Here is a 110,041-nt window from a genome sequence, read left to right as displayed (position 1 = left end):
TTCACCAGTTCGCTTGCCACCAACTGACCGCCCTGCAGGTTGCGACTCCGCTCGAAGCTCAGCGCCACGCCTCAGCAGCTCAAGAAAGACTCGACACTGCCCTGGCAGCAGTTCATCGACTGACCGAACACGAAGAGATGGTGGGCGCCATCAGTGATCAGACCGTGCAGGACAGTGCACGATCCATGTTTCGAGTCCTGCTCGAGGAGTACGGCGACATTTCGAGTCTGCTGAATGGCTCTGACGATGAAGTTCGCCGGCTCGTCGACCGGACACCCCAGCCGGGGGTTGGCTTACAGTTCGCTCTTGGTCGACTGGCTGCGCGGCTTTTCGGCGACGCTGAACTATTTTCGAATAACTTTGTGCAGACATACCGCGCACTAACTACCGACCGAACTCTGCTCCAGAAATGTGTCTCCGAATCTGCCCGCCTGCAGGCTGACGTCTCGGAGAAGCTCATCACGAGCCAGCTCGAGTCATACAGCTTCAGCAGACTCGCAGCGAACGCTTTGTCCCAAAGACATCTATTCAGCAGCGCTCTAAGCTTGAACGAAATACTTGTCGAGTCCTCTGGTTCCGTGATTGTGCGCCTTCTGCTGCTAGCATGCGGAATCAAGTCGACAACTTACGACAAACTTCTCACGCAGAATGCGACCGAGCATCTGCGTGCCGCGCGAAACAGCGCTACACTCGCTGCTTGCTTGGCTGGTCTGGACGAACACCTGCGCATCGCACGAGCCCATCACCAGGTACAGTTCGAGGGCGACGCCTTGATCGCGACGGCCAGAGGGATCTCCAAGGCGTATTCGGTCGAGGGGATCGTCGATCAGCGGATGTTGGCGATCACCATCACCAACTCCGGCATGTTGGCCGTGCAACAAGCCCTTTCCGAACTCGGTGTTGACGTTGATCAGAATCTATTGATGGAACATATGGGAATTGGTCTGGACACCCAAGTGGAAGTGGCGCTTGGGCTTTTCTCTGGCACGACTTGCACAGCCAGCTTCAGCGGCGACTTGCTGCATCTCAACGTACGGGGAGGGGCCTCCGTGAGTCTGCTCGCACTCATGGGGGGCGTTTCCAGGGTGATCAATGACTCAGCAGACCGCTTCGAGCTAGACTATGCCAGCGACGACTCCACAGAAGTCTTCCTGTTGCGCGGCCCACTGGGGGGCTTCCGAGCTTTCGAAGCCGCAACCAACCCATTCGAGCGAGAGGTTTTGCTAGTGGAGAGCACGCTAGGCATCACCATGAAAGGCGGGCCCATCTTGACGCAGAATCAAGTGCGTCACTTTGCCGCTCTGTACGCTCTTAAGACTATGGGACAAACCCAAAAGGAGATTTCGGTCCTTGAGGCTGGCCGTCGATTTCGCATCCTGCGGGGTCTCGGGGAACTCGCCAAGGACGAGGTTCTCATCGAAACTCTTCGCCAGTGTTCTCGCTGGCTAGGGCAAGGTGACAACACCCGAGAGCTGTGTTCGCTACTAGACGGCTTCATTGATTCGGATTCAGCGTTCGACCTTCCTTGAGTCAGTGACCGTTACGCAGACCAAAGACGTCAGCGCCCCATGGAACGTGCAGAACTCCGTCGCCACCTCGGTGACGCCCAGGAGCGAGTAGCCATCCGAAGGCCAAGCCGCTTCGTCCAGTAAGGATGCTCCTTGGTCAGGTTGTCGTAGATCGGCTTGAACTGAACCCGGCCGAAGGTCGTCCTGATCAGCATGACCTCGAAGGCGATCGTCTCGATGAACTCAACGGCCTTCGTGTACCCGACCAGACCTCGCGCACCGGTCACCCGACAGAAGTCGATGAGCTCGTTCTCCTCGACGCCCAGCACTTCGCAGCCACCGATGTAGATCACCTTGCGCTGGGCCCGACGGCCGATCATCTTGCCCAGTTCACGAAGTGAAATGAGTTCCTTCCCGAGGGCGATCTCTCCTTCGGCGCCGTGAAAGGCGAACATCCCCATGGTGTACTTGGCTGCCGCCTTGTCCTCGGGGTCGAGCCATCGGTCGATGTAGTACTGCAACTCTTCGCGGGTGGCCACGTCGCGATGGGCGATGGAGGCCAGGCCGAACGATTCCAAGCACCGGAGCGCAGGCTCGATCGTCTCGCGAGACTCGAATCCCTCACCCCACGCCCCCTCGAGGCAGAGAATCCCGTCCTTGGGTGCTACGCCGACGGGAGGCAACCGTTCCGGTTTCGTCGGAGCCTTCTTTGAAGCGGTGGACTTCGCCACGACTGCAGCCATGAAACTCCCCTTGATCAAGTAGACGTCGCTGTCTGTCGGGTTGGAACTCTAGCGGCTCTTCGCAGAAGAGGGTGGGTAGTGTGTGTCTGGGGTTGACCCGGTGACGAGGTTTGGGTGGTCGCTTGGGTCTCGGCGTGGCGGGTGTGGGTGGGGGCCCTTGGTCGCTTGGATGAAGGTGTCTAATCACCACCCGAGAACCAAGGGCCCTGATGCGAAACGTTACCCCACCACGGCTGGACATGTTCTGCCGACTCGACCGACTCGGCCTGAGCGTGGTCGACCAGGTCATCGAGCCCGATCATGCGGTGCTGGTCTGTGTCCCGACCACACCGGCCTCGCCGTGCCCGCAGTGCACCGGGCGTGGGGCCAGGCATGACACGGTGGTCCGCCGGCTGGCGCATGTCCCGTTCGGGTGGAAGCCCACCGTCTTGGAGGTCCGGGTGCCCCGTTACCGTTGCGCCGGCTGTGGCAGGGTGTGGCGCCATGACCTGCGGGCTGCTGCCCCCACCCGGGGCAAGCTGTCCCGCGACGCGGTGACGTTGGCGGTCAAACACATCGTGGTGGACCGGCTCTCGATCGCCCGGACCGCGGCGATCCTGGGGGTCGCCTGGCCACCTGCAGTGATGCTGTCCTGGCCGCGGCCGATGAGTGGTTGTTCAACGACCCGACCAGACTGGACGGGATCACCACCCTGGGTGTTGATGAGCACGTGTGGCGGCACACCCGCCGTGGTGACAAATACGTCACCCTGGTCATCGACCTGACCCCGACAAGGACAAGGACCGGTCCCTCACGGCTGTTGGCCGTGGTCGAGGGCCGCTCGGAGAAGGCGTTCAAGACGTGGCTGCAGGACCAACCAGCCGACTTCATCCAGACCGTGGAAGTGGTCGCGATGGATGGCTTCATGGGCTACAAGAACGCCGCCACCACCACCATCGCGGACGTGGTCACCGTCATGGACCCCTACCACGTGGTCGCGTTGGCCGGGCAGAAGCTGGACTTGTGCCGTCAACGCGTCCAACACCAGACACTGGGCCACCGCGGCCGCTCCGGTGACCCCCTCTACGGCATCCGCCGGGTCGCCCGGACCCGGGCAGCGCTGCTCACCACCAAACAATGGATCCGGCTGCTGAAGGTCCTCGACGAACCCTCCCATGGAGCCTCCGAGGTCACCTGGGAGGCCTACCAGATGGTGATCGACGCCTACCAGCACCCAGACCCCACCCAGGGCAAGAAGATCATGACCACCACCATCGACACCATCAAGACCGGGGTCCCCGACGAGCTGCCCGAGCTACGCACCCTGGGCCGAACCATGAACCGACGCCGCGACGACATCCTGGCCTACTTCGACCACCCAGCCACCTCAAACGGCCCCACCGAAGCCATCAACGGCCTACTGGAACACCTACGCGGAACAGCCCGAGGCTTCCGCAACCTCCTCAACTACATCTACCGCTGCCTACTCGACGCCGGCGGCTTCAGACCCCTCATCCACTCTCTTCTGTGAAGAGCCACTCTAGCGGGGCTTGTTGGCCCGGCTCACTCCAGCAACTGTGAGTTCAGCAACAACCCCAGCAGGGCAACGTTCACGAACACCACCGACCGTCCCAGCTTCTGCTTCATCAGAATGCCGCGGTCGGCCAGTTCGGTGAGCCACCGAGAGGCCGTCGCACGTTGCGCCAGCCCGGCGTTCACGACATCGTCGATGCGGATGTAGGGCTGGGTGAACAGCAGCCGGGTGAGGTCCGCGACGGGTTGCCTGGGCAGCTCGGCCCGAATCCGCGCCTCGGTGCTCGTCCGCAACTGCGCGACGGCCTCGATCAGCTCCAGCGTCCATCTCGCGGTGCGCTCGACCCCCTCAAGCATGAAGAGGATCCAGGTTTCCCAGTCGTCGCGTTCGGTGACCCCGCGCAGCGCACCGTAGTAGTCGTCCTTGTGGCGCAGAATGTGCCCGGACAGGTAGAGCACCGGCATGCGCAACAGCCCAGTCTCCGCCAGGAAGAGCAGGTTGACGATGCGGCCCGTTCGTCCATTGCCGTCGAAGAACGGATGGATGGCCTCGAACTGGTAGTGCTGCAGCGCCATGGCCACCAGCGGATCCATCCCATGGTCTGCATTCAGGAAGCGCTCCCAGGCAGACAAGTGGTCCAGCAGGACGTCCTCACCCTCCGGCGGCGTGTACACGCGCCTGCCCGTGACCGGGTTGCCGATGTAGGTCCCTGGCTGGTTTCGCACCACCACCGGCCGACCGTGGATGTGGCTGCAGATGTCGACGGCTGTCTGGGTGGTGAGCGGGCGGCTCTTGAGCGCCTCGAACCCTGCCATCAGCGCCCCGCGGTAGCGCAGTGCCTACTTGATGGGAGCGGTCAAGACCTCGCCAAGCGCCCCATTGGCCGCACGGAACAGCTCATCGTTGGTCGTCACGATGTTCTCGATCTCGCTGGATGCCTGGGCCTCCAGCAGTGGGATCGTGTTTGACATTTCACTCAGACGTGTACGAATCGAGGCTCAATTTGTACATATCCGGACGAAATGTTCACGCCGTGCACACGTCAGACTTCTTCAGGACCGGCCTCCCTGGTAGTCCCTCGCGCCCTCATCTCGGCCTTGAATCGATGGAACTCGGACCTCAGCTCCGCCAGACGCCGGCCATCCTCGAGCCGCCAGAACTGCCACCCGTTCGTCTGGTGTCCGAGGATGACCTGCGCAGCACCCGAGGGGTACTCGCGAACCTCCCCTTCCACCAGCAGCGCTCCGGCCTTGGTGACCGTGGCGGTCCGGGAACGATCTCCTCCTGCGTGAGCACCGTGCCCGGCGCCAACTGACCGATCGCCACCATCTCCCTCAACTCGATGTAGTTGTCGGCGGCATCCTGCCTCCTGAGGGACGGCAACACGTCATGCCCCTCGGGCGCGGGCCAGGTGCGCAGCAGTGCCTCAACACCGGCCAGCGTCCGAGCATTGATGGCTTGCTCATCCCACTGCTCCGAGTCACGCAGCGGACGGTTCATCAACAACACGTCATGGCGTTCCAGTGCCGCACGTTTGCCGGACGGCCCAGACCACGGGCCATTGGACACCGAGGTGTTCAGGGTCTGCGTGAGCAGTGTGAGGTTGCCGAGGCGGTGGACATGGGCATCACGCCCGACCTCCTGCAGCAGGTCCTCAACCGGCCAGTGCGACCGCCAGGCCTGGGGAAGCACGTGCTCGATATGCATGCGGTCGCGCTCCACGCGGCTCCCAGTGGGTGAGGCACCCTCAAGGTTGTAGCCGCGTGCATCGTCCTCGATCGCTTCGAGAATCATGCGCAGTCGAGATCGTGAGTGGGCCTGATAGGCAGCAACGCGCGGCGCAGCACCCAGCTCTCCACCCACCGAAGCGCCTCGTCCGCCAGATGGCCGGGCACATGGTTGGCCGGATCGTACAGCCACAGCAGGATGGGCTTGACCGCCTCGTATCCTGCTGCTTGCGTGCGGTAGGCGAACAGCGCGGGGGGTATCGACGTCACCGGTCCGGTTCGCGGCTCGCTCGACCCAGCCCCGGTACTGGGTGGCCTGTTGTTCGATCGAGCCGACGATCTCGTGCATCGATCTGGTGGTCTCATAGCCGCTCCACTGCTTGAACCGGGTGAACGTCGCCTGCGAGCCCACCTCCTCACCAAGCTGGGCGACCAACCAGTGGTTCAGGAAGACCTCGATGCGTGACACCGAGTACCTACCCAAGCTCAGCTGACTCGTCCAGAACTTGGTCTCGAAGTGCTTCCAGATCTGGGTGTAGACGCGATGGACGTCATCGCCCTCGGCCTCAAGCCGTTCGAACACAGCATTCTTGACGAGGTCAGCCTGGTCGAGCGGCGTGCCCCGGGCATTGAGCGTCTCGAAGATGGCCTGGGAGTTCTCGTCCTTCCCAAGGGTGATGACGACGAACTCCAGCCCCGAGGTCAGCGCACTGGTCAGCCCGGCGGCGCAGTCCTCAGCATGGGTACTGTCGTCCTCATCCAGCCAGTCCCGGACCCGCTCCCCGAAGTACTGATGCGCCTTCGGGATCCGGTGCTCATAGGGGAGTTCCTCGTAGTCCAAGGGTTGTTCGGCGAGCATGACAAGCTGGAATGGTTCACGGTCCTCGTTCAGGTGCGTGACCTTCAACTGGTCGATCCCCACGAAGCCGAACCTGGCTTCGTTGTGGGTGAGCGCCTCCAGCGTTGCCTTCTGCACCTCGAAACCGCGCAGTTCGAACTCCGCAGCCGCTGCGTTCATCAACAGCTGCAGTGTCGTGAGCCGCTGCTGTCCATCAACCAGCGAGAACGTCTCGGCCGTGCCCAGCTGGCTACCCGTCTGCTGCGTGACGACGGCCCCCAGGAAGTGTCCGGCCTCCGGCTGGCCGTTCGTGCGGTACTCCGCGCGGCGAACGTCCTCCCACAACGGCGCCCACTGGCGCTCCTCGTCCCACACGTAGGGCCGCTGGAACAGTGGCACACGCAGGTACTGCGGCAGCGCAAACAACTGCATCGGTGTCTTGACGCTGGTCTCCATGGACACACACTAGGACCACGGCGCTCCTTCGCACCTCCCCGGGGAACCCCGCGCAACCGCTTCAGGCCACCCCCGGCGGCAGGCTCCGAATCGTCCGGGCGTAGCGTCGAAACAGGCGACCCTCACCCGGGGGCCACAGTTGAAAGCTGATCAACATGAAGATCAAGCAGGCCGCCGACGACTTCCTCTCATGCCGGCGCATCGCCGTCACCGGAGTCTCCCGAAACCCCAAAGGCCATGGCAGCAACACTGTCTACACCCGCCTGCGTGAGCGCGGGTTCGAAACCTTCGCCGTCAACCCCAATGCCGAGACCGTCGAGGGCGACACGGCCTACCCCAACCTGGCTGCAATCCCCGGCGGGGTCGAGGCCGTGGTCATCGGCACCAGTCCCGAGCACGCCGATGCCACCGTCCACGAAGCAGCCGACCTGGGCATCCGACACGTGTGGATGCACCGGTCAGTCGACGCCGGCAGCGTCTCCCCCGAGGCAGCCGCCTGGGGACGCGAGCACGGCCTGACCATCATCGAGGGCGGCTGCCCGCTCATGTTCGGCGAGGCATCCGACGGCGCCCACAAGGCGATGTGCTGGGTGGGAAAGTTGACCGGAAAGGTGCCACGAACGGTTCAGTAGAGACTTCGCGCGCGGGTGCCGCCGACTCCCAGCGAGACCCCCAGACGGGCGCCGTCACCTGCGAGGGCGCCCACACCGCTGGGCGGCAGTCGTAGTGTTGGGTCATGAAGGCAATCACGTATTCGCAGTACGGCGGCCCCGAGGTCCTGACCCTGGCGGACGTCGCCGAACCGAAGGTGGGGCCGGCCGAGATCCGGATCGCGGTGAAGTCCGCGGCCGTCAACCCGGTCGACTGGAAAATCATGGCCGGCTACCTCGACGGACTGCTCCACGTCGACTTCCCGGTCATCCCCGGCTGGGACGTCGCCGGGGTCGTCGAGGCCGTCGGTCTGGACGCCGGTGAATTCCAGGTCGGCGACGAGGTGCTCGCCTACGGCCGCAAGGACTGGGTGCAGGGCGGCTCGTTCGCCGAAAAGATCACCGTGCCGGTGCGCACCGCGGCGAAGAAGCCGGCCTCCGTGTCCTGGGACGAGGCCGCCGCGCTGCCCCTGGCCGGGCTGACCGCCTTCCAGACGCTGAAGCGGCTGGGCGTCGGCGAGGGCGACACCGTGCTGGTGCATGGCGCCGCCGGCGGGGTCGGCGCCCTCGCAGTGCAGCTCGCGAAGGCGTTCGGCGCCTCGCGGGTCATCGGCACCGCCTCGCAGAAGAACCACGACTACCTGCGCGAACTGGGTGCCGAACCGGTGGCCTACGGCGCCGGGCTGGTGCAACGGGTGCGCGACCTCGTCCCCGACGGGGTCGACGTCGTCGCCGACTACGCCGGCGGGGTCGAGGCGGACACCGTCGCCGTGCTGGCCACCGGCGGACGCCACGGTTCGATCGTCGACGACAGCGTCGCCGAGCTGGGCGGGCTGTACATGTGGGTCCGCCCCGACGCCAACGATCTCGCCGACCTGGCCAGGCTCGTGGAGCACGACTTGGTCAAGGTCACCATCGCCCACACGTTCCCCCTCGACCAGGCCGCCCGGGCGTTCACCACCAACATGGAGGGCCACGGCCGCGGCAAGATCGTCATCCGGGTCACCGACTGATCCCCACCCGTTCCTGCCACCAGCCGTTTTTCCTGCCCGCAGCCCGACACCACCCAGCTGATCCCCACCCAGCCCGACACCAGACTGTCGGGCTGGCCCCACCCCCATTGGCCTGCCTGCGGGATACTGGACCCACGCGCCCCACGGAAGGCTGGAACCATGAGCACACAGGTCCTTCCCAGCACCCCCACCTCGGTCCCCACCCCGGCGGCCCGCCGGCCGTGGCGCCAGCAGGTCTTCCACGACGCCGGCTACCTGCTCGGCAACTGGTTCATGATGCTGCCCGCCTTCATCGTCATCATCACCCTGGTCACCCTGGGCATCGGCACCGCGATCATCTGGGTCGGGCTGCCGATCATGGTCGGCGGCATCCTGACCGCGCGCGGGGTCGCCACGGCCGAGCGCCGCTGGGTGGCCTCGGTCACCAACCGCCCAACCCTGCCCAGCCCCTACCTGCCCGCCGCCCCCGGCGCGAGCGGAATGCGCAAGCTGCTTCGTCCGCTGAGCGACCCGCAGTCGTGGCTCGACGTGCTGTGGACGATCATCGGGTTCGTCATCAGCACCATCGGCTTCTGCATCGCGCTGACCTGGATCATCGGCGGGCTGGCCACCGTCGGCGGCCCGGTCGCCACGATCATCACCGAGTCGATCTTCCGCGACGAGCAGACCGGCCTGGGCGAACTGCTCGGCATCCCCTTCCCGCTGGGGTTCGACATCGCCACCCAGTTCCTGGCCGGGCTGGTCTTCCTGCTCACCGCCCCCTTCGTGCTGCGCGGCTGGGCGAAGGTGCAGACCGGGTTGTCCGACCTGATGCTGAACTCCCGCGCCGATGCCCAGGCCCAGATCGCCAGCCTCACCGAGTCGCGGGCGGCGGTACGCCAGGCCGAGTCCGATGCCCTGCGCCGGCTCGAACGCGACATCCACGACGGCCCGCAGCAGCGGCTCGTCCGGCTCAACATGGACCTGGCGCGCGCCAAGCGGCAGGCCGCCACCGACCCCGCCAAGGCCGAACAGCTGATCGGTGACGCGATGGCCGCCACCCAGGAGACGCTGGCCGAACTGCGCCAACTCTCCCGCGGCATCGCCCCGCCGGTGCTGGTCGATCGTGGCCTCGAGGCCGCCATCACCGAGGCGGCCGCCCGCTCGATCGTCCCGGTCACGGTCTACGCAGACCTGCCCGAGCGGCTGCCCGACCACGTCGAGACCGCCGCCTACTTCGCGGTCTCCGAGGCGCTGGCGAACGTGAACAAGCACTCCCAGGCCTTCGGCGCCGACGTGTTCATCGGGGTCCAGGACCAGTGGCTGTTCGCGACCGTCACCGACGACGGCGTCGGCGGCGCCAGCCTGGCCAAGGGCCACGGCCTGGCCGGGCTCGCCGAACGGCTCAAGGGCGTCGACGGTATCCTCACCGTGACCTCACCCGAGGGCGGACCGACCACCATCGAAGCGGTGATTCCTTGCGCATCCTGATCGCGGACGACTCAGTCCTGCTGCGTGAAGGCCTGACCCTGATCCTGGGCGACGGCGGGCACGAGGTCATCGCCGGTGTCGACAACGGCGACGACCTCGTCCACCGTGCCCTGGCCAGGAAGCCCGACCTGGTCATCAGCGACATCCGCATGCCCCCGTCCCACACGGACGAGGGGCTTCGCGCTGCCATGACGATCCGCGAACAGTGGCCCAGCGCCCCGATCCTGCTGCTGAGCCAGTACGTGGTGCTGAGTTACGCCACCGAACTGCTGGCCTCGGGTTCCGGCGCGATCGGCTACCTGCTGAAGGAGCGGGTCAGTGACATCGACGAGTTCCTCGACGCGGTCGAACGGGTCGCCCACGGTGGCATGGTGCTCGACCCCGAGGTGGTCGCCCAGGTGATGGGCCGCGGACGAGCCGCCGACCCGCTGGCCGCGCTGACCCCCCGCGAACGTGAGGTGCTCGAGCTGATGGCCGAGGGCCACACCAACGCCGGCATCGCGAAGCGGCTGGTGGTCACCGAGGGCGCTGTCGAGAAGCACACCCAGCGGATCTTCGCCAAGCTCGACCTGGGCACCGACGCCGAGGTCCACCGCCGGGTCACCGCGGTCCTGACACTCCTGGGCTGACGATGCGTTCAGTGGGTCCATGCGAGTGGGTGTCTACATTGACGCATACAACCTGTACTACGGCGGTCGCTCCGTGTGTGGTCGAGGGAAACCGGGCTGGCGTTGGCTGGACGTCCGGCGTCTCGTGGCGTCGGTGATCCAATCGCAGGCATCCTGGAAGGGAGCCACGGTTGAGAAGGTCGTCTACTGCACCGCCCGGGTCGACGCAGTCACGAACCCATCCGCGCATGCTGATCAGGACGTCTACCTGAAGGCACTGTTGGCGTCTGGGGCTGTGGATCACATTGAGTACGGCAACTACGTCGCCCGCACGAAGACAGGTCTCCTCGCACTCAACGACCCGGTGACCCGTCGCCCCCAGATCCACACTTCCCAATGGCCGGTCATGGTTCGAGACAGCACGGGTGAGCCCGTGAAGGAGGCTCAGTTCATGGTGCAGTACCTTCATCTGGAGGAGAAGGGCAGCGACGTGAATGTGGCCGCGCACCTCCTGCTGGACGTGTTGTCCACGTCAGTGGACGCAGCTGTGGTGGTCTCCAACGACAGCGACTTGGCATTTCCCATCCGTGAAGTCCGTCAGCATGTACCCCTCGGCTTGATCAACCCACGCGACTCATACACGGCCGGGGATCTCACGGGCTCGAAGACCGACGGCGTCGGAGGGCACTGGTGGTGGAAGCTCACGAAGACTTCCTACCTGTCGAACCAGTTGCCAGATCCTGCGGGCAAATACACCAAACCAGAAGACTGGTGACCATGGGTTCGGTAGCACCGCACCCACCTTCGACATCGGTCGCGTGCTTGAGCTATCCTTGGAGTACTTACTCACCCGGCCCCTCGTGGGTCGGGTCTTTTGTTTCCCCTACTACCGGCCGGCCTGGGCGTCCAGCACCCCACCGGCCGCCCGCACACAGCCGTCGATTACCTCGGCCGGGTCGTCCCCGGCGACGAAGCGGGCGAACCCGGCCTGGACGATGCCGGTCACGATCAGGTCGAGCAGGGCCGGCTGTGGCGACCCGGTCGCCGCGACCGCCGAGGACAGCATCCGGGCCAGTTCCTCGTGCATCCCGGCCAGCTCGCGGCGGGCCTGGGCGGCGATGCCGTCGGCCATCCGCATCAGCCACGCCTCTCCCCCGGGGCCGCCGAGCTCGAGGTTCGTCCGTACGTAGGCGACCACCTGGTCGCGGGGGCTGTCCTCGGCGGCCAGCGCATCGGCGACCGCACCGGTCCAGCGGGGCAGGTGCTGGTTGAGCACCAGCACCTTCAGGTCGTCGACCGAGTCGACATAGCGGTAGAGGCTGTTGCGCGAGATGCCGACCGCCCCGGTGACACCACCGGCAGTCAGCGCCTCCCCCGAACGCAGGATCGCCGCCGCCGCATCGATGAGCGCATTGAGCATTCGCTCGCGGTGCTCATGCAACGTGGGGGCAGCGATCCGGGGCATGGGACTGAACTCTACTCAGGCCGGGCCGGCGCCGGTCCGGGGGCGGCCCGCGACCCGGCGCCAGGCAGTGGCCAGGTGGTCCACGGCCGCGCTCTGGCCGAGCCCCAGCGCCTGCATGCCGCTGGCGAACTCCTCGGCCAGTCGGGCGGCCTGCGCGGGGACGTCGGGGCCCAGGTCACGCTGGGCGACCACGGTGCCGTTGCGTCCTGCAGTGCGGACGAAGCCGCTGTGCTCGAGCTCACGGTAGGCGCGGGCCACGGTGTTGGGGGCGATGCCCAGGTCGGCGGCCAGTCGCCGCACCGAGGGGAGCTTGGCGCCCGTTGGCAGCGCACCGCTGGTCATCTGGGCCACCAGCTGGCTCTTGAGTTGTTCGTAGGGCGGCTGGGCGGCAGAAGGGTCGACGCGCAGCATCATGCCGCTGCCCCCGCGCCGGTGCCGCCGGTGCCGTCGGCCAGGCCTCGCCACAGCTGCCGTGAGGGGTTCGGCACGCTGCGCCCGTCGAGGTAGGGGATCAGCAGCACCGCCCACAGCACCAGCCCGACCACCAGGGCGGAACCACCGACCCAGACCAGGGCGCTGCCGTTGTCCTCGTTCATGGCCAGGGTGGCGATCACCAGCAGTGAGACCAGCGGCCCCCCGAGACCGGCGACGACCCCAACGTCCTGCAGGTCACGCAGCGCCTGCGCGCGCATGGCGTCATCCCAATTCAGTTCCAGGTTGCCGTGGGCGCGCTGGGGCTGGTCCATCAGCGTATTGATACATTGAATGTACTGACACAAAAGGCTGCAAGCGGTTCCCCGAGAACGGTCGACAATCTAGAGTTCCGACCATGGCGAAGCCCTCCCCCGAACAGGCCCGTAACCAGGCCGGGCAGGCCCTCGAAGCCGGCCAAGATGCCGCGCATGCCGTCAGCCAGTCACCCGCCTACCGCGCGCTGGTGAAAGTCGGCCTGACCAGCTACGGCATCGTCCACCTGCTGGTCGCCTGGCTCGCGCTGACACTGGCGACCACCCGGTCCAGCGACGACGAGACCAGCAACAGCGGTGCGCTGCGGCTGCTGGCCGAGGCCCCGATGGGACGTATCCTGCTGGCCGTCGTGTCGCTCGGACTGGCGACACTGGTGGTCTGGCAGGTCGTGCTGGTGTTGATCGGCCACCGCGAGTTCGAGGGCCTCAAGCGCTGGCGCAAGCGCGGGTCGTCCTTGATGCGGGCGGTCATCTTCGGGTCGCTGGCGGTGGCCGCGGGGCGATTGGTCGCCGGCCCCGACACCGACGAGGGCGAGGAAACCCAGGAATCATTGAGCCGCGCACTGATGGAGTTGCCGCTGGGCCAGGTGCTCGTCGGCATCGTCGGCCTGGCGATCATCGGCTACGGCGTCTACCAGGTGGTCAAGGGGGTGCGGGGTTCGTTCAACGATGACCTCGAGCGAGACCTGACCGGGGTCGGACGATGGGTCGCCGCGTTGGGCTTCTTCGCGAAGGGGGTCGCCTATGCGATTGTCGGGGGACTGTTCCTGACGGCCGCGATCAGGTTCGACCCCGAGCAGGCCGGCGGCATGGACCAGGCGCTGCAGACGCTGCTGGACCAGCCGTTCGGGTCGGTGCTACTCGGCATCGTCGCCGTCGGCCTCGCCGTCTACGGCCTGTACTGCTTCTACTGGGCCCGGCACCCCAAGAAGGGCTGAGGCCGCCGCGGCGGTGGTGCCCTGGGCGGTGCGCTTCAGGGCCTTCGCCGGAGCGGTCTTCAGGAACGGGTCCCAGATGACACCGGAAGTGGCTGTCGGGCCGGAGGCCGGCGACTTGGGCTTCGGGGCCGGCTTGTCACCAGCACCCGGGGTGGCCGGGCGCACACCCTCACCCATCGCCTCGATCAGGGCCTGACGAATCTGCCCGCCCTTGCCCTCGGTGAACTTCCGGATCTCCGCCATGGGGCAAGGATAGGCGACACCGGGTGCTTCGACCATCGTCGGCACCACCGGTTGACTAGGCTCACTCGCAGCCGACCCAGGAGGAACCATGTCGCATGCCAGCACCGGTGGACTGCCCCTGCCCCGCGGGGCCGCGAAGGTGGCCGACCTGATCGAACGCGGGGCGACCATCCCGAACCCGTGGACCGTCGACATCGACGACGACGTGGACGTGAACCTGATCGGCTCCAATGTCACCATCCACCCGGGCACCCGCATCCGTGGTGCGCGGACCGTGATTTCGCCCGGTTGCGTGCTGGGCGCCGAGGGCCCAGTAACCCTGGAGAACTGCCAGTTGGGGCCGAAGGTCCGCCTCGAGGCCGGCTACTTCAGTGGCGCGGTCTTCCTCGAGGGCGCCTCGATGGGGCTGGGTGCCCACGTTCGTCCGGGGACATTGCTGGAGGAGCACGCCAGCGGCGCCCACACGGTGGGGTTGAAGCAGACGATCTTGTTCCCCTATGCGACGCTCGGCAGCTTGATCAACTTCTGCGACGCGATGCTGACCGGCGGCACCGGGCCCAAGGACCACTCAGAGGTCGGGTCGAGCTATATCCATTTCAACTTCACCCCGGACGGGGACAAGACGACCGCCTCACTGTTCGGTGACGTGCCGCGCGGGGTGCTGGTCGACCAGCCGCCGATCTTCCTGGGTGGGCAGGGCGGTGCGGTCGGGCCGGTGCGGACCGGCTTCGGCGTGGTCGTCGGCGCCGGGGCCGTGCTGCGCGACGACATCGACGAGGACGGGGTGCTGGTGCTGCCCGACCAGGTCGCGGGGCTGCGTCGTCCGAACCGTCGGCACCGCTACCGCCGGCTCAACCTGCTGCTGGAGAAGAACCTGGGCTACATCGCCTCACTGGTCGCCCTGGAGAACTGGTACACGCAGGTGCGCAGCCTGTTCTTTGCGAAGCAGGGGTTCGGGGCCGAGGTGCTGGCCGGCGCGCTCGGGGTGCTGGAATCGGGCCGGGACGAGCGGGTCAAGCGGGTCAAGGCACTGGTCGCGAAGATCGACCCCGAGGACGACGCCCGCCGTGAGCTGGTCGAGAATGCCGACGCGCTGGTGGCCGGGGCTGGGTCGCTCAGCGCGCCGGGGCCGGGTGAGGTGGTGGAGTACCTGGCCGCCCAGGCCGAGCAGGGAGCGGGCTACCTGGCCGCGATCGGTTCCCTGGACGAGTCGCAGAAGGCCGCGGTCACCGCCTGGCTGAGCGAGGTCATCGACCAGGTCTGCCGCAGAGCGGCGGGCGCTGCCCCACTGTTGGGGCTGTTCACCGGCTCGTCCGACTGAGCGATCGGGTGGCCCGCCCCCCGGTCCCCGGCCCGCGGTCCCCAACCCCGGTCCCCAACCCCGGCCCGCAACCCCGCGGATGCGCAGGTTTCTGCCCGGAATCCGCGCTGCCAGAGATGGCACGAGGACGAAACCTGCGCAAGCGCTGGGTGGCGGGGTGCAAGGGGGCAGCGCCACCAGGGACCGAGGGCCTCGACACGAATCCCACCATAACGATTGACGATAACAACGAAAGTCGTTATGTTGGTTGTGGGCCCATTCATCCGTCCCTCCATGCGAAGGATTCCCGCCATGTCCGAGAACAGCACCCCCGAGAGCGCCCGCTTCGAGAACCCCTCCGAACGGCCCGCCTCGGACGAACCCATCCCCCAGGACCCCGGCTCCGACAAGACCGGCTCGTCCGGCAAGCCCAACCCCATCACCCGGGCGATAAGCGCACCGCTGTCGACCACCGACGTCCTGATCACGCGCATCATCTTGGTGTTGGTCATGGTCGGTGCCGCAGCGATCATCGTCAGCGCCCTGTGGCCCACCGACACCGTTGACTACGTCACCGCCGCCCCGTCCGTGGCCGCGGTGGCCACTCCGGACGGCACTGCCGCCAACGTCACGCTCGCCCATCAGGCCGAATGGGTCTGGACGATCTCCTCCCCGACCATCGGCCAGCGTTTGCTCGTGGCCGCACCCACCATCCTGCGATCAGCCCTGGTCGGCGTCGGCGCCTGGCTGCTGCTCGGGATCACCACGCGCATCCACCGCGGTGAGGCCTTCGCCGAGGCCACCATCAGCCGGCTGCGTGCGCTGGCGATCATGATCATGTTCGGTGGCCTGATCGTGCCCTTCCTCGAACTCGGCACCCGGTTCGCGCTCAGCGCCCAACTGCAGGAATCGCCCGAGGTCACGCTGCTGTTCAGCCCCACGGTGTTCTGGCCGGTCCTGGTCGGCATGCTGCTGCTGTTGCTCACCCAGGTGTTCGTCAAGGGCCAGGCGATGGGTGACGACTTGGAAGGCCTGGTCTGATGCCCGTCGACGATCCCCACCGCGTCCGTTGTCGGCTCGACGAGTTGCTGGCTGACCGTGACCTGACGCTCACCGCCCTGGCCGAGCAGGTTGGTGTGAGCGTGGTCAACCTCAGCATCCTGAAGAACAACCGCGCCAAGGCGGTGCGCTTCTCAACCCTCACCGCCATCTGCGACGCCCTCGACTGCTCGATCGGAGACCTGTTCGAGGTCATCCCGGCGTAGCCCCACACCCCTGCCACCCGAGTTTGCGCAGGTTTCGCCTTCGTCCCATCTCTGGCAGCGACGATTCCAGGCAGAAACCTGCGCATCCGCGGTGGGTGGGGGGTGGTGCCGCCGGACGAGCGGTGGATACCCGCCCGGCCAACACCGGACCCGCCCGGCCAACACCGCCCCGCCACGCCAACCGCCAACCGCCGGACCCGAGGGTCAGTACCCGCGGCTGGTGTCCTCGGCCGAACCCTCACCGGACAGCTCGGCCAGGAACTCCTGGCCCGTCATCGGGCGCGAGAACATCGGGTAGTCGAACTTGATGGCGTTCTCGTGCTCCTCGGGGCTGGTGGCCGCGACGCAGTCGGTCATGGTGATTACGTCGTAGCCCTTCTCATAGGCCGAGCGCATGGTCGACTCGACGCAGCAGTTGGTCAGGAAGCCGCCGATGGCCACCCGGTCGATGCCCTTGCTGCGCAGGATGAAGTCCAGATTGGTGCTGCCGAAGGTGTCCAGCCCACGCTTGCCCTCGACGACGATGTCACCTTCCTGCGGGGCGAGCTCATCACTGATCTGGCTACCCCATTCACCCTTGACGAAGGCGTTGGAGTCGACGACGCCCTTGAGGATGCCGTAGGGGTGGCTGGTGATCTCGTGGTAGCCGGGAGCGAAGCTGATCGGGATGTGGATGATCGTCGCACCGGCGGCCCGGGCCTGTTCGACGACCTGCTTGGAGTTCTCCAGCATGTTGGTCTGGTCCATGGTGGGCTTGACGGCCTCGTGCAGCACGCCGCCGGGGGTGGTGAAGTCGTTCTGGTACTCGACCAGCAGAACGGCAGTGTTCTTCGAGCTCATGGTGTGTCCTTTTCCGGATCGTGGGAGTGGCTCTGGGTCAAGGCTTACCCGAATCCGCGCCGCGGGCAAGGGGGCAGCGCACTCCCTCGTCCCCCGCCCGACGAGTCAGTCCGTCGAGCCAGTGGGTCAACTCAGTCGGACGAGCCGGCTCCGCGGGTGACCAGGCCCACCTCGACCAGCGCGTCAGCGATCGCGTCGGAGGTGGCCTGGGAGCTGGTCCGCCCGTCCGGCACGCGGGCCGAGGACAGGTAGGAACCCGGCCCGATGTGCTTGAACGGGCCGATCATGCGCTCGACCAGTCGTCCCTCGTTGCGGGCATTCACCCAGGTCGAGCGACGTGCCCAGCGGCGCCGCTTGGGGAACACGACCGGGGCCATCCAGCGGCACTGCCAGTCCTTCTCGCCGTACAGGTGGATGATCTTCTGGGCGCGCTCGAGCCCGGGGTCTGCGGTGTAGATGCCGCCGAGGTTCAGCAGGGTCAGCCGCGCACCCGCCGAGCCCAGGTACCAGGCAGCGCCGGAGGCGATCTGGGCGCCACCGCTCCAGCCGATCAGGACGAGCTTGTCGATGCCGGGCAGGAACCCCTCGCGGGTCAGGTGGGTCCAGGTGGTCTGGGCGATGCCGGCCGAGTAGACCGGGCCGTAGCGGGCGTCGGCCGAGACGAGCACCTGGAAGATGTTGCGCAGGTTGATGAAGGTCACCGAGAGCCAGCCCCAGCGCTTCGAGCGCTTGCGCTTGACCACCCACCGCCAGAACGGGGACGAGCGGCGGTCGTCGACCAGGTCCCGGTTCTCCATGGCGTAGGGGTAGAGGCCCTCGACCAGGGTGATCTCGGGGAAGGTCTGCTGCAGCCGCTTCAGGATGGGCCGCTCCGCCCGGGCGACGTAGTCGTCGTCATAGGCGGCGATGCCCGAGAAGTAGACGATGAACACCCGCGGCGCCCGGTCGGCGTCGGGGGCGGTGGCCAGCGCCGCCTGGAACTCCTCGGCCGCAACCCGGGTCTGGCGGGCGCCGCGGCGCGCGTACCAGGACAGGGTTTCCAGCGGCGAGCTGATCCAGGCGATGACGGCGACCGCCACCACCAGGACGACCAGGGCCTCGATGATCGCGATCATTCGCCTCCCCCCTCGAGTGGGCCTGGGGCCGGGTCGGGGCTGGGCTGGTTGCCGCGGTGGTGGGCGCCCAGCATCGAATGGACCTCGTCGGAGTCGCGGGTGGGCGGGGCGTGCTGGCGCACCAGCGGCAGCGGGGTGGAGGCCTCGAGCAGTTCACGGGTGCTGGTGCGCAGCGGACGACGCATCACCCCGCGCCACAGCGCGCGCCGCACCCACTGCACCACCGGGTTCAGCAACATCTTGACCAGAGTGGCTGCGAGCCAGGCGACGACCACCACGCCCAGTACCCCCCAGTCGCTGTAGTGGTCGGGCAGCAGGTAGTTCATCAGCCCCCACAGCGTCAGCAGTTGCCAGGCCCACAGCACCCGCAGCACCAGCGGCCCCAGGTAGGGCGTGATCGCCAGCACCGCGAACCACAGCGGGGCCGTCGACAACAACACCACCCGGACGACCGAGCCCACGTCGGGCACGTCACTGAGCGCCACCCAGGCCGCCAACCACAGCACCAGGCCCTGGAAGGCCAGAGCGACCAGGCTCTGCAGGCTGGCCAGTGCCCAGGCGGCCACCACCCACAGCCCGCGGACCCGGTTGATGGCGAGGAACCCGGCATTGCCCAACAGCCCCGACAGCGCCGCGACGACGGCGATGGCGACAGCCACCTGCCAGCGTTGGTCGGTGGCCCCGATCACCTCTGCCGGGGCCCGCAGGGTCATCACGTCACCGGCCGTGGTGAACACGAGCCGGATGAACTCCCAGAGCGGGCCCATGTTGTTCCTCTCGGTGGGACCTCGCCTTCATCCTAGGCCGCCGTGTGCCCCTTTCACCCAGCAGCGTGCATCGACCAGGACCATTCCCCGCCCAGGGGCCATTGTCGGCCGGTCGATGCACACTGCTGGGCTGACCGCATCGCGACCCGCACCGGGGGGCCTCCACCGGCGTGAATAGACTCGGAAAGGTTGCCGCCCGTGTCCGGGGCGGCCCTCACCAAGGAGTCCTCCCCATGCCAGTTCTTCGGTCCCGCACCACCACCCATGGCCGCAACATGGCCGGCGCTCGCGCGCTGTGGCGTGCCACCGGCACCGAGGAGTCGGACTTCGGCAAGCCGATCATCGCGATCGCCAACTCGTTCACCCAGTTCGTGCCCGGCCACGTGCATCTCAAGGACATGGGCCAGCTGGTCGCCGGTGCCGTCAAGGAAGCCGGTGGGGTCGCCAAGGAGTTCAACACCATCGCCGTCGACGACGGCATTGCCATGGGCCATTCCGGCATGCTCTACTCGCTGCCCAGCCGTGAGGTGATCGCCGACGCCATCGAGTACATGGTCAACGCCCACCAGGCCGACGCGCTGGTCTGCATCAGCAACTGCGACAAGATCACCCCGGGCCACCTGCTGGCCGCGCTGCGGTTGAACATCCCCGTCGTCTTCGTCTCCGGCGGCCCGATGGAGGCCGGCACCGCGATGATCAACTCCGAGACCGGCACCGCCAGCACCCGGCTCGACCTGATCGACGCCATGGTAAAGGCCGTGGACGATTCGGTCTCCGACGCCGAGATCACCACCATCGAGCAGTCGGCCTGCCCCACCTGTGGCTCCTGCTCGGGCATGTTCACCGCCAACTCGATGAACTGCCTAACCGAGGTGCTCGGGCTGTCGCTGCCGGGCAACGGCTCGACCCTGGCCACCGCCGCCAAGCGCCGCGACCTGTTCCTGGACGCCGGGCGCCTGGTCGTCGAGCTGGCCCACCGCTGGTACGACGAGGACGACGCGTCGGTGCTGCCCCGCTCGATCGCGACCAAGGCCGCCTTCGAGAACGCCATGCGCATCGACATCGCCATGGGCGGGTCGACCAACACCGTGCTGCACCTGCTCGCCGCCGCCCAGGAGGCTGGCGTCGACTTCACCCAGACCGACATCGACCGGCTCAGCCGGGTCACCCCCTGCATCTGCAAGGTCGCCCCGAACACGCACAACTACTACATGGAGGACGTCCACCGCGCCGGCGGCATCCCGGCCATCATGGGTGAGCTGTACCGCGCCGGCATGCTCGACGAAGACGTGCACGCGGTCCACTCCCCCAGCCTCGAGCAGTGGATGGCCGACTGGGACCTGCGCAGCGGCACCTCCTCCGATGCTGCCAAGGACCTCTGGTACGCCGCGCCCGGTGGGGTCCGCACCACCGAGGCATTCTCGTCCACCAACCGCTGGGAGAGCCTGGACACCGACGCGGAGAACGGCTGCATCCGGTCGGTCGAGCACGCCTACACCCTCGAGGGTGGTCTGGCGGTGCTGCACGGCAACCTCGCCGAGGACGGGGCGATCGTCAAGACCGCCGGGGTGCCCGAGCACCAGTGGCAGTTCCGTGGCCCGGCGAAGGTCGCCGAGAGCCAGGACGAGGCCGTCGAGATGATCCTGGACGGCAAGGTCGTCGAGGGTGACGTGGTGGTCGTGCGCTACGAGGGCCCGAAGGGTGGCCCGGGCATGCAGGAGATGCTGTACCCGACCAGCTACCTGAAGGGTGTCGGGCTCGGCCCCAAGTGTGCGCTGATCACCGACGGCCGCTTCTCGGGTGGTTCCTCGGGCCTGTCCCTGGGCCACATCTCGCCCGAGGCGGCGGCCGGTGGCACCATCGGCCTGGTCGAGGACGGCGACCTGATCGAGATCGACATCCCGAACCGCTCGATCGTCCTGGACGTGCCCGAGGACGTGCTGGCCCAGCGTCGCGCTGCCGCCGATGAGGCCGGCTGGAAGCCGAAGTCGCGTGAGCGTGAGGTCTCGGCCGCACTGAAGATCTTCGCGAAGTTCGCCCAGTCCGCCGACAAGGGTGCCGCCCGCTTGGTCGACTGACCGCCTGAGAGACCCGGCCCACCCGGGCGGGGTACCCGGCCCACCCCAGCGCCCGGGTTAGGCTGCCCCATGGCTTCCTTCCTCCGCCGCTGGACCCTCGCCCTGTTGGCAGCCGCCATCACCGTGGTGCTGCTGCCCGTCACCGCGCGGGCGAACGACCCGGAACCGAACAACACGCTCGCCACGGCCACCCCCATCACGGTCGGCCTGGCCGGGCGCACCGGTGCGTTGTCCAGCAGCAGTGACGTCGACTTCTACACCTTCGTGGCGCCCCACACCGGCACCTACACGGTGGAGTTGTTCAACACGTCCCCGGCCCTGGACGGTGCCTGCCTCGTCGGCTACAACGCCTCCGGGACGAGGACCGGTGAGAGCTGTGTAGGCTCCGGGCTGACGGTGGCCCGCCTCGAGATCACCACCCAGGCCGGCCAGCGCACCTCGGTGCGGGCGGCCCACACCCTGGGTCGCACCGGAAACTACAGCATCCGGGTGCTGCCGCCGCCGGCCCAGATGACCTGGACGCCCGACTGGGAGCCGAACAACTCCTTCGCGACCGCCTCCCCGCTGGCGCCGTGGCGCTGGAGCATCCAGTCCCTGCACAGCCTGCCCGGGGCCCACGCGCACGAGGGCCCCGACGTGGACGTCGTCCGGGTGGGCACCACCGCCGGGCGCAGCTACACCGTCTCGACCGCCAACCTGGCGGCCGGCCTCGGACGAAACCTCGCGCTGCGGCTGTACTCGTCCAACGGCACCCTGCTGGCCAGCAGCACCGACTGCGCCCAGGGCAGCGCCAACCCGTGCAACGAGTTGACCGTGAATGCCCCGGGCACCCTGCTGTACGTGCTGGTCACCTCGACGGCGACCACCTCGGCGGGCCAGTACTGGGTGTGCGCCCGCCCGACCGGGTCGGCGTGCAGCTTCGGGCAGGTCGACCAGTTCGGTGACCTCAACTCCGACGGCACCCCCGACGTGCTGGCCGTGCACACCGACGGGACGCTGCGGATGTACGCGACCCTCGGCCCGAGCATCTCGTCGGCGATGGTCGTGGGCCAGGGGTGGGGCAGTTTCCGCTGGGTCTCCCTGGTGCCTGACCTGGACGGCGACGGCCGCACCGACCTGGTCGGGCTGCGCGATGACGGCGCCATGTTCGCCTACCGCGGCATCGGGCAGGGCCGCTTCGGCAGCGCCGTGCAGGTCGGCCGCGGCTGGGGGTCGATGTCACTGATGACGGTGCTGCGCGACATCACCGGCGACGGACGCCCCGACCTGGTCGCCCGCGCCGCCGACGGACGCCTGATCCGCTACTCGTTCTCGTCGGCGGGGGTGCTCGGCAATGCCAGCGTCATCGGGCGCAACTGGAACGGCATCCGGTTGACCACCACGGTCGACGACTTCAGCGGTGACCAGGTGCCCGACCTGCTGGCCATCACCACTGGTGGCGACCTGATTCGCTATGCCTTCAGCAACCGCGGGCTGATCACCAGCGCCGCGAAGGTCGGCCAGAACTGGCACTCGATGGGGCCGGTGACCTCCCCGGGTGACATCAACAACGACCAACGCCGTGACCTGGTCTCGCTGCGCAGCGATGGCACCCTGTGGGCCTACTGGAACCACGGTTCCACCTGGGGTGGGCCGGCCCAGCTCGGCAGTGGCCTGGTGGGGATCCGGCTGCTCGCCTGAGGTTCGTCCCCAACCCGGACGAGGCGCTAGCGGCGGGGCGGTGGACCGCCGCGGCGGCGCCGTTCCTCGGCCTGGCGCTGGCGCAACCAGGCCATCCGCTGTTCGGCGGTGAGCCCGGGTGGGGGCATCATCCGCGGGCCGCCAATGCCGCCCGGGCCCCCGATGCCACCGGGGCCGGCGAGGCCACGGGCCTGCGGCCGGGGCAGCGGGTCGCGCCGCTCCAGCATCACCGGCGGCGGCACCAGTTCCGGCGGCACCTGCCCGGGCGGGTACAACGGCTGAGGTTCGGGGCGCTCGGCCCGACGCCGCGCGGCCGTGGCCGCCAGCAGGGTCGGGATGGCGGTGCCCAGCATGGGCCAGAACGGCCACCAGTAGATGAATGAGCCGGTGCCGATGACCGTGGCCAACCAGATCAGGTTGAACAGCATGGCCAGCCCGATCCAGCCCATCCAGGCACCGCGGGCGGCCCGGCGGCCCTCCTCCCGGCGGTCGGCGGGGTTGCTGCGGTGCGTCGAGGGCAGGAAGCGCCGCTTGGGCACCAGCAGGTCATTGATCAGCGGGGGGAACTCACCCAGGGTGCGGGCCTTCAGGGCCTGGTCGAGGCGCTGCTCGTACTCCTCGTGGTCGAGGCGGCCGTCGCTGTAGGCCTCGGCCAGCACCTCGAAGGTGTGGTGGCGGTCGGCATCACTGGCCCGGTACTCGGCGTTGTCGGGGTCCCGGGGGTCCGCGGCGAACCCGTCCCAGCCCGTCGCCGTGGCGCTCGGGGGCTTGTCGGGTTCGTCGCCTGCCATCCCACACCTCCTGTGGCGCCCATCGTACTCGGGCACGGACCGGGGCCGTCCCTGGTCTGGACTAGCATTTTCACCGAGAGGGGACCCATGGCAATCCTGCACCGCAGCACCACCCTGGCCGCCGCCAACGTCGCGGCCTTCGCCTGCTGCCTGGGCGTCGTGACCGCCCTGCCGGCCTGGGCCGGCGCCACCCGCGTAGTCGCCAACGTCGATGCCGCGCACCGCCAGGCACCCCACATCGTCCTCTCGCAGATCAAGCGCACCTTCACACGGGACTGGTGGTTGAGCCTGGCCGCCGCCGTGCTGGGCGTCCTCGGTGCGGCGTCCTTCCTGTCGGTGGGGGCCTACCTGTCGGGCACCACCCGCATCGTGGGCCTGGCCGTGCTGGCGGTGGTCTACCTGCTGGGGGCGGTGCTGCTGGCCAACTACGTGCGCGCCGCCGGCACCCTGCCGATGCCGGCGACCCGCGCCCAGGTGATGACCGAGACGATGCGCCGCATCCTCGAATACCCCGGACGAGCCGTCGGCTCGACCCTGCTGATGCTGCTGTGTGCACCACTGTGGTTGGTCGCCCCGCTGGCGATCGCCTTCGGCATCATCCTGCCGATCGGGCTGGCCCACCTGGTCTGGCGCCGGATCGAGGTGGGTGTCGGCGACGACGACGAACTGTGGAACGACGCCCGCGAGGACTCGGCCGGGGCCGGGGAAGACTTCTGAGGCGACTCCGCCCGTGGATACCTCAGTTCAACGCCTTGCCCCGCGTCCAACTGAGGCAATGATGCCCAGCGTCGCAAACGTGGCTTCGGCGGCGGGTCGTCCGGTCGTGGGCCGACCTCTGGAACCCGCGGTCGGACCCCTAGGATGAGGGCAACCGAACCGGAGGAAGAATGCAGATCCCAGCTGAGATGGCCAACGTCACCACCTTGTGCTTCGACGTCGACGGGACCCTGACCGACGCCGACCACCAGGTCAGCCAGGCCAGCCTCGAGGCCCTGCGGAAACTGGACGCCGCCGGTCTCACCTTGATCATCGTCTCGGGTCGCCACCCCTACGCCTGCGCCAAGGCGCTGCACGACGCCGGCCTGCACGGCTGGACGAGCGCGGCCAACGGTGCGCTGAACGCCGACATCGCCACCGGTGAGGTGTTGCGCCGCGACCCGGTGCCCGCCGACCTGGCCGCCCAGGTGATCGAGTTGTGCCGCACCGAGCAGGTGCCGCTGGCCGCCTTCCGCGACGAGGACATCCTGTGGCAGGCCGGCGCCGAGGGCGATGAGTGGCTGCTGCACTTCCTGCCGTCGGCCAATGAGGGCATCGTGCCGATCCCGACCGACCTGCGCGAGGTCGACCCGGCCACCATCCTGAAGCTGATGCCGGGCACCAACGCCGAGCGGATGGCCGAGTTCTTCCCCCTCGTGCGCGAGCTGACCGAGAACGCCACCCTCTCGCTGGACGAGGCCTGCGAGGTCACCGGCCCCCATTCCGACAAGGAGGACGGCGTCCGGTTCCTGCTCGAGCACCTCAACATCGACCCGGCCACCGTCGCCGGCGCCGGTGACGGCGGCAACGACGTGCGCTGGCTGTCGAGCATCGGCTGGCCGATGGCGATGGAGAACGCCCGTCCCGAGGTCAAGGAGGTCGCCACCATGGTGCTGCCCCACCACCTGGAGGAGGGTGTGGCGCAGTTCGTGGATGCCTTCCTGGCCGCCCGCGGCTGACCTGCACCGGGCCATGACCAGCCAGCTCGCCACCAACGTCGCCGCCATCGAGCAGCGGATTGCTGCTGCCGCTGCGCGGGCGGGTCGTGATGCCGCCGAGGTGAGGCTGCTGCCGGTCAGCAAGACCAAACCGCCGGCCGACATCCTCGCGGTGCGCGAGCTGGGCTACCGGCGCTTCGGTGAGAACAAGGTGCAGGAGGCGCAGTCCAAGGCCGAGGAACTGGCCGACACCGACATCGAGTGGGCGGTGATCGGGCACCTGCAGACCAACAAGGCCCGCTTCGTGGCCCAGTTCGCCTCCGAGTTCCAGGCCCTGTCGTCGCTGAAGGTGGCGGCCGAACTCGACAAGCGGCTGCAGGCCGAGGGACGACGCCTCGAAGTACTGGTGCAGGTCAACTCGTCCGATGAACCGCAGAAGTACGGCCTGCCGCCCGACGAGGTGCTGGCCTTCACCCGGGAACTGTCGGCCTTCGACGCGTTGGACGTGCGGGGCCTGATGACCCTGGCGCTGTTCACCGACGACCAGGCCCGCATCCGGGCGTGTTTCGAGGTCATGCAGCAGGTCCAGCGTGAGCTGCGCGACGCCGACGGCGGTGGCTGGGACGAGCTGTCCATGGGCATGTCGGGCGACTTCGAGCTGGCCATCGAACATGGCGCCACCTGCGTGCGGGTCGGGCAGGCCATCTTCGGTTCCCGGCTCGACCCCAATGCCTACTGGCCGGGGGCCGCGCCGCGCTGAGGGACGAACCTGTCAGCGCCACCGGCTAGATTGCCCCCATGGAGACCCCACCCAGGACAGCGACCGGCACCTTCACCCTCGAGATGTCACCCCCGGGCACTGCGGTCGACGGGGCCGTCGACCGGTTCGGCCTGACCAAGACCTGGCGGGGGGACATCGCGGGCAGCGGCACCGGCGTGATGCTCACCGGGGGTGACCCGGCGACCGGGCTGGCCGGCTATGTCGCCATCGAGGTCGTCCGCGGCACCCTGGCCGGGCGCCCTGGCAGCTTCCTGCTGCAGCAGTTCGGCGACCTCGACCTGGGCGAGGAGACCCTGTACTACCAGGTCGTCAACGGCTCGGGCACCGACCAACTGGTCGGGTTGAAGGGGCGGATGGACCTGGAGATCGACGACCAGGGCGTCCACCACTACGAGCTGACCTACACGATCCCCCGCTGAGCGGGCTGACCATGACCGAGATCAGGACGGCCCGGGTGTACGAGGGCCTACCACCCGGCTGGCACCCGGTCCTCGTGGACAGGCTGTGGCCACGCGGCGTGTCCAAGGAACAGTTGGCGGGGGTCACCTGGCTCAAGCGGGTCGGGCCATCCGATGAACTGCGGCAGTGGTTCGGCCACGACCCCGCACGTTTCGAGGAGTTCGCCGAGCGCTACCGGGCCGAACTCGTCGGCGACAATGCGCACGCCTTCGCCGAGCTGCTGGACGAGGTGCGCGGCTTCGAACAGGTGGTGCTGCTGTACTCGGCCCACGACGCCGACCACAACCAGGCCGTTGTGCTGGCCGGGATGCTCCGCAAGGAACTGGATTGAACCAGTGATCGGACCATTCGGATGAGCATGCTGATCGCCACCTGGGCCGCTGCAGTTGTGGCGCTTGTGTCGGCTGCACTTTCCCTCTGGCTTTGGTGGTGGCAGAGGCCGATCGTGAGATGGCACCACTCCCGCCAACAGCCAGATGGGTATCAGGATCCCGGAGACCCGGGGGGCCACTCGGTGCTACACGGCACCATCAGCTTGATGAACGTCGGGGACGGAGACGCTTACGATGTGGAGCTAACAGCCGAAGACTGCTGGGCCTACCTGCGTGCATCGAACCTCACCTCCGAAACCCCATTGGCATGGAACCCTCGAGTTGCCCGAGTTCGACCAGGAGAGAAGCTGACGATCTCCCTGTTCAATGCTGAGTACCTCTCACGGATCCGCATTGAATGGACGTCACCACCTGCCAGGCACGACAAGAGATTCGCACAAGAGATCGTGATTGGTGATTACGGCGATACCCTGCCCAACAGGATGGAACCCAGACCCGCTCACAAAGTCCCCCGCTGCAGACCCCTTCACGGTGTGGAGTTCGTCCAAGACCCAAAGTCACGCAAGAAGGCGGAGCAGCAGCACATTGCGGACGCTAGCCAACCCACTGCTGTCGATGACGAGCCAGTGTTTGACCCGGACACATCTGAGAGTGAAAACAGCAACCATGATCAAGACGTATCGCCGCGATGAGGCGGGGGTGCTGTTCTACCGCAAGGCGTGGAAGGACGGCAGCCTGCTGATCATCCATGAGGGCAAGGTGGGCACCAAGGGCAAGACCTCCCACCTGGGCACCCGTGGCAAGCCGGTCTTCCGCCAGCAGCTGCCCACCATGGCCGAGCGGGTGAAGCAGTTCCGTGAGCAGGCGAGCGCCGACGGGTTTACCGAAATCGACGAGGGCGACCTGGGCTGGGTGGTGCTGCAGGTCTGGACCCACAGCACCGACCTCAGCCACCCCGAGGACGCCCAGCTGTTCGACGAGGGCCAGCAGGCACTGGACAACCACCTCGGCTGGGTGGGGGTTGGCCACCTGGATGGCCATGACCTGGGCGGCGCCACGGAGCACGGCGAGGGCACCGTGCTGAACCTGTTCGGCCGGGTGGTCGACACCACCCTCGGCGTCAAGGCCGTGCGGGCCTTCGCCCGCACCTTCGACCTGGGCGACCGGTTCGCCATCGGTGCCCGCGAGCCCGGCGAGGGCAGCGACTACGTGTTCGCCTTCTCGCCCCGCAAGAAGGTCAAGACCTTCGACCTGCTCGGCTGACGCACTCGTCCGGGTCAGGTCCAGGCCAGGACGTCCATCCTTGTCGGCCAGGCTGAACAGGTAGCGGTGGATGGAGAGTTCGGCCACGACCCAGGTTGAGCACCCGCGATTTATTCCAGTCATCCGGATTTCTCACGCGCTGGACCACCCCTTCCGCTGGTCGCGCCGCCTCACGTAGCGTCATCGCCACGTCCCACGTGACCGCGCCTCGGCACGGGACCACCGGAAGGGTTCACGCCATGATGCAGGTCTCCCAGTCGCAGAACGCGACGCTGACCCTGTCCTCGGCGAGCATCAGGCTCGCCGTGAAGATGCGCCACGCCCTCTGTTGCCGCCCCTGAGCGGGCCCACCCTGCGCTGACCACCTCGAGGTCCCCGGCCAACCGGGGACCAGTCGTCCGCGCCACCGGAGAACGCTGAGCGCCCCCTGCGCGCCAGCCTGCCCCACGCACCGGCCTGCGCCGCCGACCCCACTCCCGTGGCACCGACGCACGCTCGTCCGGGGGGCGAACCACAACCACCACACCCAGATGGAGATTGCCATGTCCAACCTGTTCCTCGTCGAGATCGTCCCCACCGCCTCCCAGCGCGACGCCCTGGCCCTGCTCACCGACCTCGACAGCCGCGCCCGCGCCCACGACGCCCAGCTGATCGAGGCCCAGGTCACCGCCGACCAGTCCCGACTGTTCGCGATCATCGAGGCCGACACCACCGACACCGTCGCCGCCCTGCTCGAGGGCCTCGACGCCGAGGTCGCCGCCGACCCCGCCCTCGTCCGCCTGGTCGGTGCCGAGCTGGACGACATCAAGGCCGCCCGCCCCGAGGCGGGCTACCTGGTCGAGTGGGACATCCCCAGCCACATCGACATGGACACCTATCTCACCCGCAAGGCCGAGAAGACCCCGCTGTACGCGAACGTGCCCGAGGTCGACTTCCTGCGCACCTACGTGCGCGAGGACATGGCGAAGTGCCTGTGCTTCTACAACGGCCCGGACGAAGCCGCTGTCGAGCGTGCTCGCGCCGCCGTCAGCACCCCCATCGACCGGTTGCACCAGCTCGCCCAGATCCAGCTCGCCGAGGAGCCCGCATGAGCACCCTGACCGCCCCCGCACCCGCACTCATCCCACCCGCCCTGGGCGACGTCCTGCGCCAGCTGGCGGCCGATGCCCGCGAGGTCGACACCGCCGGTGTGCCCGTCGCACCGAAGCTGCGTGACCTCGGTGAGGCAGGCCTGCTCGACCAGGGCATCGACGACCTGCTCGCCGGTCGAGCCGACGCGAGCGACCTGCGCGCCAGCGTGGCGACCATCGCCGCACTCGCCGGGGAGTGCCTCTCGACCGGTTTCTCCGCCTGGGCGCACCGCGTCGTGGTCGACTACCTGGCCCGCGGCACCCACAGCCCTGCGACCGCCGAGCTGCTCAGCGCGCTGCGCCACGGCGAGGTGGCCGGGGCCACCGGCATGGCCCAGGCCCTGAAGTCGCTGGCCGGCCTCGGCGAACTCGGCATCACCGCCACCCCCACCGGGGACGGCGGCTGGGTGCTCGACGGCCAGGTCACCTGGATCAGCAACCAGGTGCCCGGCGCGGTGCTCGTGCTGCCGGCCGCCACCCCCGACGGCAACGGGCTGGTGGTCTGGGTGCGCCACGGTGACGACGGGCTGGCCCCTCGGCACATCGAGGGCCTGCTGGCACTCGATGCCACCGCGTCGGGGTCCCTGCGCCTCGAAGCGGTCAAGGTGGGTTCCGAGCAGGTGCTCAGCACTGACCTGGCCGGCTTCGTCCGCGAGGTGAAGCCCACCTTCCTGGTGCTGCAGACCGCGTTCGCGGCCGGGCTCATCGAGCGTTCGTGGGCCGAGGTCGAACCGGCCCTCGACCGCCCCGAGAACTCCGTGTTCGGCGCCCAGGCACGCGACCTGGGCGAGCGGATCAGCGAGTTCCGGGCCCGCCTGCAGCGGCTCGCCGCCGACGTCAGCTCCGCCCCGGTGCGGGACTACCTGCAGCTGCGCCTCGACGCCAGCCACCTCGCCCAGGAGGCCACCCGCCTCGAGCTGACCCTGGCCGGCGGACGAGGCTACCTGGTCAACTCCGGCGCCAACCGGCGGTTCCGCGAGGCCGCCTTCCTGCCCGTGCAATCACCTTCGGAAGGACACCTGCGGTGGGAACTGTCCTCGCTCGCCTGAGGGGCGTCACCGCCGGCTATGCCGGTCGTGCGGTGCTCCACGACCTGTCCCTCGACATCGTCCGGGGGCGGCAGTTGGCCGTCCTCGGTCCGTCCGGGGCTGGCAAGTCGACCCTGCTGAAGCTGCTGACCCGTGAACTGGTCCCGTTGTCGGGCAGCGTCAGCTTCGAGGGTGACGCCCGCCCCCGCGAGGGGGTGGTGGGCCAGAACCCCGACCTGTTCGAGTGGCTGACCATCCGCGAGAACATCGGACTGGGGCTGCGCCTGCGCGCCAACCGTGATCTGGTCGAGGGTGGGGCGGGAGAGGTCGACCGGCTGATCGCGCTGCTGCAGCTGGGCGATGTCGTCGAGCGCTACCCGGACGAGGTCAGCGGCGGTCAGGCCCAGCGCACCGCGCTGGCCCGCGCGCTGGCCATCTCCCCGGGGCTGCTGGTGCTCGACGAGCCCTTCAGCGCGCTCGACCCGGCCACCCGCCACGAACTGCAGCAGTGGCTGCGCAGCACCGCCGTGGCCGAGCAGCTGACCAGTGTGCTGGTCACCCACGATCTCGACGAGGCGCTGGTGGTGGCCGACGACATCGTGCTGGTCAGCCGTGACGGGCGCATCCTGCACGGGTGGACGAACCACTTCCCCGCCGCCGATGCCACCGCCGCGCAGACCCACCGGCTGCGCGCGCAGCTGCGGCGCGGCTACGACGCCGACCCCGAGTTCGAACCCGATGACTCGGAGTTCTCGGGCTACGCACTGCCCTCGGGAGCACGCCATGGCTGAACTCAACCGTCGTTCCCTGCTGCGTACCGCGGGCCGCATCGGCACCGCTGCGGGGCTGACCGCCCTCGCCGGACGAGGGGCCTGGCTCGCTGCCGAACCCTTTGCCGGGCGTGAGGCGGCCGTGCTCGACCGCGAACTGCGGATCGGCTACCTGCCCATCACCGACGCCTCGGCGCTGCTGGTGGCCCACGAACAGGGCCTGCTGCAGGCCGCCGGGTTGCCGTCGGCCACACCGGTGCTGTTCCGCTCCTGGGATGCGCTCGCCCAGGCGTTGTCGGTCGGCGCGGTCGACGCCGTGCACCTGCTGATGCCGCTGGCACTGCAGTTGCGGCTGGGCAAGAAGGTGCCGCTCAAGGTGGTCTCGTGGGGACACACCAATGGGTCGACGCTGACCGTCGCCAACACCATCACCAACACCGAACAACTCTCGGGCACCCGGCTGGCGATGCCGGCCTGGTGGTCGATCCACTCGGTGCTCAGCCAACGGCTGCTGCGTGAGGCCGGGCTGCGGCCGGTGATCGGTGAGCCGGCTCGTCCGGGCACCGTCGAACTGGTGCTCATGGCACCGGCCGAAATGGTCGCTGCCCTGGCCAGCGGCAGCATCAGCGGGTTCGCCGTGGCCGACCCGTTCAGCGCGGTCGCCGAGAACCAGAAGATCGGGCATGTGCACCGCTTCCTCGGTGACCTGTGGGCCGACCACGCCTGCTGCGCCATCACCGTCCGGCAAGACCTGGTCGACCAGCACCCGCAGGCGGTCCAGGCGCTCACCGATGCCGTGGTCGCGGCCCAGTCGTGGCTGGGTGACCATCGCGGCGAGGCCGGGGCGCTGCTTACCGGGGCGGGGTTCCTGCCCCAGCCCGAGCCGGCCGTCACGAAGGTGTTCACCCGCACCCAGCAGCCCTACGCCGAGGTGATCAAGCACGCCGACTGGGCTCCCGAACGACTCGGGTTCAGCGCCTGGCCCCATGCCAGCTACACGACCGCATTGGTCGAGCAGCTGCGCACCACCACCATCGACGGCGACACCAGCTTCCTGCCGGCCCAGGCCGCCGATGCCCACACCGACCTGGTCGACGACCGGTTCGTCACCACGTCGCTGCAGCGGGTCGGCGCCACCATCGCCGCCCGTCAGGAGTTGATCGCACCATGAGCGCACTGTCCTTCGACCGCGCCGTCCCCACCACCACCGGTCCCCGCACCGGGGGTCGGACGAGGCTGCGGCTGCCCGACTGGACCCTGCCCCTGCTGGGCATCGGTGCCGCCATCGGGGTTTGGTGGCTGCTGACCGACGTGCTGTTCGCGTCCCGTCCCTTGGTGGCCGGGTTCTCACCGACCCTCACCTGGACCGGGCTGGTCGAACTGTGGCGCTCGGGCTCACTGCTGGACGCGGCCGCCTCGTCGGTGTTCCGGCTGCTCGCCGGGCTCGGGGTGGCGTTCGTGTTCGGGGTGGTCGGCGGCATCGCCGTCGGCAGCCTCGGCTGGCTCGACCGGGCCACCCGGCCGGTGCAACTGTTCCTGCGGATGGTCTCGCCGCTGTCGTGGGCACCGGTCGCGGTCATCGCGTTCGGGGTCGGCGGCCTGCCCGTCGTGGCACTGGTCGCCGCCGCCGCGGTGTGGCCGATCCTGACAGCCACCGCCGACGGGGTCCGCGCCGTGCGCCCGGCCCACCGCCAGGTGGCCCGCGCGCTGGGGGCCACCGGCCCCGAGGTGGTACGCCACGTGGTGCTGCCGGCGATTCGTCCGAATGTGCTGGCCGGGCTCAGGCTCGCGATGGGCATGGGCTGGGTGGTGCTGGTGCCGGCAGAGATGCTCGGCGTGACCTCGGGACTGGGCTATGCGGTGCTGAACGCCAAGGACCAGCTGGCCTACCACCACATCACCGCGCTCATCCTGGTGATCGGCACCATCGGCTTCGCCCTCGACGTGGTGGCCAGGTGGGCCTTCGCGTCCCCCCGGGAGCGCCGCGACGAACGCGCAGGACGGTTCACCCGCTGAGGGCAGGTCAGCGGCGGCGGCGGGTGGCGAGTTCGGCCACGACCAGGTGGACCACCCGGCTGCCGATGTCACGCACCTGAGCCGGGACAACCCCGACCACCAGCGGACGAGCGGCTCAGCGCACCGCCCCGGGATGCTGGGCGGCGAAGGCCACCGCGGCACTCAGCACAGGCTCGACCTCTCGTCCGACCTCGGTCATGCGGTAGCGCACCTGGGTCGGCGGGCCGGGGTCGACGTCCCGGACGAAGAAGCCGCGCTCGGTGAGCTCCTTGAGCCGGGTCGACAGCACGGCGTCGCTGACGCCGGGCACCCGCCGCTTGAACTCGCTGAACCGCTCGGCCCCGGCCAGGGCAGCCTGCAGCACCGCACCGGCCCAGGCGCGTCCGAGCACGCCCATGACGTCCTCGATGACCGAGCACTGCGGGGTCTCGGGGTCGGCCTGGGGCTGCTCGTGCGCCTGCTGGGCAGTCATCGGGTCCTCCTGCGAAGTGGCGGGAATTGAATGCTCAACTATGATGTTCATAGTATCTGACAGATCAATAGTAACTCTTGCGAAGGAAGTCCCAGCATGTCCTCGATGCAGTTCGGCTTGTTCACCATCGGCGACCTCACCACCGACCCACTGACCGGTCACACCCCCAGCGAGCACGAGCGGTTGAAGGCGACCATCGAGATCGCCACGCTCGCCGACGAACTGGGCTTCGACGTCTTCGCCACCGGTGAGCACCACAACCCGCCGTTCATCGCCCCGGCCAGCCCCCCGGTGCTGCTGGCCAGCATCGGCGCCCAGACCAAGAACCTGATCCTGTCGACGGCCACCACGCTGATCACCACCAACGACCCCGTGCGCCTGGCCGAGGACTACGCCTACCTGCAGCACCTGGTCGACGGCCGGATGGACCTGACCCTGGGCCGTGGCAACACCGGCCCTGTCTACCCGTGGTTCGGCAAGGACATCCGCGAGGGCATCGCGCTGGCGATCGAGAACTACAACCTGCTGCACCGGCTGTGGCGCGAGGAGAACCTGGAATGGGAAGGGCGCTTCCGCACCCCCCTGCAGCAGTTCACCTCGGTCCCCCGCCCGCTGGACGGGGTGGCGCCCTTCGTGTGGCACGGCTCGATCCGCTCGCCCGAGATCGCCGAGCAGGCCGCCTACTACGGTGACGGCTTCTTCCACAACCACATCTTCTGGCCGGCCAGCCACACCCAGCGCATGGTCGACCTGTACCGCCGCCGCTTCGAGCACTACGGCCACGGCACCTACGACCAGGCGATCGTCGGTCTGGGCGGGCAGGTGTTCATGCGCAAGAACTCGCAGGACGCGGTGCGCGAGTTCCGGCCGTACTTCGACAACGCCCCGGTCTACGGCGGCGGCCCGAGCCTGGAGGACTTCGCCTCGCAGACGCCGCTGACCGTCGGTTCGCCCCAGCAGGTGATCGAGCGCACGCTGGGCTTCCGCGACTACGTCGGCGACTACCAGCGCCAGCTGTGGCTGATCGACCACGCCGGCCTGCCGCAGAAGGAAGTCCTGAAGCAGATCGAGATCCTGGGCACCGAGGTCGTGCCGGTGCTGCGCACCGAGTTCGACAAGCTGCGCAAGCCGGGTGTGCCCGATGCCCCCACCCACGCCGCCCGGGTGGCCGCCGCCGGTGGACCGGTGGACGAGCACCGCGCCCCGGCCGTCGACCGCTGGACCGGCACCCGCGCCGAGGACCACAATGAGGGCGCCAGCGACCTCGACGACCCCGTCATCTCCGAGGAGAAGTGATGTCACCCACCACCAGGGCCACCACCCGCATCGTCGTGCTGCAGGCCGGCCTGCGCAACCCCTCGACCACCCGCATGCTGGCCGAAGAGTTCGTCCGTGAAACCCGGGCCGCCTTCGCCGCGGCCGGGCGCGATGTGGACGTGCGGATGATCGACATCCGCGACCACGCGCACGGCATCGCCGACACCTTCCTGGCCGGGTTCTCGAACCCCGACCTGCAGGAGGCGCTGGATGCCACCGCCTCGGCCGACGGCCTGGTCGTGGTGACCCCGACCTTCTCGGCCTCCTACTCGGGGCTGTTCAAGAGCTTCATCGACATCATCGAGCCCGAGTCGCTGGTCGACAAGCCGGTCGTCCTGGCCGCCACCGGCGGCACCGAACGGCACTCGCTGATGATCGACCACGCCCTTCGTCCGCTGTTCAGCTACCTGGGCGCCGACGCGCTGCGCACCGGGGTCTTCGCCGCCACCCAGGACTTCGGCAGCGGCGAGGGCAGCCGGGTCGCGAAGCGGGTGCGCCGTGCGGCCGGGGAACTGGTCGCCCGCCTGGCCCCCGCCGGGCAGGCGTCCCCGGCGGCGCAGAGCCCCTCGTCCGCCGCCCCGAAGGGCTTCGGGGACGACCTGGTCGACTTCGAGGACCTGATGGGCAGTCTGGGGGTCGGACGATGAGCTCGGCGCCCAAGAAGATCGGTTTCCTGTCCTTCGGGCACTGGATGGACCACCCCGATTCGCAGGTCCGTTCGGCTCAGGACTCGCTGCTGCAGTCGATCGACCTGGCCGTCGCCGTCGAGGAGCTGGGCGCCGATGGCGCCTACTTCCGGGTGCACCACTTCGCCCAGCAGCTCGGCACCCCGGCCCCGCTGCTGGCGGCGGTCGGCGCCCGCACCAGCCGGATCGAGATCGGCACCGGCGTGGTCGACATGCGCTACTCGAACCCGCTCGGGTTCGCCGAGGACATCGCCGCCGCCGACCTGATCTCGGGCGGGCGGATTCAACTCGGCGTCTCGCGGGGGTCGCCCGAGCAGGTCATCGACGGCTGGCGCTACTTCGGTTTCGAGCCCGACGAGGGCGAGACCGATGCCGACATGGCGCGGCGCCACACCAGCGGATTCCTGCGGGCGATCGAGGGCGAGCGGTTCGCCGAGCCGAACCCGCGCCCGATGTTCCCCAACCCGCCCGGCCTGCTGCGGGTCGAGCCGCATGCGCCGGGTCTGCGCCAGCGCATCTGGTGGGGCGCCGGGTCGGACGCGACCGCCCGCTGGACTGCCAGCGAGGGCATGAACCTGATGTCGTCGACCCTGAAGGACGACGAGACCGGCGAACCGTTCCACGTGCAGCAGCGCAGGCAGATCGAGGCATTTCGGGACGAGTGGGCCGAGCACGACCACGGCTTCGAGCCCCGGGTCTCGGTCTCGCGGTCGATCTTCGCGATCACCAGCGAGCAGGACCGGCGCTACTTCCTGGGTGGCGGCGATCGTCGCGACCAGTTCGGCAGCATCGCCGGCGTGCGCTCGGTCTTCGGCCGCACCTACGCCGACGAACCCGACGCCCTGGTCGAGCAGTTGCGCGAGGACGAGGCCATTGCCGCGGCCGACACCCTGCTGCTGACCGTGCCGACCCAGTTGGGGGTGGAGTACAACGCGCATCTGATCGAGTCGGTGTTGACCCACGTGGCTCCGGAGCTCGGCTGGCGCTGAGCTAGGTTTGCCCGGTGACGAGAGTTCTGGTGCTGGGTGGCACGGCGTGGTTGGGTGCGCGCATCGCAGCTGGGTGGGCGGCCAGCGGCGCCGAGGTGTTCTGTCTGGCCCGCGGCGAGTCCGGGGCTGCCCCCGAGGGCTGCACCCTGGTGCGAGCCGATCGCCACGACCCTTCGTCCTACGACGGGCTGGTCGGCGAATGGGACGAAGTCGTCGAGCTCTCCTACGAGCCTGAGTTCGTGGGCCCGGCGCTGGCGGCCCTCGCGCCGAGGGCTGCGCACTGGACGCTGGTCTCGACGGTGTCGGTCTACGCCGGTATCGACCGGCCTGGGGCCGACGAGTCGGCCGCACTGGTGCGGCCGCGTGACCTGACGCAGTACCCCGATGCCAAGGTCGCCGCCGAAGTCACGACGGCCGAGCACGTCGGTGATCGGCTGTTGCTGGCGCGCCCCGGCCTCATCGTCGGCCCCGGGGACACCTCTGACCGATTTGGCTACTGGACGGCACGGCTCTCGCGTGGCGGGGCCGCCCTGGCCCCCGTGACAGCTGGGCGGCATGTGCAGGTGATCGATGTGGACGACCTGGCCGGGTGGTTGGTCGCCGCTGGCGCACGTGGCCTGGTCGGAACCGTGAATGCGGTCGGCCCCTCGATCACGATGGACGAGTTCTTCGCCGAGGCCATGGTGGTGAGCGGCCATGCCGACGGGTTGGTGATGGCTGATGACGATGAACTGCGTAGCCAGGGTGTGAACCATTGGGCCGGGCCCAGGTCACTGCCACTGTGGGTACCGAGAGACCTCAACGTGATCAACCAGTTGTCCCGCCAAGCCTTTGTGGAGGCCGGCGGCATGACGCGGCCGCTGCAGGCGACCCTTCAGCGCACCCTGGCGGACGAGCTCGCCCGCGGCATCGACCGGGAGCGCCGCTCGGGGCTGACCGCCGCGGAGGAGGCCGCGGCCAGCGCCGCGATCCTGGAGGCGCGGGCCGGCTGACCGTCGGACGACCCGGGTGGGTCAGACCCCGGTGAACGGCTTGACGGCGCGAATCAGCGCTCCGTGCATGCCCGGCGCCACCTCATGGGTGAACGAGACCTCGGCGTCGCTGAACCCGGCGGCGGCCAGGCCTTCCAGGTACTCGGTACGCGAGAGTGCCCCCGCGATGCAGCCGACGTGGCTGCCACGCTCGGCCCGATCGTCCGGTGTCAGCTGGTCCTCGGCGACGACGTCGGAGATACCGAGCCGACCGCCGGGCACCAGGACGCGGAACATCTCGGCGAGGACCGCCGGCTTGTCGGTGGACAGGTTGACCACGCAGTTGGAGATCACCACGTCAACGGCACCGTCGGGCAGCGGCACGTCTTCGATGGTGCCCTTGAGGAACTCCACGTTGGTGGCACCCGCCCTCAGCCGGTTCGCCTCGGCCAGCTGGAGCATCTCGTCGGTCATGTCGACGCCATAGGCGAAGCCCGTCGGCCCCACCCGCCGCGCCGAGAGCAGCACGTCGATGCCGCCACCGGAGCCGAGGTCCAACACCTTCTCACCCTCGTGCAGGGACGCCACCACCATCGGATTGCCGCAACCCATCGAGGCTGCCAGCGCCTGGGCGGGCAGTTCGTCCTGCTCGGAGGCCGGGTAGAGCGCCGCACCGAAGGCGCTGTCCACGACATCACCGCCCGCACAGCATTCCGGGCTCGTATCGGCCGTGCTGTCGCAGCAGTCCACCGGCTGGCTGGGGGCGCAGCATGCGGTGCTGGCCCCAGCGCTGGCCAGCGGCAGTTCAACGAAAGGGTCGCCCTTGCGCGTGACGGCAGTGGCTGCCGCGGCGTAGTGCGCCCGAACCTGATCTCGGGTGGTGTCTGTCATGGTTCCGACTTCCATAGAAGAGTGTCGATGCGACCAGCTTTGCCCACACATCGATGTTCGTCAATACGTGTCCTAAGATGACCCCCATGCACACCCCCATCGAGCAGTCGACGGTTCCCGCCGGACCCCAGGCGTGCTGCTCACCGATCATCGGTGGAGCACTGGACGATGGGTCCGCCCAGGACCTGGCCCGCGTGTTCAAGGCACTCGGCGACCCGACTCGACTGCGACTGGTCTCGCTGATCGCCGCCGCTGATGGCGCCGAGGCCTGCATCTGTGACCTCACCGGGCCGGTTGGTCTCAGCCAACCGACCGTGTCACATCACATGAAGTTGCTTGTCGAGGCAGGGTTGGTCACCCGGGAGCAGCGCGGGAAGTGGGCCTACTATCGCCTCGCCGGCGACGCCTTTGACGCCCTGCGTGCCGCGATCCCGAACGGAGTCGCCGGCTGACCGCGTCAACAAACAAGCGCCCCAGAGCATGAGGCCTGCAGTAGTGCAGGGCGTCTGCTCTGGGGTGCTTGTTTGTTGACAGGTTCCCGGGCTCAGCCCCAGGACTCGTCGCCCGGCTGCAGGTTCTGGTACTTGCGGGTGTAGCGCGGCTCGGCCTGGATGTCCTCCATGGCCTCCTTCCACGCGAAGTAGTGGGGCTGCGTCTTGTGGAACTCGAGGTCATCGGGCGAGCCGTAGCCCTCGACCAACACGAACTGGGTCGGGTCATCCAGTTGCTGGATGACGTCGAAGCGCTTGCAGCCCGGCTCCTGCAGGCTGGCCTTCGAGTTGGCCGTGGAGATGTCGATGAAGTCCTGGACCTTGTCGTCCTTGGTGCGCACGAAGCAGTGAACGATGAACATGGTCTTCAGCCTAGGGCTTGGGGCGGCAGGACGCCGGTGGTGGTGGCACCTGCTGCGCGCCCGGCACCTCTGCCAGACGCCCGGGCACCTCTGCCAGACGCCCCGGTGCCGCGGTGCGCTCACACCTGTCGGTGCCGCCCCTCGGGTGTTCATCCCGCTCCCCCTCATGTCCATCCCGCCCCCGTCAGATGCATCACGCCCCTCGTGGACCCGGGCATTGGAGGGGCGGGACGGCACCCAGAGGGGCGCGATGGACGTACTGGGGGTCGGGGTGCACCTACGAGGGGCGCGATGGATGTGATGCGGGGTCGCCTACAACCCGGCTGCCCCCGGCCAGATTCACCCGCCGCCCAGAAACCCTCGATGTGCGGGAATACCCACCCGTCCGGTACCGTTGGCTTAGTTGAACGTTGTACTAACAGCCCCGCGCACCGCACCCGGAGGAACCCCACATATGACCACCATCAAGCTCATCGTTGGCAGCACCCGCCCCGTCCGCGTCGGCGGCCAGCTCGTCGACGGGGTCGTCTCGACACTGTCCGAGGCCACCGGCGCCAGCGTCGAGGTCGTCGACCTGCGCGAGCTGGACCTGCCCTTCCTGGCCGAGCCGCAGCAGGCCGCCAGTGGCGTGTACACCCTCGACTCGACCAAGCAGTGGGCCCAGATCGTCAAGGACTCCGACGCCATCGTCTGGCTGACCCCCGAGTACAACGGTGGCTTCCCCGCCCCGGTGAAGAACGCGATCGACCACCTGCTCGCCGAGTGGGACGCCAAGCCCACCCTCGTCGTCGGCTACGGCTGGGGCGGCGCCTCGCGTGCGGTCAAGCACCTCGTCGAGATCCTCGGCAACGTCAAGACCAATGTCGTCGCCGACGCCATCTGCATGCCCTTCGGCGACAACCCGCCGGCTGAGGGCCAGGTCGCCAACCCGCTGGCCATCGTCGAGGCCAACAAGGAGGCGCTGGTCGCGGGCGCCAAGGCCCTGGTCGAGGCCATCGAGTCGGACGAGGAAGCCGCTGCCTGATCGGGTTCAGCTGCGCCAGGAAGCAACGATCTGGTCACCAGGACCGCCGGGAGCGCTCAGCGCCCCGGCGGTTTCTGCACCAGCACGGTCTCGCCGTTGTCGTCGACGAACCGCCGCCTGCCCAGCGGCGCGGCCAGGCTGAACTCCACCGGCAGGATGACCCCGAGGGCGACCTGTGCGTCACCGGGGCGGGCCGAGTTCCAGGCGGTCATCGACAACACGACCGTCTCGTCACCCTCGTCAACGCTCAGCTCGGGTTCCGAACTGGAGACTCCGCCCACGCCATCGACGGTCCAGTGCACACCCGTGCTGTCACCATCCTTCGGGTGGACCACGCTGACGCTGATCCGTTCTCGTCCGATCGGCCCACGGCTGCAGCCGGCCAGCACCCCGGACCCGAGCACCCCAGCCCCGAGCACCCCCGCCCCAAGGACGCCGGCCGGGAGCAACAGCACTTCACGTCGTCTCATGATGCCTCCAGACATCTCGCTGACAACAGACACTACGCACGGGCACCGCGCGGGGTTGCGCCGACCGGCAGACGATTTCGTCCGCACCCCGGCGGCACCCGAGGGCCCCGCCTAGAGTCGGGACCATGGCTACTACCAAGAAGGCGACGGCCGGCAAGGCCGCGAAGAAGTCCACCGGCAAGAGCTCGCCCCCGGCCAACAAGTCATTCACGGTGCCGGGGCTGGGCCTCGACGAGGGCCAGGGGCTGGCCCGCAAGCTGCAGATGCGCCTGCACTCACTCAACGACCTGCAACTGACCCTGAAGCACGCCCACTGGAACGTGGTCGGGCCGAAGTTCATCAGCATCCACGAAATGCTCGACCCGCAGGTGGTCGCCGTGCGCGCCATGGTCGACCAGATCGCCGAGCGCATGGCCACCCTGGGTGTGGCCCCCAATGGCTGCCCGGGCGACCTGGTCGCCCAGCGCACCTGGGAGGACTACCCCATCGGCCAGGCCCAGGCCTCCGAGCACCTCGGCGCCCTGGACATCGTCTATTCCGGGGTGATCACCGACCATCGCGCCCTGATCGAGGAGGCCGGCGAGGTCGACCCGATCACCGAGGACATGTTGATCGGGCAGGTCACCCAGCTCGAGCAGTTCCAGTGGTTCATCCGCGCCCACCTCGAGGACGACCAGGGCAACCTCGCCACCCAGGGAGCCACCCACGCGGCCGAGGGCGCCGCCCAGGGACTGGCCGCCGACAAGGCCCTGGACTGAACCCACCGGCGATCCGACCCGGCGACCCGTACCAGCGGTCGGATCAGGGCATCGGCTGGCAGCGGGGGCAGTAGTACAACTCCCGCTGCTGCGGTGCCCGCCCGATGGTGGCTCGGCGAATGGCCGTCGCACAGCGGGGGCAGGCTCGTCCGGGTTTGCCGTAGATGTGCAGCGGGTCGCGCCAGTTGCCGGTCGAGACCGAGCCGCGGAACTTCAGGGTGCCGCGCAGCAGCCGGTGCGCCCGGCGCACCACCTCCTCCAGTTGCCCGGGCACCAGGTCGGCGACCGGACGCCAGGGGTTCAGCTGTTCCAGGAAGCAGATCTCGGCGGCCCACATCGTCCCGATGCCGGCCAGGTTGCGCTGCTCGAGCAGTGCCTCGCCGAGCGGGACCTCGGGCTGGGCACTGATCCGCCGCACGGCTTCGGCGGCATCCCAGTCCTCGCCGAGCAGGTCGGGGCCCAGGTGGCCCACCAGCCTGCCCTCCTGGGCGGTGGCGACCAGGTCGAGGTTGCCCAACTGCCGGCCCAGCGCGACTTGGTGCCCGGTACCGACCACGGCCCGCAGCCACGGGTCCCGCAACCGGCGCGCGGTGGCCTCGGCCACGGGGACGACCCGCCACCGGCCCTCCATCCGCAGGTGCGTGTGCAGGGTGGTGGCATCATCGAGACGCAGCAACAGGTGCTTGCCGCGGGCCACGACCTCGGTGACCGTGCATCCCCGCTTGTCGGAAGCCCCCAGATCACCCCAGCGCAACTCCCACCGGGTGACCACCTGGTCGCGGAGTGCCTCGTCCAGCAGCAGGGCGGCGCGCCAGACCGCATCCCCCTCGGGCACCGGGGCTACTTGTTCTTGGTGAGCTTGACGGTGTGGCCCGCCATCATCGAGAACCCCGACAGGACCAGCGTGCCATTCGAGCCATCGCCCTGGGCCTTCGACTTGATCTCGTTGCCGGCCATGATGTTGACGGTGTCGTCCTGCACCCGCACGCCCTCGGGCACGGTGATGGTGCTGCCGGCCATGATGGCCACCGCCTCATAGGTGATGGTCACTCCGGGCCCGAAGGCCTCGGTCAGGTCGACCTCGTCGCCGCCCCAGAACTGGAAGCTGGTCAGCTTCTCGACGCCACGGGCCGGCTTGAGGTTCTTGCCGCTCATCACCGCGACCGTGCTGACCACCGCGTCCTGGTCGTGCAGCGCGGGCATCTGGCCGGGCCCGGTGGCCAGCCCACGGCCCTGATGGGGGCCGGTCATCAACACCAGTGAGTTGCCCTCGGGCAGGTCGGCCACCAGGGGCTTCAGCTCGTCGAGGTAGCGGGAGGTGATCACCTGTGTCTGGCGTTCGTCGAGTTCGGCCATGTCGAGCCGGCCGGCGGCATGCGCGTCCATCAGCACCTGGAGCACTGCGTCGCGGTCACTGTCACCAGCGCGGATGCGGAGGGGTTCGGCCATGTTCAGCAGGCTACCCGCGCAAGGTTCGCCCCCGCCACCGATCACCCTGCCGCCCACTCCGAAACAACATTGAGCCGACCTCACTCAACTTGGGAATATCCCCGCCGCGAGGGCCGTTGTACTCACTGTTGGCACCCCCCGGGGAGCCGCACCCACAGCACACTTTCGATGCACAGATCTAGTACCAGGAGGCTCACATGGCTCGCACCATCAATCCGTTCCAAGAGGTCGACCGACTCTTCACCGACCTCACCCGCACCCCCGCGTCGGTCGGCATGCCGATGGACCTCTACCGTGACGGCGACAACTTCATCGCCGAGATCGACCTGCCCGGAGTCGACCCGGCCAGCATCGATGTCGACGTCGAGGACCACACGCTGACCATCCGCGCCGAGCGCAAGGCAACCCCCGTCGAGGGCAAGCGTGACTGGCTCACCCGTGAGCGCCCTTCGGGCACCTTCGCCCGCCAGCTCACGCTCGGGCGCCGCGTGGCCCTCGACCGCATCGACGCCAGCTACAGCGACGGCGTGCTGCGGCTGACCATCCCGGTCGCTGAAGAGGCCAAGCCGCGCAAGGTCAACGTGATCCACACCGGTCGTCTCGTCGAGGTTGAGGCCGCCCCTGCCGACGAGCAGGCGCCCGCCGACCAGGCCTGACCGGCACCCGGAACGCCCCATCCTGAGGGGGCAACACCAGGGCCCGGGGCCGCTGCACAAGCGCCCCGGGCCTTTGGCATGCCCGGACTACCCCTCGGTTCCCCCGGCCCCGGGCCCAACCCCGGGAAGGATGTCGGCCAGGTCGTAGCTGACCGGCTCGTCCAGTTGGTCGTACGTGCACGAGGCGGGGTCGCGGTCCTCGCGCCAGCGCACCCACTGGGCGGTGTGGCGGAACCGGTTGCCCTCCATGTGGTCGTAGCGCACCTCGACCACCCGTTCGGGGCGCAGCGGGGTGAACGACAGGTCCTTCGTGGCGTTCCACCGGCTGTGGGCGCTGGACGAGGGGGTCCGCGGGAAGGACTGGTCGCGGTTGTCCGGCAGTTGTTCGGCCGGGGCGGACGACTCGTCCTGTTTGGGGTCGGCCCAGGACCAGGGGTGCCCCTCGAAATCGGTGACCAGGGGCTGCAGTTCGGCAAACAGTTCGCGGCGCCGCTCCATCGGGAAGGCGCCGATCACCCCGACTGAGTTGAGCTGGCCCTGCTCGTCGTACAGGCCGAGCATCAGCGAACCGACCGCGTCGTCGGTGCCCTTGTACACCCGGTAGCCGGCGACCACGCAGTCGGCAGTGCGTTCGTGCTTGATCTTGTACATCACCCGCTTGTCCTCGAGGTAACCCATGTCGAGGGGCTTGGCCATGATGCCGTCGAGGCCGGCGCCCTCGAAGCTGGTGAACCATTCCCGGGCCTCGTCGCGGTCGCGGGTCATCGGGGTGAGGTGGATCGGCGCCCGGGCACCGGCCAGGGCGGTTTCCAGGGCGGCGCGGCGTTCGACGAACGGCACCTCGGTGTAGTCGGTCATGCCGATGGCGAGCACGTCGAAGGCGACGAAGCTGGCCGGGGTGGCCTTCGACAGTTTCGTGATCCGGCTGGCGGCCGGGTGAATGCGCTGCTGCAGAAGGTCGAAGTTGAGCCGGTCGCCGCGCTCGGGGTCGATCATGATGATCTCACCGTCGATGCAGCAGTGCTCGGGGAAGTTGGCCTTGACCGCCTCGACCAGTTCGGGGAAGTAGCGCGTCATCGGGCGTTCGTTGCGGCTGCCGAGCTCGACCATGTCACCGGAGCGCCAGATCAGGGTGCGGAAACCGTCCCACTTGGGTTCGTAGATGGCCTCGACCTTGGGGATGTCCTTGACGGACTTGGCCAGCATCGGCCCGTAGGGCGGGGCGATCGCCGTGCCCCATTCGGCGTCGCGCTCGGCCTTGGGCGGCAAGTAGTCAGCCTCGTCGCGGTCCTTGCGACGCTTGGACGGCTGCACTCGCGGCGGCTCGCCGGGCATCTTCGGGTAGTCCGGGGGAAAGTTCAGCTCGCCCAGTCCGCGGTCGAGGTCGGCCTGCCACAGGGCGAGGGCAGCGGTGATGTCGCCGACGTGCTCGTCCATGTCTGTCCAGGGGTTGCCCCGCTCGGCCAGCAGTCGTGGAGCGGTACGGACGGTGAACCGGGTCGGGTCGGCGTCGTCCAGTTCGTCCCAGGCGAGGGGGAAGGAGACCGGTGCGTGCGGCAGCGGACGAGGGCTCAGCAGGGCCGCGATCGTCCGGTCACGGTTGGCCTGGTTGAAGTCGACGAAGACCTTCTCACCGCGTTCCTCCTTCCACCAACTGGTGGTGACCAGGTCGGGCATGCGACGTTCGAGTTCGCGGGCGATGCCGATGACGCCGTGGCGGACGTCCTGGAACTCGTGGGTGGGGGCGATGCGGGCGTAGACGTGGATGCCGCGGTTGCCGGAGGTCTTCGCGTAGGGGGTGTAGCCGATCTCGGTCATCACCTCGCGCAGGCCGTGGGCGGCCTTGATGGCATCGGTGAAGTCGCGACCTGGTTGCGGGTCGAGGTCGATGCGCAGTTCGTCGGGGTTGTCGAGGTTCGCGGTGCGCACCGGCCACGGGTGGAAGGTGATGGTGCTCATCTGGCCGGTCCAGGCGAGGGCGGCCGGTTCGTCGAGGACGAGTTGGGCGTGGCGTCGTCCGGACGGGTAGGTGCAGGTGACCGTGCGGATGAACCCCGGCTTGCCCTGCGGCGGGCGCTTGGAGAAGAACTCCTCACCGCCGATGCCCTCGGGGAAGCGCTGCAGGGTGATCGGGCGGTCGCCGTTGGCGGCCAGGAAGTGGTCGGCCACCGCGAGCAGGTAGTCGACCAGTTCGGCCTTGGTGAGGTCTTTGCCGTCGGCCATGCCGGACCCGGGCCACAGCACCCGGTCGCCGCTGGACAGCTTGACCTTGCGGGTGCCCTCGGGCCCGGGAATCTCGAGCATGGTGTCAGCCATGTGTTTCAGCCTAGGTCGGGGCAGGCGGCCCCGTGGGGATGCGGGCCGCTCGCGCAGGTCGCCCGCTCGTCCGCCCACCTCGCTCGTCCGCCCACCTCGCGGATGCGCAGGTTCCTTCACGGAATCACCGCCGCCAGTGAAGGATCCATGACGGAACCTGCGCATCCGCGGGGGTTGGGGGGACGCGGAGGCCAGCGGGGGACGGGCGACGCCGAGCCTCCGTCTAGTCCAGGTTGTCCAGGGTGGGCAGCCGACCCGGGAGCGAACCGCCCAAGCCGCGGCGACGGCCGGTGTCCAGCGCCCGGTCCACCCGTTGCCTCAGCTGGCTCGGGGACCGGAGTTCCTCGATGCCCCACCGGACGACGACCCAGCCCATCGATTCCAGCTGTTCCTGACGCCGCTTCTCCCGGCGGACCACCTCGGCCGGCGACTCCCCGGGGCGGGCCAACGAGTCGTACTTGTCCTGTCCGTCGTACTCACCCAGCACGCCCAGCTCGGGCCAGGCGAAGTCCGCTCGTCCGATGGTGCGACCGTTGAAATCGAGGACGATGAACTGCTGCACGGGGTCGGGCAGTGCCACCTTCGACAGCGCCAGCCGGGAGCGGGACTCCTGCGGGCTCTCGGAGAAGGATGAGGCGAATCGGGCGAGCTCCCGTGCGACGACGACACCCTTGCGCCGCCGGCAGCGGCCCAGCACCTCGGCCACGGCCTGCCGCAGTTCGCCCAGTCGCGCGCTCTCCCGGGCCCGCCACAGTGCTGCCTCCCACGTGATGATGGCGTCCTCGGCCCCACGCAGCCGAGCCAGGTCGACAATGGTGCGCGCCACGCTGGTCACGGTGTAGCCGGACACGTCGACGACGTCCTGCTCCGGCAGCACCTCGCCCCGGATCTGGCGCCAGCGGCCACGCAGCTGGTTGCGCTGGCCGTCAAGCACCAGCTGCACCGCAGCCGGCACCCGCGCCACCGGCAAACCATGGACGAGGGCGGCCGTCTCCAGCGTCAGGACGCCCTCGTCCTCGAACTGCGCCATGGCGAGGTGGAACTGCCGCGGGTCGTCCGGGAACGAAAGGGCATATCGACCCCTGCCCACCCGCAGGATGGAGCCAAGATCCACGAGGCGCCTGATGGCCCCGTCCGTGTGCCCATGGGCGAGCAGTTCCTGCCGTGTGGTGAGGTGCATGGCGCCTACTTCACACCCGGACACCCCGGGATTCCAGAGAGATCAGCAGCCTGTGGACAACTTCGGCCATCCCGCCAGATTTGTCCACATCCCTTGTCAACGCCGACTCGCGCGGCTACCGGATTCCGCGCCAGACCGGGCCGGCCCGCCCCCGCCGTCCGTCGGCCCGCCCCCGACGTCCGTCGGCCCCCAACCCGCGGATGCGCAGGTTCCTTCACGGAATCACCGCTGCCAAAGATGGATCCATGACGAAACCTGCGCATCCGCGGGGTTGGGGGCTCGGGGTTGGGGGCTCGGACGAGGGGGCGAGCGGACGAGGGGGCGGGCGGACCGACCGGCTCAGTACCAGGGCCAGCTCGTGCCGGAGGGGCAACTGGGCTCGCGGAAGCCGCGGAAGGCGATGCTGGCACTCTGCAGCACCAGTGGGTTTCGGGTGACCACTCGTCCGGCCAGGGCCAGCGACACCAGTGACACCCCGCCCAGCAGCACCGCCCCCAGGGTCGAGACCGACAGGCTCACGTCGGCCTCGTCGGTGTGGCTGCGGGCGCACATGGCGCCCCGTTCATCGGCCTGCAGCCGGAACCGGCCGTGGTTCCAGTCGCAGAGGTGGTCGACCACGTCGAAGACCACGTCCACCGGCGCCGAGTAGCGCCGCGCCGACAGGGCCCGCGGCACGTCCACCAGGCGCACCGCCAGCGAGTCGCGAATCGTCCAGTCCAGGGCCTCGGGGTTGCTGACCATGTACTGCAGGGGCTCGTCAGGGGCACATTCGGCGCGCACCGACTCGGCCGCATCCAGGTCGAGCAGGAACCGCCACAACTGCCCGTACGAAGCCCGGTGGATCGCCACCAACTCGGGCACCAGTAGCCGTGTGGTGGTCCGCCCGGAGCCGTCGCCACGCACCTCGAAGCGGTAGAGCGCGTACCCCTGCGGGTGGCCCTCGGCGTCCCAGCAGATCGCCACCCGGCAGGCGGTGAGGCCGGGCACCGGGGTGGCGGCATCGGCCATCACCCGGTCCCACTGCTGTTGGGCGCGGTCGACCCAGCCGACATTCATCAGCCGGGCGCGCTCGTGGATCCGCGGCATCAGCCCGGCCGCGGTTGCCAGGTCGACCTGGGTGATGCGCGCGGTCCCGAGGTCGACATCGGGACGAAAACCCATCGCCCCGGTTCGTCCGTCGAGCACCGCGGTCTGCATGGCCATGCCGAAACCGAACCGGGTGTAGACCTCGGCCTGGTCGGAACACAGCACCGCGATCGCCTCGCGCCGGTGCTCGTACATGTCGGTGAACAGGTCACGAACCAGCATCGAGAAGACCCCGCGCCGACGATGGGTCGGCGCCACGGCCGGGTTGGCGATCCCGGCGACCGGCTCGACCAGCCCACCCGGCAGGGTCATCTCCCGCGGGACGGCGGTGATCCCGCCGACCGGGTCGGCGCCCTCGAAGGCCCCGCGGCTGCGTTCCAGCGAGATGGACGACCTCAGCCGCTGCAGGGTGAACTCGTCGTGGTCGCGGCCCTGGGCGTCGGCCACGACCCGCGCCCAGGGCTCGAATTCGGACGGGGAAACCGGGCGCGTGGTGATCAAGGACATGGCCGAAAGTCCACCACGTGGCCGGTTCATTCCCGCGAGTGTCGTGGTCAGATCGACCCCGAGACCAGCCAGGTGTGGCCGTCCGCGAGGCTGGAGCGCAGTGCGGCGCGAACAGCCCGCTCCACGCCCAACTGGTTTGCGGGGTCGTTGTTCGCCACCGACCAGTCGACCAGGACATGGGCCACGGTGCTGTTGCCCTGCACGCCGTTGACCTGGGCCTGAATGTTGGCCTGCTGGGGCGGCCCCGGGATCTGGCCCTGCAGGTCGAGCCTGATCGGTTGGACGGTGTGCAGCGTTCGGGCACCGCGGAAGATGTCGGGGTACACCAGCTGCGCGATGACGTTCCTGGCGGCGTTGGTCTGGGCGGCATTGAGGGCACCGAAGTAGCGTGGGATGGGCCCGGACTGCACTCTCTGGATGGGCATGAGGGGATTCCTTTCGGGACAGCACGGCACGCGGAAGCCACGCCGGGCTGGAAGGACGTGAGGGGTGGTGAGCGGGAGGGGAAGCTCAGCAGGGGTTGGTGGGGTAGGGGATCCACCCACCCTCGCACCGGCTCGTCCGGCGGTCAACGACCCTGAACCGAGACTTACCAAACGTTGTTACGACGCTCAGCATCGGCCGGACCCCGTCGTCCGGCCCAATACCGGGCCCCATTTCGCCGATGCGCAGGTTCCCCACGGAACCATCCCTGCCAGCGCAGATTCCGCGCAGAAACCTGCGCAAACTCGGACGAGGCCGTTCGCGCCACCGGGGCCGCCCCGAGCCACCGACCCGCACCCGGAACCGGCGTCCCCAGTCCGGTTCAGCCACCCTCCGGTGGCCTTTGGAGCGAGACTGTGCAAATCTGAGCATGCCCAGGGAGGCTGAGTCCCGGCGCGCGCAAGCCCGCCCGGCCGGACTCCCCCGCCAATCACTGAAGGAAATCCCGTGACCCCGTACTCCGGGCCGGAAAACGGCCAGACTACTGATGAGTCCCCCCTGGAGAAGGCGGGCCCCCTCGGGCCCACCCGTGAGGTGACTCACCCTGTGGCGAAGGGACCGGTCGTCTCCCCCCCGCACACCGTCGACGGATTCGTGAAGGAGTTCCTGCGGGAACTCAACTACGGCCAGGGCGTGACCCTGAGCCGTTCCACCCAGAACGACCAGTACCTGGCGCTGGCCCGCACCGTGCGCCACTACCTGATGGCCTACTGGCTGCAGACCCAGAAGCACTACCGCGAAACCGGCGCGAAGACCGTCGGCTACCTCTCCGCCGAGTACCTGCTCGGGCGCCAGCTGAACAACAACCTCCTGGCCACCGGCCTGGCCGAGATCGCCGAAGAGGCCATGGAGCAGGTCGGCCTGAGCCTCGGCGCCATCCGCGCCCAGGAGGTCGAGCCCGGCCTCGGCAATGGTGGCCTGGGTCGCCTGGCCGCCTGCTTCATCGACTCGCTGGCCACCATGAGCATCCCGAGCATCGGCTACGGCATCCGCTACGAGTACGGCATCTTCCGCCAGACCTTCAAGAACGGACGACAGGTCGAGCAGCCCGACAGCTGGTTGACCCTGGGCGTCCCGTGGGAGTTCCCGCACCCGGAGGCCTCGGTCACCATCAAGTTCGGCGGCCACACCGAGAAGTACGACGACGAGGGCACCGAGCGTACCCGCTGGGTCCACAGCTGGGACGTCCGCGCGGTTCCCTACAACTATATGGTGCCCGGCTACCAGAACGACCGGGTGAACACCCTGCGCCTGTGGTCGGCCCAGGCCACCAAGGCCTTCGACCTGCAGATCTTCAACGCCGGTGACTACGCCGAGGCCGTCCGCGCCCGGACCTTCGCCGAGAACATCTCCAAGGTGCTCTACCCCGAGGACTCCACGATCCAGGGCAAGGAACTGCGCCTGCAGCAGCAGTACTTCTTCGTGGCCGCGTCGCTGCGCGACTTCATCGACCAGCTGCCTGAGGACTTCGACCTGCGCAACCTGCACGAGCGCATCGTCTTCCAGCTCAATGACACCCACCCGGTGATCGGCATCCCCGAGCTGATGCGCATCCTGGTCGACGAGGAGCACTTTGAGTGGGACGAGGCCTGGGAAGTCACCCAGAAGTGTTTCAACTACACCTGTCACACCCTGCTGCCCGAGGCCCTCGAGGTCTGGCCGACCGAGCTGATGGGGCGCCTGCTGCCCCGCCACCTCGAGATCATCTACCGCATCAACGAGGAGTTCCTGGTCGAGGTGCGCAAGGCCTACCCCGGCGACGAGTTCCGGGCCAACCGCATGTCGATCATCTCCGAGCACCCCGAGCGCGCGGTGCGGATGGCCTACCTGGCCACCGTCGGCGGCTCCAAGGTCAACGGTGTCGCCGCGCTGCACTCCGAACTGCTGCGGGACAAGGTCTTCACCGACTTCTCGGAGATGATGCCCGAGAAGTTCACCAACGTGACCAATGGTGTGACCCCGCGCCGGTTCGTCCGCATCTCGAACCCCGCGCTGTCGCAGGTCATCACCGGCACCATCGGCAAGGGCTGGGTCCCCAACCTGTCGCGGCTCGGCGAGCTCGAGTCCTACGTCACCGACGAGGAGTTCCTGGACAAGTTCGTCGAGGCCAAGCGGGCCAACAAGGTTCGCCTGGTCCGCCTGCTGGCCAAGCGTGACGGCATCGTCCTGCCCGAGGACCACCTGCTCGACGTGATGGTCAAGCGACTGCACGAGTACAAGCGCCAATCGCTGAAGCTGCTGCACATCGTCAGCCTCTACGAGCAGATCATCACCGGTGACCTCGACCCGGCTGACGTGACCCCGCGCACGGTGGTCTTCGGCGCGAAGGCAGCGCCCGGCTACCGGATGGCCAAGGAGACGATCTTCCTGATCAACAAAGTCGCCGAAACGATCAACGCCGACAAGCGCGTCGACGACGTGCTGAAGATCGCCTTCCCGGCCAACTACAATGTGACCCTGGCCGAGAAGCTGATCCCCGCCGCGGACCTGTCCGAGCAGATCTCGCTGGCCGGCAAGGAGGCCTCGGGCACCGGCAACATGAAGTTCGCCCTCAACGGCGCGCTGACCATCGGCACCCTCGACGGGGCCAATGTCGAGATCCGCGAGCAGGTGGGTGAGGACAACTTCTTCCTGTTCGGCATGACCGAGCCGGAGGTGGCCAAGACCCAGGCCGCGGGCTACGTGCCCAGCAAGGTGTACGAGAGCAACGAACGCCTGCGCCGCACCATTGACCTGCTCGGCAGTGGCCACTTCACCGGTGGCGACCGCGAGGCGGCCGGCCCGGTGGTCTCCGACCTGCTGTACAACGACCGGTTCCTCGCCCTCGCCGACTTCCAGTCCTACCTGGACGCCCAGGACGAGGTCGAGCAGGCCTACGCCGACAAGAAGCGTTGGACGACCTCGTCGGTGTTGAATGTCGCCCGCTCGGGCTTCTTCTCCTCCGACCGGTCCATCGCCGACTACCTCGACCGCATCTGGCACGTGAACCCGGTGCGCTGAGCACAGTGCGCTGAACACCACCTGCTCCACCCAGGAGACGCCCTCGCACTGCGGGGGCGTCTCCTGCGTCCGGGCCGGCTGCGACAGGGCCGCATCCCGGGGCCACCTAGGCTGCGGCCATGTACCTCGCGACCCCGACGTGGACCAGCGCACCGGCTCGTGCCGACCACCCCAATGAGGACGCGGTGCGCGTCGGCCCCGGTTGGGCAGTGGTCATCGACGGGGCGGGGGTCGAGGCCCGTTACCGGGTCGGCTGCCACCACTCGGTGGCCTGGTACTCGCACCACCTGGCCGATGCCCTGGCCCGTCGGTTCACCGACCGGGCGACCGAGCCGCGCGACGCCCTGGCCGGTGCCATCGGCGAGGTTCGCGGGCTGCACGCGGTTCACGGGCTGCAGGCGGGCGAGTGCGACTTCGTGGGCGGCTCACCCTCGGCCACCGTGGCCGCGTTCCGGGTCGTCCCCGCGGACCAGCCCACCGTCGTCGAGACCCTCGTTCTGTGCGACGCCGCGGTACTGCTGCTGCACCGCGACGGCAGCGCCCTCGAACTGACCGACCGGCGCATCGAGGCCACGGTCACGCTCGTCGCCGAGCACCGACGGGCCCTGCGCACCCAGGGGGCGGACGAGGCAGCCGTCTTCGAGCAGGGCCGGGCCGTGGCCGAAGGACTGCGCAACCACCCCGACGGGTTCTGGGTGGCCCGGGAGGACCCGGCGGTCGCCCGGCACGCCCTGGTCACTCGCACCGACCTGGCCGACCTGAGGGCGGTGGTCGCCTGCTCCGACGGTATCACCCGCGCCCATGAAAGCCTGGGCCTGCACACCCCGGCCTCCCTGGCCGAAGCCCTGGCCTGGACACCACTGGACGAGGTCGTCGCCGCCATCCGTGCCGCCGAGGCACAGGTGCCCCACCCGGCCGGGAAACGCCACGACGACGCCACCGCCGCCGTGCTGGTGTATGAGCCCCCACATCAACCACCAACGGCGCACATCGGTCCACCTATGGTGGGCAAACGTGCAGATTCATCACGACCTGTGGTGGATTCATCATTAAGTGTGTTTGAATCGGATCAGCGCCCCGGACGGCGCTCCGGGTGACCAATGGTCGGTCGTCCGCGTACAGGAATCAACGCTGATTTGAGGTGCCACATGTCCACTTCCGACCCGCTGGTGATTGCCGTTGACTCGTCGACGACGTCGAGCAAGGCCATCATCGTCGACCCCGAGGGGAAGGTCCTTGCCCTCGGCAAGCGCGAAATCCAGCTCAAGCAGCCCAAGTCGGGTTACGGCGAGCACGATCCTGAGGCCTGGTGGAACTCCACCAACGAGGCTGTCGCAGCCGCGATCTCGCACCTCAGCGACGCCGACAAGGAACGCATCGTCGCGATGGGTGTCACCCACCAGCGCGAGACGTTCGCCCCCTTCAAGGAGGACGGCACCCCGCTGCGCAACGGCATCCTGTGGCTCGACATCCGCGCCGCCGACCAGATCAAGAAGTACGGCAGCCAAGAGATCTGGGAGCTGTCTGGCAAGCCTGCCGACGTCACGCCCGCCATCTACAAGATGGCCTGGGTGAAGGAGAACGAGCCCGGCGTCCTCGAAGGTGCCGACCGCGTCGTCAACGTGCACGCCTACCTGGTCTACAAGCTGCTGGGCGAGTGGAAGGACTCGGTCGCCTGCGCCGACTCCCTCGGCCTGTTCGACATCGCCGCCCAGAAGTACGACCAGAAGCTGCTCGACATCGCCGGTGTCCGTGAGGACCAGATGGCCGAGCTGTCAAAGCCCGGCGAGGTGCTCGGCAACATCCAGGAGAGCGTCCTCGACCAGTGGGGCCTGACCCAGGACGTCGTGCTGGTGGCCGGTCTCGGTGACGGCCAGGCGGCCGGCATCGGTGCGGCTGCCGTCGACCCCGAGGTGCTCTACATGAACCTGGGCACCGCCGTGGTGGCCGGTGTCCTGTCGAACGACTACGCCTTCGGGCCGGTCTACCGCACGCTGGCCGGCGGCATCCCGGACACCTTCGTCCTCGAGCTGCTGCAGTCCTCGGGTGCCTTCCTGCCAACCTGGTACCGCACCGCCTTCGGCAACCCGGAGCTGGGTGGGCGGCCCGACCCCGAGCTGGAGCGCATCGCCACCGAGCGCACCCCCGGTTCCGGTGGCCTGGTCACCCTGCCCTACTGGAACGCCGTCCAGAGCCCCTACTGGGACCCGATCGCCCGCGGCGCGGTCGTGGGCTGGCGCGGCTCGCACGGGCGCGGCTCGATGTACCGCTCGATCCTCGAGGCCATCGGCCTGGAGATGGCCCGCTCGCTGCGCGGCATGGAGGAGGGCACCGGCACCAAGGTGACCACCGTGCGTGCCATGGGTGGCGGCGTGCGTTCCCCACTGTGGCGCCAGATCATGGCCGACACCACCGGCCTTCCGATCACCGCCTGCGTCGAGGACGAAATCTCCGCCCTCGGTGCCGGTGTGCTGGCGATGGCCTCCACCGGGGTCCACGGGGACACCTCGATCGCGACCGCAGCCAAGGCAATGGCCCGTTTCGGTGACGTCACCGAGCCGGACGACTCGAAGAAGGACATCTACGCTGAACTCGGGGAGATCCAGGGCAAGTTGTACAACGCCCTCAAGGAGAGCACCCACGAGCTGCACGCCTTCGCCACCAAGTACCCCGACGCCGAGGTCGCTGACGTCGAGGAGTGACTCCGCACCCCTTCCCTAGTCGCAGTCACCGCACGACCACCTGAAAGGCAAGCATGAGCAAGATCACGATTCTGGGCGCCGGAGCCATGGGTTCCGGCCTGGCCAACGCCATGGTCCGAGCCGGTTGGGAGACCAACCTGTGGGGCACCTGGCTGGACGACCACCTCGTCGACGCCATCGAAGCGGGCACCCCGCACCCGCGCATCGATGTCGTCATCGACAAGGCGGTCAACACGTTCCGTTCCGACCAGCTGGACGAGGCACTCGCCGGCGCCCAGGTCGTGGTCCTGTCCGTCAGTTCCGTGGGTGTGCCGAAGGTGGCCGAAATGGCACTGGACGGCATCGTCGCGGCCGACGCGCTGTGGCTGACCTCGAAGGGGTTCTACGAGAACGAGGACGGCACCATCGAACTGCTGCCCTCGGGCCTGCGTCGACTGGCCGCGAGCAGGGGTGTCGAACTGCCGCCCATCGTCGCCATCGCCGGCCCGGTGAAGGCCAACGAGGCAGCCGCCGGTGAGGCGACCGCCACCATCTTCGGCTGCAAGGACCTCTCGGTGGCCACCAAGTACGCCGCCGAGGCCCACTCGGAGCGCTACTGCCCCGAACCGACCGACGACGAGGTCGGCGTGGAGATCTGCGCGCCGATGAAGAACGTCTACGCCATCGCCCTGGGCATCGCCGATGGGCTGGGCGAACTGCGTGGTCGTCCGCACCACAACATGAAGGCGGCCACCTTCGCCCAGGCCGTCAAGGAGATGTCCCTGCTCGGGCAGGCACTGGGTGCTCGTCCCGAGACCGCCTTCGGCCTGGCCGGGGTCGGCGACCTGGAGGTCACCGGCCTGTCGGGCCGCAACAAGGTCTACGGCGTCCGGGTCGGTCGCGGCGAGGGCGCCCATGCGGCGCTGAAGACCATGGACGAACTCGAGCAGACCGTCGAGGGTGTCAACGCCGTCGGCCTGGCCGTCCAGCTGGTCGAGCAGACCGACCCGGCGCTGGCCGAGAAGCTGCCGCTGCTGGCGGCGGTGCGGGCCATCGTCACCGATGATGCCGAGAACTACGAAGAGCTGGTCAACAAGGCGGTCCTGCCGCCTGCACCCAACAACTGAACAAGCTACCGGGGAGGGCCGATCGCGCCCTCCCCGGTTCTGCATCCCCACCTGAGCACCACGGTTCGAGAGAGGACACCCACACAATGCGCGCCTATATGTTCTACGGCCCCGGCGACCTGCGCCTGGAGGACGTATCCGAGGGCAAGCCCGGCCCCGGCGAGATCGCCGTCGAGATCAAGGCTGCCGCCACCTGCGGCACCGACCTGAAGTCGTACCGACGCGGCCACCCGACCCTGTTCCCCACCCTGCCCGCCCGTTTCGGCCATGAGTTCGCCGGCATCGTCACCGAGGTCGGTGAGGGGGTCGAGAAGTTCCAGGTGGGCCAGCGCGTGGTCGCGGCCAACACCGCCCCCTGCGGTTCGTGCTGGGCCTGCACCATCGGACGCGAGTCGCTGTGCGAGAACCTGCAGTACCTCAACGGCGCCTTCGCCGAGCAGATCGTGGTGCCCAAGGCCATCGTCGACCGCAACACCTACGCCATTCCCGACACCCTGGCCTTCGAGGCCGCTGCCCCGCTGGAGCCGCTGTCGACCGTTGTCCACGGCATGAACGAGTCCGAGATCCGCCTCGGCGACACCGTGGTGATCAACGGCGCGGGCCCGATCGGCCAGATGTTCCTCAAGCTCGCCCAGCTGCGGGGCGCGACCGTCGTGGTCGCCGACCGTTCCGAGGGCAGGCTCGAGCAGGCCAAGAAGGCCGGTGCCGCGGTGACGGTGAACCTGACCGGGCTGGAGACCCCCGAGGAGTGCGCCGCCGCCGTGCGTCCCTACACCCCGGGCGGACGAGGCGCTGACGTGGCCATCGAGGCCGTGGGCCTGCCGCAGGTCTGGGAGCAGACCGTGCTCGGGCTTCGTCCCGGTGGCGTGGCCGTACTGTTCGGCGGCACCCCGAAGAACGCGCCGTTCACCTTGAACTCCTCCGACATGCACTACAAGGAGTACACGATCAAGGGCGTCTACCACCACCAGCCCCGCTTCGTCGAAATCGCCGTGGGCCTGCTCGCCAGCGGCAAGTTCGACGGCATGAGCCTGGTCACCGAGGTGCGCCCGCTCGAAGCCCTGGTCGACTCGCTCGAAGACATGAGCAAGGGCCTCGGCTCGAAGTACATCCTGCAGCCCTGACCTGCCACGAAACCTAGAAGGGACACACCCCATGTTGTTGCAGAATGAACGCGCCGAAGTCGTCTGGGTCTGCCAGGAGATGCAGCGCCTCGGACTGGTCGTCGGCACCGCCGGGAACGTTTCGGCGCGCGTCGGTGACAAGGTCGTGATCTCACCCTCGGGCATGGACTATGCCCTCATGGAACCCGGAGACGTCGGCGTGCACGACCTCGAGGGCAACCCGATCGACGCCAAGTACAAGCCGTCGAGCGAACTGCCGCTGCACCTGGCCGTGTACGCGTCCACCGATGCCGGTGCGGTGACACACAACCACGCCCCGGCCTCCACCGCCCTGAGCACCGTGGTCGACGAGATCCCGGGCACGCACTACTACTCGTCCATGTTCGGTGGGTTGATCCGGGTCGCGCCCTATGCCACCTTCGGCACCGACCAGCTCGCCATCAACGTGGCTGACGCCCTCAAGGACCGCACCGGTGCCCTGATGGCCAACCACGGCGCGCTGACCACCGGCCCGACGCTGTCGAAGGCATTCAGCCTGTTGCCCTACCTGGAGTACATTTGCGAGGTACAGCTGCGAGCAATGGCAGCGGCCCCGGGAATGGCCCCGGGCGCCAAGATCAAGGTCCTGTCCGACGAATTGATGGAAGAAGCCGGGGCAGGCATGCGCGGGTACGGCCAGTCGAAGTGAGCCCTCGCACGAGACCGTGAAGTGAGTTGATACCAGTGAGCCAACAGGGGACCTCCTCCAAGCAGGACCGGCAGGACCGACTTGCCACGATGATCTTCGGGCGAGGGACTGTGCGCGTCGAGGAACTGCAGGATGAGATGGGTGTCTCTGCGATGACCCTCTACCGCGACCTGGCAGAGCTGGAAGCACGGCAGGTGGTCATCCGGTCCCGTGGTGAGGTCTCCGCGGCTGCGTCCTCCCTGTCCGAGACGTCTTTCGAGTTTCGTCTCGGGCAGGAGGCCGCGGCCAAGAGGTCGCTGGCGAACCTGGTGGCGCCGTTGATCGGGCGGGGTGACTCGGTACTGGTCGACGACTCAACCACCGCCCACTTCATCCTGGAGGCGGTGATCGACCGTGGCCCGCTCACGGTGGTCAGCAACTGCACCGGCCCGGCGAACATGGTGATGGAACACCACGAGGCTGAACTGATCATGATCGGCGGGCGCTACCTGCGCCCGCTGCAGGCGTTCTACGGGCCCTCGGCCATCACCGCCCTGAGCGGGGTCCGGGTCGATGTCGCCCTGATCGGTGCCGCCGCAATCCACCGCGGCATCGTCCACCACCCCTACGAGGACGTGGCCCGGTACAAGCACTTCGCGATGGGGCGCGCGACCACCTCGGTGCTGGCGGTGACCGAATCGAAGTTCGCCCGCTCGGCGCTCTACGAGGTCTGTGCGCTGTCCGACTTCGACGTGGTGGTCACCGACATGAGCCCGGACGAACCGCAGTTGGTCGCCGCCGCCGAGGCCGGGGTGAGGGTGCTCAGCACCGTCGGCTGAGCTGAGTTGATGATGGGTTTCTGCTGATTCGGGGCCCAGCCATAATTGACCGCCCAGTTAATTGTGGTCGGCAGCCCAACGGTTGGTGCCGCCCTCGTCCAGCACCTTCTGGATGCCGGTCTCGTCGAAGATCACCACGGACCCCTGCGGCAGCAGCAGCGCGGGCACCAGGAACGAGTACTCGTCCAGCAGTGCCCCGGCCGGGATCAGGCGCAACTGGTCGGGCTCGGGTGAGCCCTGCGGTGGGAACGGTGAGAGGAACCAGCCCGAGGCCACCGAGCCGTCGGCCTGCTCCTGGGGCGCGGTCGTGCGGTGCAGGTACACGGTCGGCTGGCCCCGGCCGGCGCGCGGCATCAGGTCGGTGTGCACCAGCACGTAGTGGTCGACCCGGCACTGCTGCGACGCCAAGCCCGTCCGGGCCACGACGGCGGCCTGGGTGTGCAGGCTGACCAGGGCCACCGAGGCGTCATCGGTCCAGGACACCTGGCCCAGTTGGAAGGCCAGCACCTGCCACTGGCCGCGCCGGCCATCCCCGGCGACCTCACGCTGCTCGGTCATGTAGACCCATGAGCCGACCTCAATGGTGAAACCGGTGGCCCACTGCTCGCGGACCTCGGCGAGCACACTGAGCACCAGCGTGGCCTCGTGCTGCGTCTCAGGTGCGCCGTTGATGGTGAGCGTGTCGTCGCCGACGTCCAGGGTGAAGGCTGTCATCGTCCCCACCCTACGTGGGGGCCGGTCCAGCCTCAGACGGCCCGGTTCCGCTTCCAGTGCTCGGTGCCGCTGGCCGAGACGACCGAACTGATCCCGTTGTCGTCGAACCGCACCACGGTGCCCAGCGGCAGCAGCATGGCGCTGACCGCCACCGGGAAGTCCTCGGCGAGCGAACCCATCGTCCGTCGGACGAGCTGGTCGGGGCGGGGCACGTCGGCGCCGACCGGGCCCAGGTACCAGCCGGAGTCGTGGCCGTCGTCGGCCAGGTCCTCACCGCTGCTGCGGCGGCGGAACTCGAGGGCGGCCGGGTCGGGGTCCTCGACGAGCAGCACGTCCTCGTGCACCAGCACCAGGTGGTCGACGCGACCCTCGGCCGGTTCGACGCCGACCCGGGCGAGCACGCGGTACTGGCTGTCCATCAGTTCCAGGGCCTCGGTGGCGTCGTCGCTCCACTGCTCGGGGCCGCCGGACAATGCCTGCAGCTGCCAGCGTCCCGCGGCGCGTTCGTCGAGCCGGAAGATCCAGCTGCCGGCCTCGACCAGGAACCCGTCGGTCCACTGGTCGGCTGCCCCGGCCACCTGGGCCAGGGTGTACTCGACAAGCTTGCCCACCGAGGCGATGGACGAGGACGACTGCAGGGCGAGCGTGCGGGAGCCGAGGTCAATGACGTGTTCCATGGCCCTCAGCCTAGGCGGACCCGCCTGTGCCAATCACGGCCGCCACCAGCAGCAGCACCGAGGCGGCCACCTCGATCAGCCCGATCTGCAGCACTGTCAGCGGCCGGCTGTCCAGCGTCGTCGGTTCCCAGACGGCCCGGGCCAGCAGCAGCACCGCCAGCACCAACCAGGCCCACCCGAGCCAGCCCACCAGCGCGGCGACGGCCACCCCGGCCAGCAGCAGCACGTGGTAGCCGATCGAGGCGGCCAGCCACCCACGGCTGCCGCGTTGCCTGATCATGGTCTTGACGGTGAACACGGTGCCGGCGAAGTAGGCCACGGTCGCGGCCAGGGTGGCCAGCTCCGTACCGGTGGCCGACAACACCTCGGCGGGGGCCCAGTAGCGGGTCACCACACCAACCCCGGTACCGGCGAGGATGCTGACCACCCCGGCCAGCAGCGAGCGTTCCTTCTTCTGCCGGGTCAACAGCAATGCCAGCGCCACCAGCAGGGCCCCGGCCAGCCCCCACCACAGCACCTGGGGGCCACCGAGGACGACGGCAGTGCCGCCGAGCAGTAGGGCTGAGGCGCCGTAGACCGCCAGCGGCCGACGGTAGGCGGCCCGGCGCACCGGCGCGGCCTTGGTCATCAAGGTAGCGGCGTTGAAGGCCAGGTAGCCCAGCAGCCACGCCGGCCCCAGCAGCACCCGGGCGGCATCGAGCACACCGGCCCGCTGGGCGAGCAGCAGGCCCACCAGCCACGGCACCACCAGCATCGCCCAGGCCCCGTGCTGCTGCGGCAGCCAGCCGTTGTTGCGCCCGCCCTTTCGTCCCGGTTTGCGAGCCCCCACGCGAGCCCCTTCGTGGGCCCCACGCTGCGCGAATCCCGGCCGCGGGGTCGAGGCCCGGGTGGACCCGGCGCGGGTGGGTGAGGTCATGGCTTCGACCCTACCGAGCGGCTTCCCGGGGCGGTTCGGCGGGGTGTTCCCCTGCCCCCGCTTCCGGGCTAGCCTTGGGCACGAGCGGCGTCCACGGGTGGCGCCGTCGCGCAGGGGGGGCAGATGGGTCAGCAGAGCACGGGCCGGATGAATGTGGAGAGTTTCAACCTTGACCACCGCACGGTGGCGGCGCCCTACGTGCGGGTGGCCGACACCAAGCAGTTGCCCGGCGGCGCGGTGATCACCAAGTACGACGTGCGCTTCACCCAGCCCAACGAGGGCCACCTCGAGATGCCCACGGTGCACTCACTGGAACACACCATGGCCGAGAAGATTCGCGACCACGTCGACAATGTCATCGACGTCTCACCGATGGGCTGCCAGACCGGGTTCTACTTCACCGTCGTCAACCAGGACGAGCGTGGGGGCATGCTGGCCTTCCTGGACGTGCTGGCTGCGGCCCTGGGCGACGTGGTCACCGCCACCGAGGTGCCGGCGGCCAACGAGGTGCAGTGCGGCTGGGCCGCCAGCCACGACCTGGCCGGGGCCCAGCAGGCCGCACAGGCCTTCCTCGACCAGCGCGACGCCTGGCAGGAGGTGCACCGATGACCGCCCTGGGCACCGACCGGCCACGGGTGCGGGCCATCCTGATCGCGGCCATGGGCCAGGAGATCCGACCGTTCTGCAACCGGGCCACCGACCTCGGCGAGGTCCACGCAGTGGGCAACGCCAAGCTGCAGGAAGGACGCATCGAGGGCCTCGACGTCGTCCTGGTGCGCTGCGGCATCGGACTGGTCAACAGTGCCTCGGCCACCGTCGCGGCGCTGCACCGCTGGCAGCCCGACATCGTCATCTCGGTCGGCAGCGCCGGCGGGCTGCAGGGCAAGGTGAAGCGTGGTGATGTGGTCGCCAGCACCGAGCTGACCTACTCGACCGCCGACGCCGTGGCCTTCGGCTACACGATGGGGCAGGTGCCGGGCATGCCGGTGACCTTCAGCGGTGACTCCGCCAGCCTGGCCGCCATCGGCGACGACGACTCGGTCGTAGCCGGCCCGATCGCCTCGGGCGACGTGTTCGTCAGCGGCTACCTGCTCGACAACATCATCTTCGAGTTCCCCCAGACCGCAGCGGTCGACATGGAATCCACCGCGGTGGCCCAGGTCTGCCACTCCTACGAGGTGCCGTTCATCTCGATCCGGGGCATCTCGGACATGTGCGGGCAGGACGCCAGCAGCGAGCACGACGACAACCTCGACGATGTCTCCGAGCGCTCGGCCAATGCCGTGGTCAGGCTGCTGACCAAGGTGAACGCGACGACCGCCTGAACCGTTCGCCCGCTCGAACAGGAGCCGACAGCAACACCGACAGGCAGCGGGCCCTGCACCGGATTGGTGCAGGGCCCGCTGGTGTCGTGGGCAGTACTCCGGGTCAGACCTTGAGGTCCTTCGACAGGCCCAGCGCCCGGTGCACCAGCTCGACCGGGTGCACGGTGGGAACACCGGTGTGCTTCTCGATCTGCCAACGGCAGGTCTCGGTGTCACAGGTGGCGATGTTCTGGTTGGTCGCCTTGACCATGTCGAACACCGGCTGGCCGACGGCCTTGCCGATCTCGTACTTCTCCTTCTTCAGGCCGTAGGTGCCGGCGATACCGCAGCAGGGCTGGCCGGACTCGACGACCTTCACCCCGGGGATGGCCGACATCACGTGCACCGCGGGGGTGCCCATGTACTGCGACTTCACCTGGCAGGGCTGGTGGTAGGGGATGGTGGCATCGATCTCGGTGAACATGTCGGGGGTCAGGATGCCCTCGTCCATCAGTTCCAGCAGGAACTCCGAGGTCTCCCGCATCCGCGAACCCATGTTCAGCAGCTTCGGGCTGGTCAGGCCGAGGATCTCGTGGGCCTCGTGCTTGAGCATGCCCGTGCACGAGCCGGAGCTCGAGACCACGGTCAGCTCACGCCCGGCGGTGTTGAGGTCGTCCACCAGCTGCATGACGCTCTTGCGGGCACCCTCGAACAGGCCGTTGCTCTGCTGGGCCAGGCCGCAGCAGCCCTGCTTGGGCACCAGCACCTCGAAGCCCAGGTGTTCGAGCACCTCGATGGTCTTCTTCGAGGTCTCGACCTGGAAGTAGCCTCCGGCGCACCCGGTGAAGAACACGACCGGGCCACGGGTCGGGGCCTTGGTCGGGGGCTTGCGCTTCTTGAGCCAGCCCTGGATGGTCTGCGGCTGGGCGGTCGGCATGGCGGCGTTCTTGTGGACACCGACCACGGCCTGGACGACCGAACGGATCGGCCCGGCCGACAGCGCCATGTTCGCGATCGGGGCGAAGGGTGTCATGAACTTGCCCATCAGCACCGTGTTGGTGATCAGCCGGTCGCGCAGCGGCATGTTGTCCTTCTTCATCTCCGCGCGCGCAATCGAGTTGATCTCGTTGATCTTGACGCCCTGGGGGCACGCCTGGGTGCAGATGCCGCACGAGCTGCAGTAGTCGAGCGACTTGTCGACCGACTCACCGTCGCGGAAGCGCTCTGCCTGCGGCCCCACGAACTTCGGGCCGGGGAACAGCGGGGTCACCCGGGCGACCGGGCACTGCGTCTCGCAGATGGTGCACTTGACGCAGTTGTCGAGGCTGGCCCTGATCTCGTGCTGGTCGAAGGCCAGGTCGTCGCCGTGGTCGTGGACCAGGTCGGTGTTGGGAATCGTGTCAGTCATCGCGCAACTCCTTCAGAAATGGTGGCCACGGCCTTCATCGCACTGGCCAGGGCAATGCCCTCGCCGGACTTCTCCTCCCAGCGGATGGACCCCGCCAGGATGCCGCCGGCGGCGAGCAGGTTGGGATGCACGGGGCCGCCCTGGTCATTGAGCACCCTCATCGAATCATCGACCCGCACGCCGACCTTGAACAACGGCTGCGGTTCGCCCCAGAAGTCGCCGTGGATCAGCTCGGCGGCATCGGTCGCCGTCACCGGCAGGCCGAGGACGGTTTCGGAGACGTTGTTGTAGGAGTCGACGGCCAGGGTGCCCGACTCGAACCCGCCGCCGCAGTGGACGACCCAGTCGGTCTTGATCACCCGGTCGCGACCGGCGGTCTTGACGGTGACCCCGGTGATCGCACCACCTTCAGCGACCACCCCGACCACCTCGGCGCCGACCATCATCCGCACACCGGCGGTCTTGGCGGCCATCGACAGTGCCTGGTTCAGGCGCATGCCGACCACCGACGGCGGCTGGGAGACGATCTCGAACAGCGGCGCACCGATCGCGTCCTGCACCTCGTCGAAGACGGTCGGGTCGTTCAGCCCCAGCACCGCCGGCACACCGACGGTTTCGCCGGGCTGCACCAGCGCCTTCAGCTTGGCCGCGAACTTCGCCCGGAAGTCGGGGTTGTCCATGGCCCGGGCGTACTGGACGGGGTTGGCGTCGACCTCGTGGTCGACGCGCGGCAGCGAGAAGCTCGCATGCCGGGCCTCGACCGGGTCACCGTCGGGCAGCGGGGTGCGGGCGATGTTCCCGGCGATCAGCTGCGGGTGGTAGTCCTTCAGCTCGTGGATGCCCACGATCAGGAACTTCTTGCCCTGTTCGACCACGCCGTTGGCCATCGAGCGGGGCACCAGCGCCGTCGGACGAAGGGCTCCCACCGCGGTCGGGTAGAGGCCGTTCGTGTTGGCGTCGCCGACCAGTTCCTGGGGGCCGAGCAGGTCACGCAGCAGGGTGATGCCCTGCTGCACGGCCTCGGGCCCGGTGATCCTGTAGGGGTGTTCGGCGGGCAGGTCCTCGAACCCGTCCAGCGGACGAGGGACCAGAGTGTGGTGCTGGTCGCCGGTGTAGCCCAGCACGTCGATGGTGCCCTGGGACAGCTGGAGCCCGCCCAGGCCCTTGGTGACCACCGTCACCCTGACCCCCTGCTGGGCCAGGCCCAGGGCGGTGGTCAGGCCCGCGATGCCCGACCCGATGACGACCGCGGAACGGTCGCCGGTCAGGGTGGTGCGGGTGATCGGCATGTGGTTCTCGGTCATCAGACAACCTCTTCCTCAGCCTGGGGCAGGTGTTCGACATCGAACGTGCCGTGATAGATCCAGTTGTCCAGTGCGGTCTGGCGCACCTGCTCGCCGTACAGGATGGGCCACAGGCCGATCCACCGGTTCTTCAGGAACAGGCGCATCAACTCGGTCGCGCGGACCAAGTCGACCATCTTCTCCTCCAGGGCCACGCCGGTGGCGCGCATGGAGCAGAACCCGCCCTGGCAGGGGCCCATGCCCAGGCGCAGCTGGCGACGCAGGTCGTCGAAGCTGGCGGTGGGCTGTTCAGCCATCAGCTCAGTGATCATGCCGCGGCTCATCAGTTCGCACTCGCAGATGATCTGGTCGTCGCGGCGGTCCTTCTCGCGTTCCTCGAGCCGGTGGTTGACCGTGTAGAGCTTCTTGTCCTCGTTGCCGGGGATCACCTCGTCAGCGGTCTTGCACTCGTTCTTCTCGCCGAGCTTCTCCTCCATGATGTCGACCATGTGCTGGGCCATCAGGCGGTAGGTGGTCAGCTTGCCGCCGATGATCGACAGGATGCCGCTGACCCCGTCACGGGTGTCATGCTCGAGGATCTTCATGCCTCGGGTCATGTGCCGGGTGTCGGTGGCCGAGACGCGCGGGTCCTTGAACAGCGGACGAGCACCGGACCACGCGTGCACGGCACGCGACTTGCGGAACCCGGGCACCAGCACCTCGCCGGCGTCCAGCATCTGCTGCACCTCGTCGCGCGGGATGTCGAGCTGGTCGGGGTCTGTGGCCTTCACGTCGGTGGTGCCGATGATGCTCACGGTGTGCACCGGCACCAGGATGTCGCCGTCAGCGGGGTAGATGCAGCGGTTGACACACGAGTTCACCAGGCGGTGGTTCATCGCGATCATGATGCCGCGACCTGGCACCACCTCGACCTCTTCGCAGCCCGCCATGCCGGCGATCTGGCCGGCCCAGGGGCCACCGGCGTTCATCACGAACTTGCAGTCGATGATCACCTCTTCGCCGCGCTTCTCGTCGTAGGCGTGCACCGCCCGGACGGCGCCGTCGGCGACGTCGATGTCGGTCACCCGGTGGTAGGTCAGGATGTGGGCACCATGGCGCTTGGCGTCATTGGCCGCACCCCAGACCAACTGCCACCCGTCGACCGAGGCGTCCATCACGGCGAACGCCCGCTTGATGCCAGGGTTGACCCGCGGCTCGCGGCGCAGGGTCTCGGCGATGGTCAGTTCCTCGAAGGGGACCTTCGCCTCGGCGGCGCCGGTGGCGAACTTCGAGGAGTACTCGATGTCGTCATCGGGGCCCACCACGAACAGTCCCCCGGTGTCCTCGACCGCATGCGCCTGAATGCGGCGCAGGATCGCGTTCTCCTCGGCGCACTCGGAGGCCGAGTGGGGGTCGGAGACCACGTAGCGGCCGCCCGAGTGCAGCAAGCCGTGGTAGCGACCAGTCGTTCCCTGGCCGAGATCGGCCTTGTCCAGCAATGCGGTGGTGTAGCCACGCATCGCCACGTCACGGACGACACCGGCACCGGTGGCGCCGCCACCGATCACAACGACGTCCACACTCATTCGCTTCATGCAAGAGCCTCCCCAGTGAGGTTGATAGCCCTCACCATATTGCCGTTGTCGCGGTGTTGGCAGGCCGGGGTGTGAACTTGCAGCCAACTGGCCTGCGGCAAGCACATTCGTTCACAAATCGCGCTCAATTTCGTGCCGCTGACGTGCCGAAAATGGGTGTTCCTGCCCTGGGTGGTGGGGCTCAGTCGGTCAGCCTGAGGGCGTCGCGGTAGCTGATCACCCCCGAGGTCTGCAGCAGTGATCGGCGGTAGATCTTCTCGCCGACCACGATGGTCAGCGCCGCGAAGACCAGGTTCAGCACCAGACCGATGACCAGGTCGTACCACTCGGCGGTCCCGGCCATCAGTCGCTGCGGCATCAGCACCGATGAGATCACCGGCACGTAGCTCAGGATCGTCTGCAGGGTGCCCGTGGCGAACAGCCCGGCCATGTAGACCACCATCAGCACCATGATCAGCGGGGTGGTGGTCGACTGCAGGTCTTCCTGGCGGCTGGCCAGGGAGCCCGCCACCGCCCAGACGCAGGCCAGCGCCAGGAAACCGGCGATGAAGTAGACCAGGTACCAGACCACAGCGCTGGTCAGGCTGGGCAGCAGGTCGGCATAGGGGGTGAAGGCGACGCCCACCAGCCCGACGATCGCGAACAGCGCCATCTGGGCGAACCCGAGCACCGTGTTGCCCAGGATCTTGCCTGCCAGCAGGTGGCGGATCGGGATGGCCGCCGAGATGATCTCGACGATTCGCGACGACTTCTCCTCGACCACTGACCCGGCGATCTGCATGCCGAAGGTCATCGCCGACATGAAGAACAAGATGGCGAAGGCGAACCCGACGAGCATGGCCACCGCGGCCCGGTCGGTGTCCCCGACCAGCAGTTCGGTCTGCACGGTGGTGGCGGCTGCCAGTTCGGCCGGGGTCATCCCCGCCCGGGCGGCCAGGTCGGCCGAGACCTGGGCCTGGACGACCTGGCTCACGGTGGTCATCAGGCCGGTGTCGAGGTCACGCTCGAAGCTCAGTCGCCAGCCACCCCCGTCGGCGGGGGCGAGGTAGGCGTCGGCCTCACCGTCGAGCACCCACTGGCGGGCCTGGGCATCGTCGGTGGCGCGCACCACGTTGACCGCGCTCTTGTCGTTCTTGGCGTGTTCCACCTCGTGGGCGGCGGCCACGATGGCGGCGGCGTCGTCCCCGGTGACCGCGATCGTCGAGGTGCTGCCCCGCTCGCCGACCAGGATGCCGACCACGACGACGCCGATGATCAGCAGCAGGGTGACCAGGGTGCCGCTGACGAATGCCTTGTCGGTCAGCTTGGTCATGATCTCGCGGCGGGTCACGATCGCCCAGGCGTTCTTCGGCTGGCGGTAGGGGCGCGACTGGGTCGACGGGGCGGCCGGCTGGTCGTCCGGGCCCTGGATGGTGGGCTGGTCGGTGCGGCTCAGGCTGTCGGTGCTCATGCTGCGGTGACCTTTCGGTAGATCTCGCTGAGGGAGGGGACCAGCGGTGCGTACTCGCGGACGGACCCGCGGCGCAGCGCTTCGGCGAGCAGGGCCTGGTCGGCGCCGGGCTCGAGGTGGGACAGGATGGCGGTGTTGCCGTCGACGTCGTCGACGTTGACCCCGGTGAAGCCGCGTACCCAGCCGGCGTCCACGTCGAGGACCAGCCGCTGGCGGACGTCGCCCAGGGCGACCAGTTCATCACGCGTGCCCGAGGCGACGACTCGTCCGTGGGCCAGGATCACCAGGCCGTCGCACAGTCGGTCGACCAGGTCGAGCTGGTGGCTGCTGAACAGCACCGGCACGCCGGCCCCGGTGCGGGAGCGCAGCATGTCGCTGGTGGCGTCCAGGGCCATCGGGTCGAGCCCCGAGAAGGGTTCGTCGAGGATCAGGGCGGTGGGTGAGGCCATCAGGGCCGCGGTGATCTGGACGCGCTGCTGGTTGCCCAGTGAGAGCTTCTCGAGCTTGTCCTTCAGCCGCTCCCCCAGCCCCAGCTCGGTCAGCATCTCGGTGGCCTCGGCACTGGCCTGGGCGGCGGTCATGCCACGCAGTTCACCGAGGTAGACCAGCTGCGCCAGGATCGGCTGCTTGGGGTAGAGGCCGCGCTCCTCGGGCATGTACCCGAAAGCACGACGGTCGGCGTCGGTGGCCGGTCGTCCCTGCCAGGTCACGGTGCCACCATCGGTGGCCAGCAGGCCCATGATCATGCGCATCGTGGTGGTCTTGCCGGCGCCGTTGGCGCCGACGAAGCCGATGGTCTGGCCAGAGGGGACGGTGAACGACACATCATCGACGGCAACCCGGTCGCCGAAGCGACGGGTGAGGCCTTGGACTTCCAGCATGCTTCCTCCTGCGTTGGCGGGTGATGACTTCAGTCTCTCGTCCGGCAGCGGGTGCCCGGATCGCCCACGTGAGGGAAATCGAGGCTCATCCCTGCGACGGAGTCCCGGGGGTGATCAGACCGGCCTCGTAGGCGAAGACGACCGCCTGCACCCGGTCGCGCAGGTGGAGTTTGGTGAGCAGGTTGCTGACGTGGGTCTTGACGGTGGCCTCGCCGACCCACAGCTCGGCGGCGATCTCGGCGTTGCTGAGGCCGCGCCCGAGCAGGCCCAGCACCTCGTGCTCGCGCTCGGTCAGCAGGTCGAGCTGGGCGGCTCGGGTCGGGTCGGCCTGCTGCCCGCTCGACCTTTCGGACGAGTCGGTCCTGCCCTGGGCCATCTCGGCGATCACCCGCATGGTGACCTCGGGGCTGAGCAGGGCATGCCCATGGCCCACCGCCCGGACGGCCTCGACCAGCACCGACGGGTCGGCGTTCTTCAGCAGGAACCCGGCGGCGCCGGCGCGCAGTCCGTCGAAGAGGTAGTCGTCCCGGTCGAAGGTGGTGACGATGATGACCTTCGACTCACTCTGGGCGACGATGCGTTCGGTAGCGGCGATGCCGTCGAGCACCGGCATCTGCACGTCCATCAGCACCACGTCGGGGTTCAGGGCGGCGACCTGGTCGATGGCCTCGGCGCCATTGGCGGCCTGGCCGACCACCTCGATGTCGTCCTCGACCGAGAGGATCATCGCGAAACCGGCGCGCATCATGGCCTGGTCGTCGACCAGGAGGATCCTCAGCGGGGGGCTCACCCGGCCAACCCTGCCACGTCGACGGGGTCAGCCTGGATGCTGTCGGCCCGTCGTGGCAGCCGGGCGCGGACCCGGTAGCCGCCGCCGGGTCGGGGGCCGAGTTCGACCTCACCGCCCAGGGAGCCCACCCGTTCCCGGATGCCGGTCTGGCCGAAGCCGGACCCCGAGGTGTTCGGGCGGGGGCTGCCGTCGTCGGTGACCTCGACCTCTGCCACCTCGGCACCCAACCGGACAACGACCCGCGCGGAGCGGGCGGTGGAGTGGCGCCGGACGTTGGCCAGTGACTCCTGGATCGTCCGGTAGATCGTCAGCGCCACCGGGAGCGACACCTGCTCGACGTCGACCCCGTCGGTCTCGACCAGGTCGTAGTGGACGCTGAAGCCGGGGGTGCGGTTGGCCTCGACCAGCGCCGGCACCTCGGCGAGGGTGGGTTCGGGGTCACGTGAGGGCGAGGCCTGCGTCCGCTGGTCGCGCGGTGAGCGCAGGGTGCCCAGCAGCCCGCGCATCTGGGTGACCGCGTCACGACTGGACTGCTCGACATTGGCCAGGGCGGTGCCGGCCAGTTCAGGGTCGCGACTCATCACGGTGCGCGCGGCCGCAGCCTGCACCCCCATCACCGAAATGTGGTGGGCGACCACGTCGTGCAGTTCGCGGGCCAGGCGAAGGCGTTCCTCGAGCACGGCATGCTCGGCGATCTCGACGGTCTGGCGGCGGATGGTCTCGGCCTGGCTGATCGCCTCGGCGTGGTCGCGGGCCTGCCGCCAGGCGACCTGGCCCATCAGCACCGCGGCGACCAGGTAGATGAAGTTCGACAGGGTCATCGCGATGATGACGCCCACGTTTTGGCTGAACAGGCCGTTGGCCTCGGTGTAGAACTCGGCGTAGGTGTCGAGCACTCGGCCCACGACGAACAACCAGGCCAGCCAGACCGTCAGCCCCAGCGTCAGGCCGACTGCGGTGAGCACCGCCGCCTTGCGGTCGCGCGACCAGGCAACACCGCTGTAGACCCCCAGGAAGGGCAGCAGCTGGTAGACCAGCGTGTAGGCCACCTCGGGCACGTAGTTGCTGGTGAGGAAGAAGTGGGCCGAGAGCAGCACCATGACCACCAGTGGGTGGCGCCGCCGGAACATCAGCAGCAGGCAGGCGCTGGCCAGCACCAGGGACCGCACCCAGGGGTCGTGGACGCCTTCGGGTTCCCCGGCGTAGGACAGCAGCGACTCGATGTTCAGCCAGCCGAGGCTGAAGGACAGCACGACCAGCAGCAGGTCGCCGCGCCCGATCGGCGGACGGGGACGCTGCCAGGTCTCGTCCCAGCTCAACCACTGGCGCACTCGTTGCAGCATGCTCACGCCCCGATCCTAGGCAGGCGGCTCGGGGCTCCGCCTCCGTCCCACGACGGAACACCCGGGCCCGCATCGGTCATCCGGCCGCGTGGGCCACCGCGGCGGTAGTCTGGCAGGCGGACGACCGCATCGAGAGTCTGGTTGCGACTTCTGAAAGGCCCCGCCCATGGGACAACCGCCCTACCCGCAAGGCCCCACGCCCCCCTGGCGCCCGGGCCAGGCAGCCGGTCCCGGTCGACCCCAGGGCCCGGGCCCCGGCGCCCCGAAGGGAGGATGGCCGCAGCCTCCGCGGTTCCCGAACCCGCCCTACCCCGGCCCCGGCCCGCGGGGCCCGGTCGGTCCACCACCCGGACAGGTACCCGGACAGCCACCCGGGCAGCCGGGCCGTGGGCCCGTCCCCCCGAACCAGCCCGGCCCGAACCAGCCCATCCCGAACCAGCCCGGCCGTCCCCCGATGGGCCTCCCGCAGCAGCCTCCCGCGGGCCAACCCTCAGGACCCGCTCCCCAACCCTCCGGTCCGGGCGGCCCCGCCCAGCCGCCCGCCTCGGCGAACCCGCTGGAGACGGTGGTGATGGGCCGAAAGCCTGCCCCCGGCACCAGCCCCGGCAGCGCCGCACCGGCCCCTGCGCAGCCGCCGGGCACCAGCCCCCAGCGCCCACCGCGCACCTTCAACCCCGCCCCCGGGGTCACCGTCACCATCGGCCGCGACCCGACCAGCACCATCGTCCTCGACGACCCCCTGGTCTCGCGCCGGCACGCGATGCTGATGCGGCAGGGGCCTAACTTCCTCGTCCGCAATGCCCACGCCCGCAACGGCACCCAGGTCAATGGCCACGACGTCCAGCAGGCCGAACTCACCCCGGGTGACCGGTTGACGGTCGGGCGCACCAGCTTCGCCAACAGCGGCGGGGTGCTGGTCGAGCTGACCGACCACGACACCGCGCTGATCGCCCAGAACATCAGCTTCGTTCTCAAAGACGGCAAGGTACTGATGGACGGGGTCTCGTTCACGGCCCCCGGTGGCAGCCTGGTCGCGGTCGTCGGGCCGTCCGGTGCCGGCAAGTCGACCCTGCTCAAGGCCTTGACCGGCGCCCAGCCGGCCACCGCCGGACGAGTGCTGTACTCGGGCCACGACCTTTACCAGAACTACGAACAGCTGCGCACCAGGCTCGGGGTCGTCCCGCAGGACGACGTCGTCCACCGTGACCTGACCGTGCGCAAGTCGCTCGGCTACGCCGCCGAGCTGCGGCTGCCCGCCGACTACGACAAGCCGGCGCGTGACCGCGAGGTCGACAAGGTCATCCACGAGCTGGGGCTCACCCCCCACGCCGACACGCTGGTGAAGAAGCTGTCCGGTGGGCAGCGCAAGCGCACCTCGGTCGCCATGGAGTTGATCACCCAGCCCACGCTGCTGCTGCTTGACGAACCGACCTCGGGCCTGGACCCGAGCCTCGACCGTGACGTGATGGAACTGCTGCGCCAGCAGGCCAGCGGCGACCGCACCGTCTTCGTGATCACCCACTCGGTGGCCAACCTGGACGAATGCGACTACGTCATGGTGCTGGCCCCGGGCGGCAAGCTCGCCTACTACGGCCCACCCAGCGGGGTGGCGCAGCGCTTCGGCACCGACGACTACGCCGACATCTTCGACTACATCAAGGCCGACCCCAACCGGTGGCAGGCCCTCGAACGGCAGGCCCAGCTGGCCTCGGGCCAGGCCGCCCAGCAGGTGCAGCGGCAGGGTCCGCCCCCGCAGCTGCCCCGCCCGCGGCCCCCGAAGACCGACCGGCAGTTCAGCACCCTGGTGCGGCGCCAGCTGGCCATCATCATCAGCGACAAGTCATACGCGGCGCTGAGCCTGTTCATGCCGATCGTGCTGGGCATGGCGGCCTGGGTGATCCCCGGCGACCAGGGCTTCGGGTCGGGGCAACCGTCCAGCGAACCGGGGCAGTTGCTGCTCGTGCTGGTCATGTGCGGTGCGTTGATCGGCATGGTCAGCACCGTGCGCGAACTGATCGCCGAAAGACCGATCCACCTGCGGGAGAGAGCCGTCGGCGTCCAACCGCTGATCTACCTGTGCTCCAAGGTGACGGTGCTGACGGCGATGTCGCTGGTCCAGGCGATCCTGCTGGTGTCGGTGGTGCTGCTGAACAAGGACGGCCCCAGCGACGGCGCCCTGTTCGGGGGTGCCTTCGAGCTGATCTGGATGGTCTTCCTGATGACGCTGGCCACCGGCATGATGGGCCTGTTGTTCTCGGCCCTGGTCACCTCCCAGGAGCAGACCATGCCGGTGCTCGCGGTGAGCGTGATCGTCCAGCTGTTGATGTGCGGCGGGTTGATCGACATCACCGGACGCCAACCGCTCGACTTCATCTCGCACCTGGTGCCGGGACGATGGGCCTTCGGGATGGGCGCCAACACCATCGACTACAAGGCCCTCAACCCGTCGGCCCCCGACGACTGGATGTGGGACCACGACGGCGGCATCTGGTTCATCTCGGGTGTGGCGCTGCTGGTCTTCTGCGCCGCCATGTTCTGGGGCACCCTCAAGCTGCTGGAACGCCAGAAGGCCCAGTGAGGCCGGCCGCTACTTCGTCAGCCAGCGCTTGACGGTGGCGATGCGGTGGTCGACCTGGTCGGTGGTGGCCCGCCCCAGGGGTGGGCCGCCGCACTCACGGCGCAGGTCGGCGTGCACATGGCTGTGCGGCCGACCCGAGACCCGGGCGTACTGGCTGACCAGCGAGTTCAGCTCCTTGCGGCGCGATTCCAGCGCCCGGTGCAGGCTGACCTGTTCGGGCACCTTGTCGCGGCGTTCCTGCTTCTTCGCCCGGGCCAGGTGGCGACGCTGCCGTTCGGCCAGCAGCGTGCTGATCTGGTCGCTCTCGAGCAGGCCGGGCAGGCCGAGGTAGTCGCGCTCCTCCTCACTGGAGGGTTCGGCGACCATCCCGAACTGCTGGGCATCGAACAGCACGTGGTCGAAGGCGGCGTTCGAGGCCAGGGGTTCGAACGAGCCGAGCAGTTCGTCCGGGGTGTCGCGGGCGCGGTTGGCCTCCTCCAGCAGTGCCTCCGACTCGTCCCACAGGCCGCCCTCGTCATGCTTCGGACGACCGAGCACGTGGTCGCGCTGGCGTTCCAGCAGGGTGGCGTGGGCGAGGATGATCGGGACGGTCGGCAGGAAGATGGTGGCGACCTCTCCGCGGCGGCGGGCGCGGACGAATCGTCCGACGGCCTGGGCGAAGAACAGCGGCGTCGAGGTGCCGGTGGCGTAGACACCCACCGCCAGCCGCGGCACGTCCACCCCTTCGGAGACCATGCGCACCGCGATCATCCAGCGCTGGTCGCCGGCGGCGAACTCCTCGATCTTCTTGCTCGAGCCGGGGGTGTCGGACAGCACCACCGTCGGCTTCTCACCGGTGATCTCGGCCAGGATGCGGGCGTAGGCGCGGGCGGTGGTCTGGTTGGTGGCGATCACCAGCCCGCCAGCGTCGCCCACATGGCGACGCACCTCGTTCAGCCGCACATCGGCGGCCTTGAGCACCGACTGGATCCACTCCCCCTTGGGGTCGAGGGCGGTGCGCCAGGCATTCGAGGTGAGGTCCTTGGTCAACGCCTCGGAAAGGTTCGCCTCGACCTCGTCGCCGGCCTTGGTACGCCAGCGCATCGGGCCGCCGTAGTTCATGAACAACACCGGGCGGACGACATGGTCGCGCAGCGCGTCGGCGTAGCCGTAGGTGTAGTCGGCGTGGGACTTCTTCGACCCGTCGCGCTGCTCGTCGTAGGTGACGAACGGGATCGGGTTCTCGTCGCTGCGGAACGGGGTACCGGTCAGCATCAGCCGGTGCTTGGCCAGGGTGAAGGCCTGCTTGATCGCATCACCCCAGGCCAGCGCGTCACCGGCGTGGTGCACCTCGTCGAGGATGACCAGGGTGCGGAAGTTGGAGCAGCGGGCCTCGTAGCTGAACACATTGGCCGCCACCCCGGCATAGGTGACCGCCACCCCGTCGAACTCGCGGCTGCGGCCCTTGCGGCTGGCTCCCCCACCCAGCCCGGGGTCGAGCCGGATGCCGGCCCGCCCGGCCGCCTCGGCCCACTGCACCTTCAGGTGCTCGGTCGGGCAGACCACGATGACCCGGTTCACCCGGCCCCGGCGCAGCAGCTCGGCGGCCACCCGCAGCGCGAAGGTCGTCTTCCCGGCGCCGGGCGTGGCGACCGCGAGGTAGTTCTTGGGCAGCCGCTCGAGGTAGTTCTGCAGGGCCTCGGCCTGCCAGGCACGCAGCGACTGGGCCGTGCCCCACGGCGCACGGCCCGGGAAGGCCGGCGAGAGGTGGTCGAAATCCTTGGGCAGCGTCGGCTGCTCGTCCGCCCCTGCCGCTGGGTGCACCCGACCCACGGACGCGGCTTCGGGCTCCTCGGAGCCCGGCTGGGGGAAGGCAGTCATGGACCCCCGAGGCTAGCCGAACCGGGCACCCCGACACGCCGGGGACCAGTCCCCGGTGGCCGGAAGAACGGTGGGTCAGGTGGCCCGGCCGCGGCGGAAACGCTGCTTGAGGGTCACGTCGGGAATCGGCGGCGCCGCCAACCACTTCGTGGACCCCTGGTAGCCCTTCACCCGGCCGAACCGGTCGTCGGGGGCCTCGTTCCACTCCTGTCGGTAGCGGACGATGTCGTCGTGGGTGCGGCCGATGAAGTTCCACCACATCACGATGCCCTCGTCGAACGGTTCACCCCCCAGCAGCATCAGCCGGGCCGGCTTGTCGGTGGGGTTGTGCAGGCGAAGGTGGTCGAGTCCCGCGTCGCGGACCCCCAGGGCGGAGTTGTCCAGGCGCACCCCGTCGAAGTCGACCATGCCGGTGTCGACCAGCACCCCGTGTTCCATGGCCGCATCGACCGGCGCCTCCCAGGTGGTGCCCGGGGCGATGGTCACCTCGGCACCCATCAGCGGGGTTTCGGTGTGGATCGGGGAGGAGGCCGCCCCGAGGCTGCCGACCAGCATGCGTGCCGTGACCCCGGGGTGGTCGTCCCAGACATCGGGGGCGTGGTGCTGGAACTCGCGGGTCAGGTCGGCCTGTTCCTGCGGCAGCACCACCCACAACTGCACCCCGTGCAGGGACGCCCGTGACTTGGTCGACACCTCGGAATGGGCGATGCCGTAGCCCGAGGTCATCAGGTTCACCTCACCGGGGCGCACCATCGCGTGCACGTCACCGGAGTCACGGTGCTCGATCTCCCCGCTGAACAACCAGCTCACCGTCTGCAGGCCGGTGTGGGGGTGCGGTGGCACGTCCATGCACATGCCCTCTTCGGGGCCGTAGTGGTCGATGAAGCACCAGGCGCCCACGAAGGAGCGCTTCAGGTTCGGCAGTGTGCGCCGCACCTTCATCGCGTCGGGGCCACCCAGCGGCACCTCTTTCGGCGGGTACGACTCCACCCCCACGCAGTGCTCGGGGCCCTCGTGGACGACCAGCTGCGGGTTGGCCTCGGTGTTGCTCATGGCCGCACGCCTAGCTCTGGTAGGTGCGCGGCTTGCCGAGCTTGGTGCCCAGTTCCACGTCGTCGGGCCCCGAGCCGGAGCGCTCGTCGCGGTTGAGGGCGCTGACGGCGGCCATGGCCGCGTCGTCCAGTTCGAAGTCGGTGACCGCGAAGTTCTGCTCCATGCGTTCGCGATGGGTCGACTTCGGGATGATGATCTCGCCGCGCTGCAGGTGCCAGCGCAGCACCACCTGCGAGGTGGGGCGCCCGACCCGCTCGGCGACCTCGACCAGCGCCGGGTCCTCGAGCAGCCGGCCACGGGCCAGCGGCGACCAGGCCTGGGTGACGATGCCGTGCTCGGCGTGGAAGGCGCGCAGCTCGTCATTGGTGAAGTAGGGGTTGACCTCGACCTGGTTGACCGCCGGGGTGACGCCGGTGGCGTCGATGGCTGCCTGCAGGTGCTCCTGCTTGAAGTTCGAGACACCGATCTCACGGACTCGTCCGGTGGCCTGCAACTCGACCAGCGTCGCCCAGGTGGCCACGTAGTCGGTGGTGCGGGGCAGCGGCCAGTGGATCAGGTAGAGGTCGAGCACGTCCAGGCCCAGGGCCTCCATCGAGCGGTCGAAGGCGGCCTTCGCCTCGGCGGGCTCGTGGTAGGGGTTGTCGAGCTTGGTGGTGACGAACAACTCGTCACGGTTGATGCCGCTGGCCTTGATGGCGGCGCCGACCTCGGCCTCATTGCCGTACATCGCGGCAGTGTCGAGGTGGCGGTAGCCCACCTCCAGCGCGGTCTCCACGGTCTGCTGGGCGGTGTCGGGGGTGACCTTGTAGGTTCCGAAGCCGATGCGCGGCATCACGGTGCCGGCACGCAGGGTGATCGTTTCGTCCATGCCCAAACGCTACAGGCTTGCTTGCGGGGGGTGACCCCCTGCACCCCCACGGGGAGTTGCTGCCTCGTGGGTCTTGCTCCCGTGGCCACCGCCCCTCGTGCTTGCTTGCGGGGGGTGACCCCCTGAACCCCCACGGGTAGTTGCCCTCGCCCCTCGTCCGAGTTCGCGCAGGTTTCGTCACGGACCCTGCCAGGCACGATTCGGGGCAGGCACCTGCGCATCCGCGGTCTCCGGGAGCAGCCAGCGCCCACCCCCGCACACCCAGCTCCCGTACGCTGCACGGCGTACCGTGGGGCACATGGGGCACCCGCAGATGTTCGAGGACGACGACCCGGTGCTCGCGCGCGTCCGTGCGATCTGCCTGACACTGCCCGGTGCGGACGAGAAGGTCAGCCACGGTCGTCCGGCGTTCTTCACCAAGAAGGTCTTCTGCTACTACGGCGGATCACTCAAGGTCGACGGCGACTGGGTCGCCCACGAGACCTCGATCATGGTCATGCCCGACCCCGAGGACGCCGAGGCCCTGGCCCAGGACCCACGCGCCTACATCCCGGCCTACCTAGGCCCCTCCGGGTGGCTCGGCATCGACTTGGACGGCCCCGTCGACTGGGACGAAGTGGCTGAGCTCGTCGAAAGCTCCTACCGCCAAACGGCTCCGACAAGGGCAATCGCCGAGCTCGACAAGAATTTTGGATGAACGGACAAGTTTCTTCGCTGGAAGGGAATAGTCCCGCCGGAGGGCTGGTTACACTTTCCATAGAGCTTGAATCTTCAACCAAACTCAGGAGCATCCCATGACCGGTCTGTCCACCATCAACGGCACCTTCACCCTCGACCCCTCCCACTCCCGCCTAGGCTTCGTCACCCGCCACGCAATGGTGACCAAGGTCCGCGGCGCGTTCAATGACATCGAGGGCACCGCCACCGGCGACGGCCAGAACCCCGCCGAGGCCTCGGTGAAGGTTGTCGCCCAGGCCGCCTCCTTCAACACCGGCAACGAGACCCGCGACGACCACGTCCGCAGCGCCGACTTCCTCGACGTCGAGAAGTACCCGACCGTCACCTTCGAGTCGACCAAGGTTGAGGTCGTCGACGACAACACCCTGAGCATCACGGGCGACCTCACCATCAAGGACGTCACGAAGCCGGTGACCATCCCCTTCGAGTTCAACGGCCAGGCCCAGGACCCGTTCGGCAACACCCGCATCGGCTTCGAAGGCAAGTCCAAGATCAGCCGCAAGGACTGGGGCCTGACCTGGAACGCCGCCCTGGAGACCGGTGGCGTGCTGGTCAGCGACGACATCACCCTGGAGATTGAGATCTCGGCCATCAAGGCCTCCTGATCCAGGACTCCCTGCAGCAACGCAACTCCGCACCCGGGCAATCACCTGATTGCCCGGGTGTTCTGCTGCACCCACGCGCTCACCCCTAAGCTGGGCTGCATGTCTGCTCAACAACTGGTCGGCGTCATCGGACGAGGGGTCTTTCCCGCTGGTCACCTCGTGATCAGCGCGGACGACCTCGGCTTCACCCGCGGGGACGGCTGCTTCGACGCCACCCGCGTGGTCACTCGCGCTGGTGGCAGTTCCACCGTCGAGAACCTGGACGCCCACTTCGACCGCTTCGACGCCTCGATCGTCGGTGTCGGTGGCGACCCCATCAACCGCGACGCCTGGCGCGAGACGATCGATCAGGCCCTGTCGCAGTGGACCTCACCCGGCGAAGCTGTCCTGAAGATCATGTACAGCAACGGGCAGGAGACCCAGACGCTGGGCGCCGGGGCCGATCGTCCGACCGAGGTCTTCACGCTGACCCAGATGAGTGCCGGCAACATCGCCGACCGCGCCGGGGTCGAGGTGATCACCCTCAACCGCGGCATGTCCAGCACTGCCTTCGCCGACGCGCCGTGGCTGCTCGGCGGGGTCAAGTCGCTCGCCTACGCCGTCAACATCGCGGCCAAGCGCGAGGCCCACCGGCGCGGCGCCGGTGACGTGCTGTTCACCAGCAGCGACGGCTATGTCCTGGAGGCCCCCACCTCGGCACTGGTCGCCCTCATCGACGGGGTGCTGGTCACCACGCCCATCGAGGGCACCGGCATCCTCAACTCAATCACCCAGCGGATGGTCTTCGCCGCCGCCGAGGCCGAGGGCTACACCACCGACCAGCTACTGATGACCCCGGCACAGGTCATCGACGGTGACGGCGCCTGGTTCCTCAGCTCGGTGCGCGGGGTGGTGCCGATCCTCAGCCTGGACGGCACCGCGCTGCCCCTGCATAGCGACCTCACCGAGCGCCTGCGCCGCTGGGCCCGCTTCACCGACTGACCGATCTGACCGATCCTGCGAACCGAGACCCCGATGGAACTCCACGCCACCCGCATCGAACCCGGACGAGTGATCCACACCGCCCAGGCGCTCATCGATGCGGTCGCCGACGTGCCCCGACTGCCCCAGCGCGGCGGCAACGAGATGGCGACCGACTTCAGCCGCCACCCGGCCGGCGCGGTGAACACGCTGCTGGCCGCCCAGCGGCAGGGGGCCACCGGAGTGCACGCCGGCGCCGTCGGCACGGGCCCCAATGGGGACCTGATCCGCCACGCGCTGTCCGAGGCCGGCATCAGTGTCGCCGGTGACCCGGTGCCCGACGTCGACTCCGGCATCTGCTTCGTCATGGTCGAGCCGGGTGGCCAGCGCACCTTCGTCACCACCCTGGGCGCCGAGCGCGACCTGGACCTGTCAATGCTGCAGGCCAGCAACCCGCGGCCCGGTGACGTGGTCTGCGTCAGCGGCTACAGCCTGGTCGTCGAGTCGACCCGGGTGCCGCTGCTGACCTGGCTGTCGCTGCTGCCCGACGGGGTCGGGGTGGTCCTCGACCCGGGTGCCGCCTTCGAAACCCTGGCCGAGGACGTGCACGACACCATGCTGGCCCTGACCACGGTCTGGACCGGGAACATGGAGGAGACCCGGGCCCTGACCGGCGAAACCGACCTCGCCCGGGCCGCCGAACGGGCCGAGGACTTCCTGCCCACCGGCACCGTCGCCATCGTCCGCGACGGCGACCGGGGCTGCGCCGTGCACTACGACGACCGCACCGAGGTCGTGCCCGGCTTCCCACAGACCCCGGTCGACACCAACGGCGCCGGCGACTGCCACACCGGTGCGCTGGTCGCGGCCCGGCAGGCCGGTGCCAGCTGGCCGGAGGCCTGCCGCCGGGCCAACGCGGCCGCGGCGATCAAGGTCACGCGACGTGGCCCCGACACCGCCCCGACCGCCGCCGAGGTCGACGAGTTCCTGGCCGCCTTCACCGGCTGACCAGCTGGACACACGCAGAACTTCCCGGGGCGCAGGTTCTGCAGCCCGGGAACCGCCCCGGCACCTGCAGAACTTGCGCAGGTGCACGGTGTGCAGGTCCACGGAGTCGGCCGCGCTGGCCCCACGGTCTGACCCGGCCCCCGGGAGTCAGGCCCGCGGGCCGAGGCCCGCAGCCCCACCCCGCCCCTGGCCTCGAGGACAGCGTACGGATCCCCGAGCTCACCAGGCTGCTGAAGTCCCACGGCGTGACCGTGCTCGATGAACGGTCGGTCGTCCTGGCCGTGGTCGGCCACTCCCACGGCGGGCATCTCAGCCTACCGCTGGTCGGCTGCCTGCGCGCGCCGAACCGGGACTGGTCGCACACCTACTGCTCGGGGCTCTACGAGGTGGGCGACAGCCACTTGTGGGTCGACTCCGGCATCGGCTGGTCGGTGAGCGAGGTCCGCTTCGGGGTGCAGGCCCAGGTCACTGCGATCACACTGGTGGGGCCGTGACGTCGAAACCCACCTCGAACCCGCGCAGGCAGTACCCGGCGACCAGGTCGTCCCACTCGACCCGCGGTTCGCTCAGCACCACCGGCTGCTCGACCAGCAGGCGCTGCAACAGCACATCGGTCTCCAGCATCGCCAGGGGCTGGCCGGGGCAGCGGTGCGCACCATCACTGAAGCTCAGCCCGGCGGCGTGCACCCCGCGCGCCATCGTCCGGCCCGGGCACAGCTGACCGGGCTCGGGTCCCACCGCGGCCGGGTCGAGGTTGGCCGAGCCCACGTCGAGGTCGAGCAGGTCACCGGGTGCGAACCGCCACGTCTGCCCGGCGTCGGCCACCTCCAGCGGCTGCTGCACGCGGCGGTACAGATGGCCGACCACGGGCTCGAGGCGGATGACCTCCTCCAGCAGGGCCAGCCGCTGCGACTGGTCACCGCCGAGGTAGCGGCGCAGCAGGGTGGGGTCACTGGTCAGGTGCCACAACGCCATGGCGATGAACTCGCGGGTAGTGACCATGCCCGCGGTGCCATAGGTGAGGCATTCGACCAGGATGTCGGCGGTGGTGTAGCCCTCGTCGAGCAGGTGGCTGATCACGTCGGTGCGGCGTTCCCGCCGCCTCGCCCGGATCGCAGGGCGCACGTCGGCCAGGTGGAACCGGGCGATCGGGCCCAGCCCATTGACCGCGGCCATCGCCCACTGCCGCCGGGTCCGGCCCAGGTCGGGCTGGGTGATGTCGAAGGGCGGCTGGTTGAAGAACTTCACCAGGCGCCCGGCCAGACCCTCGATCGACGACTCGGTCAGCCCGACCACCTGCCGGGTTACCTCGACCGAGTACAGCAGCGCGATCTCGTCGACCCGGCAACGTCCTCGTCCGACCGCATCGGTGACCAACGCGTCTGCTGCATCGTCCATCACCTGCCCATAGCGCTCCCTCACGACCGCGGGCGCGAAGTAGCGGCCCACCTTGCGGCGCTGCTCGTCGTGCTGGGGACCGTCGGAGAACAGGATCGGGTGGTGCTTGAGGAAGCCGGTCGGCACGTGCTCGCTGGTGAACCCGGCCTGGCTGGTCGCCCCGCGGGCGGTGAGCACCTGCCGGGCAACCGCGTGCGAGCGAATGCGCCAGATGCCGGGCTGGCGCTCCACGGGGGGCTCGGGCGCGGGGGGCCCGGGCGCGGCAGGCACTCTGACCGCGCGACGTCGGCTGGGTTCCGCGCTCATCGCGTCTCCTCGGGGTGGGTGACCCCCACCCTAGCCAGCTTTCCCGACAGTTCGGACGAGCGACCTCGCCGGTGGCTAGACTCGCGACGCCGCACCCACGTCGGCCACCCAGGAGGAGCAGTGATGGACCAGTGGCAGTACCTGATCTTGTTGGGGGCCTGCGTGCTGGTCACCATCCCGCTCGAGGTGGTGCTCGGGGCCAGGGTCTGGCGTTCCCCGCGCCGACTGGTGCTGTCGATGATCCCGATGCTGGTGGTCTTCGGCGTGTGGGACGTGCTGGGCATCGTGCGCGGGCACTGGTGGTACGAGCCCCGCTACATGTCGGGCATCCACCTCGGCCCGCTCCCCCTGGAGGAACTGCTGTTCTTCATCGTCATCCCCATCTGTGGGCTGCTGACCTATGAGGCGGTGGGCCGGGTGTTCGCGCTGGCCCGGGGACGAGGACGATTCGGCTTCACCTGGGCCGAGGGTCTGGTGCGGCAGGGCGGTGGGGCCGATGCCTGAGTACACCGTGTTGACGATCCTCGGCCTGGTCGCCATCGTCGCCCTGGAACTCGGGTGGGCACGCACCGGCATCTTCACCTCGGCGCGCTACTGGACCGCGATGGGCATCGTCTTCTTCTTCCAGATCTGGGTCGATGGCTGGCTGACCAAGCTCTCGGCGCCCATCGTGATCTACCACCCCGACCAGTTCAGCGGCATCCGCTTCCCCTGGGACATTCCGATTGAGGACTTCGGCTTCGGTTTCGCGATGCTCACGCTGACCATGATCTGCTGGATCAAACTCGCCCCGAAGGCCGCCGATGCGTGACCTTGCCAGCGCCTTCGACCGCGGTGCCGACCGCTATGACCTGCTGGTCTCGCTGAACCCCGGCTACCACGCCCACCTGCACTCGGCCGCCGACGAGCTGGCCCGTCGCAGCGGCCCGGCCGATGCCGGGCTGCGGCTGCTCGACCTGGCCTGCGGTTCCGGTGCCTCGACCCGGGCCCTGCTCGACCAGTCACCGGCCGGCACCACGATCACCGGCATCGACCTGTCCGAGGGGATGCTCGCCCGGGCCCGGGCCAAGACCTGGCCACCCGGCACCACCTTCCGGCAGGGCCGGGTCGGCGGGCTGGACCTGGCGGCACTGGGCCGCGGCAGCTGGCAGGGCGTCTTCGCCAGCTACCTGTTCCGCAACGTGCCGGCCGACGAGCGCACCACCGCCCTGGTCGAGGTGCACGACCTGCTCGCCCCCGGCGGGTGGCTGGTCACCCAGGAGTACTCGGTGGCCGGCAATCGCCGTGCCCGTGCCGTCTGGGACGCGGTCAGTCTCGGCGTGATCCTGCCGCTGGGCACCGTCGTCGACCGCAACCCGGGGCTCTACCGCTACCTGTGGCGCAGCGTGCGTGACTTCGACACCACCCCCGCCTTCATGGGCCGCCTCGCCGAGGCCGGCTTCACCGAGATCGCCTGCCGCACCGTGCCCGGGTGGCAACGCGGAATCCTGCACACCTTCGTCGCCCGGAAGGCCCCCGCATGACCAGCAGCCCAGCCCACCTTCCCGGTCGTGACCGCCGCGCCGTGCGCCACCCCGCGGCACCCGGGCGCTACCGCGACACCGGCGACCACCACGTCGCGGTCATCGGTGGTGGCATCGCCGGCATCGCGGCGGCCACCGTGCTCGCCGAGCGGGGGGTGCGGGTCACCCTGCTCGAGGCGGGCGAGCGGCTCGGCGGGCGGGTCGCCGCCTGGCCGCTCGACGGGGGCCGGACGATGAGTCGCGGTTTCCACGCCTTCTTCCGCCAGTACTACAACCTGCGCTCGCTGCTGCGGCGCACCGACCCCGGGCTGGGCCGGCTCGTGCCGGTGGAGGACTACCCCCTGCAGCGGCCCGACGGCATGCGCGATTCGTTCTCGTCCATTCCGCTGACCCCGCCGTGGAGCATCCTCGGCTTCGTCGCCCAGAGCCCCACCTTCACCCCCGGTTCGCTGGCCCGGGTCGACCTGCGCTCGGCCCTGCAACTGGTGCGGGTGCGCTTTCCCGAGACCTACCAGGACTACGACGGCGAGTCCGCCGCGGCCTTCCTCGACCGGCTGCGCTTCCCCGCCGCGGCGCGCGACCTGGCCCTGGAGGTCTTTGCCCGCTCCTTCTTCGCCGACCCGACGGAGTTCGCGGCCGGTGAGCTGGTGGCGATGTTCCACACCTACTTCCTCGGCTCGGCCGAGGGCCTGGTCTTCGACGTGCCCGACGATGACTACGACACGGCGCTGTGGGAGCCCCTGGGCGAGTACCTGCGCGAGCTGGGCGTCGACGTGCGCACCTCCACCCGGGTCGAGGCGCTGGCGGTGGGCCCCGACCAGGTCACCCTGACGATCGCCGACGAGCAGTTGGCCGCCGATGCCGCCGTGCTGGCCGTCGACCCGCGCGCCGCTCGTCTGCTGGCCGACACCACCACGTCAGAAGAACTGGACGAGTGGCGCGCTGCGGTGGCCGGCACCGACAACGCCCCACCCTTCGCGGTCGTCCGGCTCTGGTACGACGGCCCGGTCAACCCCGACCGACCGGCCTTCATCGGCACCAGCGGCTATGGCGCGCTCGACAACGTCTCGGTGCTGGAACGCTTCGAGGCCGGTGCTGCCGCCTGGTCGCACGCGCACGGTGGCTCGGTGGTCGAACTGCACGCCTATGCCTGCGAGCCCGACGTTCTGGGTGACCCGGCAGCCACCCAGGCCCTGGTCGAGGGCCTGGAGCAGCAGCTGCAGCGGCTCTACCCCGAGACCGCCGGGCTGGGGGTACGGCACCGCGAGGTACTGGTGCGCGACGACTGCGCGCTGATCGGGCCCACCGGCTGGGCCACTCGTCCCAGCGTCACCAGCCCCTCGCCCCGGCTGGTGCTCGCCGGCGACTGGGTGCGCTGCGACTACCCCGTCGCACTGATGGAGCGCGCCGCTACCACCGGCTACCTGGCGGCGAACGCCCTGCTGGCGCAGTACGGCGTGAGCGGCCAGGACATCTGGACGGTGCCGATGACCGGTCTGCTCAGGCGTGAGCGCCGTCGTCCTCGACGGGCCAGGACTCCGGGCCGACGCTGAGCTCGCTGGCCATCTCTTCGACGAAACGAATCACGACCTCGCGCTCGGCCGGTGTCATCCGGGCCGCGACCTCGAAGCGCTTGGCATGCTGGCGACCCACCGTCTCCATCGCGGAGCGGTGGGTGCGCGGGGTGATCCGGATCACCAGCGCGCGCCGGTCGGAGGGGTGCGGCTCGCGGGTGACGTGACCGGCCTGGGCCAGTCGGTCGAGCAGCTTGGTGGTCGAGGCGGTCGAGATGCCCAGATGGGCCGCGATGGCGCTCGGGGTGGCCAGTTCCCCTCGGTTTGCGCTGACGATCAGGAAGTGGAGCGCGCGCATGTCAGTCTTGTTGAGCTTCATGTATTTGGTCGAGGCCTCACTGAGTTCGTCCTCGGCGCGGCGCAGCCCACTCAGGGCGCGCATGAGGCGATTGATCTGCTCGATGTCCTGGGCGCTGAGCGAGGAGCGGTCGATCAGGATGCTGTCAGGGTCGCTGGACTCCACGTGGTAGACGCTGTCGGGCGTCTTCTCGGAGTTCTCCTCGGCTGACATGCGAAGAGACTATCAGTACTGCTAGATTCAAGCTACGCTAGTTGCTAGCCAATCTACTTACTTTGGGAGGGGTCATGCAGGAAGTCGTGATTCTGGTCGGGCCGGACGGCGCGGACGCCGGAACGGCGCCCAAGTCGACGGTGCACACCGACCGCACCCCGCTGCACCGAGCCTTCTCCTGCTATGTCTTCAACGAAGAGGGGCAGGTGCTGATCACCCGCCGAGCGCTGTCGAAGCTCACCTGGCCCGGCGTCTGGACCAACAGCGTGTGCGGCCACCCCGCCCCCGGCGAGACCGCGGCCCGTGCCATCCAGCGACGAATGCGACTCGAGCTGGGTGCCGGGGTGGCCGGGGTGGAGGCGGTGCTGCCCGACTTCCGCTACCAGGCCGTCGATGCCAGCGGCGTGATGGAGAACGAGGTCTGCCCCGTCCACATCGCGCACCTGCTCGGCACCCTGGCCCCCCACCCGGGCGAGGTGGCCGAGTGGGCCTGGGTCGACCCCGGCCAGCTGGTCACCGCCGTGGCTGCCACGCCCATGGTCTTCAGCCCATGGGTGCAGCTCCAGGTTCCCCAGCTGGTGGCGGCCGGGTTGCTGCCGGGGGTGGGGTCATGAACGCCCTGCCCCACGACCAGTGGGACTGGCACCGCGACGAGGTCGAGCAGCAACTCACCGAGTTCTTCGAGGCCGGGGGTGAGCGGGTCGGCGCCTACGGGCCCGCCTTCCAGCGCCTGTGGAGCCTGGCCGCCCAGACCGTGACCGGCGGCAAGCTCGTCCGCCCCCTGCTGCTGATCGACGCCTGGCACGCGCTGGCCCCCGCCCGGCCCCGGCGGGAACTGCAGGTCGTGTTGGACCTGGCCGTGGCCCTGGAACTGCTGCACTACGCCTTCCTGCTGCACGACGACGTCATCGACGGGGACGTGCTGCGCCGCGGCCGGCCCAACCTGATCGGTGCCCTGCGGGGCGAGGCGTCCGCCGCCGAGGAGGCCGCCGCGCACTGGGCGCACAGCGGCGGAATCCTGATGGGCGACCTCCTCCTGTCGTCCGCCCACCAGGTCTTCGCGCGCGCCGACCTGCCCCGCGACCAGCACCTGCAGCTGCTCGACCTGCTCGACCACACCATCACCGAATCGGTGGCCGGCGAGCTGGTCGACGTCGGCCTGGCCGATGGGGTGATCGCCCCGGAACTGTCGACCATCCTCGCGATGACCAGCCACAAGACCGCCACCTACACCTTCGAACTGCCACTGCGGATGGCGGCCGTGCTGGCCGGCAGCCGACCGGGCATCGAGGGCCGACTGGGCGCCGTCGGGCGCCACCTGGGCCTGGCCTTCCAACTGCAGGACGACCTGCTCTCCGCCTTCGGGGACCCCCGCTGCCACGGCAAGGACCGCTGGTCGGACCTGCGCGAGGGCAAGCAGACCGCGATCATCGCCCACGCCCGTCGCACCGCGGCCTGGCCCGACATCGAGGACCTGCTGGGCAGACCGGGAATGTCGCTGGACCAGGCCCGCCAGGTGTCCGAGATGCTGGTCGAGTGCGGCTCGAAGACCTTTGTGGAGCAACTGGTCGAGGGACAACTCCAAGCGGCCCAGGCCCTGGTCAGCGCCGGTGAGCAGGAGCTTCCCCCAGCGATGCGCCGGTGCCTGCTTGGCCTGCTGGAGCAGTTGCGGGGTCGCCAGTCGTGACCGGAACCGCCCTTGACCTCTACACCCGCGCCGCCCAGCAGGCCGCCGACCAGGTCATCACTGCCTACTCGACCTCATTCGGCACCGCCACCCGGCTGCTCGGGCCCCGCCATCGCCAGCACATCCGCAACATCTACGCCCTGGTCCGTGTCGCCGACGAACTCGTCGACGGGGTGGCAAGCGAGGCCGGGCTCACCCACCGGCAGCAGACGGCTGCGCTCGAGGCCCTGGTCGCTGAAGTGCACCGGGCCATCGCCTGCGGGTACAGCTGCGACCTCATCGTCCACGCCTTCGCCCACAGCGCTCGCCTGGCGGGGTTCGGGGCCGAGCTCGTCGACCCCTTCTTCGAGTCCATGCGCGCCGACCTGGACGTCGGGCAGGACAGCCGGACCACGACCTTCACACCGCATGACCATGACAGCTACGTCTACGGCTCGGCAGAAGTGGTCGGGCTGATGTGCCTGAGGGTCTACCTGCGCGACGAACAGCGCACTGCGGACGAGCTGGTCGTGCTCGAGCATGGGGCGCGCCAACTCGGTGCGGCTTTCCAGGACATCAACTTCCTGCGCGACCTGGCCGACGACACCGACCGCCTCGGCCGGGCCTACCTGAGTGAGGAGCCGCGGCTGACCACCGCAGGGCGTGACTCCTGCCTGGCCCGCATTCGGCGGCAACTGGCCGACGCCGAGGCTGCGCTGCCGCTGCTGCCCAGGGACGCCCGAGCCGCCGTACGCAGCGCCGCGGCCCTGTTCTCCGCACTCGCGGACCGGATCGCCGTGACCGATGTCGACGACCTCTACCGACGCCGGGTGCGAGTGCCGGACCCGATCAAGGCCGGCCTGGTCCTGCGTTCTGTGACCCGCACCTGGCAGGAGCGACGCTGATGGCGCGCATCACGGTGATCGGGGCCGGGGTGGCGGGTCTGGCGACCGCCGCACTGCTGGCCAGGGAAGGCCACGAGGTCCGCATCCTCGAGCGTCTCGACGAGGTCGGTGGCCGGGCCGGCACGCTCGAACGCGAGGGCTTCCGCTTTGACCTCGGCCCCTCCTGGTACCTGTTACCGCAAGTCTTCGACCACTACTTCGAACTTCTGGGGACCAGCACCCACGAACAGCTGGACCTCACCCTGCTGGATCCGGCCTATGCGGTGTTCACCGAACCACGCACCGGGACCGCCGAGCCGCCGTTCACCGTACCTGCCGGCCGCCAGCAGGTGGAATCAGTGTTCGAAGGTCGCGAAGCCGGCGCGGGTGCCCGCCTGCGCCGCCACCTCGACTCGGCAGTGGACACCACCGAGATGGCGCTTCGCTTCTTCCTCTACAACCCGTTCACCCGCTACTCCACCTTGCTGCACCGGGATGTGCTGCGGTCATTGCCCACCCTGGCCGGGCTGCTCGGCCGTTCGCTCCACAGCCACGTCGGCCGCCGTTTCACCGACCCGCTGCTGCGCCAGGTGCTCGGCTACCCTGCCGTCTTCCTCGGCACCAGCCCGAAAATGGCGCCTGCCATCTACCACCTGATGAGTGCCCTCGACCTCGGCGACGGCGTGCAGTACCCGCGCGGCGGCTTCTGGGAAATCGTGCAACGCCTGGGCGACCTGGCCCAGCAGCAGGGTGTCCGCATCACCACCGGCGCCGAGGTGCTGGCGATCACCACCGAACCGCGTTCCAGCGGCGCAGGCCTGCCGTGGCCGAGGCGAACTCGCAGTCGCGTGAGCGGCATCACCTGGCGTGACGCCGAGGGCACCACCCATCACGAGTCAGCAGACCTGGTCGTCTCTGCCGCAGACCTGCACCACACCGAGACCCAGTTGCTGCTGCCTGCCGACCGGTCCTACCCGCAGCGTTGGTGGGACCGGCGCACCAGCGGTCCCGGGGCGGTGCTGGTGTTGCTGGGTGTGCGCGGCGAGCTGCCGCAGCTGCCGCACCACTCCCTGTTCTTCACCCGCGACTGGGATGCGAACTTCGCCGCGATCTTCGACGGCGACGGCCCGCCGCCCGACCCGACCTCGATCTACGTCTGCAAGCCCAGCCAGACCGACCCCGAGGTCGCTCCCGCGGGTCACGAGAACCTTTTCGTCCTCGTGCCGGTGGCCGCTGACCCCGGTCTGGGCGCCGGCGGCCCCGAGGGCACCGGCTCGGCGCAGGTGGAACGCATCGCCGATGCCGCGATCGAGCAGGTCGCTGCCTGGGCCGACGTGCCCGACCTGGCCGAGCGGATCGTGGTGCGCCAGACGATCGGACCCGGTGACTTCGTGCAGCGCTACCACTCCTGGCGGGGTGGCATGCTCGGGCCCGCCCACACCCTGGGGCAAAGTGCCATGTTCCGAGTCGGCAACTCCTCACCCCGGGTGAGCGGGCTCTACTATGCGGGCGGCACCACGTCGCCCGGGGTGGGCGTACCCATGTGCCTGATCAGTGCCGAACTGGTCCTCAAACGCATCCGGGGCGACCATTCGGCCGGCCCCCTTCCCGACACCGACCCCCTGAGGAAAATTCCATGAGCGCACACACCCCCAGCCGCTGGTTGCGCATCCTGCTGCCAGCGGTACTGATCGTGGTCTGGTTGGTAGGTGCCGCCGTCGGTGGACCCTACTTCGGCCGCGTCGGTGAGGTCTCCTCCAATGAGCAGGCCAACTACCTGCCCAGTTCAGCCGATGCCACCAGGGTGCAGGAACTGCGGGCCGAGTTCAGTGACTCCGAATCGATCCCGGCCATCCTGGTCTTCACCTCCGAGACCCCGCTGACTGAGGACCAGATCGCAGCGATGAACAGCCAGGTCAGCGCCCTGACCTCGGTGACCGGGGTCGAACAGGGCTCCTCCCCCGCGATCCCGTCCGAGGACGGGTTGGCCCTGCAGGCTTTCGTGCCGCTTGACCCCGAGGCCGAGTTGGCCGATGTGGTCGACGAGGTGAGCCAGGTGCTGCGGGATGGCGCCCCAGAGGGGATCGAGGTGCACGTCACCGGCCCAGCCGGCTTCGCCGCCGACATCGGTGAAGCCTTCTCCGGCATCGATGGTCTGCTGCTGGCGGTGGCCCTCACCGCGGTGTTCATCATCCTGATCGTGGTCTACCGCTCGATCCTGCTGCCCATCGTCGTGCTGGCCACCAGCATGTTCGCCCTGTGCGTGGCGCTGCTGAGCGTGTGGTGGCTGGCCAAGGCCGACATCCTGCTGCTGAGCGGGCAGACCCAGGGCATCCTGTTCATCCTGGTGATCGGTGCGGCGACCGACTACTCCCTGCTCTACGTGGCCCGATTCCGGGAGGAACTACGCTCCACGAGGGACACCTGGGTGGCCACGCAGGCCGCGCTGAGGGGTTCCTTCGAGCCGATCATCGCCTCGGGCAGCACCGTCATCGCCGGCCTGCTCTGCCTGCTGCTGAGCGACCTGAAGTCGAACTCCACGCTGGGCCCGGTCGCCGCGATCGGCATCGTCTTCGCGATGCTCTCGGCGCTGACACTGTTGCCGGCGATGCTCTTCCTGCTCGGCCGGGTAGCCTTCTGGCCGCGTCGCCCCAAGTACGAGCCCGAACTCGCCGCCGCCGAGCAGGGCGTCCACGGCACCGGACTGTGGGCCTGGCTCGGAAAGAAGATCAGCACAGCTGCTCGTCCGATCTGGATCGTGACCGCCGTCGTCCTGGCGATCGGCGTCGTCGGCGCCACCCAGCTGAACGCCTCCGGGGTGCCGCAGTCCGACCTGGTGCTGGGCGAGTCGCAGGCCCGCGACGGGCAGGTGCTGCTCGGGCAGCACTTCCCCGGCGGCAGCGGCAGCCCGGCCATCGTGGTCGTGCCGCAGGAGAGGATGCAGGACGCCGCCGACATCCTGCTGGCGAGCTCCGGCGTCGACGGGGTCGGCATCGTCGCGGCCGACTCCCCCAGCGGCACCGCACCAGTGACCAGCGAGGGCATCCAGCCGCTCGGCCAGCCCGGCAGCCCCGCCCCCGACCCGACCGTGGTCGACGGGCTGGTCATGCTGCAGGCCACCCTGACCGATGCCGCCGACTCCGACGCGGCCGCCCAGACCGTGCGCGAGTTGCGCACCGAACTGGACGACGCGATTCCCGGGGCGCTGGTGGGCGGTGTCACGGCCACCTCGGTCGACACCAATGACGCCTCGGTGCACGACCGCAACCTGATCATCCCGGTGATCCTGCTGGTGATCATGGTGATCCTGGCGCTGCTGCTGCGTTCGCTGCTGGCCCCGCTGCTGCTGGTGGCGACCACGGTGCTGTCCTTCGGCACCGCCCTGGGTGTCGCGGCGCTGGTCTTCAACCACGTGCTCGACTTCCCCGGCGCCGACCCGGCCGTGCCGCTGTACAGCTTCGTCTTCCTGGTCGCGCTGGGCATCGACTACAACATCTTCCTGATGACCCGGGTGCGTGAGGAATCGCTGGAGCACGGCACCCGTCAGGGCATCATCCGCGGGCTGTCGATCACCGGTGGGGTGATCACCTCGGCCGGTCTGGTGCTGGCAGCGACCTTCGCGGCGCTGGCGGTGATCCCGATCCTGTTCCTGGCCCAGATCGCGTTCATCGTGTCCTTCGGGGTGCTGCTGGACACCTTCGTGGTGCGCTCACTGTTGGTGCCGGCACTGTCCCATGACATCGGACGAAGGATCTGGTGGCCGAGCAGGTTGTCCCGCGAATAGCCGGGTCAGACCTTCGCGCGCCGGGAGCTCAGCGTGGTCAGCGCGACGGTGGCGATCAGGATCAGCACCCCGAGCACCATGTGGATCATCGCGAAGTCACCCTCGCCGATGACGAACTGCACCAGCAGCAGGATCGGCAGCGACAGCGCGTGGAAGAAGGTGCCCAGGTTGGCCTTCGCCCGGCCGTAGCGGTGGGCCAGCACGGTGGCGATGATCGAGACCACGATTAGCAGGTAGGCGATGCCCTTGTGGGCGTCGCGCAGGCCGTGGTTGCCAACGGCGATCCCGATGCCGAGGCCGAGCATGACCAGCATCAGCACACTGGTCAGCGCCGAGGAGATGAACAGCGGCCTGCGCCGCTGCTCCACCAGGGTGGGGTCGACGTCAGGGGTCGTGGCGACGGTGGTTTCGGGTGCGTGGGTCATGCCCTCCATGGTAGTAGCGATACACACTGTCTCGAAAATCCGCACGAGTGGGCCGGGCGTCAGTCCTTCAGCGCGAACTCCCATCCGTCTAGCGGGGCGTAGGCAGCCGTTCCCGAGTAGTACGCGACGCCGACGCCACGCCGTGTTCGATGGTGAAGGCGTGCAGCGCACCGGTCGATCAATCGGTGACCAGGACCGTGCCGACGTTCCACACGGCGGCCCCGATGGCGGTGCCGATGAGGCCCTCGCCCCATACTTGTTTGGTTCGGACATGGTCCGACTCCCTTCTGTGGTTCCACCACACAAGGAGCCCGCGCACCGGCTGGTGACACGGACCCCCAACCCGGTGCGGGCGCGGTCTCGCTACGCTGGGCCCCACCGGTGACCCGAGTGTCAGGAGCAGCCGTGGACGAAGTCGTCATCTTCAGTGGATCAGCCCACCAGGAGTTCGCCGAGGAGGTCTGCGAGTTTCTCGACGTGCCGCTGTCACGTTCGGTGACCAGCCGGTTCAGCAATGACTGCATGCAGACCCAACTGCTGGCCAGCTGCCGCAAGAGCGACGTGTTCATCATCCAGCCACTGGTGCCGCCCACCCAGGAGCACCTGGTCGAGCTGTTGATGATGATCGACGCCGCCCGCGGGGCCTCGGCCGCCCAGATCACCGCGGTGATGCCGCACTTCGCCTACGCCCGGTCGGACAAGAAGGACCGCCCGCGCATCTCGATCGGTGGTCGGCTGGTGGCCGATATGTTGCACACCGCCGGGGCCAGCCGGGTGCTGACCATGAATCTGCACTCACCGCAGGTGCACGGCTTCTTCAGCTTTCCCGTCGACCACCTGACCGCGATCGGCGAGCTCGCCAACCATTTCCGCGGGCGCGACCTGTCCCGGCACGTGGTGGTCTCCCCCGACCTCGGCGCGGCCAAGCAGGCCAGCCAGTTCGCCCGGCTGCTGAACCTGCCGGTGGCAGCCGGCCAGAAGCAGCGGGTGGACGACGACAAGGTGGTGATCGACTCGATCGTCGGTGACGTGGCCGGCAAGCACGCCATCGTGCTGGACGACGAGATCGCCACGGGCGGCTCGATCCTGGAGATCCTGGAACGCCTGCAGGACTACGGTGCCGTCGACGCCGCAGTCACCACCACCCATGGGCTGTTCACCGGACAAGCCGTCGAACGGCTCAGCAACCACCCCTTCATCAGCGAGGTGGTGTGCGCCAACACGGTGCCCCGGCCCGAGAACTGGCCCGACCTGGTGACCCGCTCGGTGGCACCGCTGTTCGCCGATGCCATCCGCCGCATCCACGCCGGCAAGTCGGTCTCGAAGCTGTTCCGGGGGGTCGACCCCACCCACGCGCCCCCGGTCAACGACGGCCTGTTCTGAGCACAGCGAAACTACGGTCCGTCCAGTCAGACGGCCTCCTCACCGCGCGAGCCCATCCGTCGGGTTGACACCTACTGGTCAGCGATCACCCGGCAGGCTGCGCCGTCTGTCAGTTGTCACTGCAGCCTCACCACACGGCCCACCACTGAAAGCACGGCAATGGACGAACAGACCTTTCGCGACGTCACCACGGCAATCTTCGCTCGCTCACCTCATGGTGCCGGAGACGTGGGCGAATTCTCCCACTACACCGACGACGGCGTCCTCGCGCTCGCCTCCGATGAGGTCGGAAGTATCGGCTTCGGCCCAGAACAAGATCGCGTACCCTCGAAGAATGCGCAGACTCCTCGTCCGGCTGGTGGCGGCAACGGCCGCGGCCATGCTGCTGGTCGCCGGGCTGCTCGTCGGCCCGCAGCAGGCGGTGGCCTGCGCCTGCGGGGCGGTCGTCTCCGACGGCACGGTCACCGGCGAGGTGGCCATCGTGGCCTGGGACGGCACCCGGCAGTCGATCGACCTGCAGATGCTGCTGGGCGAGCGCACCGAGGACGCCGGGTGGATCATGCCCACCCCGTCGCCGGCCGAGATCTCCCTGGGGGCCGACGCTGCGTTCACCATCATGGCTGATGTCTCAGCCCCGAGGGTCGTCGTCAAGCGGGTCTTTCGACCCTCGCTGTCCCGGTTGTTCCTGGCCGGGTCCGACGGCGCCCCCCGCGAGGTCGGGGCACGGGTGTTGAGCACCACCAGGGTGGGCCCGTTCACGGTGGCCACCCTCAGCGGCACCGACGCCACCGAGGTCAACCTGTGGCTGGGCGAGAACGGCTACCCCAGCCGCGACGACCTGGTGCCCACCTTCCAGAAGTACCTCGATCAGGGCTGGGTGTTGCAGGCGGTCAAGCTCACCGCCGAGGGCACCGATGCTGCCTTTGAGGACGCCCTGCCGACGCTGCGGATGACCTTCGAGACGGCCGAGCCGGTCTACCCGCTGCGGCTGTCGCGCCACGCGAAGGTCCACCAGGACGTGCGCCTCTACCTGCTCTCGGCCCACCCGATGGCGGTCGCTCAGCAGGCCGGTCCGCACCAGCTCACCCTGCTGTTCTCGGGCAAGGTGCCCAACCAGGACCTGCGCAACCCGCTGCTCATCGGCGAGCAGGTGCACCTGACCACCTATGAGGCCACCTACGAGCCCGAGGACATCGTCACCGACCTGACCTTCGCCCAGGACCCGTCCATGGTCGACTACCAGCGTGAGCACATCACCTACCACAACGTGGCCGGCCCGATGATCACCCTGGCGATGTTCGCGATGCTGCTGCTCGCCCCGTTGGCGCTGATCGTCGTGGTGGTGGCCAGGGTCACGGGCCGCGCAGCTCGGCGAGAATGAGCGGGTGGACGTCGTGGGCGGCGTCCTTGCCGAGGAACAGGTCGAGGTGGCCGTAGTGGGCCAGCCGGTGCAGGGTGTCACCCCGGTCGGGCCGGTGCTGCCGGAAGAACTCCCAGCTCAATTGTTGGCTTTCGGGCAGGAATGACAGGTTGTCCTCACCGGCGAAGAACGCGAAGCGGGCGTCGGTCTGCGGCGCCTCAGCGGTGAAGTCGTCGGGCAGCTTCGGGTTGTCGCTCACCTGGACCATGCGGCCGGCGGCGACGCAGGCACGCATGTGCGCGAAGAAGCTGACCGGCACCCGACCGAACTCGCCGCGCAGCCAGTCGTGGGTGGCCTCGTCCAGGTTGGCATGCGACCACAGCGCGGGTCGTCCAGCGCCGTAGGTGAAGCTGACCAGGCGGCAGACCGCGTTGTCACACTCACGGTGACCGGCCAGCACGGCGGTGCGGGTCAGCCAGCCCATGGCCGAGTCCGGCTGGTCGCCCCAGCCGGGGTCCAGATGCGGGGTGAGCCGGGTGAGCATCGGGGTCAGCGCATGGATCTTGAGCCGTGACCACCGAGGCAGCACCGGGTGCAGCGAGACCGCATTGGTGACGACGGTGTCGACCCCGGGCAGCAGGCCGGCCACCGCCGACATGGTGAACGAGGTCGACCCCTGGCAGTGGACCACCGCCTTCATGGTCGTGGCCCCGGTCAACTGCAACACGTGGCGCACCGCGTAGGGGTGGTCGTAGGCCGCCGCGTCGTCCAGCGTCCAGGGCACCGGCGGCAGGTCGATCGAGGCACGCCAGTTCAGCAGCCAGACGTCCCAGCCGTCCTCGAGCAGGGCGTCGACCAGCGTGCGCTGCACCGGCGGGCGAAACAGTTCGCCGCGCACCCCGGCCCCGTGGACGAGCATCACCGGGCCCCGCCAGGGTTCCGGGTGGCCCTCGGCGCGGACCCGCACCAGGGTCAGCGGCAGCCCGTCACCGGCGGTGAAGGCGTGCGACTCGGTGCGGTGGTCGGCGCGGGTGACGGCGCCGGTGAGTGTTTCAGGCATGGCTGCTGGCCGCCCTTCGTGATCGGTGACCGGGCCCGTAGACGTCCCACAGGGCCCCGATGAAGAACTTGCCGAACCGCCACAGGGACCGCAGCGGGGCCCGCCCGTCGGCGCGGAAGGTGGTCAGTTGCCGGGCGAAGTCGAGCGGTTTGATGCGCAGCACACCCGCGCCGATGACCTCACCGTCCTGGTCGTCGGGGTGGACGTGCCCACGGACCAGCGTCGTGTACAGGGTGGAGGTGTCGGTCCAGATGTCCAGGCCGGGGTCATTGCGCACCGTCTTGAACCCGTACAGCGTGACCGGTGCCCCCGAGGCGTCGTGCAGCCACAGCCGGTAGCGCATTTCGCGGGCCTCACCGAGGTCGACGAACAGGTTGAACCAGCCACGTTCGACGTCCATGTCACCGCCGAGCAGGTCTGAGCGGACGAAGCCGCGGGCGCTGCCCTGGTGCATCGCCTCGGTGGTGAAACTGTCCATCCTCGGGGCGGTGATGGTCAGTTCGAACATCAGCGCATGGCCCAGGGCCCGGGCACGCCTGGCCCCCGTGACGGGGTCGGTGGCGCCCAGGGTCACCCAGCCCTTCATCTGTTCGGTGAACTCCACCGAGCCGCCGTGGTCGCCGGGTTCGTCATCGTCCTGGTCGTAGCCCATGAACTGGTCCTCGCTGTCGGTGAGTGGCCCTGCGCCCAGCAGGCCGGTGTCGTCGCTGACCAGCCCGGCGCCCTCGAACTCGTCCTCGCCGCGCCGGCGGCGCTGGTCCTGCGGGGTGTGGCTGCGGGCGGGGTGGCCGAAGGCGGTCTCGAGCATCCGTTCGGTGGCGCGATCGGCGAGCGCGGCGATGGTCAGGGCCGGGTTGGGCCCGACCGGCCCGGGCATGGACGAGCCGTCGAGCACGAACAGGCCCGGGTGGCCGAACGCCTGGCCCCAGCTGTCAACCACCCCCTCGGTGTCGTGGCGGCCCATCGGCAGGCCCCCGAGCGGGTGCACGGTGACCACCCGTTGGGTGAACCACAAGGGGTTGTCATGGAAGTTCGCGTGCAGCACATCGGCCATCTGCCGCATGGTCTCGCGCAGGTCGTTGAAGTACTCCATGCTCGTCGAGGTGTGCCAGTCGACGTCCAGGTAGCCGCGGCGCAGGCTGATCACCCCGTCGGGCACGTCGCGGCCCATGCCCAGCAGGGGCAGCGAGCTGCTGCCGATGCGACCCTCGCCGACCATGCGGGCCACCTCGGCCGAGATGGTCGACTCGTTGCGGCCCCGCAGGCGATGCTGCAGCAGTTCGGCGGCCAGCCGGGCACCGCGGGCCATCGACTTGTGCATGGTCGAGGCCTCGATCAGCCAGTTGATGAACTCCGGGAACCCGGCTTCCTGGATGTAGTAGCCGCGGCCGGGTCGCCCGGCTGCATCGACGCCGTCGGGCACCCGGATGGAACTGGTGATCACCGGGCCGTACGAGCCGTCGATCAGCCGGGATCGTCCGCTGTCGGTGTCGACCTGGGCACCCATCAGGAAGGTCATCAGGTCACCGTTGCCGCTGAACCTGGTGCCCAGCGCGGGGCCGAGCGCGGGCAGGTGCACCCGGTTGCGCAGCAGCAGTTCGGTCGACCCGAGCGCACCGGCGGCCACGATCACCACGTCGCAGCGCAGCTTGCGCCGGGTGGCGGTGCGCCGACCGGAGTCGTCGGCGGTCTGGGAGTACTCGAGGTAGCCGACCTCGTAGCCCCCGCCGTCGAGGGGGACGATGGCGCTGGCCTTGGCCAGGGTGCGGATGTCGGCGCCGTGGTGCTTGGCGGCCGACAGGTAGGTGTGGTCCATTGTGTTCTTGGAGCCCTCGTTGCAGCCGATGTCGCACTCCCCGCACAGGCGGCAGCTCAGCCGGGTGACCCCGTGCAGGTTGCCGTACTCGGGGGTGGGCAGCACCTGCTTGGGGGCCGGGTCGTTGGGGTCGGCGCCGAAGCTGATCGCCAGCGGTGGGGAGAAGACCTCCAGCCCGAGGGCCTTGGCGGCATCCCGCAGGGCGACCGACTTGGCGATCTGCGGGTAGGGGGAGGGTTGCGGGGCCAGGAACTGTTCGACGGCGTCGTAGTGCGGGTCGAGTTCGCTGCGGCTGATCGGCCAGTTCTCATAGCCCCCGCCGGGCACCGGGTCGTCATGGACGAACCAGCGTTCGTCCTTGCGCAGCAACACGTTGGCGTAGACCAGTGACCCGCCGCCGAGCCCGGCCGCGACGACCGCCTCGAGCTTGCGGAAGGAGCGGACGTCGATCAGGCCGTAGAGGGAGTCCTTGGGTTCCCAGAAGTTGCGCTTCATCTCGTACGGCGTGCGCGCGAAGCTGCCGGGCGGGTAGGCCTGGCCGCGTTCCAGGAGCACTGTCGAGCGCCCGCCCTGGGCGAGGCGGTAGGCCGCGACCGACCCCCCGAAACCGGACCCGATCACGACCGCGTCCACGTGTTCGCCGTTCATCCCGTGCTCGATTCTGCGGAGGGACGGTACTCAGGTTTGGTAACCGTGTTGTCAGACTAGACCGGCGGTGCCACGCGGACAAGGACACGGGTGGGTTCCGGGGGGTGCGGGTCAGGGTCGTCGGGTTCAGGGACGATCTCCCCTCCCCTCCACCGCGGATGCGCAGGTTCCGTCGCGGGTCCTTCACTGGTGGTGAAGACTCTGGGCAGAAAGTGGCGCAACGGCGCTCCGTGGGCATTGCGGTGGGCCTCAGTCGAAGGGCCAGGCCTCGACCATCGGGCCGCGGCCCTCTTCGATGAAGTACTCGTGGCGGAAGCCCAGCGCGAAGAACTCGTCCGGGATCGCCAGCAGCTGCTTGGCATCCTCCTGGCTCTCGTGCGCGGCCAGCGCCGCCCGCTTGCGCATCACGGTCTCGTTGACGTTGACCTTCCAGGCCAGTTCCGACTCGGGGGTGCCGAAGGGGTTGCCGTCATCGCCGGGGGCATCGGGGTCGATGCCGCCGAGCTCGGGGTCGTACCCGTCGCGCATGGCATCGCGGTTCATGGTGGCCTGCAGCACCCGGGGCCGGCGGGCGGCCTGGTCGGCGGCCGCGTTCATCACCTTGTGCACCATGATGTGGTCGGGGTGGCCGTAGTTGCCGTGCCAGTCGTAGCCGACCAGCACGTCGGCGTCCTCCTCGTCGAGGATCCCCGCCACATCAGCGCCCACCACCTGCGGGTCGACGTTCATGAACGCCTCGGGGTCGTTGTTGCTGGCCCAGCCGTGCATGCCCGAGTCCTGGTGTTCGAGGAACACCAGCCGGTCAACCCCCAGGATCTCGGCGCTGGCCCGGGCCTCGCGGCGACGCACTTGCGAGACCGACTCGTCGGCATCACCGGTGCGGGTGCCCTGGGAGCCGTCGGTGCAGCAGATCCACACGACGCGGTGGCCCAGGTCGTGGGCCAGCGCCATCGTCCCGCCGGTCGAGGTGGCCTCGTCGTCGGGGTGCGCGTGCAGGAAGACCAGGGTCGCCATGTGTTCTCCATCGGTAGCGGGTACTCGCCGATTCAACCACGGTGGCGGCGCAACTGCGTTGCCGCAAGATGCCGGGCAAGGAGCAGGAATCGCAGTAAGTTCGGTGGCATGAGCGACCTGTCGATGCCCGAAGGCATGACCCTCGTCCCCGACCCCTTGCCCACGATCCGGATCAGCACCCCCGCTGTCGAGGCGGCCGTCGCCGTGCAGGGTGCCCAACTGATCGGTTGGCAGCCCGCCGGCGCCGCGCAGGTGCTGTACTTGAGCGACCAGTCCCGCTGGCAGCCGGGGGCGGCGGTCCGCGGCGGCATCCCAGTCTGCTTCCCCTGGTTCGCCGCGGGCCGCAACCACCTGGTCACCGCATCGGGGCACCCCGATGCGGTCGTGAGCCTCGAACCGGCCCACGGGTGGGCGCGGGTGACCGACTGGCAGCTGACCACGGCGTCCGTGGACGAGGACGGCACCGCGACCCTCACCTTCGAACTGCACGGTGCCGACCATGTCGATGCACCCCACCCCGAACTGTTCCCCGAGGACGCGACGCTGCGCTACACCCTGCGGATCGGTGCCGAGCTGGACCTCGAGCTGGAGGTCGTCGCCGGCACCACCCTGCTCGATGTCGAGACCCTGCTGCACACCTACCTGGCCGTCGAGGACATCTCCGAGGTGAGGGTCACCGGGCTGGACGGCACCCCGTTCTGGAGCAAGGTCACCCAGGAGTCGTCCACCCAGGATGGTGACGTGGTCTTCGCCGGCCCGGTCGACCAGATCCACGACACCACCGCGGCGGTGCAGGTGGTCGGCCCGCAGCGCACCATCGAGGTCACCACGACCGGGTCGAGCTCGACGGTGGTCTGGAACCCGTGGTCGCAAGGGGCTGCGACGATGGCGGACATGCCCGATGAGGACTACCGGCACATGGTCTGCGTCGAGTCGGGCAATGTCGTCAACCATGCCCTCACGGTGGGCCCGGGTGAGTCGCACGTGATGACGGTCAACTTCCGGGTCAGCTGAACCGTGGCCGCCCGTTCCATCCCCGCCGAGCCGAGGTTCACCACCGGCTCGGAGGCCGATGTCTGGCGGCGCCTTTTCCGCCAGCTGGACGGGTGCACCATCCTGCCCAACTTTCGACTGACTGACCGCGACAAGGACCATGAGGTTGACCTGGTGGCGCTGATGCCCGGGTCAGGCATCGTCACCATCGAGGTGAAGGGCTCCCACGTCTGGCACGACGGGGGCAACTGGCGGATCAGCCGCGACCAGGGTTCGGAGGTGGTCCACCCGGTCGACCAGGCCCGGGACGCCTGCTACGCGCTGCGCCACTACGTCGAGGCCGACCCCCGGTGGGGATCACGGGGGCGGCTGCGCTGGAGCCACCACGTGGTGCTGGCCAACACCCACCTGGGCGAGGACTTCCAGTTGCCGGACTGCCCCCGGTGGCAGGTGAGCGGCTCGTCCGACCTGGAGAACCTGGGCGAACGGGTCTGGGACACCACCTCGCTGCACCGCCGCGACGCGAGGGTCCCGACCGCCGAGGACATCGAGGTGGTCTGCGACATCCTGGCCGGGCGCAGCCTGCCCGCCGCCGACCCGGTCGCGCTGGCCGATGACCGGCGCACCCTGGCCGACCGGCTGACCATGGAACAGGCGAACCTGCTCAGCGTCATCCGGCTGGTACCCCGGGTCGAAGTGCGCGGCGGCGCCGGCAGCGGCAAGACCGTGCTCGCCCAGCGCCAGGCCAGTGACCTGGCCTCGGGACGCCTGACCGGCACCCGGCAGAAGGTCGCGGTGGTCTGCTACTCCTACGGCCTGGCCAAGCACCTGAAGCGCGAGCTGGAGGTCGGTTCACGCAAACACCGCCCCGCCTTCGTCGGCTCGTTCGAGGACCTGGCCCGCCGGTGGGGGGTGAGGGTCGACGGCAACCGCCTCGACTCGGACTACTGGGAGCAGCGCCTGCCTGCCCTGATGCTGGCGGCAGCCGCCGGGTTGGCCGAGGACCAGCTGTTCGACTCGATCATCATCGACGAGTCCCAGGACTTCGCCACCGACTGGTGGCACGTGCTGGTGGCGGGCCTGCGTGACCCGGAGCAGGGCGGCCTCTACGCCTACACCGACGAACGGCAGCGGGTCTTCGAACGCTTCGGACGACCCCCGATCGCGCTGGTGCCGCTGGTGCTCGACCACAACCTGCGCAACACCCGCCAGATCGGGGCGAGTTTCGTGCCGCTGGCACCGACGTCGATGCAGCTGCGTGGCCCTGAGGGACCCGAGGTCACCTTCGTCGCCGCCGGCCCGGACGAGGCGCTGGACGTCGCCGACGACCAGGTCGAAGAACTGCTCAACGAGGGGTGGCGGCCCGGTGACATCGCCCTGCTGACCACCGGCCGTCGCCACCCGGTGCAGGCCGAGCGGCAGGAGTCCTTGGGCTTCAATGACTACTGGGATGACTTCTGGTCCGACGAGGACGTCTTCTACAGCCACGTGCTGGGCTTCAAGGGGCTCGAACGCAAGGCCGTGGTGCTGTGCATCAACGAGGACGGCAGCCGTGACCGCGGCCGCGAGCGGCTCTACGTGGGGCTGTCGCGGGCCAGTGACCGGCTGGTCGTGGTGGGTGATCGCGAGGTCATCGCCCGGATGGGTGGGGCCGAGGCGGCCGACGCGCTGGTCGGCCCCTGACCGGGTGTGCCGGGCCGGCGACGCTCTCACATGCTGGGCCCCCGGCCGGTCGGTGACCCCGGCGGCGGTGACCATGGGGGGCATGGTGACCTCGAGGACAATGCCCACCCCAGCGGGGAAACTGGTCGCGCTGCTGACGGCACTGGTGCTCACGCTGGGCCTGGCCGGCTGCTCGGACGACCAGCTCGACGGCGAAGCGGCGGCCGCCACGGTCCAGGGCTTCTTCGACGTGCTGAACCGGGAGACCGGCAAGCCGACCGACTTCGAACCCTTCGTGACCGGGGTCAGGACGCCGCCCCGCTGTGGCGGACGAGCCCGATCATGAGCCGGGTCGAGTTCACCGTGGTGCCGACCGACTCGGCGCTGCAGATCTGCCACCAGTTCTCGGTGGACCTGAGCTACGGCTACATACCCCGCGGTGAGCTGCGCAAGCGCAGCGAGCCGGTGCCGACCACCTTCACCGGCTGCACCACCCAGGGCAGTTCCACCATGGAGTGGCGCACCTGAGACTGCTACTGCCCCCCGCCGACCTCGTCCCAGCCCACCGAGGTGGTCAGGTCGACCTCGTTGCCCTCGGGGTCGGCGATCGTCCACCAGGTGGGTGAGGCATCGCGCACCACGGTGCCGCCGGCGGCCAGCGCGGCCGCCAGTCGCTGCTCCAGCTGGTCGTCGGGCACGAACAGGTCGAGGTGGATGCGGTTGCGCTGCGCACGTCGTGCGGTGTCGTCGGCCTCGAGGTCCTGCAGTACCACGGGCATGGTGAGCTGGTGCGGGTTGACCAGGTCAGTCACCCCTTCGCGGGGGTCCTCGGCGTAGCCGAGCACGACCTGCCAGAAGCGGCGCACGGCGGGAATGTCGACCGCGTCGATGACGACCTGGTGGAAGCGTGGCAGGGCCACGTCGGCCACCGCGCCCAGGTCACGGGCGGCCACCTGCACCTGGGCGGCCAACTGCTCGTAGCCCTCATCGGTCTCCCAGCGGTCCTTGCCGGTGTCCAGCACCACCAGCCCCGGCCGCAGGTCGATCCCCAGCGGCAACCCGGCCCGGTCGGCGAGCGCCGCGGCCGCCTCGGCCACTCGTCCGGCCTGTGCGGCACCCTCGACGCGGTAGCAGGCCAGCGCGCTGAAGACCAGCCGCCAGTCCTCGGTCGCCGCACCCTCCCAGCGGTCGGCCCCATCGACCAGCGGGAGCAGGTCGACTTCGTTGCCCTCGGCGTCGGCCACGGTGGCGTAGTACCCGTGGTTGGCCACCGCCGACGCTCCCAGCCCGGGCATCTCGGCGAGCACCTCGCGGGCCCGCTCGGCCGTGGTGACCGCATCGACGTGCAGTCGGTTGCGCAGCGGACGAGCAGCGTCCTGACCCTGGAACCAGATCGCAGCATTGCGTCGCAGGGGGTCGGCGAGCACCTGGTCACCGGCCGGCCGGTAGCCCAGCACCCGCGCCCAGAACGGGGCCACCACCGCCCGGTCGAGCGCGTCGACGGCCACCTGCAGGTCCTGGAGCACGCCCGGGTCAGCGGTGAAGCCACGGTCAGCGGCGGTCGCGCTGATCGCGCGGGCCAACTCGACGTCGACGGCGGTGAGCCCATCGTCCTGCGAGGTGGGCAGTCGGACGCGGACGCCGGCGGCGCGCACGTCCGCGTCCAGGGTGCGATCAGCCTGCTCCGCGAGGTCGGCGGCACGGGCAGCGAGCGCGGCCCCGTCACGGTGGGAAGGGGTGGTGAACCAGGCCGCCGCGCCCTCACCGAGGACCCGCCAGGCACCCAGCCCGTCGCTGCGCTGCCACTGCCGGGCGGTGAGGGGAGACGCGTCATCAGCCATGGGCCCAGCCTGCCACCCGAGCGGGCCCCTGACCCGGTTCGGGGCAGGATGGTGCCCGGAGGTTCTCGATGACTCACCAACCACAGCATCCCTACTACCCGGCCGCCAACCAGCCGCACCCCGCCGCCGCGTGGCAGGGGCAGGAGCCGGCGCCACCCCGGAAGAAGAGGCGGGCCAGCACCGTCATCGGGGTACTGGTCGTGGTGGCCGTGGTTGCCGTCGGGCTCGGCGTTGGGGCGATCACCCGCGGGCCGGAGCAGGCGATCGAGACCTTCTTCGCGCTCCTGAACGAACCCTCCCCGAGCACGCGCGACTTCCAGCAGGTCACCACCGGCGTCGGGATTGGCGGGATCCTGGAAGCGCGCGCCTCCTCCGAGCCGGGGGGCTACTCGGTGGTTTCCATCGGTGAACACTCCCATGGCTTCGTCCGGGTGACCTGGTCACACCAGGGGGACGAGTTCACCAACGACATCCCGGTGACCAAGGAAGGCAGTTCCTGGAAGCTGGTCAAGCCGTTCCCCACGGTGGCCTTCCTCTCCCCTGACCACCTGCGGTTCCAGGCCAACGGGAAGTCCACGCTGGTGAACTCCCAACGCCTGTACTACCCGGGCCACTACACGATCACCCCGCTGGCGAACACCAACTACGACCCGGTCTTCTGGGTGCCTCGTAAGCCGACCTTCGACCTGGCGCCGGCCGAGGTGCGTCAGATCACGATCGAGGGGCACCTGACCGATGAGGCAGCCGCCAGCACGCGGCAGAGCGTCATCGACGCCTTCGCCGAGTGCCTGTCCGATGACAACTTCACCGGCTACATCAGGTGCCCGTTCATGCCGCGCCGCCCCGACAACGCCATCGCTCGACCTGAAGTGGTGTGGTCGAGTGACCCGGCTGATGCCGGTCGGCAGCCCAAGCTGGTGGACAACCCGTCGGTGCAGGCGCCCTGCTACGAGATCACCGGCACGCTGGTCCACACCTACACGACCGTCGACAACACCCGGGCCACCGGACGAGAACCTCTGGCGACCAAGGGCTGTGTGTTCCAGGGGACGGTCACCTGGCGCTGAGCAGGCACTGAGCCCCGGCATGGCACGGTTGTTCGGGAGTTCGGTGGTTCGAAAGTTCAGTGGTTCGGAAGTTCGACGAGGTCAAGAGGCTCGACGGGGTCGAGGAGGTTCAACGATGGCGAAACAGGCATGGGAGTCCGACAAGTCCTGGGACCAGACCGCCGGGGCCAAGGTGGTGGCGGTCATCCTGGTCATCGCCGTGGGGTGGCTGGGCTTCGGGCAACAGGCCATCGACCCCGGTCCTGAGCGGGCAGTGCGGGGGTTCTTCGATGCCCTGAGCAAGCCCGGGGTGACCAGCAACGAGCTGACCGACTACGTCAACGGCACCATCACCTCCCGGGTCCGTGAGGCCCTGGCCCTGGCACCCGGGGGCACCTACACCGTCACCTCGGTGGACCAGGTCAGCCGCGGGAACGTCCGGGTGGGGTTCACCCACCAGGGCGAGGAGTTCACCTCCGAGATGCCCGTCCGCCGGGTCAGCGGCACCTGGAAGCTGTACAACCCCTTCCCCAGGGTCACCTTCAACGGGGAGACCGAGCGGCAGTCCCTGCAGTTCCAGCTCAACTCGGCCACTCGGGAGGTGATGTTCACCAATCAGACCTACACCCTCGTCCCCGGCGTGCACACCGTCACCCCCCAGCCCCCGTCCAGCAGCACCCCGCTGTTCTGGGAGCCGCGTTCGACCACGGTGAAGGTGGCGCCCTCGGCCCTGCGGACGGACGTCGACCTGGAACCCCGCCTGACTGCAACGGCCACCGAGGAACTCATCGAACTGGTCCGCGACAACCTGAACACCTGCCTGGAGTCCGAGGTGTTGCGGCCGTCGGGCTGCCCCAACCAGGTCACGCCGGCGTCCAATGCTGACCTCCAGGCCCCCGCGAGCTGGCGGATATCGCCGGAGGTGCCGTCCATCGCCTATGTCGGGGACTCGACAGTGACACAGCCCTGCTTCCTGGTGGACGCCCGGCTGACCTACGAGTACCGCACCACGGCAGGTGAGCCGACCAGCGCCACCCTGCGAACCTGGCCCAACAAGGGCTGTGTGCGGGCGACCCCGGACCTGAGGCTCACCTGGGAGTATTAGCGGCCCCTGGCACCGCGGCTGCGCCGCCCACTGACCGGTCTGCGAAACAGCGTGACCCCGGGGTCATGGCACCATGATGGCCGGAGGTGCCCCCATGTCCTACCCACCACAGTCCCCCGGCAGCGGCTACCAGCCGAACTCTGCCACCCCGCCACCCAGCTGGGAACAGCAAGCCCCACAGGGCTGGAACCAGCAGGGTCAGCAGGCCCCGCAGGGCTGGAACCAACCAGGTCCCCAGGTCCAGCCCAGTGCGCAGGACTGGGGCCAGGGTCAGCAGGCCTGGGGCCAGGACCAGGGCTGGAACCAGCAGGGACAGCAGCAGGGATGGGGCCAGCAGGGTTGGGACCAGGGCCATCCCCAGGCGTGGGCAACAACGCCGCAGCCCAAGAAGGCGAACACCGGGCTGGTCGCGATCCTGGTGGCGGTGGCGGTCCTGGTCGCCGGCGTCGGTGTCTGGGCGCTCACCAACAACCGCAACGGCGCCGAGCCCACCGTCGAGGCGTTCTTCGAGCTGCTGAACACCCAGCAGCCCAGTTACCGCGAGTTCAGCTGGCACGTGACCGGCATCGACTACAAGAATGTCTATGACGCGACCCGGCACCACCCCGGTGGCACCTGGAGCCTGATCTCGGTGGGTGAGGCGACCGACGACAAGGTCAGCGTCACCTGGAAGCACAACGAGCAGGAGTACACCCACGACTTCGAGCTGCGCAAGGAGGGCGACAGGACCAAGCTGTACAAGCCGTTCTCGTACGTGACGTTCACCTCGCAGTCACGGGTGCGCTTCGTGTTGAACCCCGGCGATGACGTCGGTGTCTTCCTGAACCAGCAGGTGGCCCTGTTCCCCGGCAGCTACACGATCACCCCGATCCCCAGCTACACCGGCAGCGAGCCCATCTGGGAGCCCGCCGAGCCCACCCTGGACATGGCCCCCGGGGTGATCCAGACCCTGGACGTCGGGGCCAAGCTCACCGAGGATGCTGACGCGAAGTTCAAGAAGGCCGTTGTCGACGCCTTCAACGAATGCATCGCCTCGACGTCGTTCTACCCGCCGTCGTGCCCCTTCCGGGCCGACCCCCGTCCGACCGACTCCCTGGGCAGCCAGGCCAAGTGGAGCGCCACCCCGTCCGATGCCGCGAACAACGCGGCCTACGTCGAAACGTCGGGCATTGACCAGCCCTGCTACCAGTTCACGGCACAGATCAGGTACAGCTACCAGACTCGCGAGGGCGTCGTCCGGGAGTCGAATGCCGCCGACCTCACCATGACCGGCTGCGTGTACGCATCCCTGAGCAGCAACCGGGTGACCTGGCAACGCTGAGCCTGCCCGGGTCGTCCGGGAACAGCACGGCGCCCCGCAACTGTGCGGGGCGCCGTGTTTGGTGTTCAGCTGGCCTTGGCGGCCGTGCGTTCCGGGGCGAGCACTTCACCCCAGGAGGTGACCTCGGGGTGCTGGCGCAACAGTGCGCGGCGCTCCCGTTCAGTCAGGCCACCCCAGATGCCCCACTCCAGACGGTTGTCGAGGGCTTCGATGAGGCAATCCTGTCGGACCGGGCAGCCGATGCAGATCGCTGCGGCCCGCTTCTGCTGCTTGCCCTCGGGGAACAAATCGTCCTCGGCTCCGCGGCAACGAGCCAGCTCAACCCAGGACTGGTGAGGGAGCTTGGTATCAACCATGTACAGCCTCCTTTGACGGTCCAGCCCGCGTGTGACTGGGGTCGTACAATGTTTGTTCAACCTTGTGGACGAAACATTTCCAGAGTTGCCATGGGCTGTCTACCCCCCCTTTTGGCAGGGTTGAGGAAACCTCAAGGTTTGGTCACGAACCCGCCCCGAACCGGTGGGACGAACGGGTTTGTGGCACAGTCGCCTACGTCCCCTAGGTTGCGCGGAGGCGTTGTGTACACGGTGAAGCAGGTGGTCGCCATGACCGGCATCACCGCCGCTCGCCTGCGGGCCTGGGAGCGCCGCTACGGTGTGGTCACCCCGCAGCGCACCGACGCCAAGTACCGCCGCTACGACGAGACCGACGTGCAGCGCCTGCGCACGATGGTGCAGCTGGTCGACTCGGGGGTCGGCCCCGCCGAGGCCGCCAGCATCGTCCTGTCCCAGGACCAGCCCCGCGACCAGCGCGGCCACGACAACATCCCGCCACCCGGTGACCTGGCCGATGCCGCCGGCGCCCTCGACGTCACCCGGATGGCCCGCATCCTGGCCAGGGCGCTGGTCCTCGACGACTTCGAGGCCGCCTGCGACGGGTGGCTCACCGAGGCGGTGACCGAACTCGACGTGCGCCGCAAGCGCGGTGAGCTGCTCGACGTGCACGTCCGCGCTGCCGAACAGGCGATCGTGCTGCGGCTGGTCGTGATGTTCCACCAGGCCAGCGCCACCGCCCCCACCTGGCAGGGGTCGCGACCCAGCGTCGCCCCCATGGTGCTGCTCGGCCAGCAGGAACACGACGGTCGAGACCTGGTGCCGATGCTGTTCTCGGTGGCGCTGCGCCGCCACGGGGTCGACTCCCGCTACCTGGGCCGGGCGATCAGCACCGAGGGCTGGCAGCAGGCGGTGCGCCAGCTGCGCCCGCGCGCCGTGGCGATCTCGACCTCCAGCGCCCGCGGACGACGCGAGTCCCGCGAAGTGTCAGCCACGCTGGGCGCCTCCAGCCCGCCGGTCCAGGTCTGGCTCGGTGGCCCCGGGCACGACCCGTCCGAGGCGTGGGTGCTGCCGCTGCACATGCGGGCGGCCACCCACGCGATGCTGGGCCAGTTGCGCGGCGGCACGCTGCCCCGCTCGGCGCCCAGCGCCCCGTCGGTCAGCCCGGACGAGTAGCCGGCTCAGGCAGCGGAGCAGTCCAGCGGTGCACCGGCGGGGCCGCCGAACTCGACGCCCTTGAAGACGTGGGTGCGGGCCCAGTCGTAATACTTCTGGTGGCCCGGCTCGTTGAACGGGTTGTTCTTGGCGCAGCGGGCGACGTAGTAGCCGAGCACGTCGGCGTAGGTCTCCATGTCGTTGTGGCCGTAGTCGGAGAACCTGCCCTCGCTGGCGTAGAGCCGCTTGAAGCTGGCCCAGTAGGTCGGCGAGTCACCGCGGTCGACGTTGTAGGCGTGCCCGATCTCGTGGATCACCAGGCGGACGAGGCGACCGGCGTCGTCCTCGTCCAGTGCCTGCTGCCACTTGGCGAAGTCGAAGGTGAGCGCCCCGGGGCGGGTGAGGCTCCAGTCGCCCCAGGCCCAGCTGC

The 110,041-nt window shown here is 68.9% G+C and carries 109 protein-coding genes and 1 pseudogene (2 of these 110 running past the window's edge); 66 read left to right on the top strand and 44 right to left on the bottom strand.

The genetic code is table 11. From position 1 onward, the window contains the following. Positions 1-1,529, top strand: the 3' portion of a protein-coding gene (locus ACQE3C_RS03880) for a hypothetical protein (RefSeq protein WP_434537886.1). It extends 427 nt beyond the left edge of the window; 1,529 of the gene's 1,956 nt are visible here — the last part of the coding sequence; its start codon lies beyond the left edge, outside the window; the stop codon is at positions 1,527-1,529. 29 nt (positions 1,530-1,558) lie between these two features. Here ACQE3C_RS03880 and ACQE3C_RS03875 read toward each other — a convergent pair whose 3' ends face one another. Next, on the bottom strand, positions 1,559-2,251 hold the full coding sequence (locus ACQE3C_RS03875) for a DUF6642 family protein (protein ID WP_434537885.1): 693 nt from the start codon (positions 2,249-2,251) through the stop codon (positions 1,559-1,561). A 209-nt stretch (positions 2,252-2,460) separates the two neighbouring features. On the opposite strand from ACQE3C_RS03875, the pseudogene ACQE3C_RS03870 reads away from it, so the two are divergent. After that, positions 2,461-3,761, top strand: a pseudogene (locus tag ACQE3C_RS03870) (ISL3 family transposase). A 32-nt stretch (positions 3,762-3,793) separates the two neighbouring features. On the opposite strand, the gene ACQE3C_RS03865 reads toward ACQE3C_RS03870, so the two are convergent. The 3 genes from ACQE3C_RS03865 to ACQE3C_RS03855 form a co-directional block, all read right to left on the bottom strand. Next, positions 3,794-4,579, bottom strand: a complete 786-nt coding sequence (locus ACQE3C_RS03865) for a Fic family protein (RefSeq protein ID WP_434537884.1) — start codon at positions 4,577-4,579, stop codon at positions 3,794-3,796. A 24-nt stretch (positions 4,580-4,603) separates the two neighbouring features. Next, complete coding sequence (locus tag ACQE3C_RS03860) at positions 4,604-4,735, bottom strand: Fic/DOC family N-terminal domain-containing protein (protein WP_434537883.1); 132 nt, start codon at positions 4,733-4,735, stop codon at positions 4,604-4,606. A gap of 148 nt (positions 4,736-4,883) precedes the next feature. Continuing rightward, positions 4,884-6,785: a DUF262 domain-containing protein gene (locus tag ACQE3C_RS03855; RefSeq protein ID WP_434537882.1), complete on the bottom strand. Its 1,902-nt coding sequence runs from the start codon at positions 6,783-6,785 to the stop codon at positions 4,884-4,886. 155 nt (positions 6,786-6,940) lie between these two features. On the opposite strand from ACQE3C_RS03855, the gene ACQE3C_RS03850 reads away from it, so the two are divergent. The 5 genes from ACQE3C_RS03850 to ACQE3C_RS03830 all read left to right on the top strand — a co-directional run bounded on the left by ACQE3C_RS03850 (position 6,941) and on the right by ACQE3C_RS03830 (position 11,301). Next, positions 6,941-7,417: a CoA-binding protein gene (locus tag ACQE3C_RS03850; protein WP_434537881.1), complete on the top strand. Its 477-nt coding sequence runs from the start codon at positions 6,941-6,943 to the stop codon at positions 7,415-7,417. Positions 7,418-7,521: 104 nt separating this feature from the next. After that, positions 7,522-8,448, top strand: coding sequence for an NADP-dependent oxidoreductase (locus ACQE3C_RS03845; protein ID WP_434537880.1), 927 nt, complete (start codon positions 7,522-7,524; stop codon positions 8,446-8,448). A 159-nt stretch (positions 8,449-8,607) separates the two neighbouring features. Further along, the gene (locus ACQE3C_RS03840) at positions 8,608-9,918 is read left to right on the top strand and encodes a sensor histidine kinase (RefSeq protein ID WP_434537879.1); all 1,311 of its coding nucleotides are present in this window, start codon (positions 8,608-8,610) and stop codon (positions 9,916-9,918) included. Beyond that, positions 9,906-10,547 (top strand): response regulator transcription factor, encoded by a 642-nt coding sequence (locus tag ACQE3C_RS03835; RefSeq protein WP_434537878.1) that lies wholly within the window; start codon positions 9,906-9,908, stop codon positions 10,545-10,547. The genes ACQE3C_RS03840 and ACQE3C_RS03835 overlap by 13 nt, the downstream gene beginning before the upstream one ends. Positions 10,548-10,680: 133 nt before the next feature. Further along, complete coding sequence (locus ACQE3C_RS03830) at positions 10,681-11,301, top strand: hypothetical protein (protein WP_434537877.1); 621 nt, start codon at positions 10,681-10,683, stop codon at positions 11,299-11,301. A 111-nt stretch (positions 11,302-11,412) separates the two neighbouring features. Here the strand turns inward: ACQE3C_RS03830 and ACQE3C_RS03825 are convergent, their stop codons facing one another. From ACQE3C_RS03825 to ACQE3C_RS03815, 3 genes are read right to left on the bottom strand one after another with little or no spacing between them, the layout of a single operon-like run. After that, positions 11,413-11,991 (bottom strand): TetR/AcrR family transcriptional regulator, encoded by a 579-nt coding sequence (locus ACQE3C_RS03825; RefSeq protein WP_434537876.1) that lies wholly within the window; start codon positions 11,989-11,991, stop codon positions 11,413-11,415. Between the two features lie 15 nt (positions 11,992-12,006). After that, positions 12,007-12,405 carry a GntR family transcriptional regulator gene (locus tag ACQE3C_RS03820; protein ID WP_434537875.1) on the bottom strand — a complete coding sequence of 133 codons (399 nt, stop codon included), beginning with the start codon at positions 12,403-12,405 and terminating at the stop codon, positions 12,007-12,009. Continuing rightward, positions 12,402-12,737 carry a hypothetical protein gene (locus ACQE3C_RS03815; RefSeq protein WP_434537874.1) on the bottom strand — a complete coding sequence of 112 codons (336 nt, stop codon included), beginning with the start codon at positions 12,735-12,737 and terminating at the stop codon, positions 12,402-12,404. The genes ACQE3C_RS03820 and ACQE3C_RS03815 overlap by 4 nt, the downstream gene beginning before the upstream one ends. Positions 12,738-12,820: 83 nt before the next feature. Here ACQE3C_RS03815 and ACQE3C_RS03810 point away from each other — a divergent pair, with 83 nt between their 5' ends. Continuing rightward, a complete protein-coding gene (locus ACQE3C_RS03810) occupies positions 12,821-13,675 on the top strand; it encodes a DUF1206 domain-containing protein (protein ID WP_434537873.1) in 855 nt (284 codons plus the stop codon). Here ACQE3C_RS03810 and ACQE3C_RS03805 read toward each other — a convergent pair. After that, the gene (locus tag ACQE3C_RS03805; protein WP_434537872.1) at positions 13,595-13,918 is read right to left on the bottom strand and encodes a hypothetical protein; all 324 of its coding nucleotides are present in this window, start codon (positions 13,916-13,918) and stop codon (positions 13,595-13,597) included. The two genes, ACQE3C_RS03810 and ACQE3C_RS03805, sit on opposite strands and share 81 nt — an antisense overlap. Before the next feature lie 88 nt (positions 13,919-14,006). On the opposite strand from ACQE3C_RS03805, the gene ACQE3C_RS03800 reads away from it, so the two are divergent. The 3 genes from ACQE3C_RS03800 to ACQE3C_RS03790 all read left to right on the top strand — a co-directional run bounded on the left by ACQE3C_RS03800 (position 14,007) and on the right by ACQE3C_RS03790 (position 16,483). Next, on the top strand, positions 14,007-15,239 hold the full coding sequence (locus tag ACQE3C_RS03800; protein WP_434537871.1) for a UDP-N-acetylglucosamine pyrophosphorylase: 1,233 nt from the start codon (positions 14,007-14,009) through the stop codon (positions 15,237-15,239). Between the two features lie 291 nt (positions 15,240-15,530). Continuing rightward, complete coding sequence (locus tag ACQE3C_RS03795) at positions 15,531-16,259, top strand: DUF2975 domain-containing protein (RefSeq protein ID WP_434537870.1); 729 nt, start codon at positions 15,531-15,533, stop codon at positions 16,257-16,259. Next, positions 16,259-16,483 (top strand): helix-turn-helix domain-containing protein, encoded by a 225-nt coding sequence (locus ACQE3C_RS03790; RefSeq protein WP_434537869.1) that lies wholly within the window; start codon positions 16,259-16,261, stop codon positions 16,481-16,483. The genes ACQE3C_RS03795 and ACQE3C_RS03790 overlap by 1 nt, the downstream gene beginning before the upstream one ends. Before the next feature lie 204 nt (positions 16,484-16,687). Here ACQE3C_RS03790 and ACQE3C_RS03785 read toward each other — a convergent pair whose 3' ends face one another. The 3 genes from ACQE3C_RS03785 to ACQE3C_RS03775 form a co-directional block, all read right to left on the bottom strand. Next, positions 16,688-17,323, bottom strand: coding sequence for a cysteine hydrolase (locus tag ACQE3C_RS03785; RefSeq protein WP_434537868.1), 636 nt, complete (start codon positions 17,321-17,323; stop codon positions 16,688-16,690). Positions 17,324-17,454: 131 nt separating this feature from the next. Continuing rightward, positions 17,455-18,438 (bottom strand): hypothetical protein, encoded by a 984-nt coding sequence (locus ACQE3C_RS03780; RefSeq protein WP_434537867.1) that lies wholly within the window; start codon positions 18,436-18,438, stop codon positions 17,455-17,457. Continuing rightward, positions 18,435-19,205: a hypothetical protein gene (locus ACQE3C_RS03775; RefSeq protein WP_434537866.1), complete on the bottom strand. Its 771-nt coding sequence runs from the start codon at positions 19,203-19,205 to the stop codon at positions 18,435-18,437. Before ACQE3C_RS03775 ends, ACQE3C_RS03780 begins: the two co-directional genes overlap by 4 nt. A 233-nt stretch (positions 19,206-19,438) precedes the next feature. Here ACQE3C_RS03775 and ilvD point away from each other — a divergent pair, with 233 nt between their 5' ends. Together ilvD and ACQE3C_RS03765 are read left to right on the top strand one after the other, a co-directional pair. Beyond that, on the top strand, positions 19,439-21,283 hold the full coding sequence (gene ilvD / locus ACQE3C_RS03770) for a dihydroxy-acid dehydratase (protein ID WP_434537865.1): 1,845 nt from the start codon (positions 19,439-19,441) through the stop codon (positions 21,281-21,283). 69 nt (positions 21,284-21,352) lie between these two features. Then, a complete protein-coding gene (locus tag ACQE3C_RS03765; RefSeq protein WP_434537864.1) occupies positions 21,353-22,963 on the top strand; it encodes an FG-GAP repeat domain-containing protein in 1,611 nt (536 codons plus the stop codon). 26 nt (positions 22,964-22,989) lie between these two features. On the opposite strand, the gene ACQE3C_RS03760 is transcribed toward ACQE3C_RS03765, so the two are convergent. Next, on the bottom strand, positions 22,990-23,754 hold the full coding sequence (locus ACQE3C_RS03760) for a DUF1707 SHOCT-like domain-containing protein (RefSeq protein WP_434537863.1): 765 nt from the start codon (positions 23,752-23,754) through the stop codon (positions 22,990-22,992). 87 nt (positions 23,755-23,841) lie between these two features. Between ACQE3C_RS03760 and ACQE3C_RS03755 the strand changes: the two genes are divergently transcribed. The 11 genes from ACQE3C_RS03755 (at position 23,842) to ACQE3C_RS03705 (ending at position 33,227) form a co-directional block, all read left to right on the top strand. After that, positions 23,842-24,471 (top strand): hypothetical protein, encoded by a 630-nt coding sequence (locus tag ACQE3C_RS03755; RefSeq protein ID WP_434537862.1) that lies wholly within the window; start codon positions 23,842-23,844, stop codon positions 24,469-24,471. A gap of 170 nt (positions 24,472-24,641) precedes the next feature. Then, complete coding sequence (locus ACQE3C_RS03750; RefSeq protein WP_434537861.1) at positions 24,642-25,469, top strand: HAD family hydrolase; 828 nt, start codon at positions 24,642-24,644, stop codon at positions 25,467-25,469. Between the two features lie 13 nt (positions 25,470-25,482). Beyond that, positions 25,483-26,208 carry a YggS family pyridoxal phosphate-dependent enzyme gene (locus tag ACQE3C_RS03745; RefSeq protein WP_434537860.1) on the top strand — a complete coding sequence of 242 codons (726 nt, stop codon included), beginning with the start codon at positions 25,483-25,485 and terminating at the stop codon, positions 26,206-26,208. A gap of 38 nt (positions 26,209-26,246) precedes the next feature. After that, positions 26,247-26,648 (top strand): DUF3224 domain-containing protein, encoded by a 402-nt coding sequence (locus ACQE3C_RS03740; RefSeq protein WP_434537859.1) that lies wholly within the window; start codon positions 26,247-26,249, stop codon positions 26,646-26,648. Positions 26,649-26,659: 11 nt separating this feature from the next. Further along, positions 26,660-27,019 (top strand): DUF488 domain-containing protein, encoded by a 360-nt coding sequence (locus ACQE3C_RS03735; protein ID WP_434537858.1) that lies wholly within the window; start codon positions 26,660-26,662, stop codon positions 27,017-27,019. 667 nt (positions 27,020-27,686) lie between these two features. After that, positions 27,687-28,283, top strand: coding sequence for a hypothetical protein (locus ACQE3C_RS03730; RefSeq protein ID WP_434537857.1), 597 nt, complete (start codon positions 27,687-27,689; stop codon positions 28,281-28,283). 542 nt (positions 28,284-28,825) lie between these two features. Next, positions 28,826-29,374 carry a DUF4242 domain-containing protein gene (locus tag ACQE3C_RS03725; protein ID WP_434537856.1) on the top strand — a complete coding sequence of 183 codons (549 nt, stop codon included), beginning with the start codon at positions 28,826-28,828 and terminating at the stop codon, positions 29,372-29,374. Continuing rightward, positions 29,371-30,462: a hypothetical protein gene (locus ACQE3C_RS03720; protein ID WP_434537855.1), complete on the top strand. Its 1,092-nt coding sequence runs from the start codon at positions 29,371-29,373 to the stop codon at positions 30,460-30,462. Before ACQE3C_RS03725 ends, ACQE3C_RS03720 begins: the two co-directional genes overlap by 4 nt. Next, positions 30,438-31,232: an ABC transporter ATP-binding protein gene (locus ACQE3C_RS03715; RefSeq protein ID WP_434537854.1), complete on the top strand. Its 795-nt coding sequence runs from the start codon at positions 30,438-30,440 to the stop codon at positions 31,230-31,232. Before ACQE3C_RS03720 ends, ACQE3C_RS03715 begins: the two co-directional genes overlap by 25 nt. Further along, positions 31,225-32,382: an ABC transporter substrate-binding protein gene (locus ACQE3C_RS03710; protein WP_434537853.1), complete on the top strand. Its 1,158-nt coding sequence runs from the start codon at positions 31,225-31,227 to the stop codon at positions 32,380-32,382. The genes ACQE3C_RS03715 and ACQE3C_RS03710 overlap by 8 nt, the downstream gene beginning before the upstream one ends. After that, a complete protein-coding gene (locus tag ACQE3C_RS03705; RefSeq protein WP_434537852.1) occupies positions 32,379-33,227 on the top strand; it encodes an ABC transporter permease in 849 nt (282 codons plus the stop codon). Before ACQE3C_RS03710 ends, ACQE3C_RS03705 begins: the two co-directional genes overlap by 4 nt. A gap of 115 nt (positions 33,228-33,342) precedes the next feature. On the opposite strand, the gene ACQE3C_RS03700 is transcribed toward ACQE3C_RS03705, so the two are convergent. After that, positions 33,343-33,699 carry a winged helix-turn-helix transcriptional regulator gene (locus ACQE3C_RS03700; RefSeq protein ID WP_434537851.1) on the bottom strand — a complete coding sequence of 119 codons (357 nt, stop codon included), beginning with the start codon at positions 33,697-33,699 and terminating at the stop codon, positions 33,343-33,345. A 105-nt stretch (positions 33,700-33,804) separates the two neighbouring features. Here ACQE3C_RS03700 and ACQE3C_RS03695 point away from each other — a divergent pair, with 105 nt between their 5' ends. Genes ACQE3C_RS03695 through ACQE3C_RS03680 form a run of 4 tightly spaced genes read left to right on the top strand, consistent with a single transcriptional unit; the run spans position 33,805 to position 37,683 of the window. After that, entirely contained in the window at positions 33,805-34,995 is a 1,191-nt protein-coding gene (locus tag ACQE3C_RS03695; protein WP_434537941.1) for an LLM class flavin-dependent oxidoreductase, read from the top strand. After that, entirely contained in the window at positions 34,995-35,663 is a 669-nt protein-coding gene (locus tag ACQE3C_RS03690; RefSeq protein WP_434537850.1) for a CE1759 family FMN reductase, read from the top strand. The genes ACQE3C_RS03695 and ACQE3C_RS03690 overlap by 1 nt, the downstream gene beginning before the upstream one ends. Continuing rightward, complete coding sequence (locus ACQE3C_RS03685; RefSeq protein WP_434537849.1) at positions 35,660-36,691, top strand: LLM class flavin-dependent oxidoreductase; 1,032 nt, start codon at positions 35,660-35,662, stop codon at positions 36,689-36,691. The genes ACQE3C_RS03690 and ACQE3C_RS03685 overlap by 4 nt, the downstream gene beginning before the upstream one ends. A gap of 14 nt (positions 36,692-36,705) precedes the next feature. Continuing rightward, positions 36,706-37,683 carry an oxidoreductase gene (locus ACQE3C_RS03680; protein ID WP_434537848.1) on the top strand — a complete coding sequence of 326 codons (978 nt, stop codon included), beginning with the start codon at positions 36,706-36,708 and terminating at the stop codon, positions 37,681-37,683. Between the two features lie 21 nt (positions 37,684-37,704). On the opposite strand, the gene ACQE3C_RS03675 is transcribed toward ACQE3C_RS03680, so the two are convergent. After that, a complete protein-coding gene (locus ACQE3C_RS03675; RefSeq protein ID WP_434537847.1) occupies positions 37,705-38,352 on the bottom strand; it encodes a methyltransferase domain-containing protein in 648 nt (215 codons plus the stop codon). A gap of 287 nt (positions 38,353-38,639) precedes the next feature. Here ACQE3C_RS03675 and ACQE3C_RS03670 point away from each other — a divergent pair, with 287 nt between their 5' ends. Then, entirely contained in the window at positions 38,640-39,005 is a 366-nt protein-coding gene (locus tag ACQE3C_RS03670) for an ArsR/SmtB family transcription factor (protein WP_434537846.1), read from the top strand. Positions 39,006-39,097: 92 nt separating this feature from the next. Here ACQE3C_RS03670 and ACQE3C_RS03665 read toward each other — a convergent pair whose 3' ends face one another. Continuing rightward, positions 39,098-39,406 carry a putative quinol monooxygenase gene (locus ACQE3C_RS03665; RefSeq protein ID WP_434537845.1) on the bottom strand — a complete coding sequence of 103 codons (309 nt, stop codon included), beginning with the start codon at positions 39,404-39,406 and terminating at the stop codon, positions 39,098-39,100. Between the two features lie 454 nt (positions 39,407-39,860). Between ACQE3C_RS03665 and ACQE3C_RS03660 the strand changes: the two genes are divergently transcribed. Further along, complete coding sequence (locus ACQE3C_RS03660) at positions 39,861-40,430, top strand: NADPH-dependent FMN reductase (RefSeq protein WP_434537844.1); 570 nt, start codon at positions 39,861-39,863, stop codon at positions 40,428-40,430. 56 nt (positions 40,431-40,486) lie between these two features. On the opposite strand, the gene ACQE3C_RS03655 is transcribed toward ACQE3C_RS03660, so the two are convergent. Then, positions 40,487-40,900, bottom strand: coding sequence for a hypothetical protein (locus ACQE3C_RS03655; RefSeq protein WP_434537843.1), 414 nt, complete (start codon positions 40,898-40,900; stop codon positions 40,487-40,489). Positions 40,901-41,025: 125 nt separating this feature from the next. Between ACQE3C_RS03655 and ACQE3C_RS03650 the strand changes: the two genes are divergently transcribed. Next, positions 41,026-41,658, top strand: coding sequence for a Dps family protein (locus ACQE3C_RS03650; protein ID WP_434537842.1), 633 nt, complete (start codon positions 41,026-41,028; stop codon positions 41,656-41,658). A 43-nt stretch (positions 41,659-41,701) separates the two neighbouring features. Here the strand turns inward: ACQE3C_RS03650 and ACQE3C_RS03645 are convergent, their stop codons facing one another. Both ACQE3C_RS03645 and ACQE3C_RS03640 read right to left on the bottom strand, forming a co-directional pair. Beyond that, on the bottom strand, positions 41,702-42,493 hold the full coding sequence (locus tag ACQE3C_RS03645; protein ID WP_434537841.1) for a DNA-formamidopyrimidine glycosylase family protein: 792 nt from the start codon (positions 42,491-42,493) through the stop codon (positions 41,702-41,704). Between the two features lie 5 nt (positions 42,494-42,498). After that, a complete protein-coding gene (locus ACQE3C_RS03640; RefSeq protein ID WP_434537840.1) occupies positions 42,499-43,107 on the bottom strand; it encodes a DUF1707 SHOCT-like domain-containing protein in 609 nt (202 codons plus the stop codon). 197 nt (positions 43,108-43,304) lie between these two features. On the opposite strand from ACQE3C_RS03640, the gene ACQE3C_RS03635 reads away from it, so the two are divergent. Further along, the gene (locus ACQE3C_RS03635) at positions 43,305-43,763 is read left to right on the top strand and encodes an Hsp20/alpha crystallin family protein (RefSeq protein WP_434537839.1); all 459 of its coding nucleotides are present in this window, start codon (positions 43,305-43,307) and stop codon (positions 43,761-43,763) included. 87 nt (positions 43,764-43,850) lie between these two features. Here ACQE3C_RS03635 and ACQE3C_RS03630 read toward each other — a convergent pair whose 3' ends face one another. The 4 genes from ACQE3C_RS03630 to ACQE3C_RS03615 form a co-directional block, all read right to left on the bottom strand. Then, on the bottom strand, positions 43,851-46,079 hold the full coding sequence (locus ACQE3C_RS03630; RefSeq protein ID WP_434537838.1) for an ATP-dependent DNA ligase: 2,229 nt from the start codon (positions 46,077-46,079) through the stop codon (positions 43,851-43,853). 223 nt (positions 46,080-46,302) lie between these two features. Continuing rightward, a complete protein-coding gene (locus ACQE3C_RS03625; protein WP_434537837.1) occupies positions 46,303-47,259 on the bottom strand; it encodes a hypothetical protein in 957 nt (318 codons plus the stop codon). 339 nt (positions 47,260-47,598) lie between these two features. Next, entirely contained in the window at positions 47,599-48,852 is a 1,254-nt protein-coding gene (locus ACQE3C_RS03620) for a GNAT family N-acetyltransferase (RefSeq protein ID WP_434537836.1), read from the bottom strand. Between the two features lie 47 nt (positions 48,853-48,899). Then, positions 48,900-49,277 carry a hypothetical protein gene (locus tag ACQE3C_RS03615; RefSeq protein WP_434537835.1) on the bottom strand — a complete coding sequence of 126 codons (378 nt, stop codon included), beginning with the start codon at positions 49,275-49,277 and terminating at the stop codon, positions 48,900-48,902. A gap of 604 nt (positions 49,278-49,881) precedes the next feature. On the opposite strand from ACQE3C_RS03615, the gene ACQE3C_RS03610 reads away from it, so the two are divergent. The 7 genes from ACQE3C_RS03610 (at position 49,882) to ACQE3C_RS03580 (ending at position 58,773) form a co-directional block, all read left to right on the top strand. Further along, on the top strand, positions 49,882-52,335 hold the full coding sequence (locus ACQE3C_RS03610) for a glycogen/starch/alpha-glucan phosphorylase (RefSeq protein WP_434537834.1): 2,454 nt from the start codon (positions 49,882-49,884) through the stop codon (positions 52,333-52,335). Between the two features lie 119 nt (positions 52,336-52,454). Beyond that, positions 52,455-53,432, top strand: coding sequence for a protein phosphatase 2C domain-containing protein (locus ACQE3C_RS03605; RefSeq protein ID WP_434537833.1), 978 nt, complete (start codon positions 52,455-52,457; stop codon positions 53,430-53,432). Between the two features lie 51 nt (positions 53,433-53,483). Continuing rightward, a complete protein-coding gene (locus ACQE3C_RS03600) occupies positions 53,484-55,037 on the top strand; it encodes a xylulokinase (RefSeq protein ID WP_434537832.1) in 1,554 nt (517 codons plus the stop codon). Between the two features lie 53 nt (positions 55,038-55,090). Beyond that, positions 55,091-56,143 carry an NAD(P)-binding domain-containing protein gene (locus ACQE3C_RS03595; protein WP_434537831.1) on the top strand — a complete coding sequence of 351 codons (1,053 nt, stop codon included), beginning with the start codon at positions 55,091-55,093 and terminating at the stop codon, positions 56,141-56,143. Positions 56,144-56,229: 86 nt separating this feature from the next. Continuing rightward, positions 56,230-57,267 (top strand): zinc-dependent alcohol dehydrogenase, encoded by a 1,038-nt coding sequence (locus ACQE3C_RS03590; RefSeq protein WP_434537830.1) that lies wholly within the window; start codon positions 56,230-56,232, stop codon positions 57,265-57,267. Positions 57,268-57,298: 31 nt separating this feature from the next. Beyond that, on the top strand, positions 57,299-57,955 hold the full coding sequence (locus ACQE3C_RS03585) for a class II aldolase/adducin family protein (RefSeq protein WP_434537829.1): 657 nt from the start codon (positions 57,299-57,301) through the stop codon (positions 57,953-57,955). A 35-nt stretch (positions 57,956-57,990) separates the two neighbouring features. After that, positions 57,991-58,773 (top strand): DeoR/GlpR family DNA-binding transcription regulator, encoded by a 783-nt coding sequence (locus ACQE3C_RS03580; protein WP_434537828.1) that lies wholly within the window; start codon positions 57,991-57,993, stop codon positions 58,771-58,773. Positions 58,774-58,830: 57 nt separating this feature from the next. Here ACQE3C_RS03580 and ACQE3C_RS03575 read toward each other — a convergent pair whose 3' ends face one another. From ACQE3C_RS03575 to ACQE3C_RS03565, 3 genes are read right to left on the bottom strand one after another with little or no spacing between them, the layout of a single operon-like run. After that, the gene (locus ACQE3C_RS03575) at positions 58,831-59,487 is read right to left on the bottom strand and encodes a hypothetical protein (RefSeq protein WP_434537827.1); all 657 of its coding nucleotides are present in this window, start codon (positions 59,485-59,487) and stop codon (positions 58,831-58,833) included. A gap of 32 nt (positions 59,488-59,519) precedes the next feature. After that, entirely contained in the window at positions 59,520-60,164 is a 645-nt protein-coding gene (locus ACQE3C_RS03570; protein WP_434537826.1) for a hypothetical protein, read from the bottom strand. 10 nt (positions 60,165-60,174) lie between these two features. Further along, positions 60,175-61,080, bottom strand: coding sequence for a YwiC-like family protein (locus ACQE3C_RS03565; protein WP_434537825.1), 906 nt, complete (start codon positions 61,078-61,080; stop codon positions 60,175-60,177). 123 nt (positions 61,081-61,203) lie between these two features. Between ACQE3C_RS03565 and ACQE3C_RS03560 the strand changes: the two genes are divergently transcribed. Both ACQE3C_RS03560 and ACQE3C_RS03555 read left to right on the top strand, forming a co-directional pair. Beyond that, positions 61,204-61,689, top strand: a complete 486-nt coding sequence (locus ACQE3C_RS03560; protein ID WP_434537824.1) for an S-ribosylhomocysteine lyase — start codon at positions 61,204-61,206, stop codon at positions 61,687-61,689. Next, a complete protein-coding gene (locus ACQE3C_RS03555) occupies positions 61,686-62,405 on the top strand; it encodes a 5'-methylthioadenosine/adenosylhomocysteine nucleosidase (RefSeq protein ID WP_434537823.1) in 720 nt (239 codons plus the stop codon). Before ACQE3C_RS03560 ends, ACQE3C_RS03555 begins: the two co-directional genes overlap by 4 nt. A 103-nt stretch (positions 62,406-62,508) precedes the next feature. Here ACQE3C_RS03555 and ACQE3C_RS03550 read toward each other — a convergent pair whose 3' ends face one another. The 7 genes from ACQE3C_RS03550 to ACQE3C_RS03520 form a co-directional block, all read right to left on the bottom strand. Then, a complete protein-coding gene (locus ACQE3C_RS03550) occupies positions 62,509-63,792 on the bottom strand; it encodes an anaerobic glycerol-3-phosphate dehydrogenase subunit C (protein WP_434537822.1) in 1,284 nt (427 codons plus the stop codon). After that, the gene (gene glpB, locus ACQE3C_RS03545; protein ID WP_434537821.1) at positions 63,789-65,096 is read right to left on the bottom strand and encodes a glycerol-3-phosphate dehydrogenase subunit GlpB; all 1,308 of its coding nucleotides are present in this window, start codon (positions 65,094-65,096) and stop codon (positions 63,789-63,791) included. The genes ACQE3C_RS03550 and glpB overlap by 4 nt, the downstream gene beginning before the upstream one ends. Continuing rightward, positions 65,096-66,670: an anaerobic glycerol-3-phosphate dehydrogenase subunit GlpA gene (glpA, locus tag ACQE3C_RS03540; RefSeq protein WP_434537820.1), complete on the bottom strand. Its 1,575-nt coding sequence runs from the start codon at positions 66,668-66,670 to the stop codon at positions 65,096-65,098. The genes glpB and glpA overlap by 1 nt, the downstream gene beginning before the upstream one ends. A 181-nt stretch (positions 66,671-66,851) precedes the next feature. Further along, positions 66,852-68,120 (bottom strand): ABC transporter permease, encoded by a 1,269-nt coding sequence (locus tag ACQE3C_RS03535; protein WP_434537819.1) that lies wholly within the window; start codon positions 68,118-68,120, stop codon positions 66,852-66,854. Then, entirely contained in the window at positions 68,117-69,001 is an 885-nt protein-coding gene (locus tag ACQE3C_RS03530) for an ABC transporter ATP-binding protein (RefSeq protein ID WP_434537818.1), read from the bottom strand. The genes ACQE3C_RS03535 and ACQE3C_RS03530 overlap by 4 nt, the downstream gene beginning before the upstream one ends. Positions 69,002-69,086: 85 nt before the next feature. Continuing rightward, positions 69,087-69,779 (bottom strand): response regulator, encoded by a 693-nt coding sequence (locus ACQE3C_RS03525; protein WP_434537940.1) that lies wholly within the window; start codon positions 69,777-69,779, stop codon positions 69,087-69,089. An 8-nt stretch (positions 69,780-69,787) separates the two neighbouring features. Continuing rightward, complete coding sequence (locus ACQE3C_RS03520) at positions 69,788-71,134, bottom strand: sensor histidine kinase (protein ID WP_434537939.1); 1,347 nt, start codon at positions 71,132-71,134, stop codon at positions 69,788-69,790. Between the two features lie 571 nt (positions 71,135-71,705). Here ACQE3C_RS03520 and ACQE3C_RS03515 point away from each other — a divergent pair. Next, on the top strand, positions 71,706-73,712 hold the full coding sequence (locus ACQE3C_RS03515) for an ATP-binding cassette domain-containing protein (RefSeq protein ID WP_434537817.1): 2,007 nt from the start codon (positions 71,706-71,708) through the stop codon (positions 73,710-73,712). A 9-nt stretch (positions 73,713-73,721) separates the two neighbouring features. On the opposite strand, the gene ACQE3C_RS03510 is transcribed toward ACQE3C_RS03515, so the two are convergent. From ACQE3C_RS03510 to ACQE3C_RS03500, 3 genes are all read right to left on the bottom strand, one after another. Beyond that, positions 73,722-75,572: a DEAD/DEAH box helicase gene (locus ACQE3C_RS03510; RefSeq protein WP_434537816.1), complete on the bottom strand. Its 1,851-nt coding sequence runs from the start codon at positions 75,570-75,572 to the stop codon at positions 73,722-73,724. Positions 75,573-75,647: 75 nt separating this feature from the next. Next, entirely contained in the window at positions 75,648-76,625 is a 978-nt protein-coding gene (locus tag ACQE3C_RS03505; protein ID WP_434537815.1) for a pirin family protein, read from the bottom strand. Positions 76,626-76,635: 10 nt separating this feature from the next. Then, positions 76,636-77,493 carry an aldo/keto reductase gene (locus ACQE3C_RS03500; RefSeq protein ID WP_434537814.1) on the bottom strand — a complete coding sequence of 286 codons (858 nt, stop codon included), beginning with the start codon at positions 77,491-77,493 and terminating at the stop codon, positions 76,636-76,638. 298 nt (positions 77,494-77,791) lie between these two features. Between ACQE3C_RS03500 and ACQE3C_RS03495 the strand changes: the two genes are divergently transcribed. The 5 genes from ACQE3C_RS03495 to ACQE3C_RS03475 all read left to right on the top strand — a co-directional run bounded on the left by ACQE3C_RS03495 (position 77,792) and on the right by ACQE3C_RS03475 (position 81,298). Continuing rightward, complete coding sequence (locus ACQE3C_RS03495) at positions 77,792-78,190, top strand: MmcQ/YjbR family DNA-binding protein (protein ID WP_434537813.1); 399 nt, start codon at positions 77,792-77,794, stop codon at positions 78,188-78,190. A gap of 97 nt (positions 78,191-78,287) precedes the next feature. Continuing rightward, positions 78,288-78,836 carry a YceI family protein gene (locus tag ACQE3C_RS03490; RefSeq protein ID WP_434537812.1) on the top strand — a complete coding sequence of 183 codons (549 nt, stop codon included), beginning with the start codon at positions 78,288-78,290 and terminating at the stop codon, positions 78,834-78,836. Positions 78,837-78,935: 99 nt separating this feature from the next. Next, on the top strand, positions 78,936-79,817 hold the full coding sequence (locus ACQE3C_RS03485) for an aminodeoxychorismate lyase (RefSeq protein WP_434537811.1): 882 nt from the start codon (positions 78,936-78,938) through the stop codon (positions 79,815-79,817). A gap of 33 nt (positions 79,818-79,850) precedes the next feature. Then, positions 79,851-80,804, top strand: coding sequence for a PfkB family carbohydrate kinase (locus tag ACQE3C_RS03480; RefSeq protein WP_434537810.1), 954 nt, complete (start codon positions 79,851-79,853; stop codon positions 80,802-80,804). A gap of 245 nt (positions 80,805-81,049) precedes the next feature. Continuing rightward, positions 81,050-81,298: a hypothetical protein gene (locus ACQE3C_RS03475; protein WP_434537809.1), complete on the top strand. Its 249-nt coding sequence runs from the start codon at positions 81,050-81,052 to the stop codon at positions 81,296-81,298. On the opposite strand, the gene ACQE3C_RS03470 is transcribed toward ACQE3C_RS03475, so the two are convergent. Further along, a complete protein-coding gene (locus ACQE3C_RS03470) occupies positions 81,279-82,433 on the bottom strand; it encodes a cytochrome P450 (protein ID WP_434537808.1) in 1,155 nt (384 codons plus the stop codon). The two genes, ACQE3C_RS03475 and ACQE3C_RS03470, sit on opposite strands and share 20 nt — an antisense overlap. 198 nt (positions 82,434-82,631) lie before the next feature. Here ACQE3C_RS03470 and ACQE3C_RS03465 point away from each other — a divergent pair, with 198 nt between their 5' ends. Genes ACQE3C_RS03465 through ACQE3C_RS03450 form a run of 4 tightly spaced genes read left to right on the top strand, consistent with a single transcriptional unit; the run spans position 82,632 to position 85,584 of the window. Beyond that, positions 82,632-83,012 carry a lycopene cyclase domain-containing protein gene (locus ACQE3C_RS03465; protein WP_434537807.1) on the top strand — a complete coding sequence of 127 codons (381 nt, stop codon included), beginning with the start codon at positions 82,632-82,634 and terminating at the stop codon, positions 83,010-83,012. Further along, positions 83,005-83,319 (top strand): lycopene cyclase domain-containing protein, encoded by a 315-nt coding sequence (locus tag ACQE3C_RS03460; protein ID WP_434537806.1) that lies wholly within the window; start codon positions 83,005-83,007, stop codon positions 83,317-83,319. The genes ACQE3C_RS03465 and ACQE3C_RS03460 overlap by 8 nt, the downstream gene beginning before the upstream one ends. After that, the gene (locus ACQE3C_RS03455) at positions 83,312-84,031 is read left to right on the top strand and encodes a class I SAM-dependent methyltransferase (protein ID WP_434537805.1); all 720 of its coding nucleotides are present in this window, start codon (positions 83,312-83,314) and stop codon (positions 84,029-84,031) included. Before ACQE3C_RS03460 ends, ACQE3C_RS03455 begins: the two co-directional genes overlap by 8 nt. Further along, on the top strand, positions 84,028-85,584 hold the full coding sequence (locus ACQE3C_RS03450; protein ID WP_434537804.1) for an FAD-dependent oxidoreductase: 1,557 nt from the start codon (positions 84,028-84,030) through the stop codon (positions 85,582-85,584). The genes ACQE3C_RS03455 and ACQE3C_RS03450 overlap by 4 nt, the downstream gene beginning before the upstream one ends. Here the strand turns inward: ACQE3C_RS03450 and ACQE3C_RS03445 are convergent. After that, a complete protein-coding gene (locus tag ACQE3C_RS03445; protein WP_434537803.1) occupies positions 85,532-86,116 on the bottom strand; it encodes a MarR family winged helix-turn-helix transcriptional regulator in 585 nt (194 codons plus the stop codon). The two genes, ACQE3C_RS03450 and ACQE3C_RS03445, sit on opposite strands and share 53 nt — an antisense overlap. Before the next feature lie 74 nt (positions 86,117-86,190). On the opposite strand from ACQE3C_RS03445, the gene idi reads away from it, so the two are divergent. The 5 genes from idi to ACQE3C_RS03420 are packed head-to-tail and all read left to right on the top strand — an operon-like array spanning position 86,191 to position 92,450. Then, a complete protein-coding gene (gene idi / locus ACQE3C_RS03440) occupies positions 86,191-86,730 on the top strand; it encodes an isopentenyl-diphosphate Delta-isomerase (protein ID WP_434537802.1) in 540 nt (179 codons plus the stop codon). Then, positions 86,727-87,803: a polyprenyl synthetase family protein gene (locus tag ACQE3C_RS03435; RefSeq protein ID WP_434537801.1), complete on the top strand. Its 1,077-nt coding sequence runs from the start codon at positions 86,727-86,729 to the stop codon at positions 87,801-87,803. The genes idi and ACQE3C_RS03435 overlap by 4 nt, the downstream gene beginning before the upstream one ends. Beyond that, positions 87,800-88,687: a phytoene/squalene synthase family protein gene (locus ACQE3C_RS03430; RefSeq protein WP_434537800.1), complete on the top strand. Its 888-nt coding sequence runs from the start codon at positions 87,800-87,802 to the stop codon at positions 88,685-88,687. Before ACQE3C_RS03435 ends, ACQE3C_RS03430 begins: the two co-directional genes overlap by 4 nt. Beyond that, a complete protein-coding gene (gene crtI, locus ACQE3C_RS03425) occupies positions 88,687-90,306 on the top strand; it encodes a phytoene desaturase family protein (RefSeq protein ID WP_434537799.1) in 1,620 nt (539 codons plus the stop codon). The genes ACQE3C_RS03430 and crtI overlap by 1 nt, the downstream gene beginning before the upstream one ends. Beyond that, positions 90,303-92,450, top strand: a complete 2,148-nt coding sequence (locus ACQE3C_RS03420; RefSeq protein ID WP_434537798.1) for an MMPL family transporter — start codon at positions 90,303-90,305, stop codon at positions 92,448-92,450. The genes crtI and ACQE3C_RS03420 overlap by 4 nt, the downstream gene beginning before the upstream one ends. Before the next feature lie 5 nt (positions 92,451-92,455). Here the strand turns inward: ACQE3C_RS03420 and ACQE3C_RS03415 are convergent, their stop codons facing one another. Further along, on the bottom strand, positions 92,456-92,875 hold the full coding sequence (locus ACQE3C_RS03415; protein ID WP_434537797.1) for a hypothetical protein: 420 nt from the start codon (positions 92,873-92,875) through the stop codon (positions 92,456-92,458). Positions 92,876-93,280: 405 nt separating this feature from the next. On the opposite strand from ACQE3C_RS03415, the gene ACQE3C_RS03410 reads away from it, so the two are divergent. Together ACQE3C_RS03410 and ACQE3C_RS03405 are read left to right on the top strand one after the other, a co-directional pair. Then, positions 93,281-94,258, top strand: a complete 978-nt coding sequence (locus ACQE3C_RS03410; RefSeq protein ID WP_434537796.1) for a ribose-phosphate diphosphokinase — start codon at positions 93,281-93,283, stop codon at positions 94,256-94,258. Between the two features lie 334 nt (positions 94,259-94,592). Continuing rightward, a complete protein-coding gene (locus ACQE3C_RS03405) occupies positions 94,593-95,639 on the top strand; it encodes a DUF2330 domain-containing protein (protein WP_434537795.1) in 1,047 nt (348 codons plus the stop codon). On the opposite strand, the gene ACQE3C_RS03400 is transcribed toward ACQE3C_RS03405, so the two are convergent. The 3 genes from ACQE3C_RS03400 to ACQE3C_RS03390 all read right to left on the bottom strand — a co-directional run bounded on the left by ACQE3C_RS03400 (position 95,611) and on the right by ACQE3C_RS03390 (position 100,156). Beyond that, a complete protein-coding gene (locus tag ACQE3C_RS03400; RefSeq protein ID WP_434537794.1) occupies positions 95,611-96,678 on the bottom strand; it encodes a hypothetical protein in 1,068 nt (355 codons plus the stop codon). The two genes, ACQE3C_RS03405 and ACQE3C_RS03400, sit on opposite strands and share 29 nt — an antisense overlap. Beyond that, on the bottom strand, positions 96,671-99,142 hold the full coding sequence (locus ACQE3C_RS03395) for a GMC oxidoreductase (RefSeq protein ID WP_434537793.1): 2,472 nt from the start codon (positions 99,140-99,142) through the stop codon (positions 96,671-96,673). Before ACQE3C_RS03395 ends, ACQE3C_RS03400 begins: the two co-directional genes overlap by 8 nt. A gap of 249 nt (positions 99,143-99,391) precedes the next feature. Continuing rightward, the gene (locus tag ACQE3C_RS03390; RefSeq protein ID WP_434537792.1) at positions 99,392-100,156 is read right to left on the bottom strand and encodes a PIG-L deacetylase family protein; all 765 of its coding nucleotides are present in this window, start codon (positions 100,154-100,156) and stop codon (positions 99,392-99,394) included. Positions 100,157-100,264: 108 nt separating this feature from the next. Between ACQE3C_RS03390 and ACQE3C_RS03385 the strand changes: the two genes are divergently transcribed. From ACQE3C_RS03385 to ACQE3C_RS03370, 4 genes are all read left to right on the top strand, one after another. Next, complete coding sequence (locus tag ACQE3C_RS03385) at positions 100,265-101,170, top strand: D-hexose-6-phosphate mutarotase (RefSeq protein ID WP_434537791.1); 906 nt, start codon at positions 100,265-100,267, stop codon at positions 101,168-101,170. A gap of 3 nt (positions 101,171-101,173) precedes the next feature. Continuing rightward, on the top strand, positions 101,174-102,832 hold the full coding sequence (locus ACQE3C_RS03380) for an NERD domain-containing protein (RefSeq protein ID WP_434537790.1): 1,659 nt from the start codon (positions 101,174-101,176) through the stop codon (positions 102,830-102,832). Positions 102,833-102,932: 100 nt separating this feature from the next. Beyond that, the gene (locus ACQE3C_RS03375; protein ID WP_434537789.1) at positions 102,933-103,157 is read left to right on the top strand and encodes a hypothetical protein; all 225 of its coding nucleotides are present in this window, start codon (positions 102,933-102,935) and stop codon (positions 103,155-103,157) included. Further along, complete coding sequence (locus ACQE3C_RS03370) at positions 103,154-103,339, top strand: hypothetical protein (RefSeq protein WP_434537788.1); 186 nt, start codon at positions 103,154-103,156, stop codon at positions 103,337-103,339. The genes ACQE3C_RS03375 and ACQE3C_RS03370 overlap by 4 nt, the downstream gene beginning before the upstream one ends. Before the next feature lie 5 nt (positions 103,340-103,344). Here ACQE3C_RS03370 and ACQE3C_RS03365 read toward each other — a convergent pair whose 3' ends face one another. Then, on the bottom strand, positions 103,345-104,652 hold the full coding sequence (locus tag ACQE3C_RS03365; RefSeq protein ID WP_434537787.1) for a VOC family protein: 1,308 nt from the start codon (positions 104,650-104,652) through the stop codon (positions 103,345-103,347). A gap of 68 nt (positions 104,653-104,720) precedes the next feature. On the opposite strand from ACQE3C_RS03365, the gene ACQE3C_RS03360 reads away from it, so the two are divergent. From ACQE3C_RS03360 to ACQE3C_RS03350, 3 genes are all read left to right on the top strand, one after another. Beyond that, positions 104,721-105,719, top strand: a complete 999-nt coding sequence (locus tag ACQE3C_RS03360) for a hypothetical protein (RefSeq protein ID WP_434537786.1) — start codon at positions 104,721-104,723, stop codon at positions 105,717-105,719. 115 nt (positions 105,720-105,834) lie between these two features. Further along, positions 105,835-106,803 carry a hypothetical protein gene (locus tag ACQE3C_RS03355; RefSeq protein WP_434537785.1) on the top strand — a complete coding sequence of 323 codons (969 nt, stop codon included), beginning with the start codon at positions 105,835-105,837 and terminating at the stop codon, positions 106,801-106,803. A gap of 94 nt (positions 106,804-106,897) precedes the next feature. Then, positions 106,898-108,124, top strand: a complete 1,227-nt coding sequence (locus tag ACQE3C_RS03350; protein ID WP_434537784.1) for a hypothetical protein — start codon at positions 106,898-106,900, stop codon at positions 108,122-108,124. A gap of 65 nt (positions 108,125-108,189) precedes the next feature. Here ACQE3C_RS03350 and ACQE3C_RS03345 read toward each other — a convergent pair whose 3' ends face one another. Next, positions 108,190-108,480, bottom strand: a complete 291-nt coding sequence (locus tag ACQE3C_RS03345) for a WhiB family transcriptional regulator (RefSeq protein WP_434537783.1) — start codon at positions 108,478-108,480, stop codon at positions 108,190-108,192. A gap of 48 nt (positions 108,481-108,528) precedes the next feature. Here ACQE3C_RS03345 and ACQE3C_RS03340 point away from each other — a divergent pair, with 48 nt between their 5' ends. Continuing rightward, positions 108,529-109,632 (top strand): MerR family transcriptional regulator, encoded by a 1,104-nt coding sequence (locus ACQE3C_RS03340; RefSeq protein ID WP_434537782.1) that lies wholly within the window; start codon positions 108,529-108,531, stop codon positions 109,630-109,632. Between the two features lie 5 nt (positions 109,633-109,637). Here the strand turns inward: ACQE3C_RS03340 and ACQE3C_RS03335 are convergent, their stop codons facing one another. Further along, positions 109,638-110,041: the 3' portion of a hypothetical protein gene (locus ACQE3C_RS03335; RefSeq protein WP_434537781.1), read on the bottom strand. The gene runs 376 nt beyond the window's last position; only the last 404 of its 780 coding nucleotides appear in the window; its start codon lies off the right edge, out of view; its stop codon occupies positions 109,638-109,640.

The sequence above is a fragment of the Aestuariimicrobium sp. Y1814 genome (assembly GCF_050113895.1).
Taxonomy (GTDB): Bacteria; Actinomycetota; Actinomycetes; order Propionibacteriales; family Propionibacteriaceae; genus Aestuariimicrobium.
The sequence above is the reverse complement of the archived record's forward strand: the minus strand, read 5'-3'. Positions and strand labels throughout refer to the sequence as shown.

Excerpts from the sequence above, each read along its gene's own strand:
- ACQE3C_RS03875 (WP_434537885.1), bottom strand. The coding sequence starts at position 2,251 with ATGGCTGCAGTCGTGGCGAAGTCCACCGCTTCAAAGAAGGCTCCGACG.
- ACQE3C_RS03865 (WP_434537884.1), bottom strand. The coding sequence starts at position 4,579 with ATGGCAGGGTTCGAGGCGCTCAAGAGCCGCCCGCTCACCACCCAGACA.
- ACQE3C_RS03860 (WP_434537883.1), bottom strand. The coding sequence starts at position 4,735 with ATGTCAAACACGATCCCACTGCTGGAGGCCCAGGCATCCAGCGAGATC.
- ACQE3C_RS03855 (WP_434537882.1), bottom strand. The coding sequence starts at position 6,785 with ATGGAGACCAGCGTCAAGACACCGATGCAGTTGTTTGCGCTGCCGCAG.
- ACQE3C_RS03850 (WP_434537881.1), top strand. The coding sequence starts at position 6,941 with ATGAAGATCAAGCAGGCCGCCGACGACTTCCTCTCATGCCGGCGCATC.
- ACQE3C_RS03845 (WP_434537880.1), top strand. The coding sequence starts at position 7,522 with ATGAAGGCAATCACGTATTCGCAGTACGGCGGCCCCGAGGTCCTGACC.
- ACQE3C_RS03840 (WP_434537879.1), top strand. The coding sequence starts at position 8,608 with ATGAGCACACAGGTCCTTCCCAGCACCCCCACCTCGGTCCCCACCCCG.
- ACQE3C_RS03825 (WP_434537876.1), bottom strand. The coding sequence starts at position 11,991 with ATGCCCCGGATCGCTGCCCCCACGTTGCATGAGCACCGCGAGCGAATG.
- ACQE3C_RS03820 (WP_434537875.1), bottom strand. The coding sequence starts at position 12,405 with ATGATGCTGCGCGTCGACCCTTCTGCCGCCCAGCCGCCCTACGAACAA.
- ACQE3C_RS03815 (WP_434537874.1), bottom strand. The coding sequence starts at position 12,737 with ATGGACCAGCCCCAGCGCGCCCACGGCAACCTGGAACTGAATTGGGAT.
- ACQE3C_RS03810 (WP_434537873.1), top strand. The coding sequence starts at position 12,821 with ATGGCGAAGCCCTCCCCCGAACAGGCCCGTAACCAGGCCGGGCAGGCC.
- ACQE3C_RS03805 (WP_434537872.1), bottom strand. The coding sequence starts at position 13,918 with ATGGCGGAGATCCGGAAGTTCACCGAGGGCAAGGGCGGGCAGATTCGT.
- ACQE3C_RS03800 (WP_434537871.1), top strand. The coding sequence starts at position 14,007 with ATGTCGCATGCCAGCACCGGTGGACTGCCCCTGCCCCGCGGGGCCGCG.
- ACQE3C_RS03795 (WP_434537870.1), top strand. The coding sequence starts at position 15,531 with ATGTCCGAGAACAGCACCCCCGAGAGCGCCCGCTTCGAGAACCCCTCC.
- ACQE3C_RS03790 (WP_434537869.1), top strand. The coding sequence starts at position 16,259 with ATGCCCGTCGACGATCCCCACCGCGTCCGTTGTCGGCTCGACGAGTTG.
- ACQE3C_RS03785 (WP_434537868.1), bottom strand. The coding sequence starts at position 17,323 with ATGAGCTCGAAGAACACTGCCGTTCTGCTGGTCGAGTACCAGAACGAC.
- ACQE3C_RS03780 (WP_434537867.1), bottom strand. The coding sequence starts at position 18,438 with ATGATCGCGATCATCGAGGCCCTGGTCGTCCTGGTGGTGGCGGTCGCC.
- ACQE3C_RS03775 (WP_434537866.1), bottom strand. The coding sequence starts at position 19,205 with ATGGGCCCGCTCTGGGAGTTCATCCGGCTCGTGTTCACCACGGCCGGT.
- ilvD (WP_434537865.1), top strand. The coding sequence starts at position 19,439 with ATGCCAGTTCTTCGGTCCCGCACCACCACCCATGGCCGCAACATGGCC.
- ACQE3C_RS03765 (WP_434537864.1), top strand. The coding sequence starts at position 21,353 with ATGGCTTCCTTCCTCCGCCGCTGGACCCTCGCCCTGTTGGCAGCCGCC.
- ACQE3C_RS03760 (WP_434537863.1), bottom strand. The coding sequence starts at position 23,754 with ATGGCAGGCGACGAACCCGACAAGCCCCCGAGCGCCACGGCGACGGGC.
- ACQE3C_RS03755 (WP_434537862.1), top strand. The coding sequence starts at position 23,842 with ATGGCAATCCTGCACCGCAGCACCACCCTGGCCGCCGCCAACGTCGCG.
- ACQE3C_RS03750 (WP_434537861.1), top strand. The coding sequence starts at position 24,642 with ATGCAGATCCCAGCTGAGATGGCCAACGTCACCACCTTGTGCTTCGAC.
- ACQE3C_RS03745 (WP_434537860.1), top strand. The coding sequence starts at position 25,483 with ATGACCAGCCAGCTCGCCACCAACGTCGCCGCCATCGAGCAGCGGATT.
- ACQE3C_RS03740 (WP_434537859.1), top strand. The coding sequence starts at position 26,247 with ATGGAGACCCCACCCAGGACAGCGACCGGCACCTTCACCCTCGAGATG.
- ACQE3C_RS03735 (WP_434537858.1), top strand. The coding sequence starts at position 26,660 with ATGACCGAGATCAGGACGGCCCGGGTGTACGAGGGCCTACCACCCGGC.
- ACQE3C_RS03730 (WP_434537857.1), top strand. The coding sequence starts at position 27,687 with ATGATCAAGACGTATCGCCGCGATGAGGCGGGGGTGCTGTTCTACCGC.
- ACQE3C_RS03725 (WP_434537856.1), top strand. The coding sequence starts at position 28,826 with ATGTCCAACCTGTTCCTCGTCGAGATCGTCCCCACCGCCTCCCAGCGC.
- ACQE3C_RS03720 (WP_434537855.1), top strand. The coding sequence starts at position 29,371 with ATGAGCACCCTGACCGCCCCCGCACCCGCACTCATCCCACCCGCCCTG.
- ACQE3C_RS03710 (WP_434537853.1), top strand. The coding sequence starts at position 31,225 with ATGGCTGAACTCAACCGTCGTTCCCTGCTGCGTACCGCGGGCCGCATC.
- ACQE3C_RS03705 (WP_434537852.1), top strand. The coding sequence starts at position 32,379 with ATGAGCGCACTGTCCTTCGACCGCGCCGTCCCCACCACCACCGGTCCC.
- ACQE3C_RS03700 (WP_434537851.1), bottom strand. The coding sequence starts at position 33,699 with ATGACTGCCCAGCAGGCGCACGAGCAGCCCCAGGCCGACCCCGAGACC.
- ACQE3C_RS03695 (WP_434537941.1), top strand. The coding sequence starts at position 33,805 with ATGCAGTTCGGCTTGTTCACCATCGGCGACCTCACCACCGACCCACTG.
- ACQE3C_RS03690 (WP_434537850.1), top strand. The coding sequence starts at position 34,995 with ATGTCACCCACCACCAGGGCCACCACCCGCATCGTCGTGCTGCAGGCC.
- ACQE3C_RS03685 (WP_434537849.1), top strand. The coding sequence starts at position 35,660 with ATGAGCTCGGCGCCCAAGAAGATCGGTTTCCTGTCCTTCGGGCACTGG.
- ACQE3C_RS03670 (WP_434537846.1), top strand. The coding sequence starts at position 38,640 with ATGCACACCCCCATCGAGCAGTCGACGGTTCCCGCCGGACCCCAGGCG.
- ACQE3C_RS03665 (WP_434537845.1), bottom strand. The coding sequence starts at position 39,406 with ATGTTCATCGTTCACTGCTTCGTGCGCACCAAGGACGACAAGGTCCAG.
- ACQE3C_RS03660 (WP_434537844.1), top strand. The coding sequence starts at position 39,861 with ATGACCACCATCAAGCTCATCGTTGGCAGCACCCGCCCCGTCCGCGTC.
- ACQE3C_RS03655 (WP_434537843.1), bottom strand. The coding sequence starts at position 40,900 with ATGAGACGACGTGAAGTGCTGTTGCTCCCGGCCGGCGTCCTTGGGGCG.
- ACQE3C_RS03650 (WP_434537842.1), top strand. The coding sequence starts at position 41,026 with ATGGCTACTACCAAGAAGGCGACGGCCGGCAAGGCCGCGAAGAAGTCC.
- ACQE3C_RS03640 (WP_434537840.1), bottom strand. The coding sequence starts at position 43,107 with ATGGCCGAACCCCTCCGCATCCGCGCTGGTGACAGTGACCGCGACGCA.
- ACQE3C_RS03635 (WP_434537839.1), top strand. The coding sequence starts at position 43,305 with ATGGCTCGCACCATCAATCCGTTCCAAGAGGTCGACCGACTCTTCACC.
- ACQE3C_RS03630 (WP_434537838.1), bottom strand. The coding sequence starts at position 46,079 with ATGGCTGACACCATGCTCGAGATTCCCGGGCCCGAGGGCACCCGCAAG.
- ACQE3C_RS03625 (WP_434537837.1), bottom strand. The coding sequence starts at position 47,259 with ATGCACCTCACCACACGGCAGGAACTGCTCGCCCATGGGCACACGGAC.
- ACQE3C_RS03620 (WP_434537836.1), bottom strand. The coding sequence starts at position 48,852 with ATGTCCTTGATCACCACGCGCCCGGTTTCCCCGTCCGAATTCGAGCCC.
- ACQE3C_RS03615 (WP_434537835.1), bottom strand. The coding sequence starts at position 49,277 with ATGCCCATCCAGAGAGTGCAGTCCGGGCCCATCCCACGCTACTTCGGT.
- ACQE3C_RS03605 (WP_434537833.1), top strand. The coding sequence starts at position 52,455 with ATGTACCTCGCGACCCCGACGTGGACCAGCGCACCGGCTCGTGCCGAC.
- ACQE3C_RS03600 (WP_434537832.1), top strand. The coding sequence starts at position 53,484 with ATGTCCACTTCCGACCCGCTGGTGATTGCCGTTGACTCGTCGACGACG.
- ACQE3C_RS03595 (WP_434537831.1), top strand. The coding sequence starts at position 55,091 with ATGAGCAAGATCACGATTCTGGGCGCCGGAGCCATGGGTTCCGGCCTG.
- ACQE3C_RS03590 (WP_434537830.1), top strand. The coding sequence starts at position 56,230 with ATGCGCGCCTATATGTTCTACGGCCCCGGCGACCTGCGCCTGGAGGAC.
- ACQE3C_RS03585 (WP_434537829.1), top strand. The coding sequence starts at position 57,299 with ATGTTGTTGCAGAATGAACGCGCCGAAGTCGTCTGGGTCTGCCAGGAG.
- ACQE3C_RS03575 (WP_434537827.1), bottom strand. The coding sequence starts at position 59,487 with ATGACAGCCTTCACCCTGGACGTCGGCGACGACACGCTCACCATCAAC.
- ACQE3C_RS03570 (WP_434537826.1), bottom strand. The coding sequence starts at position 60,164 with ATGGAACACGTCATTGACCTCGGCTCCCGCACGCTCGCCCTGCAGTCG.
- ACQE3C_RS03565 (WP_434537825.1), bottom strand. The coding sequence starts at position 61,080 with ATGACCTCACCCACCCGCGCCGGGTCCACCCGGGCCTCGACCCCGCGG.
- ACQE3C_RS03560 (WP_434537824.1), top strand. The coding sequence starts at position 61,204 with ATGGGTCAGCAGAGCACGGGCCGGATGAATGTGGAGAGTTTCAACCTT.
- ACQE3C_RS03555 (WP_434537823.1), top strand. The coding sequence starts at position 61,686 with ATGACCGCCCTGGGCACCGACCGGCCACGGGTGCGGGCCATCCTGATC.
- ACQE3C_RS03550 (WP_434537822.1), bottom strand. The coding sequence starts at position 63,792 with ATGACTGACACGATTCCCAACACCGACCTGGTCCACGACCACGGCGAC.
- glpB (WP_434537821.1), bottom strand. The coding sequence starts at position 65,096 with ATGACCGAGAACCACATGCCGATCACCCGCACCACCCTGACCGGCGAC.
- glpA (WP_434537820.1), bottom strand. The coding sequence starts at position 66,670 with ATGAAGCGAATGAGTGTGGACGTCGTTGTGATCGGTGGCGGCGCCACC.
- ACQE3C_RS03535 (WP_434537819.1), bottom strand. The coding sequence starts at position 68,120 with ATGAGCACCGACAGCCTGAGCCGCACCGACCAGCCCACCATCCAGGGC.
- ACQE3C_RS03530 (WP_434537818.1), bottom strand. The coding sequence starts at position 69,001 with ATGCTGGAAGTCCAAGGCCTCACCCGTCGCTTCGGCGACCGGGTTGCC.
- ACQE3C_RS03520 (WP_434537939.1), bottom strand. The coding sequence starts at position 71,134 with ATGCTGCAACGAGTGCGCCAGTGGTTGAGCTGGGACGAGACCTGGCAG.
- ACQE3C_RS03515 (WP_434537817.1), top strand. The coding sequence starts at position 71,706 with ATGGGCCGAAAGCCTGCCCCCGGCACCAGCCCCGGCAGCGCCGCACCG.
- ACQE3C_RS03510 (WP_434537816.1), bottom strand. The coding sequence starts at position 75,572 with ATGACTGCCTTCCCCCAGCCGGGCTCCGAGGAGCCCGAAGCCGCGTCC.
- ACQE3C_RS03505 (WP_434537815.1), bottom strand. The coding sequence starts at position 76,625 with ATGAGCAACACCGAGGCCAACCCGCAGCTGGTCGTCCACGAGGGCCCC.
- ACQE3C_RS03500 (WP_434537814.1), bottom strand. The coding sequence starts at position 77,493 with ATGGACGAAACGATCACCCTGCGTGCCGGCACCGTGATGCCGCGCATC.
- ACQE3C_RS03495 (WP_434537813.1), top strand. The coding sequence starts at position 77,792 with ATGGGGCACCCGCAGATGTTCGAGGACGACGACCCGGTGCTCGCGCGC.
- ACQE3C_RS03490 (WP_434537812.1), top strand. The coding sequence starts at position 78,288 with ATGACCGGTCTGTCCACCATCAACGGCACCTTCACCCTCGACCCCTCC.
- ACQE3C_RS03485 (WP_434537811.1), top strand. The coding sequence starts at position 78,936 with ATGTCTGCTCAACAACTGGTCGGCGTCATCGGACGAGGGGTCTTTCCC.
- ACQE3C_RS03480 (WP_434537810.1), top strand. The coding sequence starts at position 79,851 with ATGGAACTCCACGCCACCCGCATCGAACCCGGACGAGTGATCCACACC.
- ACQE3C_RS03465 (WP_434537807.1), top strand. The coding sequence starts at position 82,632 with ATGGACCAGTGGCAGTACCTGATCTTGTTGGGGGCCTGCGTGCTGGTC.
- ACQE3C_RS03460 (WP_434537806.1), top strand. The coding sequence starts at position 83,005 with ATGCCTGAGTACACCGTGTTGACGATCCTCGGCCTGGTCGCCATCGTC.
- ACQE3C_RS03455 (WP_434537805.1), top strand. The coding sequence starts at position 83,312 with ATGCGTGACCTTGCCAGCGCCTTCGACCGCGGTGCCGACCGCTATGAC.
- ACQE3C_RS03450 (WP_434537804.1), top strand. The coding sequence starts at position 84,028 with ATGACCAGCAGCCCAGCCCACCTTCCCGGTCGTGACCGCCGCGCCGTG.
- ACQE3C_RS03445 (WP_434537803.1), bottom strand. The coding sequence starts at position 86,116 with ATGTCAGCCGAGGAGAACTCCGAGAAGACGCCCGACAGCGTCTACCAC.
- idi (WP_434537802.1), top strand. The coding sequence starts at position 86,191 with ATGCAGGAAGTCGTGATTCTGGTCGGGCCGGACGGCGCGGACGCCGGA.
- ACQE3C_RS03435 (WP_434537801.1), top strand. The coding sequence starts at position 86,727 with ATGAACGCCCTGCCCCACGACCAGTGGGACTGGCACCGCGACGAGGTC.
- crtI (WP_434537799.1), top strand. The coding sequence starts at position 88,687 with ATGGCGCGCATCACGGTGATCGGGGCCGGGGTGGCGGGTCTGGCGACC.
- ACQE3C_RS03420 (WP_434537798.1), top strand. The coding sequence starts at position 90,303 with ATGAGCGCACACACCCCCAGCCGCTGGTTGCGCATCCTGCTGCCAGCG.
- ACQE3C_RS03415 (WP_434537797.1), bottom strand. The coding sequence starts at position 92,875 with ATGACCCACGCACCCGAAACCACCGTCGCCACGACCCCTGACGTCGAC.
- ACQE3C_RS03405 (WP_434537795.1), top strand. The coding sequence starts at position 94,593 with ATGCGCAGACTCCTCGTCCGGCTGGTGGCGGCAACGGCCGCGGCCATG.
- ACQE3C_RS03400 (WP_434537794.1), bottom strand. The coding sequence starts at position 96,678 with ATGCCTGAAACACTCACCGGCGCCGTCACCCGCGCCGACCACCGCACC.
- ACQE3C_RS03395 (WP_434537793.1), bottom strand. The coding sequence starts at position 99,142 with ATGAACGGCGAACACGTGGACGCGGTCGTGATCGGGTCCGGTTTCGGG.
- ACQE3C_RS03390 (WP_434537792.1), bottom strand. The coding sequence starts at position 100,156 with ATGGCGACCCTGGTCTTCCTGCACGCGCACCCCGACGACGAGGCCACC.
- ACQE3C_RS03385 (WP_434537791.1), top strand. The coding sequence starts at position 100,265 with ATGAGCGACCTGTCGATGCCCGAAGGCATGACCCTCGTCCCCGACCCC.
- ACQE3C_RS03375 (WP_434537789.1), top strand. The coding sequence starts at position 102,933 with ATGCCCACCCCAGCGGGGAAACTGGTCGCGCTGCTGACGGCACTGGTG.
- ACQE3C_RS03370 (WP_434537788.1), top strand. The coding sequence starts at position 103,154 with ATGAGCCGGGTCGAGTTCACCGTGGTGCCGACCGACTCGGCGCTGCAG.
- ACQE3C_RS03365 (WP_434537787.1), bottom strand. The coding sequence starts at position 104,652 with ATGGCTGATGACGCGTCTCCCCTCACCGCCCGGCAGTGGCAGCGCAGC.
- ACQE3C_RS03360 (WP_434537786.1), top strand. The coding sequence starts at position 104,721 with ATGACTCACCAACCACAGCATCCCTACTACCCGGCCGCCAACCAGCCG.
- ACQE3C_RS03355 (WP_434537785.1), top strand. The coding sequence starts at position 105,835 with ATGGCGAAACAGGCATGGGAGTCCGACAAGTCCTGGGACCAGACCGCC.
- ACQE3C_RS03350 (WP_434537784.1), top strand. The coding sequence starts at position 106,898 with ATGTCCTACCCACCACAGTCCCCCGGCAGCGGCTACCAGCCGAACTCT.
- ACQE3C_RS03345 (WP_434537783.1), bottom strand. The coding sequence starts at position 108,480 with ATGGTTGATACCAAGCTCCCTCACCAGTCCTGGGTTGAGCTGGCTCGT.
- ACQE3C_RS03340 (WP_434537782.1), top strand. The coding sequence starts at position 108,529 with ATGTTTGTTCAACCTTGTGGACGAAACATTTCCAGAGTTGCCATGGGC.